Origin of the sequence: Halorhodospira halophila (genome assembly GCF_016653405.1) — a bacterium.
Classification (GTDB): Bacteria; Pseudomonadota; Gammaproteobacteria; order Nitrococcales; family Halorhodospiraceae; genus Halorhodospira; species Halorhodospira halophila_A.
Genome location: NZ_NHSN01000032.1, coordinates 1 through 86570, shown reverse-complemented (window position 1 = coordinate 86570; position 86570 = coordinate 1). Strand labels below are relative to the sequence as shown.

Annotated in this window: 83 protein-coding genes and 1 pseudogene; 44 read left to right on the top strand and 40 right to left on the bottom strand. The window is 70.5% G+C overall.

Going from position 1 to position 86570, the window contains the following annotated elements; all coding sequences use genetic code 11:
- From accB to CCR79_RS12375, 3 genes are all read left to right on the top strand, one after another.
- Positions 1–318, top strand: a 318-nt coding sequence (gene accB / locus CCR79_RS12385; RefSeq protein ID WP_242510927.1) for an acetyl-CoA carboxylase biotin carboxyl carrier protein, incomplete at its 5' end; no start/stop codon positions are given.
- Positions 319–327: 9 nt separating this feature from the next.
- Entirely contained in the window at positions 328–1671 is a 1344-nt protein-coding gene (gene accC / locus CCR79_RS12380; protein WP_201173387.1) for an acetyl-CoA carboxylase biotin carboxylase subunit, read from the top strand.
- 69 nt (positions 1672–1740) lie between these two features.
- A complete protein-coding gene (locus tag CCR79_RS12375; RefSeq protein WP_201173386.1) occupies positions 1741–2313 on the top strand; it encodes a YfaZ family outer membrane protein in 573 nt (190 codons plus the stop codon).
- A 1-nt stretch (position 2314) separates the two neighbouring features.
- Here the strand turns inward: CCR79_RS12375 and CCR79_RS12370 are convergent, their stop codons facing one another.
- Complete coding sequence (locus tag CCR79_RS12370) at positions 2315–3103, bottom strand: sulfite exporter TauE/SafE family protein (RefSeq protein WP_345941500.1); 789 nt, start codon at positions 3101–3103, stop codon at positions 2315–2317.
- 125 nt (positions 3104–3228) lie between these two features.
- Between CCR79_RS12370 and CCR79_RS12365 the strand changes: the two genes are divergently transcribed.
- Together CCR79_RS12365 and CCR79_RS12360 are read left to right on the top strand one after the other, a co-directional pair.
- A complete protein-coding gene (locus tag CCR79_RS12365; RefSeq protein WP_201173381.1) occupies positions 3229–4191 on the top strand; it encodes a complex I NDUFA9 subunit family protein in 963 nt (320 codons plus the stop codon).
- A 3-nt stretch (positions 4192–4194) separates the two neighbouring features.
- Positions 4195–5460: a multifunctional CCA addition/repair protein gene (locus CCR79_RS12360; protein ID WP_201173378.1), complete on the top strand. Its 1266-nt coding sequence runs from the start codon at positions 4195–4197 to the stop codon at positions 5458–5460.
- On the opposite strand, the gene CCR79_RS12355 is transcribed toward CCR79_RS12360, so the two are convergent.
- Entirely contained in the window at positions 5457–6641 is a 1185-nt protein-coding gene (locus tag CCR79_RS12355; RefSeq protein ID WP_201173369.1) for a class I SAM-dependent methyltransferase, read from the bottom strand. The two genes, CCR79_RS12360 and CCR79_RS12355, sit on opposite strands and share 4 nt — an antisense overlap.
- A 141-nt stretch (positions 6642–6782) precedes the next feature.
- On the opposite strand from CCR79_RS12355, the gene plsY reads away from it, so the two are divergent.
- The 3 genes from plsY to tsaD are packed head-to-tail and all read left to right on the top strand — an operon-like array spanning position 6783 to position 8996.
- On the top strand, positions 6783–7376 hold the full coding sequence (plsY, locus tag CCR79_RS12350) for a glycerol-3-phosphate 1-O-acyltransferase PlsY (protein WP_201173356.1): 594 nt from the start codon (positions 6783–6785) through the stop codon (positions 7374–7376).
- Positions 7373–7948 (top strand): L-threonylcarbamoyladenylate synthase, encoded by a 576-nt coding sequence (locus CCR79_RS12345; protein ID WP_201173347.1) that lies wholly within the window; start codon positions 7373–7375, stop codon positions 7946–7948. Before plsY ends, CCR79_RS12345 begins: the two co-directional genes overlap by 4 nt.
- A 40-nt stretch (positions 7949–7988) precedes the next feature.
- Entirely contained in the window at positions 7989–8996 is a 1008-nt protein-coding gene (gene tsaD, locus CCR79_RS12340; RefSeq protein WP_201173341.1) for a tRNA (adenosine(37)-N6)-threonylcarbamoyltransferase complex transferase subunit TsaD, read from the top strand.
- Here the strand turns inward: tsaD and CCR79_RS12335 are convergent.
- The 3 genes from CCR79_RS12335 to dprA form a co-directional block, all read right to left on the bottom strand.
- On the bottom strand, positions 8989–11388 hold the full coding sequence (locus CCR79_RS12335) for a DNA topoisomerase I (RefSeq protein ID WP_201173338.1): 2400 nt from the start codon (positions 11386–11388) through the stop codon (positions 8989–8991). The genes tsaD and CCR79_RS12335 overlap by 8 nt on opposite strands.
- 105 nt (positions 11389–11493) lie before the next feature.
- Positions 11494–11964 (bottom strand): DUF494 family protein, encoded by a 471-nt coding sequence (locus CCR79_RS12330; RefSeq protein ID WP_011815110.1) that lies wholly within the window; start codon positions 11962–11964, stop codon positions 11494–11496.
- Positions 11965–11966: 2 nt separating this feature from the next.
- Positions 11967–13082 carry a DNA-processing protein DprA gene (gene dprA, locus CCR79_RS12325; RefSeq protein ID WP_370641510.1) on the bottom strand — a complete coding sequence of 372 codons (1116 nt, stop codon included), beginning with the start codon at positions 13080–13082 and terminating at the stop codon, positions 11967–11969.
- 174 nt (positions 13083–13256) lie between these two features.
- Between dprA and def the strand changes: the two genes are divergently transcribed.
- From def to hemF, 4 genes are read left to right on the top strand one after another with little or no spacing between them, the layout of a single operon-like run.
- Positions 13257–13766 (top strand): peptide deformylase, encoded by a 510-nt coding sequence (gene def / locus CCR79_RS12320; protein WP_201173335.1) that lies wholly within the window; start codon positions 13257–13259, stop codon positions 13764–13766.
- Complete coding sequence (gene fmt, locus CCR79_RS12315; RefSeq protein WP_201173333.1) at positions 13766–14698, top strand: methionyl-tRNA formyltransferase; 933 nt, start codon at positions 13766–13768, stop codon at positions 14696–14698. Before def ends, fmt begins: the two co-directional genes overlap by 1 nt.
- A complete protein-coding gene (gene rsmB / locus CCR79_RS12310) occupies positions 14695–15984 on the top strand; it encodes a 16S rRNA (cytosine(967)-C(5))-methyltransferase RsmB (protein WP_201173331.1) in 1290 nt (429 codons plus the stop codon). The genes fmt and rsmB overlap by 4 nt, the downstream gene beginning before the upstream one ends.
- Positions 15981–16901 carry an oxygen-dependent coproporphyrinogen oxidase gene (gene hemF, locus CCR79_RS12305; RefSeq protein WP_201173329.1) on the top strand — a complete coding sequence of 307 codons (921 nt, stop codon included), beginning with the start codon at positions 15981–15983 and terminating at the stop codon, positions 16899–16901. The genes rsmB and hemF overlap by 4 nt, the downstream gene beginning before the upstream one ends.
- Positions 16902–16950: 49 nt before the next feature.
- Here the strand turns inward: hemF and CCR79_RS12300 are convergent, their stop codons facing one another.
- Positions 16951–17967, bottom strand: a complete 1017-nt coding sequence (locus CCR79_RS12300; RefSeq protein ID WP_201173327.1) for a class 1 fructose-bisphosphatase — start codon at positions 17965–17967, stop codon at positions 16951–16953.
- A 151-nt stretch (positions 17968–18118) separates the two neighbouring features.
- On the opposite strand from CCR79_RS12300, the gene CCR79_RS12295 reads away from it, so the two are divergent.
- Positions 18119–19387, top strand: coding sequence for a 6-phosphofructokinase (locus CCR79_RS12295; RefSeq protein ID WP_201173325.1), 1269 nt, complete (start codon positions 18119–18121; stop codon positions 19385–19387).
- Here CCR79_RS12295 and CCR79_RS12290 read toward each other — a convergent pair.
- Genes CCR79_RS12290 through CCR79_RS12280 form a run of 3 tightly spaced genes read right to left on the bottom strand, consistent with a single transcriptional unit; the run spans position 19384 to position 22278 of the window.
- Positions 19384–20652, bottom strand: a complete 1269-nt coding sequence (locus CCR79_RS12290) for a 3-deoxy-D-manno-octulosonic acid transferase (protein ID WP_201173323.1) — start codon at positions 20650–20652, stop codon at positions 19384–19386. The two genes, CCR79_RS12295 and CCR79_RS12290, sit on opposite strands and share 4 nt — an antisense overlap.
- Before the next feature lie 4 nt (positions 20653–20656).
- Positions 20657–21628 carry an LpxL/LpxP family Kdo(2)-lipid IV(A) lauroyl/palmitoleoyl acyltransferase gene (lpxL, locus tag CCR79_RS12285; protein ID WP_201173309.1) on the bottom strand — a complete coding sequence of 324 codons (972 nt, stop codon included), beginning with the start codon at positions 21626–21628 and terminating at the stop codon, positions 20657–20659.
- On the bottom strand, positions 21625–22278 hold the full coding sequence (locus tag CCR79_RS12280; RefSeq protein WP_430654671.1) for a protein-L-isoaspartate O-methyltransferase family protein: 654 nt from the start codon (positions 22276–22278) through the stop codon (positions 21625–21627). Before CCR79_RS12280 ends, lpxL begins: the two co-directional genes overlap by 4 nt.
- Before the next feature lie 168 nt (positions 22279–22446).
- Here CCR79_RS12280 and rpmB point away from each other — a divergent pair, with 168 nt between their 5' ends.
- The 4 genes from rpmB to mutM all read left to right on the top strand — a co-directional run bounded on the left by rpmB (position 22447) and on the right by mutM (position 25115).
- On the top strand, positions 22447–22683 hold the full coding sequence (gene rpmB, locus CCR79_RS12275; protein WP_201173302.1) for a 50S ribosomal protein L28: 237 nt from the start codon (positions 22447–22449) through the stop codon (positions 22681–22683).
- On the top strand, positions 22683–22853 hold the full coding sequence (gene rpmG / locus CCR79_RS12270) for a 50S ribosomal protein L33 (protein WP_011815098.1): 171 nt from the start codon (positions 22683–22685) through the stop codon (positions 22851–22853). Before rpmB ends, rpmG begins: the two co-directional genes overlap by 1 nt.
- A 159-nt stretch (positions 22854–23012) precedes the next feature.
- Positions 23013–24284 carry an EAL and HDOD domain-containing protein gene (locus tag CCR79_RS12265; RefSeq protein WP_201173300.1) on the top strand — a complete coding sequence of 424 codons (1272 nt, stop codon included), beginning with the start codon at positions 23013–23015 and terminating at the stop codon, positions 24282–24284.
- A gap of 18 nt (positions 24285–24302) precedes the next feature.
- Positions 24303–25115 (top strand): bifunctional DNA-formamidopyrimidine glycosylase/DNA-(apurinic or apyrimidinic site) lyase, encoded by an 813-nt coding sequence (gene mutM / locus CCR79_RS12260; protein WP_201173298.1) that lies wholly within the window; start codon positions 24303–24305, stop codon positions 25113–25115.
- Between the two features lie 6 nt (positions 25116–25121).
- Here mutM and CCR79_RS12255 read toward each other — a convergent pair whose 3' ends face one another.
- The 5 genes from CCR79_RS12255 to CCR79_RS12235 are packed head-to-tail and all read right to left on the bottom strand — an operon-like array spanning position 25122 to position 29305.
- Positions 25122–25502: a hypothetical protein gene (locus tag CCR79_RS12255; RefSeq protein ID WP_201173288.1), complete on the bottom strand. Its 381-nt coding sequence runs from the start codon at positions 25500–25502 to the stop codon at positions 25122–25124.
- Positions 25503–25529: 27 nt separating this feature from the next.
- On the bottom strand, positions 25530–26024 hold the full coding sequence (gene coaD / locus CCR79_RS12250; RefSeq protein WP_201173285.1) for a pantetheine-phosphate adenylyltransferase: 495 nt from the start codon (positions 26022–26024) through the stop codon (positions 25530–25532).
- A 10-nt stretch (positions 26025–26034) separates the two neighbouring features.
- Positions 26035–26622, bottom strand: coding sequence for a 16S rRNA (guanine(966)-N(2))-methyltransferase RsmD (rsmD, locus tag CCR79_RS12245; protein WP_201173270.1), 588 nt, complete (start codon positions 26620–26622; stop codon positions 26035–26037).
- Complete coding sequence (locus CCR79_RS12240) at positions 26619–27974, bottom strand: M16 family metallopeptidase (RefSeq protein WP_201173255.1); 1356 nt, start codon at positions 27972–27974, stop codon at positions 26619–26621. Before CCR79_RS12240 ends, rsmD begins: the two co-directional genes overlap by 4 nt.
- Positions 27974–29305: a M16 family metallopeptidase gene (locus tag CCR79_RS12235; protein WP_201173253.1), complete on the bottom strand. Its 1332-nt coding sequence runs from the start codon at positions 29303–29305 to the stop codon at positions 27974–27976. Before CCR79_RS12235 ends, CCR79_RS12240 begins: the two co-directional genes overlap by 1 nt.
- A gap of 127 nt (positions 29306–29432) precedes the next feature.
- On the opposite strand from CCR79_RS12235, the gene ftsY reads away from it, so the two are divergent.
- The 4 genes from ftsY (at position 29433) to rpoH (ending at position 33130) form a co-directional block, all read left to right on the top strand.
- Complete coding sequence (ftsY, locus tag CCR79_RS12230) at positions 29433–30380, top strand: signal recognition particle-docking protein FtsY (RefSeq protein WP_201173251.1); 948 nt, start codon at positions 29433–29435, stop codon at positions 30378–30380.
- A complete protein-coding gene (gene ftsE, locus CCR79_RS12225; RefSeq protein ID WP_201173249.1) occupies positions 30377–31057 on the top strand; it encodes a cell division ATP-binding protein FtsE in 681 nt (226 codons plus the stop codon). The genes ftsY and ftsE overlap by 4 nt, the downstream gene beginning before the upstream one ends.
- Positions 31057–32103, top strand: a complete 1047-nt coding sequence (gene ftsX / locus CCR79_RS12220) for a permease-like cell division protein FtsX (protein WP_201173247.1) — start codon at positions 31057–31059, stop codon at positions 32101–32103. The genes ftsE and ftsX overlap by 1 nt, the downstream gene beginning before the upstream one ends.
- 163 nt (positions 32104–32266) lie before the next feature.
- Positions 32267–33130, top strand: a complete 864-nt coding sequence (gene rpoH, locus CCR79_RS12215) for an RNA polymerase sigma factor RpoH (RefSeq protein ID WP_201173245.1) — start codon at positions 32267–32269, stop codon at positions 33128–33130.
- A gap of 47 nt (positions 33131–33177) precedes the next feature.
- On the opposite strand, the gene radC is transcribed toward rpoH, so the two are convergent.
- Positions 33178–33852, bottom strand: a complete 675-nt coding sequence (gene radC, locus CCR79_RS12210) for a RadC family protein (protein ID WP_201173243.1) — start codon at positions 33850–33852, stop codon at positions 33178–33180.
- Between the two features lie 76 nt (positions 33853–33928).
- The gene (locus tag CCR79_RS12205; protein ID WP_201173241.1) at positions 33929–34318 is read right to left on the bottom strand and encodes a hypothetical protein; all 390 of its coding nucleotides are present in this window, start codon (positions 34316–34318) and stop codon (positions 33929–33931) included.
- Between the two features lie 130 nt (positions 34319–34448).
- On the opposite strand from CCR79_RS12205, the gene coaBC reads away from it, so the two are divergent.
- The 4 genes from coaBC to argB are packed head-to-tail and all read left to right on the top strand — an operon-like array spanning position 34449 to position 38500.
- Positions 34449–35681, top strand: a complete 1233-nt coding sequence (coaBC, locus tag CCR79_RS12200; RefSeq protein ID WP_201173239.1) for a bifunctional phosphopantothenoylcysteine decarboxylase/phosphopantothenate--cysteine ligase CoaBC — start codon at positions 34449–34451, stop codon at positions 35679–35681.
- Positions 35671–36132, top strand: coding sequence for a dUTP diphosphatase (gene dut, locus CCR79_RS12195; protein WP_201173237.1), 462 nt, complete (start codon positions 35671–35673; stop codon positions 36130–36132). The genes coaBC and dut overlap by 11 nt, the downstream gene beginning before the upstream one ends.
- A gap of 43 nt (positions 36133–36175) precedes the next feature.
- Positions 36176–37570, top strand: coding sequence for a phosphomannomutase/phosphoglucomutase (locus CCR79_RS12190; RefSeq protein ID WP_201173236.1), 1395 nt, complete (start codon positions 36176–36178; stop codon positions 37568–37570).
- 27 nt (positions 37571–37597) lie between these two features.
- Positions 37598–38500 (top strand): acetylglutamate kinase, encoded by a 903-nt coding sequence (gene argB / locus CCR79_RS12185; protein ID WP_201173234.1) that lies wholly within the window; start codon positions 37598–37600, stop codon positions 38498–38500.
- On the opposite strand, the gene CCR79_RS12180 is transcribed toward argB, so the two are convergent.
- The 13 genes and pseudogenes from CCR79_RS12180 to CCR79_RS12125 all read right to left on the bottom strand — a co-directional run bounded on the left by CCR79_RS12180 (position 38497) and on the right by CCR79_RS12125 (position 55449).
- Complete coding sequence (locus CCR79_RS12180) at positions 38497–39657, bottom strand: MFS transporter (RefSeq protein ID WP_201173232.1); 1161 nt, start codon at positions 39655–39657, stop codon at positions 38497–38499. The two genes, argB and CCR79_RS12180, sit on opposite strands and share 4 nt — an antisense overlap.
- 44 nt (positions 39658–39701) lie before the next feature.
- Entirely contained in the window at positions 39702–42740 is a 3039-nt protein-coding gene (locus CCR79_RS12175; protein ID WP_201173229.1) for an efflux RND transporter permease subunit, read from the bottom strand.
- The gene (locus CCR79_RS12170; RefSeq protein ID WP_201173226.1) at positions 42737–43852 is read right to left on the bottom strand and encodes an efflux RND transporter periplasmic adaptor subunit; all 1116 of its coding nucleotides are present in this window, start codon (positions 43850–43852) and stop codon (positions 42737–42739) included. The genes CCR79_RS12175 and CCR79_RS12170 overlap by 4 nt, the downstream gene beginning before the upstream one ends.
- Before the next feature lie 83 nt (positions 43853–43935).
- Complete coding sequence (pyrE, locus tag CCR79_RS12165) at positions 43936–44583, bottom strand: orotate phosphoribosyltransferase (protein ID WP_201173223.1); 648 nt, start codon at positions 44581–44583, stop codon at positions 43936–43938.
- A gap of 6 nt (positions 44584–44589) precedes the next feature.
- On the bottom strand, positions 44590–47241 hold the full coding sequence (gene ppc, locus CCR79_RS12160) for a phosphoenolpyruvate carboxylase (protein ID WP_201173221.1): 2652 nt from the start codon (positions 47239–47241) through the stop codon (positions 44590–44592).
- A 45-nt stretch (positions 47242–47286) separates the two neighbouring features.
- Entirely contained in the window at positions 47287–47667 is a 381-nt protein-coding gene (locus CCR79_RS13730; protein WP_255772131.1) for a CBS domain-containing protein, read from the bottom strand.
- Positions 47668–47814: 147 nt separating this feature from the next.
- Positions 47815–49056, bottom strand: a pseudogene (icd, locus tag CCR79_RS12155) (isocitrate dehydrogenase (NADP(+))); the annotation flags it as partial.
- Positions 49057–49167: 111 nt separating this feature from the next.
- Complete coding sequence (trxB, locus tag CCR79_RS12150; protein WP_201173215.1) at positions 49168–50130, bottom strand: thioredoxin-disulfide reductase; 963 nt, start codon at positions 50128–50130, stop codon at positions 49168–49170.
- Between the two features lie 74 nt (positions 50131–50204).
- A complete protein-coding gene (locus CCR79_RS12145; RefSeq protein ID WP_201173213.1) occupies positions 50205–51608 on the bottom strand; it encodes an AmpG family muropeptide MFS transporter in 1404 nt (467 codons plus the stop codon).
- The gene (locus tag CCR79_RS12140) at positions 51605–53299 is read right to left on the bottom strand and encodes a potassium channel family protein (RefSeq protein WP_201173211.1); all 1695 of its coding nucleotides are present in this window, start codon (positions 53297–53299) and stop codon (positions 51605–51607) included. Before CCR79_RS12140 ends, CCR79_RS12145 begins: the two co-directional genes overlap by 4 nt.
- Before the next feature lie 15 nt (positions 53300–53314).
- The gene (locus CCR79_RS12135) at positions 53315–53698 is read right to left on the bottom strand and encodes a DUF6394 family protein (protein WP_201173209.1); all 384 of its coding nucleotides are present in this window, start codon (positions 53696–53698) and stop codon (positions 53315–53317) included.
- A gap of 19 nt (positions 53699–53717) precedes the next feature.
- Positions 53718–54389, bottom strand: a complete 672-nt coding sequence (nfi, locus tag CCR79_RS12130; protein ID WP_238633269.1) for a deoxyribonuclease V — start codon at positions 54387–54389, stop codon at positions 53718–53720.
- A gap of 16 nt (positions 54390–54405) precedes the next feature.
- Entirely contained in the window at positions 54406–55449 is a 1044-nt protein-coding gene (locus CCR79_RS12125) for an NADP(H)-dependent aldo-keto reductase (RefSeq protein ID WP_201173205.1), read from the bottom strand.
- Between the two features lie 132 nt (positions 55450–55581).
- Between CCR79_RS12125 and xth the strand changes: the two genes are divergently transcribed.
- The 4 genes from xth to CCR79_RS12105 are packed head-to-tail and all read left to right on the top strand — an operon-like array spanning position 55582 to position 59946.
- Positions 55582–56385: an exodeoxyribonuclease III gene (xth, locus tag CCR79_RS12120; RefSeq protein ID WP_201173196.1), complete on the top strand. Its 804-nt coding sequence runs from the start codon at positions 55582–55584 to the stop codon at positions 56383–56385.
- On the top strand, positions 56382–57848 hold the full coding sequence (gene ubiD / locus CCR79_RS12115; protein WP_201173195.1) for a 4-hydroxy-3-polyprenylbenzoate decarboxylase: 1467 nt from the start codon (positions 56382–56384) through the stop codon (positions 57846–57848). Before xth ends, ubiD begins: the two co-directional genes overlap by 4 nt.
- A 36-nt stretch (positions 57849–57884) precedes the next feature.
- A complete protein-coding gene (locus tag CCR79_RS12110) occupies positions 57885–58892 on the top strand; it encodes a CDP-6-deoxy-delta-3,4-glucoseen reductase (protein ID WP_201173194.1) in 1008 nt (335 codons plus the stop codon).
- Complete coding sequence (locus CCR79_RS12105; protein WP_201173193.1) at positions 58867–59946, top strand: phytoene/squalene synthase family protein; 1080 nt, start codon at positions 58867–58869, stop codon at positions 59944–59946. Before CCR79_RS12110 ends, CCR79_RS12105 begins: the two co-directional genes overlap by 26 nt.
- Before the next feature lie 22 nt (positions 59947–59968).
- On the opposite strand, the gene CCR79_RS12100 is transcribed toward CCR79_RS12105, so the two are convergent.
- The gene (locus tag CCR79_RS12100) at positions 59969–60859 is read right to left on the bottom strand and encodes a fructosamine kinase family protein (protein ID WP_201173191.1); all 891 of its coding nucleotides are present in this window, start codon (positions 60857–60859) and stop codon (positions 59969–59971) included.
- Between the two features lie 1182 nt (positions 60860–62041).
- On the opposite strand from CCR79_RS12100, the gene CCR79_RS12095 reads away from it, so the two are divergent.
- Positions 62042–63403, top strand: coding sequence for an ethylbenzene dehydrogenase-related protein (locus CCR79_RS12095; protein WP_370645243.1), 1362 nt, complete (start codon positions 62042–62044; stop codon positions 63401–63403).
- 27 nt (positions 63404–63430) lie between these two features.
- Here the strand turns inward: CCR79_RS12095 and CCR79_RS12090 are convergent, their stop codons facing one another.
- A complete protein-coding gene (locus CCR79_RS12090) occupies positions 63431–63976 on the bottom strand; it encodes an HNH endonuclease (RefSeq protein WP_201173390.1) in 546 nt (181 codons plus the stop codon).
- A gap of 302 nt (positions 63977–64278) precedes the next feature.
- On the opposite strand from CCR79_RS12090, the gene CCR79_RS12085 reads away from it, so the two are divergent.
- The 8 genes from CCR79_RS12085 (at position 64279) to CCR79_RS12050 (ending at position 72665) form a co-directional block, all read left to right on the top strand.
- A complete protein-coding gene (locus tag CCR79_RS12085) occupies positions 64279–65418 on the top strand; it encodes a Re/Si-specific NAD(P)(+) transhydrogenase subunit alpha (RefSeq protein ID WP_201173189.1) in 1140 nt (379 codons plus the stop codon).
- On the top strand, positions 65415–65714 hold the full coding sequence (locus CCR79_RS12080) for an NAD(P) transhydrogenase subunit alpha (RefSeq protein ID WP_011815061.1): 300 nt from the start codon (positions 65415–65417) through the stop codon (positions 65712–65714). The genes CCR79_RS12085 and CCR79_RS12080 overlap by 4 nt, the downstream gene beginning before the upstream one ends.
- Before the next feature lie 2 nt (positions 65715–65716).
- Positions 65717–67111, top strand: coding sequence for an NAD(P)(+) transhydrogenase (Re/Si-specific) subunit beta (locus CCR79_RS12075; protein ID WP_201173179.1), 1395 nt, complete (start codon positions 65717–65719; stop codon positions 67109–67111).
- Positions 67112–67145: 34 nt separating this feature from the next.
- On the top strand, positions 67146–67703 hold the full coding sequence (locus CCR79_RS12070) for a TIGR02444 family protein (protein ID WP_201173178.1): 558 nt from the start codon (positions 67146–67148) through the stop codon (positions 67701–67703).
- Positions 67694–68632, top strand: coding sequence for an ATP-dependent zinc protease family protein (locus CCR79_RS12065; RefSeq protein ID WP_201173177.1), 939 nt, complete (start codon positions 67694–67696; stop codon positions 68630–68632). Before CCR79_RS12070 ends, CCR79_RS12065 begins: the two co-directional genes overlap by 10 nt.
- A gap of 47 nt (positions 68633–68679) precedes the next feature.
- Positions 68680–70197: an inactive transglutaminase family protein gene (locus CCR79_RS12060; protein WP_201173176.1), complete on the top strand. Its 1518-nt coding sequence runs from the start codon at positions 68680–68682 to the stop codon at positions 70195–70197.
- Positions 70194–71153, top strand: coding sequence for an alpha-L-glutamate ligase-like protein (locus tag CCR79_RS12055; RefSeq protein ID WP_201173168.1), 960 nt, complete (start codon positions 70194–70196; stop codon positions 71151–71153). Before CCR79_RS12060 ends, CCR79_RS12055 begins: the two co-directional genes overlap by 4 nt.
- Before the next feature lie 72 nt (positions 71154–71225).
- On the top strand, positions 71226–72665 hold the full coding sequence (locus CCR79_RS12050) for a sodium/glutamate symporter (RefSeq protein WP_201173165.1): 1440 nt from the start codon (positions 71226–71228) through the stop codon (positions 72663–72665).
- A gap of 28 nt (positions 72666–72693) precedes the next feature.
- On the opposite strand, the gene CCR79_RS12045 is transcribed toward CCR79_RS12050, so the two are convergent.
- Positions 72694–73278 (bottom strand): DNA-J related domain-containing protein, encoded by a 585-nt coding sequence (locus CCR79_RS12045; RefSeq protein WP_201173163.1) that lies wholly within the window; start codon positions 73276–73278, stop codon positions 72694–72696.
- On the opposite strand from CCR79_RS12045, the gene CCR79_RS12040 reads away from it, so the two are divergent.
- Positions 73238–75532: a primosomal protein N' gene (locus CCR79_RS12040; protein WP_242510926.1), complete on the top strand. Its 2295-nt coding sequence runs from the start codon at positions 73238–73240 to the stop codon at positions 75530–75532. The genes CCR79_RS12045 and CCR79_RS12040 overlap by 41 nt on opposite strands.
- 32 nt (positions 75533–75564) lie before the next feature.
- On the top strand, positions 75565–76374 hold the full coding sequence (locus CCR79_RS12035) for an ElyC/SanA/YdcF family protein (protein ID WP_201173159.1): 810 nt from the start codon (positions 75565–75567) through the stop codon (positions 76372–76374).
- 16 nt (positions 76375–76390) lie between these two features.
- On the opposite strand, the gene rfaH is transcribed toward CCR79_RS12035, so the two are convergent.
- Together rfaH and CCR79_RS12025 are read right to left on the bottom strand one after the other, a co-directional pair.
- A complete protein-coding gene (rfaH, locus tag CCR79_RS12030; RefSeq protein ID WP_201173158.1) occupies positions 76391–76921 on the bottom strand; it encodes a transcription/translation regulatory transformer protein RfaH in 531 nt (176 codons plus the stop codon).
- A gap of 50 nt (positions 76922–76971) precedes the next feature.
- Positions 76972–77229, bottom strand: coding sequence for a zinc-finger domain-containing protein (locus tag CCR79_RS12025; protein ID WP_207189725.1), 258 nt, complete (start codon positions 77227–77229; stop codon positions 76972–76974).
- 91 nt (positions 77230–77320) lie between these two features.
- Here CCR79_RS12025 and CCR79_RS12020 point away from each other — a divergent pair, with 91 nt between their 5' ends.
- On the top strand, positions 77321–78133 hold the full coding sequence (locus tag CCR79_RS12020) for a hypothetical protein (protein WP_201173156.1): 813 nt from the start codon (positions 77321–77323) through the stop codon (positions 78131–78133).
- 19 nt (positions 78134–78152) lie between these two features.
- Here CCR79_RS12020 and CCR79_RS12015 read toward each other — a convergent pair whose 3' ends face one another.
- Entirely contained in the window at positions 78153–78587 is a 435-nt protein-coding gene (locus CCR79_RS12015; protein WP_201173155.1) for a DUF2721 domain-containing protein, read from the bottom strand.
- Between the two features lie 143 nt (positions 78588–78730).
- Here CCR79_RS12015 and hldE point away from each other — a divergent pair, with 143 nt between their 5' ends.
- The gene (gene hldE, locus CCR79_RS12010) at positions 78731–80164 is read left to right on the top strand and encodes a bifunctional D-glycero-beta-D-manno-heptose-7-phosphate kinase/D-glycero-beta-D-manno-heptose 1-phosphate adenylyltransferase HldE (RefSeq protein WP_201173154.1); all 1434 of its coding nucleotides are present in this window, start codon (positions 78731–78733) and stop codon (positions 80162–80164) included.
- On the opposite strand, the gene CCR79_RS12005 is transcribed toward hldE, so the two are convergent.
- A complete protein-coding gene (locus tag CCR79_RS12005) occupies positions 80161–81255 on the bottom strand; it encodes a glycosyltransferase family 9 protein (RefSeq protein ID WP_201173152.1) in 1095 nt (364 codons plus the stop codon). The genes hldE and CCR79_RS12005 overlap by 4 nt on opposite strands.
- Before the next feature lie 8 nt (positions 81256–81263).
- Positions 81264–81992 (bottom strand): 3-deoxy-D-manno-octulosonic acid kinase, encoded by a 729-nt coding sequence (locus CCR79_RS12000; protein ID WP_201173150.1) that lies wholly within the window; start codon positions 81990–81992, stop codon positions 81264–81266.
- Between the two features lie 53 nt (positions 81993–82045).
- Here CCR79_RS12000 and aroK point away from each other — a divergent pair, with 53 nt between their 5' ends.
- Together aroK and aroB are read left to right on the top strand one after the other, a co-directional pair.
- Positions 82046–82579, top strand: coding sequence for a shikimate kinase AroK (aroK, locus tag CCR79_RS11995; protein ID WP_201173149.1), 534 nt, complete (start codon positions 82046–82048; stop codon positions 82577–82579).
- Positions 82580–82623: 44 nt separating this feature from the next.
- Entirely contained in the window at positions 82624–83697 is a 1074-nt protein-coding gene (aroB, locus tag CCR79_RS11990) for a 3-dehydroquinate synthase (RefSeq protein WP_201173147.1), read from the top strand.
- 12 nt (positions 83698–83709) lie between these two features.
- Here aroB and CCR79_RS11985 read toward each other — a convergent pair whose 3' ends face one another.
- From CCR79_RS11985 to CCR79_RS11975, 3 genes are all read right to left on the bottom strand, one after another.
- Positions 83710–84873 (bottom strand): deoxyguanosinetriphosphate triphosphohydrolase, encoded by a 1164-nt coding sequence (locus CCR79_RS11985; RefSeq protein ID WP_201173146.1) that lies wholly within the window; start codon positions 84871–84873, stop codon positions 83710–83712.
- Positions 84870–85991 carry a secretin N-terminal domain-containing protein gene (locus CCR79_RS11980; RefSeq protein ID WP_201173145.1) on the bottom strand — a complete coding sequence of 374 codons (1122 nt, stop codon included), beginning with the start codon at positions 85989–85991 and terminating at the stop codon, positions 84870–84872. The genes CCR79_RS11985 and CCR79_RS11980 overlap by 4 nt, the downstream gene beginning before the upstream one ends.
- The coding region (locus CCR79_RS11975) for a hypothetical protein (RefSeq protein WP_201173143.1) at positions 85988–86570 on the bottom strand (583 nt) is incomplete at its 5' end. The genes CCR79_RS11975 and CCR79_RS11980, both read right to left, overlap by 4 nt.

Genomic DNA, 86570 nt, shown 5'->3' with positions numbered 1-86570 from the left:
GCCGCGGCCCCGCCGGCGGCTGCAGCCGCGGCGCCGGCCGGCGCCGCCGAGCCCGAGGAGGCCGGCGACGATGAGCCGGAGGGCGAGCCGATCCGCTCGCCGATGGTCGGTACCTTCTACCGGGCTCCGTCGCCGACGGCCAAGCCGTTCGTCGAGGAGGGGCAGCGGGTCAAGGCCGGCGACACGTTGTGCATCGTCGAGGCAATGAAGATGCTCAACCAGATCGAGGCCGACCGCGACGGGGTGATTACCGCCGTTCTGGTCGAGAACGGTCAGCCCGTCGAGTACGACCAGCCGCTGTTCCTGATCTCCGACTGAGTGAGCACCATGCAGAAGATCCTCATCGCCAACCGCGGCGAGATCGCGCTGCGCATCCTGCGCGCCTGCCGTGAGCTGGGCATCCGCAGTGTCGCCGTGCACTCGGCGGCTGATCGCGAGCTCAAGCACGTGCGCCTGGCCGACGAGTCGGTCTGCATCGGGCCGAACAACGTCCGCGACAGCTACCTCAACATCCCGGCGATCATCGCCGCCGCCGAGGTGACCGACTCCACCGCCATCCACCCCGGCTACGGCTTCCTCTCGGAGAATGCCGACTTTGCTGAGCGGGTGGAGCAGTCGGGTTTCGTCTTCATCGGCCCGCGCGCCGAGAGCATCCGCACCATGGGTGACAAGGTCTCGGCGATCCGCGCCATGAAGGAGGCCGGCGTACCGTGTGTGCCCGGCTCCAACGGTCCGGTGCCCGAGGACGATCCCGACGAGACGCTGCGTATCGCCTCGGAGATCGGCTATCCGATCATGATCAAGGCGGCCTCCGGCGGTGGCGGCCGCGGCATGCGCGTGGTGCGCAGTGAGGCGGCGCTGCTCAATGCCGTGTCGCTGACGCGCGGCGAGGCCGAGAACGCCTTCGGCGACGGCACCGTCTACATGGAGAAGTACCTGGAGAAGCCGCGCCATATCGAGGTGCAGGTGCTCGCAGACCACCACGGCAACGCCATCCATCTGGGCGAGCGCGACTGCTCCATGCAGCGGCGTCACCAGAAGGTGGTCGAGGAGGCGCCGGCGCCGGGGATCACCGAAAAGCAGCGCCAGGATATCGGCGAGCGCTGCGCCGAGGCGTGCCGGCAGATGGGCTACCGCGGCGCGGGCACCTTCGAGTTCCTCTACGAGAACGGCGAGTTCTACTTCATCGAGATGAACACCCGGATCCAGGTCGAGCACCCGGTCACCGAGATGGTCACCGGCTGCGATCTGGTCGCCGAGCAGATCCGCATCGCCTCGGGCGAGCCGCTGAGCTGGCGCCAGGAGGACATCCAGGTGCGCGGCCACGCCGTGGAGTGCCGGATCAACGCCGAGGATCCGAAGACCCTGATGCCGTGCCCGGGCACCATCGACCACTTCCACGCCCCGGGTGGCCCCGGGGTGCGTGTGGACTCCCACGTCTACACCGGCTACGCCGTGCCGCCGTACTTCGACTCCATGATCGGCAAGCTGATCACCCATGGTCCGAGCCGGGACAGCGCGCTGGCCCGCATGCGCACGGCGCTATCCGAGATCGTGGTCAGCGGCATCGGCACCAATATCTCGCTGCAGCAGGAGATCATCGGGGATGCCGCGTTCCGCGCCGGCGGGACCGACATCCACTATCTGGAGAAGAAGCTCGCCCTCGATTAAGGCTTGCACCACGGTGCGGCGACGCCCTGTAATGGGCGCAGGCGGGCAGACCCCAGCGGGGAGACGAGCATGATCAAGCGGATCGCGGCGGTGGCGGCCCTGGCACTTTGGGCGACAGCCCCGATGGCGCGGGAGCTGGACATCAATCTTCACGACGACGCCGCGGAGGTCGGGTTCTACTTCCCGCCCACCGAGGAGATGTACGTCGAGGATGCCGATCTGGGCGGCAGCCTGTTCTTCAACGACGACGGGGATGTCGCCCTCAGCGGCATCGTCCACGTCACCGGGCCGCCGGCCGAGGGGTTCAGCCCGCTTCAGTTCGGGGCCGGGGCCAAGGGTTACATCATCTACGCCGACGAGCCCGAACGCACCGTCGGCGCCTTGGCTCTGGGCGGTTCCGCGCGATTGAGCATACCGGCCCAAGTGCCCCAGGCGCTGGTCATCCGCGGCCATGTGGCGCCGAACATCACCGCCTTTGGCCGCGCCAAGCGGGTCTTCGAGGGGAATATACGTTACAAGCTGGACTTCACCCCTCGGGCCAGCGCCTATCTGGGTTTCCGCTACCTTCGCCTGCACATGTCGAGCGCCAGCAACCAGACCCTGGACAACAACCTCCACCTCGGCGTGCGGGTTCGGTTCTAGCTCAGCTGAGCAGCAGGCGCAGGGCCACGAACAGCAGCAGGATCGCGAACAGTCGCCGCAGCCGCCTTGCGGGGACCCGGTGGGCCAGCCGCGCCGCCAGAGACGAGGCGAGCAGGCTGGCCGTGACGATCCCGGCGAATGCCGGCCAGTAGATGTAGCCGGTGGCTCCCGGGGGTAGCTGCGGCTCACCCCAGCCGACGACCAGGTAGCCCAGGGCCCCGGTCAGCCCCAGCGGGAGCGCGGTGGCCGATGAGGTGCCCACCGCCCGGTGCATGGCCAGGCCGCGCCAGACCAGATACGGGACGGTCACCGTGCCGCCGCTGACCCCGACCATGGCCGACAGGGTGCCGATGCCGCCCCCGACTCCGGCGAGCACGCCGTCCCCCCCGCCACCACCGCGCCGCGGTGGCTGCCAGCCGGAGAGCATGTAGAGCGAGACCAGCAGTAGGAAGGTTCCGAACAGTCGCTGCAGTGCGACACCGTCCAGGTAGCCAGCCAGCCCCGTGCCCAGCACCGCCCCGGCAACCATGCCGGCCCCCAGGCGCAGCAACAGCGGCATGTCCACGGCCCCCAGCCGGTAGTGGCCGCGTGCCGAGCCCAGCGAGGTGACCACCACCGTAGCCAGCGAGGTGCCGATGGCCAGGTGGGTGGCGACCGCCGGGGCGACCCCGAGTACCGGGAAGACCAGCAGCAGGACGGGGACCACCACGATCCCGCCGCCGACCCCGAACAGCCCGGCGGTCGCACCGGCCAGGCAGCCGGCACCGAGGTAGATCAGCAATTCGAGCACCGGCCGAGTGTCGGCGGGATCAGCCCGCGGTGCAAGGGGTGGCCCGGCGTCGTTGAAAAGTTGCGCATAAAAGGCCACGGTATCGCACCGTAGCGATCGTTATTCGGTTCTTCAGGAGACCGTTCATGGACGCGAAGACCGTCTGTATCGTCGGCGGGACCGGTTTCGTCGGGATGCACGTGGCCAACCGGCTCGCCGGGCGGGGGTACGCGATACGGGCGCTGACCCGCCGCTACTACCGTGGCCGCGACCTGCTGCCCTTCCCCGGGCTGCGACTGATCGAGGCCGACGTCCACGACGAGCGGCAGCTGGTGCGCCACTTCTGCGGTTGCCACGCCGTGATCAACCTGGCCGGTGCCCACACCGGCCGCAATGGCCCGCGCGAGGGTGCCTATCGCGAGGTCCACGTCGACCTGGCCCGGCGGGTGCTTTCCGCCGCTCGCCGGGCCAGCGTGCCACGCTACCTGCACATGAGCGCCGTCGGCGCGCACCCGGACGCCAACAGCCTGTTCCTGCGCACCAAGGGCGAAGGCGAGCAGCTGGTGCGGGCGGCGGATCCGGAGCAGATCGGTGCCACGGTGCTGCGACCGTCGGTGATCTTCGGCAGTGGCGATCGGTTCCTGAATCGCTTCGCCGGGCTCCTGCGCTTCGCCCCCGGGGTCTTCTTCCTGCCCACGCCGGACGCCCGCTTCCAGCCGGTCTTCGCCGGCGACGTGGGCCAGGCAGTGATCAACGCCATGGAGAATCCGCGTACGGCCGGGCGTGCCTACGAGCTCTGCGGACCGCAGATCTATACCCTGCGCGAGCTGGTGGAGTACGTCGCCGAGCTGCGCGGCCTGCGCCGCCGGGTGGTCGGCCTGAACGACAGCCTGTCCCAGGCCAGTGCCCGAGTGCTCGGCTGGATGCCCGGCAGACCGTATACCCTGGATCAGTACCGGCTCAGCGCCACCCCGAGCTGCTGCGCCGAGGACGGCCTGGCGGCACTGGGCATCCAGGCGAACGCGCTCGAGGCCATCGCACCAAACTACCTGGGCACGGCCGGGCGGCAGGCGCAGTATCAGCAAGCCCGGCGCGAGGCCGGTCGCTAGCCCGTGCAACGGTATCGTGTCGGCGGCGCGGTCCGCGATCGCCTCCTGGGGCGGTCGGTGGACGAGGTGGACTGGGTGGTGGTCGGAGCCACGCCCGAGGCCATGGAGGCGGCCGGCTATCGCCCGGTGGGCCGGGAGTTCCCGGTCTTCCTCCACCCGCAGACCGGCGAGGAGCACGCCCTGGCGCGCACCGAGCGCAAGACGGCGGTGGGATACCACGGGTTCGCCTTCCACGCGGCGCCGGATGTCACCCTGGAGCAGGACCTGGCCCGGCGCGATCTGACCATCAACGCCATGGCCGAGGATGCCGAGGGCAACCTCATCGACCCGTTCGGCGGCCGGGCCGACCTCGAGGCCCGTCGGCTGCGCCATGTCACCGAAGCCTTTGCCGAGGACCCGGTGCGCATCCTGCGCCTGGCGCGTTTCGCGGCGCGTTTCGCCGATGCGGGTTTCGTCGTCGCCGAGGACACTATGGCCTTGTGCCAGCGCATGGTCGATGCTGGCGAGGTCGACGCCCTGGTCCCGGAGCGGGTGTGGCAGGAGCTGGCTCGGGGCCTGATGGAGCCCGCGCCCAGGCGCATGATCGAGGTCCTGCGTGAGGCCGGCGCCTTGGCCCGCGTGCTGCCCGAAGTGGATGCCCTGTTCGGTGTGCCGCAGCCGCCTGCGTACCACCCCGAGGGTGATGCCGGCACCCACACCCTCAAGGCCCTAGACGCCGCGGCGGGCAACGGTGCGCCGCTGGAGGCGCGCTTTGCCGTGCTGCTCCACGATGTGGGCAAGGCGCTCACGCCGGCCGAGGAGCTCCCCCATCACCCGGGCCACGAGGCCGCCGGAGTCGAGCCGGCGCGGGAGGCCAGCGAGCGTCTGAAGGCGCCGCGGGCGTGCCGGGACCTGGCCATCCTGGTCACACGTTGGCACATGCGCGCCCACCGCGCGCCGGAGCTGCGCCCCGGGGCGCTGGTGGAACTCTTCGAGGCCCTGGACCTGTTCCGGCGCCCGGAGCGCCTGGAGCCGTTCCTCCAGGCCTGCCTGGCGGACTACCGCGGCCGTGCCGGCAACGAGGTGGCCGACTGGGCCGCCGGGGCCTTCCTTCGCGACGCCTTCGAGGCGTGCCGCGGGGTGTCGGCGCGCGTCTTCGTCGAGCAGGGCCTGCGTGGGCCGGAGGTGGGCGAAGCGGTGCGCGAGGCGCGCTGCCGGGCGATGGCACAGGTCCCGCGCCCGGAGCGCGGCGGGACGGCCGCCGGCACGCCGCCGGCGGATCCGGATTAGAGCGTGGCGCGTCGGTCGGCCAGGGTGAAGCCGCTCAACGGGCCATGGTAGCCGCGCCCCAGGGCCATCACCTTGAACCGCTCCCCCATGTCGCCGGGGTGGGTGATGCGCTGGACCTCGTTGCTGACGGCCACCTGGCCGGCCGCATCGGCGCCGTCGATGGCCGACTCGGCGACCTGGGCAAGGCCGGCGCCCATGAGAAACGGCCCCTGCGGTGCATAGCCGAGGATCTCCAACCCGCAGTCGAGGGCCGCGTCGGCCACCGCCGTGAAGTCGACGAAGGCGGTGATGTCCTGCAGCCCGGGGTGAAAAAACGGATCGTCGTGGGCCCGGTGGCGGAAGTGGCAGAGCAGGGTGCCGCGGTGGCGCTCGGCCAGATAGTACTCGCGGCGGGGGTAGCCGTAGTCGAGCCACAGCATCACGCCGTGCGGCAGCGCCTCGGACAGCCCGCGGAGGAAGGGCTGGAGGCGGGTGCAGACCTCAGAGACGTAGCCCTCGGGCAGGGGCGCGTCCAGGCGTGCCTCGATGGCGGCGACGGCCCGCTGCAGCTCGGTGTCGGCGGGCTGTTCGCTCCACGCAAAGCCGTCGCCGTCGGGCTGCACGCCGAGCTCGCGGATCCCGTCGCCGCGCTTGACGAAGCGGCGCACCGGCAGGGCGTCGAGGACCTCGTTGGCGACCCAGACCGCCCGCGGGCTGTCGGTGGGCAGCGTCTCGAGCCACTCGACGCGCTCGAGCAGGTGGGGGACGAGGTCGGCGAGGGTCTGCTCCTGCTCCTGGCGCAGGGCGGCGCTCACCTCGAGCATGCGCCAGCGCCGCGGCAGACGGCCGAGGTGCTCGAGTTCGGCCAGCGCAGCGGCCGCCAGGCGTCCGGTGCCCGGGCCGAGCTCGATGACGTCGCCGCCACCCAGGTGGTCGAGGATTTCCGCGGCCTGCCGGGCCAGGGTGCGGGAGAACAGCGCGCTGAGTTCCGGGGCGGTGGCGAAGTCGCCCCCGGCACCGAAACGGGCCGCGCCGGCGCGATAGTAGCCGAGGCCGGGCTCGTACAGGGCCCGGTCCATGAAGGCCTCGAAGGTCAGCGCACCGCCGGCCTCGTCCATGGCCGTACGCAGGCGCTGGCTCAGGCGGTGGCTGATCGCCAGGGCGGTCGGGTCGAGGTCCAGGGCGGGGTTGTCTCGGGTCATGCCCGAGAGTTTCAGGGGCAACGCGCCGCGTGGCAAGGCGTATCGTCCGTGCCGCGTTTCCGGTATACGGTGGAGGGCGGCAGCGCCGCCCGGAGCTGATTGAAACTTGCAACGCGCCACTGATCGACAGAGACTTGCGCCATGCTGGATGTCATCCTTGTAATCATCGGTTATCTCATCGGTTCCATCTCCTCGGCGATCGTGGTCTGCCGGGTGATGAATCTCGGCGACCCGCGCCAGGGCGGCTCCGGCAACCCCGGGGCGACCAACGTGTTGCGCCTGGCCGGCAAGGTGCCGGCGGGCATTACCCTGGTTGGCGACTGGCTCAAGGGGACGCTCCCGGTGCTGCTGGCCTGGCTGGCCACCGAGGATCCGGTGGTGGCCAGCGCCGCGGGTCTGGCGGCCTTCTTTGGCCACCTGTTCCCGGTCTACTTCCGGTTCCAGGGGGGCAAGGGTGTGGCCACGGGCCTGGGGGTGATCCTGGCCTGGTCTCCGCTGGCCCTGCTGGCCACTGCGGTGACCTGGCTGGCCGTGGCCGGCGCCTTCCGCTACTCCTCGCTGGCCGCCGTGGTGGCCTTCGCCATGGCGCCGATCTACATGCTCTGGCTCTCGGGCTCGCCGGTGCTCACCGCGGCGACGGCCATCCTCACGGTGGCCATCGTCTGGCGCCACCGCGAGAACATCGTCCGGCTCGCCGCCGGTGAGGAGAGCCGCATCGGCTCCTCGGGCTCATGAGCGAGCGTGCGGCCGGCAGCAGCCCGTTCCGGATCGGGCACGCGGCTGCCGTCCTGCGCCGCGGTGGGGTGGTGGCCTATCCCACCGAGGCGGTCTGGGGGCTGGGGTGCGATCCGCGGCGCGACGACGCCGTGGCGCGCCTGCTGGCGCTGAAGGGTCGTCCCGAGCGTCAGGGCCTGATCCTGATCGCCGCCGAGCCGGAGCAGCTCGGCGGCTTCCTGGCACCGCTGCCGGAGGAGCGGGCCGAGGAGATCCGCGCCAGCTGGCCGGGGCCGATGACCTGGGTGCTGCCGGCCTCGCCCCGGGCGCCGAGGTGGGTCAGTGGTGGACGCGACACGGTGGCCGTGCGGGTGACCGCGCATCCGGTGGCCGCGGCCCTGTGCCGGGCCTTCGGCGGTGCGCTGGTCTCCACCAGCGCCAACCCCTCGGCCGGGCGGCCCGCTCGGAGCGCACCGCAGGTGCGGCGTTACTTCGGCACGCGGATCGATGCCCTGGTGCCTGGTCGGCTGGGCGGGCTGGGGCGCCCCACCCCCATCCGGGACGGGCGCAGCGGGGCGTACCTGAGACGCTGAGCCGCCGTTTTCTGAATCCGTCCGGATCGGAGTCTCCCCTGTGCGCGTACTAGGTATCGAGAGTTCCTGTGACGAAACCGCCGCGGCGGTCTACTGCCGCCGCGAGGGTCTGCTGGCGCACGCCGTGCACAGCCAGGTGGTCGACCATGCCGCTTATGGCGGGGTTGTGCCGGAGCTGGCCTCACGGGATCACGTGCGCAAGTTGCCCGGGTTGGTCAACGGGGTGCTGCGTGACGCCGGCCTGACGCCGGCGGAGCTCGACGGCGTCGCCTGGACCCGCGGCCCCGGCCTGCCCGGGGCGTTGATGGTCGGGGCCGCCTTCGCGCGGACTCTGGCCTGGGCCCGCGGCCTGCCCGCCGTCGGCGTCCACCACATGGAGGGGCATCTGCTGGCTCCGCTGCTCGAGCCGGATCCGCCGGCGATGCCGCTGGTGGCCCTGTTGGTCTCCGGGGGGCATACCATGCTGGTGCAGGTGGCGGACTTTGGCCGCTACCGCGTCCTTGGGGAGTCGGTGGATGACGCCGCCGGCGAGGCGTTCGACAAGACCGCCCGGCTGCTGCAGCTGCCGTATCCCGGTGGTCCGTCCATCGCCCGCCTGGCCGCGGAAGGGACTCCGGGCGCGGTGCGCCTGCCGCGGCCGATGACCGACCGGCCGGGGCTCGATTTCAGCTTCAGCGGGCTGAAGACCGCCGTCCTGCATGCCGTCGAGGCTGCCGGGGACGACCCCCGGGGGCGGGCGGACATCGCCCACGGATTCCAGGAGGCGGTGGTGGATACCCTGGTGATCAAGTGCCGGCGTGCGCTCGAGCAGACCGGCGCGGGCCGGCTGGTGGTCTCGGGCGGGGTGGGGGCCAACGCCCGGCTGCGCGAGCGGCTCGACGAGGCCGGGCGCGCGAGCGGATTCACCGCCCACTACCCGCGCTTGGAGCTGTGTACCGACAACGCCGCGATGATCGCCTACACCGGCTTGCGTCGCCTGGAGGCCGGCCACCGCGACGATCTCGACTTCAGCGTGCGCCCACGCTGGCCGCTGGCCGAACTCAGGTAGTCGCCTTGCTGCGCCCGCGCCCGCCCTTGGAGGTGCCGCCGCGGCGCCCCTTGCGGGCCGGTGCCTTGGCGATCAGCTCCTGGCACTCCTCGTGGGTGAGCGAGTCCGGCTCCCGGTCCTTGGGCACCTTGGCGTTCTTCTCGCCGTTGGTGATGTACGGTCCGTAGCGCCCGCGCAGGATCTGAATCCCGTCGCCGAAGTCGTGGATGATCCGGTTGGCGTCGGCCTGTTTCTTCTCCCGGACCAGCTCGTGGGCCCGCTCCTTGGTAATGGTGTACGGGTCCTCGTCCTTGGGGATGGAGACGAACTTCTTGCCGTAGCGCACGTAGGGGCCGAAGCGGCCGATGCTGACCTGTACGTCTTCGCCCTCCTCGGTCTCGCCCATATCCCGCGGCAGCTTGAACAGCTGCAGGGCCTCATCGAGGGTGATCGTGTCGATGCTCTGACCGGGGCGCAGGCCGGCGAAGCGCGGCTTCTCGTCGTCGTCCCGGGAGCCGAGCTGGGCGAACGGCCCGTAGCGGCCGATGCGTACCGTCACCGGCTTGCCGGTCTTCGGGTCGGTGCCGAGTTCGCGGGCCTGGACGGCCTCCTGGCGCGAGACGTTCTTCTTCTCCTCGACCCGCTCGCGGAAGGGCTCCCAGAACGCCTCGAGGACCGGCACCCAGTCCTGCTCGCCGCGGGAGATGGCGTCCAAGTCGTCCTCGAGCCGGGCGGTGAAGTCGTAGTCGACATAACGGTCAAAGTGCTCGGTGAGGAACTTGTTAACCGTGCGCCCGATGTCGGTGGGGATGAAGCGCTTGCCGTCCATCTCCACGTAGTTGCGGTTCTGCAGCGTGGAGATGATCGAGGCGTAGGTGGACGGCCGGCCGATGCCGTACTCCTCCAGGGCGCGCACCAGGCTAGCCTCGGTGTAGCGCGGCGGCGGCTCAGTGAAGTGCTGCTCGGCGCGGATGGCGTGTAGCTCCACCTGCTCGCCTTCCTCGAGCTCCGGGAGGAACTTCTCGCCGGAGTCGTCCTTGCCGTCGTCACTGCCTTCGCGGTAGACGACCATGAAGCCCGGATCGGCCACCGTGGAGCCGGTGGCCCGCAGCAGGTGGCGGGCGTCGGCGTCCGCGGCCAGGTCGACGGCCACCGTGTGGATGGTGGCGTGCTTCATCTGCGAGGCGACCGCCCGCTTCCAGATGAGGTCGTAGAGCTTGCGCTGCTCGTCGTTGAGGTAGGCACGCACATCGTCCGGGTGGCGTGCCGCCGACGTGGGCCGGATGGCCTCGTGGGCCTCCTGGGCATTCTTCGAGCGGGTCTTGTAGACCTGCGCCTTGTCCGGGAGCCTGTCGGCCCCGTAGCGATCCGTGATCGCCTGGCGCATCTCGGTGATCGCCTCGCCGGAGAGGTTCACGGAGTCGGTCCGCATGTAGGTGATCAGGCCGACGGCGCTGCCCTCGCCGACGTCGATGCCCTCGTAGAGCTGCTGGGCGATGCGCATGGTCCGGCTGGCGGTGAAGCCGAGCTTGCGCGATGCCTCCTGCTGCAGGGTCGAAGTGATGAACGGTGCTGCCGGATTGCGGCGGCGCTGCTTGCGCTCCACCGAGGCGACCCGCAGCGTCCCGATGACCTCGGTGTCGCCATCGCCGACGGGGCCCAGCCGGGACGGGTCCGCCTGGGCCCGGGCCGCCTCGCGCAGCGTGCGGTCCACTTCCTGCGCGTGGGCCTCGTCGGTGATGGTGAACTGGCGGACCTTCTCGCCGTGGAGTTGCGAGAGCTTGGCCACGAAGGGCTGCTGCGCCTTGGCCGCATCCGCCTCGACGCTCCAGTACTCCTGGGGCTCGAACTGCTCGATCTCGGTCTCACGCTCGCAGATCATGCGCAGCGCGGGGCTTTGCACACGCCCGGCGGAGAGGCCGCTGGTGATCTTGCGCCAGAGCAGCGGCGAGAGGTTGAACCCGACCAGGTAGTCCAGGGCGCGGCGGGCCTGCTGGGCGTTGACCAGCTCCTCGGAGATGTCCCGCGGGTGGTCCATGGCCTCCTGGATGGCGCCCTTGGTGATCTCGTGAAAGACCACCCGGTAGACCGGCTTGCCGTCCAGGATCCCCTTGTCGCGGAGCAGCTCCACCAGGTGCCAGGAGATGGCCTCGCCCTCGCGGTCCGGGTCGGTGGCCAGGTAGAGGGCATCGGCTTTCCGGGCCGCCTTGGCGATGGCATCGACGTGTTTCTGGTTCTTGTCGATGGGCGCGTACTTCATGGCGAAGCCGCTGGACGGATCCACCGCCCCCTCCTTGGGGACGAGGTCACGGACGTGGCCGTAGGAGGCCATGACCTCGTAATCGGAACCCAGGTATTTGTTGATCGTGCGCGCCTTGGCAGGCGACTCGACGATGACGAGGCTTTTACCCATGCAGAGCCGTTCGTGTATGTAGAGGAGGGCGGTCGGGTGGCGACCGAAGGGCGGTGCCGGGCCGTGGAACCGGCCGCCGCGCCGGGGCGCGGCGGCCACCCGTCGTCAGTGGACGAGGTGCGTCGGGACGTCGAACATCAGGTTCTCCATCCAGTTGTACGCCTCTTCCTCGCCGGGGCGATTGAACAGGACCATGAGGATGACCCATTTGACCGTATCGAGATCCACCTCGTGGTCATCCAGCGCCAGGATCCGGTCGAGCACCAGCTCGCGACTTTCCGCGGTGAGAATGCCGACCTGCTCCAGGTAGAGAATGAACCCGCGCGTCTCGGTGTCCAGGCGCGCCAGCTCGGGCTCGCCGAACAACCGGATCGACGACTTGCCCGACGGGGCGGCCGGCAGTACGCGGGAGTCGGCCAGGGCGTCGAGCCACTCGAACGCCTTGCGGATCTCCATCGCGCTGAAGCCGGCCTCGTGGAGCTCGCTCTCGAGCGAGTCCCGATCGCCGGGTTCCTCGTCGTTGTAGAGGTAGTTCTCGAACAGGTACATCAGGACTTCGAAAACGTTCTGCTTCATCTTCAGCCCTCTGGCCCGCGCCGCTGATACCGGCCCCCGGGTATCGCAGTCACCAGGCCTTTCAGCTCCATGGTTAGCAGAATGGATGAAAGCCTATCGAGCGTCAATCCAGACCGCTGCTGGAGGGTGTCGAGGGTGAGCGGATCGTGGCCGAGGGCCGCGAGGATGCGCGCCTCGTCCGGATCCGCGGCTGGACTGGTCGAATCCGAGGGGGCGTTCACGGGGGCGCTGCCGACCGTGCCCGGGAGTTCTTCCAGGATATCGTCCACCGATTCTACCAGCTTGGCACCCTCCCGCAGAAGCGCATGGCACCCGCGGGCCAACGGGTCGTGGATGGATCCGGGTACGGCGAAGACCTCGCGGCCCTGTTCGGCGGCGAGCCGGGCGGTGATCAGCGAGCCGCTGTGGCGGCCGGCCTGAACGACCACCACCCCCAGCGACAGGCCGCTGACGATGCGGTTGCGCCGCGGGAAGTGGGCCGCCAGCGGTCCGCAGCCGGGGGGCAGCTCGCCGAGGACGGCGCCGGAGGCGAGGATCCTGGCGTGGAGGCGGCGGTGGCGGGCCGGATAGATCCGGTCCGGGCCGGTGCCGACGACCGCCAGCGTGGTGCCGCCAGCCTCCAGGGCACCGCGGTGGGCAGCGGCATCGATGCCTGTGGCCAGGCCACTGGTGGTGGCGACCCCGGCTCGTGCCAGGCCTGCGGCCAGGTCGTGGGCCAGGTCGCGCCCGGCGGCGGTGGCGTGGCGGCTGCCGACGATGGCCACCTGAGGGTGGTGCAGGGTCGCCGGGTCGCCGGCGACGAACAGTAGCGGTGGCGGGTCGGGGATCTCGGCCAGCTGCCCCGGGTAGCCCGGCCGCGCCAGGCGCAGTAGGTGGCGCGCCCCCGGGCCGTCCAGCCAGCGGGCATCGGCCCGGGCGGCGGCCCAGTCCGGGGCGAGGATACCGGCCTCCGTGGTGGCGTCGAGACCCAGACTGCGCAGGGCGCTGCGCCCGGCCCGGAAGACCGCCTCCGGCCCGCCGAAGGCCGCCATCAGCCGGGACCAGGTGCGCGGGCCCACGCCGGGAACCCGCGCCAGGGCGAGGGCGTGGTAGGTGTCGTCGTCCATGTCGTTGCTCACCGTCCTTGGCAAGGGACCGATACGTTGCCCGGCGGCGGCGGGCGGGCGCAAGGGCGGGGTTGCTGCGGAAGCGGTTCTCGGATGCGCCGTAGAAGCATTCCAGGTTGTGGCTGCCCTCCGTGCGCCGGTGCGTTACAATCGATGCGTCACTCAACAATAGGCGCAGCATCGCTCATGGCCCTCCTCGATATCCTTGTTTACCCTGACCCCCGCCTCCGCGAGCGGGCCGAGCCCGTCGCGGAGGTCGATGACGCCGTCCGCCGTCTGGCAGACGACATGCTTGAAACCATGTACGAGGCTCGCGGCATCGGGCTGGCCGCCACGCAGGTGGGGGACCGCCGGCGGGTGGTGGTGATCGACGTCTCCGAGGAGCGCGACGAGCCGCGGGTGCTGGTCAATCCGGAAATCCTCGAGGCCACCGGTGAGGCCAGTGGCGAGGAGGGGTGCCTGTCCATTCCGGGCTACTACGACGACGTTGCGCGGGCAACGCGGGTGCGTTACCGGGCGCTGGAGCGCGATGGCCGGGTGGTCGAGGACGAGGCTGAGGGCACCCTGGCCGTCTGCCTGCAGCACGAGATCGACCACCTCGAAGGTCGGCTGTTCATCGATTACCTCTCCGAGCTCAAGCGCAAGCGGGTGCGCAAGCGTATGGAGAAGCGTGAGCGGTTCAGCGCGGCGGGCTGATGGCGGCACGGATCATCTTTGCGGGAACGCCGGAGTTCGCGGTGCCCGGCCTCGATGCTCTGGTCGAGGCCGGCGTGCCGCCGGTGGCTGTTTTCACCCAGCCTGATCGCCCCGCCGGTCGGGGACGCCGGCTGACGCCGCCGCCGGTCAAGCGTGCCGCCGACCGGCACGGGCTGACCGTTCACCAGCCCGAGCGCCTCGGCGACGAGGAGGCAGCGCGGATCCGTGAGCTGGCACCCGACCTGATGGTGGTGGTGGCCTACGGCCAGATCCTGCGGCGCAACGTGCTGGATGCACCACGCTGCGGGTGCGTGAATGTCCACGCCTCGCTGCTGCCGCGCTGGCGGGGGGCGGCGCCCATCCAGCGCGCCCTGCTCGCCGGCGACGAGCAGACCGGCGTGACCCTGATGCAGATGGACGAGGGCCTGGATACCGGACCGATGCTCGCCCGCGAGGGGACTCCCATCAGCGCCGACGAGACCGCCGGGTCCCTCCACGATCGACTGGCCCGGATCGGCGCCGACCTGCTGGTCGCGCACCTGGCGGACATCCTGGCCGGAGCCATCACCCCGGAGCCCCAATCCGAGGAGGGCGCCACCTACGCCGCCAAGCTGACCCAGGCCGAGAGCTGGCTCGACCCCGCCGAGCCGGCGGAACAGCTGGAACGCCGCGTGCGCGCACTGGCGCCGGTGCCCGGGGCGCGGATCCATCTGGGGGGGACGCAGGTGCGGGTGCTGGCGGCGCGGGCTTGCCCCGGCCGCCCCGACGATCAGGCCGGTACCGTGGCGGCGGCCAGTGGCAGTGGCATCGAGGTCGCCACCGGCGAGGGGCGGCTGTGTATCACGCGGCTTAAGCCAGCCGGTGGCCGTGAGCAGAGCGCTGCCGATTACCTCAACGGGCGCCGCCTGGCGCCGGGAGAGCGCGTTCAGTGAGTACCCCTCCGCGGGTGGCCGCGGTGCACGTCCTCGAGCGGGTGCTGGAGCGCGGCGAGACCCTGGACGAGGCCCTTGAGGGGCAGTTCACCCGCGTCGCCGAGCGCGACCGGCCGCTGCTCCAGGCGCTGGTCTACGGGGCGCTGCGCTGGCTGACCCGGCTGGAGGCCCAGGTGGCCACCCTCACCCCCCGCGATGACTGGCGACGGGATCCGCTGCTGCGCGCTCTGCTGGTGCTTGGTGCGTGGGAGGCCCAGGGGCTTGCCACACCGGCCCACGCGGCGGTCTCGGAGTCCGTCGACGCGGCGCGCAGGCTGCGTCGGGCCCGGGCCGCCGGCATGGTGAATGCCGTACTGCGCAAGCTGCACAAGGCCACTCCGCCCCTGCCGACGGACGAGGCCACGCGGTACGCACTCCCGGGCTGGCTGGCCGAGCACCTGCGTGGCGCCTGGCCGGAGGATTGGCCCGCGGTGGCCGAGGCCGGCAATGCCCACCCGCCGATGACCCTGCGCGTGGACCGCGCCCGTATCCCCCGCCCGGCGTGCCTGGAAGCGCTGGCCGAGCGCGGGGTCGCGGCACAGCCCGGGGCCGTCGCACCCACCGCGGTGATTCTCGACGATCCGGTACCTGTGGCCCGCCTGCCCGGGTTCGCCGAGGGGTGGCTATCGGTGCAGGACGAGGCCGCGCAGCTCGCTGCCCCCCTGCTCGACCCGCAGCCCGGCGATCGCGTGCTCGACGCCTGTGCCGCCCCCGGCGGCAAGACGGTGCACCTGCTCGAACACGCCCCGGCGGCGACGGTGACCGCACTCGACCGCTCGGCGCGCCGGCTGCGGCAGGTGCGCGACAACCTCGCCCGCGCCGGCCACGAGGCCCACTGCGTGGCCGCCGACGCCGCCAATCCCGATGCCTGGTGGGACGGCGAGCCGTTTCAGCGCATCCTCCTCGACGCTCCGTGTACGGGCAGCGGCGTGATCCGCCGCCACCCCGATATCAAATGGCTGCGCCGGGCCGACGATCCGGCGCGCATGGCCCCGGCGCAGCGCCAGCTGCTCGACGCCCTTTGGCGGGTCCTGGCGCCGGGCGGGCGGCTGGTCTACGCCACCTGCTCGATCTTTCCCGAAGAGAACGAAGCGGTGGTGGCCGGGTTCCTGGCCGAGCAGCCCGACGCCTCGCGGGGACCGTTGCCGGCGGTTGGCCGCCGCACCGGCGCCGGGTGCCAGATCCTGCCCGGCGAACAGGGCATGGACGGTTTCTTCTACGCCTGCCTGGAACGGAGCGTGGAATGACGGATGCGATGCCGGCTGACGGCCTGCAGCGTGTGCACGATTGGCTGGTGACCTGGCAGGGGCGGGTCTGCAGAGCCATCGAGAGCTGGGACGGACGCGGTGCCTTCCACGCCGACCGCTGGCAGCGCCCCGGAGGCGGTGGCGGCGAGAGCCGCGTGCTCAAGGGCGGGCGGGTGATCGAGCAGGGTGGGGTGAATTTCTCCCACGTCCGGGGCGATGCGCTGCCCGATACGGCCACCGAGCGACGCGCTGATCTGGCCGGCCAGCCCTACGAGGCGGTGGGTGTATCGCTGGTGCTGCACCCGTGGAACCCGTATGTGCCGACCACCCACGCTAACCTGCGCCTGTTCGTCGCCGGCGAGCCGGGTTGCGGCGCCCAGTGGTGGTTCGGCGGCGGCTTCGATCTGACCCCGTACTACCCCTTCGACGACGACTGCCGCCACTTCCACCGCCAGGCCCGGGCGGCCTGCGAGCCGTTCGGCGAAACCGTCTATCCGACGTTCAAGCGCTGGTGCGACGAGTACTTCCGGCTGCCCCACCGCGATGAGCAGCGCGGCATCGGCGGGCTGTTCTTCGACGATCTCAACGACTGGGGGTTCGAGGCGAGCTTCCGCTTCGTGCAGGCGGTAGGTGGGGCGTTCCTGGACGGCTACGGTCCCATCGTCGAGTCCCGCCGCGACCATCCCTACGGTGAGCGCGAGCGGGAGTTCCAGCTCTACCGGCGGGGCCGGTACGTGGAGTTCAACCTCCTGCAGGATCGCGGGACCCGGTTCGGGATCCAGTCGGAGGGGCGGACCGAATCGATCCTGATGTCGCTGCCGCCCCGGGTGCGCTGGGAGTACGGCTTTGAGCCAGAACCCGGGAGTCCGGAGGCCCGTCTGACGGAGGCGTATCTGGTCCCCCGCGACTGGGCGTGAACGCCCTGCGCCTCCGGGCGGGGCGCAGGGCGTCCGGTTCGGGCGCGCGTCAGCCCTCCCGGTGGTAGCTAGTAACCTGCTCCACCTCGTTTTTGGAGCCGAGGACCACCGGTGCCCGCTCGTGGATGTCGGTCGGATCGAGCTCAAGGATCCGCTGCCGGCCGGTGGTCGCGGCGCCGCCGGCCTGCTCGACGATGAGGCTCATGGGATTGGCCTCGTACATCAGGCGCAGGCGGCCGCTTTGTCCCTTGGCCTTGATCTTGGCGTCGAGCGGGTACATGAACACCCCCCCGCGGCAGAGGATGCGGTGGACCTCGGCGACCATCGAGGCCACCCAGCGCATGTTGAAGTCCTTGCCCCGCGGCCCCTCCTTGCCCTGGAGGCACTCATCGATGTAGCGCTGGACCGGTTCCTCCCAGTGACGCTGGTTGGAGACGTTGATGGCGAATTCCTTGGTGTCCTCCGGGATCTGCACGTCCTTGCGGGTAAGGATGAACTCGCCGAAGTCGCGGTTGAGCGTGAACATCTGCACGCCCTGGCCCTTGACCGCGAGCACCAGGATCGTTGACGGCCCGTAGAGGCAGTAGCCGGCGGCCACCTGCTCCGTGCCGCGCTGGAGGAAGTCCCCGGTCGAGGGCTTTTCGCTGCCCTGCGGGGCGCGGACGATGGAGAAGATCGTGCCCACGGAGACGTTCACGTCGATGTTCGACGAGCCGTCGAGCGGATCGCACAGCAGCAGGTAGCGGCCCCGCTGGGACGGGTTGGGCAGGGGGTAGATGTCGTCCATCTCCTCGGAGACGAGCCCGGCGATGTGGCCGTTCTGGGTCAGGGCCTCGATGAAGACCTCGTTGGTGACCACGTCGAGCTTCTTCTGGGTCTCGCCCTGGACGTTCTCCGAGTCCGCCGACCCAAGCATGCCGACCAGGTCGCCCTTGTTGACCAGGTCCGCGATGCGCTTGCAGGCGACGGAGATGTCGTTGAGCAGGCCGGTGAATTCGCCGGTGGCCTCCGGCAGGTTGCGCTGCGTCTCGATGATGTAGTTGGTCAGAGTCGTACCGATGTGCATGGTTTTCTCCCCTGGCGTGCGGTTTCCATGGCTTCTTTAATATCAACCGAGGACATCCGCCGCCGATGGCGCGGCGGCGGCAAGCGTTCGGCGCATTCCTCCGGTACATTGGTGCGCAAGCCCATAAGCGTCAACACACAAGTCTGATCGCATGCCAAAGAACGCACTATATGCTCAGTCCGGCGGCGTCTCGGCGGTCATCAACGCCAGCGCCTGGGGCGTCATCGAGGCGGTGCGCGGCCATCCGGCCCATTTCGGCACCTGCTATGCGGCCCGCAACGGGATCCTCGGGGTGCTCGAGGAGGAGATCATCGACCTCGACGAGGAGGATCCGCTGACTCTCGCCGCGCTGCGCCACACGCCCGGTGGCGCGTTCGGGTCGTGCCGCTTCGACCTCGGCGATCTCCACGCGGACCGGGCGCAGTACGAGCGCCTGGTGGAGGTCTTCCACGCCCACGACATCGGCTACTTCTTCTACAACGGCGGTGGCGGCTCCATGGATACCGCCCACAAGGTCGCGCGCATCGGCGATGAACTCGGTTACCCCATCACCGCCGTCGGTGTGCCCAAGACCATCGACAATGACCTGGGCATGACGGATACCAGCCCTGGGTTCGGGTCGGCGGCGAAGTTCATCGCCACCGTGGTCCGCGAGGCAAGCCTCGACGTCGAGTCGGCCCACACCACCTCGACCCGGGTCTTCATCCTCGAGGTGATGGGGCGTCACGCCGGGTGGTTGGCGGCGGCGGCGGCACTGGCTCAGGAGTATGACGGCCGGCCGCCAATGCTGATCCTCTTCCCCGAGAGCCCCTTCGATCTGGGTGACTTCCTGACCCAGCTGCAGATGGCGATCCGCACCCACGGCTACTGCGTGGTGGTTGCCTCAGAGGGGCTGAAGAACCCGGATGGCTCCCTGTTCTCGGTGGCGCAGAGCCATGACATCTACGCCTATACGCAGCTCGGCGGCGTGGCGCCGCGGCTCGCCGAGATCATCCGCCAGGAGACGGGGCACAAGCTGCACTGGTCGGTGGTGGACTACATTCAGCGGGCGGCCCGGCATCTGGCCTCGCGCACCGATGTCGAGCAGGCCTACGCCGTCGGGCGGGCTGCCGTGGAAGGGGTGGTGGCCGGCCGGCATGGCTTCATGCCGGTGATCCGCCGTGAATCGGACCAGCCGTATCGCTGGTCCATCGACCGGGTACCGCTCGAGGAGGTGGCGAGCATCGAGCGCGGGTTGCCGCCCTCGTTCATCTCGCCGGACGGCTACGGCATCACCGCCGCCTGTCGCGACTACCTGCGACCGCTGATCGAGGGCGAGGACTATCCGCCGTTCGAGCGCGGACTGCCCTGCTATCCGCGTATCCGCGGGGTACTACGCCCCCAGCGCTGCCCGCCGTTCCGCGCCGAACCGCCGGGTTAGTCCCCGGTCGGCGGCGCTCCGGCGCGCGACTCAACGTGGGCGAGGATGGCGTCGGCGTAGAGGCCGGCGGTGTCCTGCGCCGCCTGCACCGTGGCTGCCGCCTGCTCGCCCATCTCCCGGCGGGTCCGGGGATCCTGTGCCAGCTCGGCGATGGCGTGGCGCAGGTCGGTCTCATCGAAGAACCGCTGCGCCCCGCCGGCGGCCAGCAACCGCTCCGACTCTTCGGCAAAGTTGCTCATGTGCGGCCCGAACAGGATGGGCTTGCCCAGCCGGGCCGGCTCCACCAGGTTTTGCCCGCCGCGGCGGATCAGCGAGCCGCCGATGATCACCGTCTCCGCGCCGGCCATAAAGGCCTCCAGCTCCCCCAGGGTGTCGGCTACGTAGATGTCGGCCCACTGCCAGTCCTCGCCGGCCGAGCGCAGCGCCACCCGGAAACCGGCCTGCTGCAGCGACTGACGGATCGCCGGCCCGCGCTCTGGGTGGCGCGGGACGATGACCAGCAGCTGCGGCACGTCCCGCTCCCTGCGCGCCTCGGCCCAGCAATTGGCGATGCGGATCTCCTCATCATCATGGGTCGAGGCGGCCACCAGTGCCGGGCGCCGGAAGGCGAACGGCTCCGGGGGTGGGGTGATCGGCGGGGCCAGTTTCAGGCTGCCGAGGGTGTGCAGACGCTCGGCGGGGACGCCGAAGCCGGCGAAGCGCCGGGCGTCCAGGGTGCTGCGGGCCAGGATGAGATCGACGTGGGCCAGGGCCTTGCCCTGCAGTCGCCGGATCACCGCGGCCCCCTCGACGGTGCGATCGGAGAGCCGGGCGTTGGCCAGCAGCAGCGGGATGCTTCGCCGTGCGGTGGCGGCATAGAGATTCGGCCAGATCTCCGTCTCCAGGATCACCGCCGCGCGCGGCTGGAAGGTGTCCAGAAAGCGGCGCACCGCCCCGGGCCAGTCCAGTGGCAGGTAGGCGTGGCGGGTGGCGGCGGGCAGTACGTGGGCAGCGGTCTCGGCGCCGGTGGCGGTGGCCGTGGTGACCAGCAGTGGCAGCCCGGGTCGGCGCGCGGCGAGGGCGTGGACCAGCGGGGCTGCGGTGCGCACCTCGCCTACCGAGGCGCAGTGCAGCCACAGCGGCTGGTCCGTCTCGGTCAGTCCGTAGTATCCGCGGCGCTCGCGGCGCATGCGGGCGCCGCCGCGCTGGCGAGTGCTGCGCACCAGCCACCGCCAGATCAGCGGTGACAGGCCGTAGAGCAGGGCGGTATAGACGGGTTTGAGCATCGGTTCAGTAGCGCGGGGGCTCACCCTCGGGTCGGGATTTGAAGCGTTTACGTACCCAGAAGTACTGCTCCGGCTGGTGCCGGATCCATCGCTCGATCAGTTGGTTGATGCGCGCGGTGTCGGCGTGGATGTCGCCGCTGGGGAAGGCCTCCAGTGGCGGCTCGAAGACCAGCCGGTAGCGCCCACCCGGCAGCCGCTGCGGGTAGTAGGGCAGCACGATGCAGTCGGTGCGCTCGGCCAGTCGCGCGGTGGCTGGTGTGGTGGCCGCCTGGATGCCGAAAAACGGCGCGAAGATGCCGCCGCGCCGCGGGGCGATGTTCTCGTCCGGCGCGTACCAGATGATGTCGCCGCCCTTGAGCGCGCGGATCATGCCGCGCATGTCTTGGTTGGAGATCACATCCTCGATGCGGCGGCGCCGATTGCGCCGGATCAGGGTGGCCACCAGCGGGTTGCGGTCCTCGCGGTAAAGGGCCTTGAACGGCGTGATCTGACGCACCCGGGCGCCGCTGAGCTCCAGGCCAAGCATGTGGCAGGTCAGCAGCAGGACGCCGCGACCGCTGTCGCGGGCGGCCTCGAGATGCTCTTGGCCGTGGACCTCGAAGAGCTCGGCGATGCGCTCCATGGGCAGCCACCAGCCCATGGCGGTCTCCACTACGCCGATGCCCATCAGCCGGAAGTTCTCCCGGGCGATGGTCTGCCGGCGCTGGGCGGAGAGTTCCGGGAAGCTCAGCTCCAGGTTGCGCAGGGCCAGCCGGCGCCGCTCCCCCGCCAGATGCCAGGCGAGTTCGCCGATCGCGGCGCCGATGGCCATGCGCGCCCGGTGGGGCAGGGCCACCACGCCCCGCAGCAGACCCAGCTGCAGCCACACCCCCCAGAAGCGCGGATGGAGGAAGCGCAGCTGCAGCAGGCGGTCGTCCTTCGGGGTGGGCCGGGCCCCGCGGCGTCGGCCCTTGGGGGCGGTCACGGTGTCGCTCAAAGCTTGAATGGGTTCCTCTTGGTCAGGCCGCGCAGCGGCGGTACCGCGGTATCGAAGACGCTCTGGGTGGACCAGGCGTTGGGGCCGGTGCGCGTGATGCGCAGGGCCTCCATCATCGGGCCGCTGCCGACGATGACGAACAGACGCCCGCCGATGGTCAGCGAGCTGTGGAAGCCGTCGTGGAGCTCCGGCAGGGAGCCAGTGACGGCGATCACGTCGTAGTGCTGGCCATCGTGCCAGCCGCTGGCAGCGTCGCCCTGGGCCAGCTCGATCTGCTCGCCCAGCCCGGCGGCCCCGAGCCGCTGCTGCGCCTGCCGGTGCAGGTCGGCTTGGAGCTCGACGCTGGTTACGTGGCCGCACAGGTGGGCCAGACAGGCGGTGACGTAGCCGCTGCCGGTGCCGATCTCCAGCGCCTTCTCGCCCGGGGCCGGGTCCAGTTCCTGGAGCATCCGCCCCTCCAGGCGGGGCTCCATCATGACCTCGCCGTTGCCCAGTGGCAGCTGCAGGTCGCTGTACGCCATCCCGCGCAGGTGCTCCGGCACGAACGCTTCTCGGGGGATCTCCTCCAGCACCTCCAGCACCCGCGGCTCGAGCACGTTCCACGGGCGGATCTGGCGGCGGATCATGTTGTCGCGTGCCGAATCAGTCACGCTTTGTGTCATTATAATCTCCTCCCCTCATCCCTGGAGCGATGGGCAGGGCAATCGTAGGGGGTCTGGTCGGGCGCGGCAAGCACTCCTTGCGTTGGCCGCCGGATGCTGGTATAAAAACCGCCTTTTCCGGCGGCTGCCGGCGAGCTGGGATTGAGGAGCGTAGTTATGTCCAAGGTCTGCCAAGTCACCGGCAAGCGTCCGGGTACGGGAAACAACGTTTCCCACGCCAACAACAAGACGCGCCGGCGTTTTCTGCCCAATCTGCACGATCACCGCTACTGGGTGGAGAGCGAGAATCGCTGGGTACGGCTGCGTGTCTCCGCCAAGGGCATGCGGATCATCGATAAACGCGGCATTGACGCGGTGCTCGCCGACATGCGGGCCCGTGGGGAGAGGGTCTAATGGCCGGGAAGAGCGCACGCGAAAAGATCAAGCTGGTGTCGAGCGCCGGCACGGGCCACTTCTACACCACCGACAAGAACAAGCGGAACACCCCGCACAAGCTTGAGATGAAGAAGTACGATCCGGTGGTGCGCAAGCACGTGACCTACCGCGAGACCAAGCTCAAGTAACACCGACGGCGTCCCCATGCGCCGTGTGGCGAACGGGCCCGGCTGCCTTCGGCACCGGGCCCGTGTCGTTTCGGGGTTCCGAGCGCGCTTGACCGGTCCGCCTGGCTCGAAGACCCTTGCAGCCAGCCCCCCAACGCTGCATCGTGGAGAGTCCCTGCCATGTCGGAGGTCTTCCTGGCTCGTCAGCCGGTGTTCGACCGCGAACTGCGAGTCTGCGGCTACGAACTCCTCTACCGCGGAGGGCGCGAGGACTCGGCCCGCTTTGTCGACGGCGACGCCGCCACTGCCACGGTCATCCTCAACGCCTTCATGGAGATCGGGCTCCGCGCGGTCACCGGCGGGCAGCCGGCGTATCTCAACCTCACCCGACGATTCCTCCTGCAGCAGCCCGTCCCGTTCCCGCAGCACGAGGTGGTCCTTGAGGTCCTGGAGGACATTGAGCCGGACGCCGAGCTGAGGGGGGCGCTGTGCCGGCTGTCACGGCAGGGCTACCGCATTGCCCTGGATGACTATTTGCTCGACGGCTCGGGGCGGGAGCGCCTGCTGCCCTGCGTGGACATGGTCAAGGTGGACGTGCTCGGTATGGCGCCGCAGGAGATCGTCCGCCACGCTCGGACTCTGCAGCGCCAGGGGGTGCCCGCCCTGCTCGCCGAGAAGATCGAGAGCCGGGAGGTTATGGAGCTCTGCCGTGCCGCGGGGTTCGATTACTTCCAGGGCTTCTTCCTGTCGCGGCCGTCGACCCTCTCGCGGCGCTCGGTGCCGCACAACCGCCTGCCATTGCTGCGCCTGATCGCCTCGCTGCAGCGCCCGGAGCTGGATGTCCGCGAGATCGAGCGGATCATCGGCCAGGACGTCTCGCTGTCGTACAAGATCCTGCGTTACCTGGCCTCGCCGCTGTTCCCCACGCGGGATATCGACAGCATCCGTGCCGCCGTGCTCTATCTGGGGCGGCGGCAGCTGGCCAACTGGGCCGTGCTGCTGGCCATGACCTCCTACGGCGATCAACCCTCCGAGCGCATCGTGGCCCTACTGGTGCGTGCGCGCACCTGCGAGCAGCTCGTCCGGCACCGCCACGGTGGCTCGGACCCCGGAGCGGCGTTCACCATCGGTCTGTTCTCGGGGCTCGATGCGGTGCTCGATGCGCCGCTGTCGGTCATCTGTGCCGAGTTGCCGCTGAGCACCGAGGTGCGTCAGGCTCTGCTCGAGCTTGAAGGCCCTTACGGCGGCATCCTCGCGGCGGTGCTGGCCCAAGAGCGCGGCGACTGGGAGCGCCTGGCCGGAAGCGGTATCGAGCCGCTGCAGGTCAATCACCACTACCTCGAGGCGCTGCGCTGGGCGGACGCCCAGTGGGCCTGGCTGGCCCATCTCTCCCGGGCCGAGCGCGCCGATCGACTCCCGCCGCGGCGGCGCGGCTCGCCGTCGTCGTCGTGATTCGGGTGGGGACGCCGCGTGCCTGAGCTGCCCGAGGTGGAGACCATCCGCCGTGGCCTGGAGGAGCACCTGGTCGGACGGGCGCTGCAGCGCGTCGTGGTGCGCCAGCCGCGGTTGCGCTATCCCGTCCCGGCCGGGCTGGAGGCCGCTGTTGCCGGCGAGCCGGTGGTGGCCCTGGAACGCCGCGCCAAGTACCTGCTCATCCGCCTCGCCGGTGGCGCCTGGCTGCTGCTGCACTTGGGCATGTCCGGGAGCCTGCGCTTGGTGGCGGCGACCGATGCGCCCGGGCGGCATGACCACGTCGATCTGGTGCTCGACGACGGCCGCGCCCTGCGGCTGACCGACCCGCGGCGTTTCGGCTGCCTGCTCCTCGGCGAGGGCGACCCCGAGGCCCATCGGCTGCTCTCCCGCCTGGGGCCCGAACCGTTGGGGCCGGCGTTCGACGGCGCGTATCTGCACCGCGCCGCCCGGGGGCGCCGGGTGGCGGTGAAGGCCTTCCTGATGGATGCCACCGTGGTGGTCGGGGTCGGGAACATCTACGCCAACGAGGCGCTCTTTCGTGCCGGGATCCGCCCGGATCGCGCCGCCGGGCGCATCGCGCGGGTGCGGTACGAGCGCCTGGCCGGGGCCGTGCGGGAGGTTCTGGAGGCGGCGCTGGCGGCCGGTGGCACCACCCTGCGCGACTTCACCGACGGCGCGGGGCGGCCGGGGTATTTCGCCGTCGATCTGTCGGTCTACGGCGGCTCCAGCTGCCCGTCCTGCGCCAGTGCGCTGCGCCAGCTCCGGGTGGCGCAGCGCGGGACCTGGTTTTGCCCCCGCTGCCAGCGCTGAGCGTGCTCAGAGCGCCGGCTGCCCCAGCCACAGGCCGATGGCGAACAGGGTCATGAACAGCAGGATGATGAACACGTCGCGCAGCATCCGGAACAGGTCGTCGAGCTTGGGGACCGGGGCCCGGACGCCGTAGTCCCGTGGGTCGAGGGTCCCTTCGTCGGCCCGGGCGATGATCTCCCGGGCCAGTTCCCGCGCCCACGGTGGGGTGCGGTCCTGGTCGCGCATGTACAGCCCGAAGAGACGGTCCAGGTCCTCGCGCCTGGCAATGCGCCGGAACTGGTGCCAGTGGGCGAGGGCGAAGAAGTCGTACTCGGAGATCTGCAGCAGCTGTGCCGCCTCGAGCACGCTGTTGTCGTAGACCAGCGGCTTGAACCACGACCAGGCCATGGCGCCCTCCTTTTCGCGGGGTGCGGGTCAGGGAACGCGGCGGACGCGCAGGCGCAGCGCCTCCGCCACGGCCGGGTGGACGAAGCGCGAGACATCGCCGCCCAGGGCGGCGACCTCACGGACCAGGCTCGAGGAGATGAACGCGTACTGCTCCGCCGGGGTGAGGAAGACAGTCTCGACGTCGGCGCGCAGCTGGCGGTTCATGCTTGCCAGCTGGAACTCGTATTCGAAATCGGAGACGGCCCGCAGGCCCCGGACGATGACTTGTGCCTCGTGGTGCGCTACGAAGTCCACCAGCAGGGAGGTGAAGGCCTCCACCTGGACATTGTCGACGCCGGCCAACGCGGTGCGGGCCAGCTCCAGGCGTTCCTCCACGGCGAAGGTGGGGGTCTTCGAGGGGCTGGGGTTGGCGGCAACGCCGACGATCAGGCGGTCGAACAGTCGCGCCCCGCGCTGGATCAGATCGGTGTGCCCGTGGGTGATCGGGTCGAAGGTCCCCGGGTAGATGGCGGTTACGCCCATCAATGGCTCCTCAGTCCTCATCTCGGTTGGTTCCGTCCGCGCGCAGCAGCCGAAAGCGGCAGCGTCCGGCCTGGCCTTCCCGGTGCACGGACCAGCTGGCGGGCAGTTCCGGTGTCGGCGCATTCCGATCGTCTTCAATATAGATCTGCGCCCCGGGCGTCAGCCATCCCGCCGTGGCTAGCCGCTGGCAACACACCTCCAGAAGCCCGCTGCCGTAGGGCGGATCCAGGAAGACGATCTCAAAGGGCGCTGCAGGAGGCCCCTGCAGGTAGTCGGCGCCGTCGGCCACCTCGATGCGGGCGCCCGTCGCCGCCAGGGTGGTGAGGTTGCCCCGCAAGCCGTCGGCGATGCGCCGGTCACGCTCGACCAGGACCACCTCGGCGGCGCCACGCGACAACGCCTCCAGGCCCAGTGCCCCGGTGCCGGCGAACAGGTCCAAGCAGCGCGCCCCCGGCAGCATCGGCGCGAGCCAGTTGAACAGCGTCTCGCGGACCCGGTCGCCGGTCGGCCGGACCCCGGCCTGGGCCGGGATCGGAAGGCGTCGGCCCCGCCACTGCCCGGCGATGATGCGCAGCTCGCTCCCGCGTCGGCGGCTCACGGCGGATCCATCTCCACGTCGGCGTCCTCCACCCCCGGGCCGACCAGGACGGTGACCATCCGCGCCAGGTCCAGCCGCTCGTCCAGGGCCCGGCGGATTGCCTGCTCATCGACGGCCTCCATGCGCGGGATGTAGCGCGCCAGGTGATCGGCGGGCAGGCGGTTGGCCGCCAGGACGCTGAGCTGCCCGGCCAGGGCCGAGTTGTTCGCCACGCTCAGCGGGAAGGCGCCGGTTAGATGGCGCACCGCCGCGTCGATCTCCTCGCTGTCCAGCCCGTCCCGGGCCAGGCGCTCGATCTCCCCGCGCAGCACCTCCAGGGCCTCCTCGCTGCGGCCAGCCTCGACGGTGGAACGGATCAGCCACGGGCCACGCTGCGGCATGATGTTGAGACTCGAGGAAGAGGCGTAGGAGAGGCCGCGCTCTTCGCGCATGCTCTGGTAGAGCCGCGAGACCAGGCCCCCGCCGCCGAGGACGTGATTGGCAACCCGCAGCGGGTACTCCAGCTCCTCCTCGCCGCGGGCGATGGCGGGCAGGCCCATCATCAGCGCGGTCTGCGAGGCGGGGAAGTCGATGCGGACCTCCGTCTCTTTCGGCTCGCTCGGGGGGGCGGGTAGCGAGGGCGCGGGTTCGCCGGCCTCCATGGCGCCGAGGAGCCGGGCGGCCAGCGCTTCGGCCTCCTCGCGGTCGAGATCACCAACGATGGCAACGCTGGCGTTGGCGGCGACGTAGTGCTCCGCGTGGAAGGCCGCCACGCGCGCCGCGTCCAGGCTGTCCAGCCCCGCCTCGGTGCCCGAGGCCGGAGTGGCGTAGGGGTGATCGCCGTACATGGCCGCGTAGAGCGAGCGCAGGGCGATGCGCGAGGCCGACTGCCGCTCGGCCCGCAGGGCCTGCTGCATGCGCCTGCGCTCCCGCTCGACGGCGGCGTCGTCGAAGCTCGGCGCGCCGAGCACTTGCTCGAGCAGCTCCGTTGAGGCGTCCAGGGCAGCGCTTTCGGAGAGGCTGCGCAGATGGACCTCGGCCTGGTGGCGGCCGGCGGAGGTGTTCAGCCGCGCGCCGACATCCTCCAGGCGGCGGGCCAGTTCGCCGGCGTCCATGTCGCCGGCCCCCTGGTCCAGGGTGCGCGCGGTGAGCCCGGCCAGGCCCGGTGTGCCGCGGTCGCGGGCACTGCCGGCGTCAAGGATCACCCGGACGTCCACCATCGGGAGTTCGCGGGCTTCGATGAAGTAGACGGCAGCCCCCTCGCGGCCGTCCCAGCGTTGCACCTCAGGTCCGAACGGATCGGCCTGCGCGGGGACGGCCAGCAGGGTGGTGGCGGCCACGGCAGCGGCGCGCAATCGATCCAGCAGACGCATCACTCCTCCTCGCCGGGCAGCAGGCGGCCCACGGTGAGCCGTTCCGGTTCTAGGTAGGTGCGGGCGACGCGCTGGATGTCCTCCGGCGTGACCGCGCGCACCCGCTCCTCGAAGCGCTGCGCCTCCTCCCAGCCGATCCCGGTGCTGGCCAGTCGGCCCAGGCGCTGGGCGCGCCCCATGGGGGCGTCTTGGGCGTAGACCTCGGCCGCGAGCAGGCGGGTGATGGCGCGCTCGAGTTCCGAGTCCTCCACCGGATCGTCGCGGAGCCGGCGAACCTGCTCGCGCAGGGCGGATTCCAGCTCGTCCAGGTCGTGGCCCTCGGACGGCCTCGCCACCAGCGAGAACAGCGTGTCGAGGCGTGCTACCGGGGAGTAGCCGACTGAGGCGCTGGTCGCCAGGCCGGGGCCGCGCACCAGTTCCTCGGGCAGCCGGGCGGAGCGTCCGCCATCGAGCAGCTCGGCGGCGAGCAGCAGGGCGTAGGCGTCGCTGGGCTCGGCCGCCGTGGCCAGCGAGGGGACGTTGTAGCCGAGGAAGAGCAGCGGCACGCGGGCATCCTCGAAGCGCACCTCGATGCGCCGCTCACCGGGGCCGGTCGCGATCTCGCGCCCTTCCGGCGGCGGCTCGACCTCGCCCGCGGGGACCGCGCCGAAGTGGCGCTCGGCCAGCTCGAAGACCCGCTCGGGTTCCACGGCACCGACCACCACCAGGGTGGCGTTGCCCGGCGTGTACCAACGCTGATACCAGGCCTCGAGCTCCTCGAGACGCAGGCGGTCCAGGTCCTTGCGCCAGCCGATGATCGGGTGGCGATACGGGCTGGCCATGTGCGCGGTGGCGGTGAAGCGCTCGAAGGCCCGGGCCTCGGGCGGGTCGTCCACGCGCTGGCGGCGCTCCTCATGGATGACCTGCATCTCGCGCTGGAACTCCTCGGAGTCGAAGACCAGCCGGTGCATGCGCTCGGCCTCGAGCTCCAGGGCCAGCTCCAGGCGGTCGGCGGCCAGCAGCTGGAAGTAGCCGGTGAAGTCGCGGGCGGTGAAGGCGTTGGTCCGCCCGCCCTCGCGGGCGATTAGACGTGCAAACTCGCCGGTCCCGCGCACCTCAGTGCCCTTGAACATCATGTGTTCGACGGCGTGGGAGATGCCGGTGATCGGTCGATGCTCGTGTCCGGAGCCGACGTGATACCAGAGCATCGAGGCGACCACGCCGCCGCGGTGGTCCTCCTGAACAAGGACGGTCAGGCCGTTGTCCAGCTCGTGGTGGTGGATCCGGTCCGCCGCCGCGGCGGACGCCAGGCCGAAGAGTAGGAGGGTGGTGAGCAGTCTGAGCGGGGCCATGGCTCCTCTGGGTCGGGTCGCCGCCGGGTTCCGATCCAATGGTAGGATACCCGACAGCACAAGTCGCGGGCGGCCGTTGCCCATCGAACCCCGCGGCATCCCTGAGACCACAATCGTGCCGAAGGCCATGAGCGAAAGCGAGAAGACCGAGAAGCGCCCCGGGTTGATGGGGCGGCTGCGCAACGGGCTGCGGCGCACCCGCAGCGGGCTCACCGAAGGGCTTGCGACGCTGTTCGTCGGCCGCCGTGAACTCGACGACGAACTGCTCGAGGAACTCGAGATGCGGCTGCTCCAGGCCGACGTGGGCATGGAGGCGACGCAGAAGGTGCTCGATGGGCTGGTCGAGCGCCTCGGCGGCTCCGCGGGTGGCTCCGGCGAGACGGTGCTCGAGGCCCTGCGCGGCGAGATCGTCAAGGTGCTTCAGCCGGTGGAGCAGCCGCTGCAGGTCGATCCGGCCAAGCGCCCTTACGTCATCCTCACGGTCGGGGTCAACGGCGCCGGCAAGACCACCACCATCGGCAAGCTGGCGGCCCGCTTCCAGAGCGAGGGGCAGTCGGTGATGGTCGCCGCCGGGGATACCTTCCGGGCTGCTGCGGTGGATCAGCTCCAGCAGTGGGGCGAGCGGGTTGGCTGCCCGGTCATCGCCCAGCCCACCGGCTCGGATCCGGCCTCCGTGGTCTACGACGCCCACCAGGCGGCGCGGGCCCGGGGTGTGGATGTGCTCATCGCCGACACCGCCGGTCGCCTGCACACCCAGGACAACCTGATGGAGGAGCTGCGCAAGATCCGCCGCGTGCTCGGCCGTCAGGACAATGAGGCGCCCCACGAGACCCTGTTGGTCCTCGACGGCGGGAATGGCCAGAACGCCCTGGCCCAGGCCGAGCAGTTCGGCCGGGCGGTGGATGTCACCGGCCTGGCCGTGACCAAGCTGGACGGTACCGCCCGCGGTGGCGTGCTGCTGGCGCTGGCCGAGCGGCTGCAGGTGCCGGTGCGCTATATCGGCGTCGGCGAGAGGGTTGAGGACCTGCGCACCTTCCGCGCGGCCGATTTTGCGGAGGCGCTGACCGCGGAATGATCCACTTCGACCGGGTCAGCAAGCGCTACCCGCGCGCTGGCCAGGACGGCTTGCGCGGCGTCAGCCTGGAGATCGGGCAGGGGGAGCTGGTCTTCATCACCGGTCACTCCGGCGCTGGCAAGAGCACCTTGCTGCGCCTGATCCCCCGCCTGGAGCAGCCCAGCGGAGGACGGGTGGTGGTCGCCGGCGTCGATGTGGGCCAGCTGCCCCGGCGCAGGATCCCGCTGCTGCGCCAGCGGGTCGGGGTCACCTTTCAGGATCACCGTCTGTTGGCCGACCGCAGCGTCTTCGGCAACGTCGCCCTGCCCCTGGAGATCGCGGGCGTGCCCCGCCGCGAGGCGGCGCGCCGGGTCCGGGCGGCCCTGGATAAGGTCGGCCTCCTGCACAAGGAGTCGAGCGCTCCTGAAGCCCTCTCCGGTGGCGAACAGCAGCGGGTGGGCATCGCCCGCGCGGTGGTCAACCGGCCCCCGGTGCTGCTGGCCGACGAGCCCACCGGCAATCTGGACCCGGGACTCTCCGAGGAGATCATGCGGTTGTTTACCTCGTTCGTGAGCATCGGCACCACGGTGCTGATCGCCAGCCACGACCTGGAGCTGGTCGAGCGCCTCGGCCGCCGCACCCTGACCCTGCGCCAGGGCGAGCTGGTCGGTGACCGGCCGGCCCGCGAGGCAGCCTGATGGCGCGTCGTCCAGAGCGCGGGGCGACGCCCCGGCGTCGCCAGAGCCGGGCCGAGGCACGCGCGCAGCGCAAGGCGGTGCGTGCCAGCCGGCGCAGTGACGCCGGTGCCGGCGCACAGCTGCTGGCGGGCCCCTTGCTCTATCTGTTTCGCCATGCTCAGGCGTTGACGGCGGCGCTGCAGCGGACCCAGGGGGCGCCCCTGCACAGCCTGCTGACCAGCGCCGTGGTGGGGATCGCCCTGGCGCTGCCGGCGGCCTTCATGCTCAGTCTGGAAAATGCCGAGCGCGTGGCCGGCGGCTGGGAAGACGGGGCGCCGCAGATCTCGCTTTTCCTGGCCCGCGATGCCGGGCCGGAGACTCTGCGTGAGCAGGCCGAGGCGGCGGCCGAACGCTCGGGCGTGACCGGCGTGGAGCCGGTGACACCGGATGCGGCGCTGGAGGAGTTTCGGGCCGGCACCGACTTCGATGCCGTGCTGGAGTTGCTTGACGAGAACCCGCTACCGCCGGTGCTCGTGGTGACCGCTGACCGCGGCCTCGATCCCGGGGCGGTGGCCGAGCTGGCCGAGTCGCTGGCCGACGACCCGGCCGTGGTGCGCATGCGCCTCGACCAGGAGTGGGTGGAGCGTCTGCACGCCATGATGACCCTGGCCGAGCGGGCGCTCTGGTCGGTCGGGGTGCTGCTGGCGCTGGCGGTGATCCTGGTCATCGGCAACACCATCCGCCTCACCATCGAGAGCCGGCGCCACGAGATCGAGATCATCAAGCTCATCGGCGGGGGGGACGGTTTCGTGCGCCGGCCGTTCCTCTACGAGGGCCTCGGCTACGGAGTGCTCGGCGGGGTGCTGGCCTGGGTGCTCACCGAACTCGGTCGTTGGGCCCTGGCCGGGCCGGCCAGCCGGCTGGCGGCCGCCTACGGCACCGAGTTCACCCTCAGTGGGCTGGGGGTGGCCAACGGCCTGCTCCTGCTGCTCGGCGGCGCCGTCCTCGGCGTACTGGGGGCGTGGACCGCCGTGGCCCGCCACCTGAGCGCCATCGAACCGCGGTGAATCGTCATGGCCCGCTGAATGCTTTATAATATGCGGCATCCGGTCGCGGGGCCGTCCCTTGAAATCCTCCGGTCCCGACCCCAGTTGCCCCAAGAATGGTGCGGGCAGCGAAACCCGGCAAAACAAAAGAGGAGACTCGGTCAGGTTGGAGGAGAAGGCGCGTATGAGCACGGCACTGGTTACGGCGGGTAACGCGAATCTGCCGCTGCCGACGAGCAGCGAAGACGCGTACATCCAGGCGGTGAGCCAGATCCCGGTGCTTGATGCCGACGAGGAGTACGAGCTGGCGCGGCGCTGCCAGTACGAAGGGGATCTCGAAGCAGCGCGGCAGCTGGTGCTCTCGCACCTTCGCTTCGTCGTCCACGTGGCCCGGGGTTACCGGGGCTACGGATTGGCCCTCGGCGACCTGATCCAGGAGGGCAACATTGGCCTGATGAAGGCCGTCAAGCGCTTCGATCCGGACGTCGGTGTCCGCCTGGTCTCCTTCGCGGTCCACTGGATCCGGGCCGAGATCCACGAGTTCATCCTGCGCAACTGGCGCATCGTCAAGGTGGCCACCACCAAGGCGCAGCGCAAGCTGTTCTTCAACCTGCGCGGTGCCAAGAAGCGGCTGGGCTGGATGAACCGCGACGAGGTCAATGCGGTGGCCCGTGATCTCGGCGTGCAGCCGGAGACGGTCCTCGAGATGGAGTCGCGCCTCTCGGGGCAGGACCTCGGCTTCGACCCGCTGGTCTCCGAGGACGAGGAGGAGCAGGTGCGTGCCCCGGTGGCCTACCTGGAGGACCGCCGCTTCGACCCGGCCGAGGTGGTCGAGAGCAGCGACTGGGGGACCCACCAGGACGACACCCTGCATCAGGCGCTGGCGCAGCTCGACGAGCGCAGCCGGCACATCCTGCGTGCCCGCTGGCTGGAGGAGGAGCGCCAGACCCTGCAGGAACTGGCCGACCACTACGGCGTGTCCGCCGAGCGCATCCGTCAGCTCGAAAAGAACGCCATCGGCAAGCTGCGCGGGGCGGTCAGCGCCTGAGCCGTCGAGCTCCGGAGCCTCCCGCCCCGCGGCACCTCGTCCATCCGCTAAAGCACACCCCGCTCGGCGAGGGAGACCGGCTCGCCGTCCCCTACCACGAAGTGATCCAGTAGACGGACGTCCACCAGTCCCAGGGCCTCGCGCAGGCGGTGCGTCAGGGCTTCGTCCGCCGCGCTCGGCTCGGCGACGCCCGAGGGGTGGTTGTGGGCGACGATCACCGCTGCCGCGTTATGGGCCAGGGCGCGTCGCACCAGCTCGCGCGGATAGACGCTGGCGCCGTCGATGGTCCCGCGGAAGAGTTCCTCGTAGCCGATCACCCGGTGGCGGTTGTCCAGGAACAGCCCGCCGAAGACCTCGCTGGGGTGGTCGCGCAGCAGTGCGGTGAGGTAGGTGCGCGTCTGCGCCGGGCTGCTGAGGGTGGGGCCACGCTGTAACGCTTGGCCCAAGTGGCGCCGGGCGATCTCCAAGGCCGCCTGCATCTGCGCGTACTTGGCGTCGCCCAGTCCGGGCCGGGCGGCGAAGGTCTCGCGATCGGCCTCGAGCAGGCCGCGCAGGCCGCTGAACGCAGCGAGCAGCTCGCGGGCCAGCTCCACCGCGGACTGGCCGCGGCGCCCGGTGCGCAGGAAAATGGCGAGCAGCTCCGCATCCGAAAGCGCCTGGGGTCCGCGCTGGATGAGCCGCTCGCGGGGCCGCTCGTCCCGCGGCCACGAACGGATCGACATGACACTGCCCTCCCTGGCGGCGTCGTGTGAACGAATTGTCGGCGGGCGCCGCCGCGGCGCGGCGACGCCCCCGCGGCTATTCCGCTGCCCAGTTGTCGCGTACGCGCTTGAGGCGCCGCGCCTGGTAGCGGTTGATGTTGGCCGTCATCATGAAGATCGCCACGATGAAAAGCACCGGGAAGGCCAGGGCGATGGCCAGCTGGTGGGCGCCGACCAGATGCAGGCCCAGCAGGACCACCATGGCCGCCGCCGGTGCGCCGATCAGGCGCACCATCGCCGCGGACTCCGTGCGCTTGATGTGGGCATCCAGTTCCTCGTAGCTGTCGAAGGCGTTCTCGTCCGTCGCCCCGAACATTCGCCCCAGGGCGCTGCCTTCGGCCTCCTGCCCTTGTGCGGGCGCGGTGCCGACCTCCGGTGAATGGTCGTCGTGTTGGGTCTGCTCAGCGTGCGCGTGCTCTCGACTCATGGTGCCTCCTCGGGTTAATCCCCTGTCCCCACTGGGATGACACTATAGAATGCGGGTCGGGATTCAACCCCGCCCGCTAGCGGTGTAGCGCAGTAGCGCGCTGGCTGCACGGATCTGCGACAATACGCGTATGTCTTTGCCGAGCCGAACCATCCGCATCCTGCTCGTGGTGAGCGGCGGGATCGCCGCTTACAAGGCCGCCGAGTTGGTCCGCGAACTGCGCCGCGGCGGCGCCGAAGTGCGTGTGGCGATGACCGCCGCCGCGCAGCGCTTCATCACGCCGCTGACCTTTCAGGCCCTTTCCGGTCAGCGCGTCCACACGGATCTGCTCGACGCGGAGGCCGAGGCGGCCATGGGCCACATCGAGCTGGCGCGCTGGCCCGATCGCATCGTCGTCGCGCCGGCCACCGCCGATTTCCTGGCGCGACTGGCTCAGGGGCGGGCAGACGACCTGCCGGCGGCGCTGTGCCTGGCCACCCGTGCGCCGATCACCGTGGCTCCGGCCATGAACAACGTCATGTGGGAGGCGGTGCCGACCCGCGAGAACCTGGCGGTGCTGCATCGCCGGGGCGTGGCGTGCATCGGCCCCGAGTACGGCGAGCAGGCCTGCGGTGAGTTCGGCGAGGGGCGCATGTCCGATCCGGCGCGCATCGCCGCGGCGTTGCTCGATGCCGGCGGTGCCCCGGGGGGCGCGTGGGCCGGGCGCACCGTGTTGATCACCGCCGGCCCGACCCGCGAGCCCCTGGATCCGGTGCGCTACCTGACCAACCGCAGCTCCGGGCGGATGGGCTTCGCGCTGGCGGCGGCCGCCCGCGAGGCTGGAGCCCGGGTGATCCTGGTTGCCGGGCCCGCCGCCCTGGCCACGCCGCCGGGCGTGGAGCGTATCGATGTCGAACGCGCCGGGCAGATGTACGACGCTGTGCTCGGCCGGATCGACGAGGCGGACTGCTTCATCGCCGCCGCTGCGGTGAGCGACTACCGGCCCGAGCACGAGGCGCCCGAGAAGATCAAGAAAGGCGGTGACGCGCTGACCCTGGCCCTGGAGCCGACGCCGGATACCCTGCGCGCCGTGGCGGCGCGCAGGCCGCGCCCCTTCGTGGTGGGGTTTGCCGCGGAGACCGAGCGCGTTGCTGAATACGCCCGGCGTAAGCTCAACAACAAGGACCTCGACCTGATCGCCGCCAACCGCGTCGGTCCGGGGCAGGGGTTCGATACCGACCACAACGCCCTGGAAGTCCTCTGGCCCGACGGCGGCGTCGCCCTGGCCGAGCAGCCCAAGACGGCCCTTGCCCGGGAGCTGCTGCAGATCGTGGCCGAGCGCGCCGGGTTCGCGGAGGCAGCGAGGAGTACCCATGCACCGTAAGATCGAAGCACGCATCGTCGACGCACGCCTCGGCAGCGAGATCCCGCTGCCCGATTACGCCACCGACGGTTCGGCGGCCATCGATCTGCGCGCCTGCCTGTCCGAGCCGTTGGTGCTCGAGCCGCGCGGGCGGCAGCTGATCGGCACCGGGCTGGCCGTGAACATCCACGATCCGGGCCTGGTCGGCGTCGTGGCCTCGCGCTCGGGGCTATCGCTCAAGCACGGTCTGCGTGTGGCCCAGGGTATCGGGGTCATCGATTCCGACTACCATGGGGAGATCGGGGTGATCCTTGCCCACGACGGGACCGAGCCGTATACGATCACGCCGGGGGAGCGCATCGCGCAGCTGCTCTTCCAGCCGGTGGTGCAGGTTACGCTGGATTACGTCTCGGGCTTTTCCGCCACCACCGAGCGAGGTGAGGGTGGCTTCGGCCACAGCGGTACGCTATGACGCGGGGGCATCCCCGCAGGATGACGATGACAAGGAGGCGCCCGTGAGCGCAGCGCAGGTACCCGCATCGATCTTTCGTGCCTACGACGTCCGCGGCGTGGTGGGCGAGACCCTGGATGCCGACATCGTCCGCTGGGTGGGGCGGGCAGTGGGCAGCGAGGCGCGCGAACGCGGTGTCCGCCGCTTGGTGGTCGGCCGCGATGGCCGCCACTCCAGCGCCGAGCTGGCCGCGGCGGTGGCGGCCGGCATGAACGACGCCGGCTGCGACGTCATCGACATCGGCCAGGCCCCCACCCCGGTCATGTACTTCGCCACCCACGAGCTGGAGACCGGCTCCGGGGTGATGATCACCGGCAGCCACAACCCGCCGGAATACAACGGCCTGAAGATCATGGTCGCCGGCGACACCCTCTCCGGTGAGGCCATCACGGCGCTCTACCGGCGCATACAGGACGGCTGCCTGGCCGAGGGCGAGGGTTGCGTGGAGACACGCACGGACCTGGTGGAACGCTACCTGGCGCGCATCGCGGGCGACATCCGCCCGGCGCGGCCGCTGCGCCTGGTCCTGGATGCCGGCAACGGGGTGGCCGGGGCGGTGGCGCCGCGCCTCTTCGAGGCCCTCGGCTGCCAGGTCGAGGCGCTCTTCTGCGAGGTCGACGGCGATTTCCCCAACCACCACCCGGACCCGGCGGAGCCGCACAACCTGGAGACGCTCATCGGTCGCGTCCGTGACAGCGGTGCCGATCTCGGGCTGGCCTTCGACGGCGACGGGGATCGCCTCGGCGTCGTCGACTCGGCGGGGAACATCATCTGGCCCGACCGCCAGCTGATGCTCTACGCCCGCGACGTGCTCAGCCGTCGCCCCGGTGAGCCAGTGGTCTTCGACGTTAAATGCAGCATGCACCTCAAGCACGTCATCGAGGCGGCCGGCGGGCGGCCGCAGATGTCGCGCACCGGGCACTCGCTGATCAAGGCCACCCTGCGCGAGAGCGGTGCGCCCCTGGCCGGCGAGATGAGCGGCCACACCTTTTTCGCCGAGCGCTGGTACGGCTTTGACGACGGGCTCTACACCGGTGCCCGGCTGGTGGAGATCGTCGCCGCCGATGGCCGACCCAGTGCCGAGGTCTTCGCCGAGCTGCCTGAGGGGGTGTCCACGCCCGAGCTCAAGGTCCACATCCAGGAGGGCGAGCAGGCCGAGCTCATGGATGCGCTGGTGGCGGAGGGGCGGCAGCGCTTCACCGAGGCCACCATCCACACCATCGACGGTATCCGCGTGGAGTGGCCCGATGGCTGGGGGCTGATCCGCGCCTCCAACACCACGCCGGTGCTGGTGGTGCGCTTCGAGGCCAACGACGCCGACGGCCTGGCCCGTATCCGCGAGGCCTTCGAGGCCCTGCTTGCCAGCGTGCGCCCCGGCCTGGCCATCCCTGCACCCTGACCCAGCAATCCGCACCCTGAATTCAATATGACCGAACACCCCATCGATCCCGATCTCACCGCCCAGGTCCTGGTCGAGGCCCTGCCCTACATCCGCCGCTTCCGCGGGCAGACCATCGTCGTCAAGTTCGGCGGCAATGCCATGGTGGACGAGGCGCTGAAGGTGGCCTTCGCGCGGGATATCGTGCTCATGCGCCTGGTCGGCTTCCGCGTCGTCGTGGTTCACGGTGGCGGCCCGCAGATCGGCAACCTGCTCGATCGCATCGGCAAGGAGACCGAGTTCGTCCAGGGCATGCGGGTCACCGACGCCGAGACCATGGACGTGGTGGAGATGGTCCTCGGTGGCCTGGTGAACAAGGAGATCGTCAATCTGATCAGCGCCCAGGGTGGCCGTGCCGTGGGGCTGACCGGCAAGGACGGTGGCCTGATCCGGGCCCGCAAGCTCGAGGTGGAACAGCCCGGGCCCGAGAACCAGGTCCCCGAGATCATCGATATCGGCCACGTCGGCGAGGTCGATCACATCGACCCGGCGGTGGTGGAGATGCTCGACTCCGGGGAGTTCATCCCGGTGGTCGCGCCCATCGGCGTCGATGAGCGCGGAACGTCCTACAACATCAACGCGGACCTGGTCGCCGGCCGGATCGCCGAGGTCCTCGACGCCGAGAAGCTCCTGCTGCTGACCAATACCCCCGGCGTGCTCGATGGCGCAGGCAATCTGCTCACCGGGTTGAGCCCCGAGCGGGTCGACGGCCTGATCGCCGACGGCACCATCGCCGGCGGCATGCTGCCCAAGATCCGCTGCGCCCTGGACGCCGTGGCCGGCGGCGTGCGCAACGCGCATATCATCGATGGTCGCGTCCCCCACGCGGTGTTGCTCGAACTGTTCACCGACAAGGGCGTGGGCACGCTGATCCGGCGCCAGCCCGACTAGCCCGTTCGCGCGGGGCCCGCGCCGCGGTCGCGCAGCCCCCAGATCCAGTACCCGGCCAGGCCGAGCATGGCGGCCAGGGAGGCCACGTAGGCCTCCCAGCCCAGGCCGTGGTAGAGGTAGCCCGGCAGCCACGAGCCCACCGCGCCGCCGGCGTAGTAGAAGGCGATGTAGAGGCCGTTGACCACGCCGGTCTCGCCCTCCACCTCCTGGTTGAGGTACCCCGGTGCCAGGGCGTGAAGCAGGAACATCCCGGCGCAGAAGACGAACATCCCCGCGAAGATCACCACCAGCCACGGTCCGAGGAACATCGCCAGCGAGGCGGCGAAGATGGCGATGCCCAGCAGCATGGTGTTGACCACGCCGCCGATGCGATCGGCCACGCGCAGGGCGCTGAGTGCCGTGACCACCCCCATGAGGTAGCCCGTGTACATCAGCGCGATGCCCAGATCGCTGAGCCCGGTCTCGAGCTCCACCAGGCGGAAGGGTAGGAAGGTGAGCAGCGATAGGAAGACGAAGAAGGCACAGAAGATGGCGCCGTAGACCCGCAGCGCCCGGGGCTGACGCAGAATCTGGCCGACGGCGCGGCGGTCCAGGCGGCCGAAGCCAGCCTGCGGATCGGCGTCCAGACGCAGCAGCAGGGCGGTGCACAGCAGCTGCGCCACGCCGAAGAGCAGGAAGGCGGCCTCCCAGCTCGCGGCGGTGGTCACCGCGCCGGCGATGGCCCGACCCAGGAAGCCGCCCAGCACCGTGGCCGCCACGTAGCCGGCCATCACCCGCGTGGTCCGCCCCGGGGCGGCGCTGGCGGCCAGGTAGGTCATCAGCGCGGTGAGGATGGCCGGGATCAGCAGGCCCTGAACCAGGCGCAGCCCGAGGAGGATCTCAAAGCTTGGCGCCATGGCCACCGCCAGCTGGGTCACGGCCAGCAGCCCCGAGGCCACCACCAGCATCTGTCGCGACGATACGCGCTGGAGCACGAAGCCGTAGGCGATGGGCGCAATGGCCAACGGCAGCAGCGTGGCGGTGAGCAGCAGCGAGGCCTTCGGCTCGCTCACCGAGAAAGCGGCCTGGAGCGTCGGCAGCAGCGGCTGCGGGGCGTGGATAGCCGAGAAGGCGAGGACCGTGCAGTAGATGGTGATCAGCAGCTGGGCAATGGGCATGGACGGGCTGAGGGTGGCTTTCAGGACGGGAACGGGTGCGCCGGCTAATGCTCGGCGCGGTGGAAGAGGGCGTAGAGCACGGGCACGACCCCGAGGATGAGGATCGTGCCGAAGGCCAGGCCGGACATCACCGCGATGGCCATGGGCGCCCAGAAAGGCCCGGAGAGAGCCAGTGGGATCATCCCCAGAATGGTGGTGGCTGCGGTGAGCAGCACCGGGCGCATGCGCCCGACACCGGCCTCCATGATAGCCGGCTGCACGGCCATGCCATCATCGCGGTGCAGGCGTATCTGCTCGACCAGGACAATGGCGTTGCGGATGAGCATGCCGGCCAGGCTCATGGCGCCGAGCAGGGCGATGAAGCCGAATGGCTGGCGGAAGGCGAGCAGACCGGCGACCACCCCGATCAGCCCCAGCGGCACGGTCAGGGCCACCACGGCGGCATCGCGTAGGCTGTTGAACTGCGCGACCAGCAGCAGGGCCATGACCGCCAGCACCAGCGGAACAAAGGCCAGCACATCGGCCCGTGCCTCCCAAGAGGCCTCGGCCTCGCCGCCCCAGGAGAGCTCCAGGCCAGGGGGCAGGTCCAGCTCGGCGAGTTCCGGGTCGAGGCGGGCCACTAGCCCTTCGGCGGTGGCCCCCTCGGCCAGGTCCGTCTGGACGGTCACCGTCGGCACCCGGTCCTGGCGCCAGATGCTGCGCTCTTCCCAGGCCGGCTCCAGGTTCGCCACCTGGCGCAGCGGGACCGGCTGCTCGGCGTCCCGCGGCCAGATCTCCAGGGTATCGAGCCGCGACAGGTCACCGCGTTCGGCCTCGGGCAAATACCAGTGGATCGGCAGGTGGCGGTCCCCGTCGATGAGCACACCGATGGGGCCGTCGTCGTAGGCCATCTCCAGGGTCTCGGCTACCTCGGCCGAGGAGAGCCCGGCGGCGCGGGCCCGTTCCTGGTCGACCTCGACATCCAGCGACACCGCCTTCTGGCGCCAGTTGTGCCGGGTGCCTTCGGTTTCCGGCTGGGCCGCCAGCCAGTCGCGCAGCTCCTCGGCTACCCGGCGCAGCTCCGCGTGATCACGCGGACCGGCCACGCGCAGCTCCACCGGGTAGCGCACCGGATCGCCCAGCATCATCGGCCGCACCCGCGGCTGTGCGTCGGCGAAGCGGCCCTCGAGCCAGTCGCGCACATCGTCGATCACCGCATCTAGGTCGCTGCCCGGTTCGGTGCCCACCAGCAGCTGGGCGTAGGCCGGGTTGGGCAGCTCCGGGATCATCGGCAGGTAGAAGCGCGGAGCCCCCTCGCCGATGAAGGTGGTCACCCGAGCGACGTCGTCGTGCTCGCGCAGGAAGGCCTCGATGCGCTCGGTGTCGGCGGCCACCGCCTCGATGCGCGTGCCCTCGCTGCGCCAGTGGTCGATGAGGAACTGGTCCCGGTCGGCGGCGGGAAAGAAGATCCGCGGCACCAGGGTGAATGCGGCCACCGCGATGCCCACTACCAGCAGGACGACGATCAGGCTGCTGGCGCGGTAGTGCAGCATCGTACCCAGAGCCCGCCGGTAGGTGCGGTGCCAGACGGTGTCGTGGGGATCCCCTGCCTCGCCCTCGGCCGGTGCGGGCAGGAAGCGGTAAGCCAGCAGCGTGGTGAAGGTCACCGCCAGGATCCAGCTCAGGCCCAGGGCGAAGGCCACCACCCAGAACAGCGAGCTGGTGAACTCGCCCACTGCCGTCGGCGTGAAGCTGATCGGCGAGAAGGCCAGTGCGGCGATGGCCGTGCCGATCAGCAGCGGTACGGCGGTCTCGCTGACCGCCTGTCGCGCCGCCCGGGCGCGCTCGACGCCGCGCTGGATGCGGGTCATGGTCAGCTCGGCGACCACGATGGCGTTGTCGACCAGCATGCCCAGGACCACGATCAGCGCCCCCAGCGAGACGCGGTGCAGGTCGATGCCGGTGACCCACATCACCAGGAAGGTGCCGAGGATGGTCAGTGGTACGCCGGCGCCGACGATCACTCCGGTGCGCCAGCCCAAGGCGATCAGCAGGACGGCCAGGACGATGGCCACGGCAGTGGCCAGGTTGGTGACGAACTCGGTGATCGCCTCGCGGACCGTCTCAGCCTGGTCGTTGACGGTGTGCAGCGCCATGCCCACCGGGCGGTCGTGCTCAAGCTCGGCCAGGCGCTGTTCGATGCGTTCGCCGAGCTCGACCACGTTGGTCCCTGGAGCCGGCGAGACCCCCAGCGCTACGCCCGGTTCGCCGTCATGGCAGAACACGCGCTCGGGAGGATCGGCGAAACCGCGGCGGACATCAGCGATGTCGCGCAGGTAGATGCGCTCGTCGGTCTCCGGGTTACGGATGGACAGCGACCGCACATCCTCGACGCTGTCGAAGGCCCCCGAGACGAACAGCCCAACCCGATCGTCGTCGAGATCGATCGCGCCCGCCGGCGCGACCACGTTCTGCCGTTGCAGGGTCTCGGCGATCTGCCCGGGGTGTAGGTTGAGAGCCGACAGGCGCTCGCGGCTGATCTCGATGAAGATTCGCTCGCCCTGGCGGCCGAAGAGCTCTGCCCGGGCCACGCCGGGGACGCGCAACAGCTCGCGGCGCAACTCATCGGCATAGTCGTCGATCTCGCGTAGGCCGTAGCCCTCGCCGGTGACCGCATAGAGCAGGCCGAAGACGTCGCCGTAGTCGTCGTCGACCACCGGTCCGCGCACCTCGTCCGGCAGCTCGCGGGAAGCCCGCTGGACCTTCTTGTTCAGCTCGTCCCAGATCTGGCGCAGCCGTGCCCCGGAGTAGCGCTCATCCACGTCGACATAGATGACCACCTCGCCGTCGCGGCTGATCGACTCGATCTCTTCGAGTTCCTCGAGCTGCTGGATGTGACGCTCGAGGACCTCGGTGACCTCCGCCTCCACCCGCTGCGCCCGCGCGCCGGGGTATTCGGCCTGGACCAGGGCGGTGTGGATGGTGAAGTCGGGGTCCTCGAGCTGCCCCAGTTGGCCGTAGGCCCAGATGCCGGAGAGCCCGAGCAGCACCGTGGCGAAGACGATCAGCCGGGCATGCGCCAGGCTCCAGCCGCCGATGCTCACGGCGCCTCCGCATCCATCCGCCGGGTGGGCTGACCCTCGGCCAGGTGGTGGACGCCGGCGGTCACCACCTCGTCGCCGGTCTCCAAGCCGTCACCGACCAGAGCGCTGCCCCGATCCAGGGCGAGCAGCTCCACGGCCTGGCGCCGGACCCGGTGGTCCTCGCCGCGCAGCCAGACGTGGGGCTCGCCGTCGTGCTTGTGGACGGCGGTCAGTGGGACTCGGAACCCCTCGCCGGGGCCGAGGTCAGCGCGGAAGACCGCCTCGGCGGTCATCCCGGGCAGCACCCGGTCGTCGGGGTCGGCCAGGGTGACCTGAACCGGGTAGGTCTGGCGCTCGGGGAGCACGTCGACCCCGACGGTGCGGATCCGCCCCGGGAAGACCGCGTCGAGGGCCGGGACGTGCACCTGCACCTGCTGCAGGTGCTCCCGGTAGACCATGAACTCCTCGGGGATGCCGACCTCGACCTCCAGCTGCGAGAGGTCCTCAAGGAGGTAGACCGGCTCCTGGGGCGGCACGGCCTCGTAGGCGTCAAAGCGGCGCTCGGCGACCGCCCCTTCGAACGGGGCCCTCAGCCGGGTGTAGGCGAGCCGGTCGCGGGCGAGGGCCAGGCCGGCCTGCAGCGAGGCGGCTTCGGCGCGGGCCTCGTCACGCTGGCGGGCGGCCTGGTCGTACTCGGACTGGGTGATGGCCTCCTCCTCGACCAGCTGTGCGGCGCGCAGGTACTCGGTGGCCGCGTAGGCCTGCCGGGCGCGGGCCGCCTCGAGCTGTGCCTCCAGCTCCTCGACCTCGCGGGCGTGGTCGGAGTCGTCCAGCTCGGCAAGGCGCTCGCCGGCGGCCACGCGATCACCCACATCGGCGTGGATGGTATCCAGCTCGCCACCTACGCGGAACGACACCCAGGCCCGGTGCTGCGCCTCGACGCGGCCGGTGAAGCGCCGTTCGGCGAGGCGGTCGGGATCCTCCAGGACCAGGGTCTGGACCGGGCGCGGCCGCTCCTCGGGGGGCTGCTCGGTACCCGGATCGCCGCAGCCGGTGACCAGGGCCAGGCCGGTGACCAGCAGGGTCACCGTCCGCAGCAGCGGCGCGGGCGCATGGTGGGGCCGCACGTCCATGGCGTTCCTTGAAGGTGATGGGGGGTTCAGGCACTCCACCTATCGTATCCAGCCGGGCCGAGCGGCGCCAGCCGGCGGCGCGGCTACGCCGCGCCGTAGCGGCTCCGATACTGGCGGATGGCGTCCAGAGTCTCGCCCTTGCCGCCGTGCTCGGCCAGGTAGGTTTCCAGGTGATCCAGGGTGATGATCGGGACCACCGGGGCGCCCAGGGCCTGTTCGACCTCGTGGACGGCGGAGACCTGGTTGGCGCCGCGCTCCTTGCGGTCGAGCGCGATGGCCACCGCGGCCACGCGGCCGCCCTCGGCGGTGATCAGCTCGGCGGCCTCGCGGATGGATCCGCCCGATGAGATCACGTCGTCGACGATCACGGCGCGCCGACCATCCACCGGTGCACCCACCAGCCGTCCCCCCTCGCCGTGGTCCTTGGCCTCCTTGCGATCGAAGGCGTAGGGGACGTCGCGGCTGCGCGTCTCGGCCAACGCCATGCTGAGCGCCGTGGCCAGCGGGATGCCCTTGTAGGCGGGGCCGAAGACCAGGTCGAAGTCAACCTGTGCCCTCGCCAGGGCCTCCACGTAGCAGCGGCCGAGCCTGCTCAGGGCCTCGCCGCTGTTGAACAGCCCGGTATTGAAGAAGTAGGGGCTCTCGCGGCCGGATTTCAGCGTGAAGCGCCCGAAGCGCAGCACCCCGCGGTCGAGGGCGAAGCGGATGAACTCTTCCTGGTAATCGTACATGGCGGTCTATCCCGTGTTGCGCATGCCCGCCGCGATCCCGTTGATGACCACCTGCAGGCCGCGGCGCAGGGAGTCGTCCTCGCACATCCGGGAACGACGCAGCAGCTCGACCTGCAACAGGTTGAGCGGGTCGACGTAGGGGTTGCGGACCTCCACAGCGCGTTTGACCACCGGGAAGTCCGACAGCGGCTGCTCGTGCCCGGTGATGGTCAGCACGGCGTCGCGGGTGCGGGCGAAGCGCTCGCGCAGCTCGTCGCCCACCCCGCGCAGCTCCTCGGGGACCAGGGCGTGCTCGTAGAGCCGGTTGACGCCGGGTTCGGCCTTGGCCACGACCATCTCGACCATGTCGAGGAAGGCCTCGAAGAAGGGCCAGTGGGCGAACATCTCCTGTAGTTCTTCGGTTAGCCCCTCTTCGATGGCCTCTTCGAGCGCCTCGCCAACACCCAGCCAGGCCGGGAGCATCAGCCGGGTCTGGGTCCAGGCGAAGACCCAGGGGATGGCGCGCAGGCTGTCCACGGTCATCTGATCCGGCGAGCGCTTGGCCGGGCGGCTGCCGATGGTCAGCCGCGAGATCTCGTCGATGGGGGTAGCCGCCCGGAAATAGTCCATGAACTCCGGGCGCTCCTTGACCGTGTCGCGATAGGCCGCCATGGCCCGGGCGCTGAGCCGGTCTAGGATCTCGCGCCAGCGCTGCGGCGGTGGTTCCGGCGGGCGGACCGTCGCCTCGAGCACCGAGGTGGTGTAGAGCTCCAGGTTGCGCAGGGCGATCCCGGGCAGTCCAAACTTGGCCTGCATCACCTCGCCCTGCTCGGTGACGCGCAGCGTCCCGTCCACGGAGCCCGGCGGCTGGGCCAGGATGGCGGCGTGGGTCGGGCCGCCGCCACGGCCAATGCTGCCGCCGCGCCCGTGGAACAGGGTCAGATCGATACGCTGCCGGCGGGATAGGGCGACCAGCTGCTCCTGGGCCTGGTAGAGCGTCCACGTGGAAGTCAGGTGACCGGCGTCCTTGGTGGAGTCGGAGTAGCCGATCATGATCTCCTGGCGGCCGGCGATGCGCTGGCGGTACCAGTCGCTCTCGAAGAGCACCTCCATGGTGTCGGCCGCCTCGGCCAGCGTGTCGCGGGTCTCGAACAGCGGCACCACCCGGGTGGGGTGGGTGAGACCGCACTCCTTCTGCAGCAGCTCCACGGCGAGGATGTCGGAGGGCTTCGCGGCGTGGGAGACGATGTACGCCCCCACCGCGTCGGGGCCGATCTCCTCGAGCATGCGGATGGTGTCGAGCACCTCCTGGACCTCGCGCTCCGGCTTGAAGTCCAGCGGGATCACCGGGCGGCGGTGGGAGAGTTCCTGGAAGAGCCACTGCTGGCGGGTTGGCTCGTCCCACTCGGCGTAGCTGCCCAGTCCCACGGCGCGGGTGATGGCGTCGAGCACCGCGGTGTGGCGCTCCGCGTGCTGGCGGATGTCCATGGGCATCAGGGTGAGCCCGAAACAGCTCACCCGGCGGATGGTATCGAGCAGCTCGCCCTCGGCGACCACCCCGGCGCCGACGCGCTGCAGCGAGTAGTAGCAGCGCAGCAGCGGCTGACGCAGGTCCTCGACGTCGGAGAGGATGTCGCTCTCCGGGGGGCGACCGCCCTGGAGCTTGGCCTCGGCCCAGCGCATGGTCTGGCGCAGCCGCGCCCGGAGCCGCTTGAGCACCACCCGGTACGGCTCCCACGCCTCGCCGCCGACCTCCTCGCGCAGCTCATCGTCGCAGACCTGCAGCGACAGGGTGGAGACCAGCCGCTGGATGTCCCGCTCGTAGAGGTAGGCGGCCATCCAGCGCGAGAGGATGGCCACGTCCCGGGTGACCCGGTGGGTGACGTTGGGGTTGCCGTCGCGGTCGCCGCCCATCCACGAGCCGAAGGTGATCGGCGCGCAGTCCAGGGGCAGCGGGCGGCCGGTGTGCTCGCGCAGGGTGTGATCAAGGCTGCGCAAGTAGCGCGGCACGGCGTCCCAGAGTGTCTGCTCGACCACCGCTAGACCCCAGCGGGCCTCGTCCTGCGGGGTGGGGCGGCGGCGGCGGATCTCGTCGCTGTGCCAGGCTGCGGTGATCTCGCGCTTGAGCGCCAGCCGCGTCTCGGCCACCTCCGTGGGCGTCTGGCCGAAGCGGTCGCGGTTGTCCAGCAGCCCGGCGATGCGGTTGTACTTCTGCAGCATGGTCCGCCGCTGCACCTCGGTCGGGTGCGCGGTGAACACTAGGTTGATGTCCATGCTGCAGATGGCCTCGTGGAGCTGCTCGGGCTCCATGTCGGCGGCCAGTCGGGGGACGGTCTCGGCCAGGGAGCCGAACAGCGGTCGGGCCTCGGGGGTACGGGCCCACTCGCGGCTGCGCCGCACCCGGTGATGCTGCTCGGCGATGTTGGCCAGGTTCAGGAACTGCGAGAAGGCCCGGGCCACCGGGGTGACCTGTTCGGGCGGCAGTTCCGACAGGGTCCGTTCGAGCTCCTGCGCAGCTTCGTCGTCCCCGGCGCGGGCCGTCTTGGCCAGCACCCGGACGCGCTCGACGGTCTCGTAGAGCTCGGCGCCGCCCTGCTCGCGCAGGGTGGCACCGAGCAACTCGCCGAGGTCCCGGATGTCTTCGCGCAGGGCGCTGTCGCTATCCTGATGCTCTTCCATGCCGTTGCGCCCCGCCTGCTTGGGGTGGTTGCGTGGTCACTCGGCCTACTCGGGCAGCCCGAACTGCTCGACGCTGGCGAAGATGTCGGTATCGGAGATGATCCCGATCGGCCGGCCCTGGGTGTCGATGACCACCATGCGCCGGATGTTCTCCGCGCCCATGCGCTCGGCGCAGTCGAGCAGCGAGGTGTCCTCGGGTACGGTGATCAGCGGCCGCGTAGCCACCTCCGAGATGCGTACCTGGCTCGGTTGCTTGGTGGCCGAGACCACCCGGCTGATGACGTCGCGCTGGGTCATGATGCCCATGCCGTCGGCCTCGTCCGGCGCGGGCTGGACCACCACCGAGGAGATCCGCCGCTCGCGCATCAGGTGCATGGCGTCCTCGACGCTGGTATCGCCGGACATGGTGACCAGGTTCGGGTTCATGAGGTCGGCCACCGTGTGCGGCACCCGGCCCGAGGCGACCATCTCCTCGAGTGGCGCGACCACCCGGCGCTGCTCGCGGGCCTGGCGCTCGGCCTCGATCGCCTCCTCGCGCTCGCGCTGGATGCGGTCGATGTCGATGGTGCCGTGCATCTGATCGATCAGCGCGTCGGCGAACTGGCTGGTCTTCACCTCGGTGGCGCCCTGCAGCGAGCGGGCGAAGTCGTAGGTGACGATCCCGGCGCCGACCACCTTCTCGTAGGCGGCGCGGATCAGGTCGGCTGCCTCGCTCCAGCCGATGTGCTCGAGCAGCATGACGCCCGAGAACAGCAGCGAGCCGGGATTGACCTTGTCCTGGTTGGCGTACTTCGGCGCGGTGCCGTGGGTGGCCTCGAATACCGCCACGTTGTCGGACATGTTGGCGCCCGGCGCGATGCCCACGCCTCCGACCTCGGCGGCGATGGCGTCCGAGAGGTAGTCGCCGTTGAGGTTCATGGTGGCGAGGACGTCGAACTCGTTGGGCCGCAGCAGCATGAGCTGGAACATGATGTCCGCGATGCGGTCCTTGATGACGATCTTGCCCTCGGGGCGCTTGCCGCCGTAGGTGGCGTAGAGCTCCTCCTCGGTGATGGTCTGGTCCGGGAACTCCTCGCGGGCGACCTCGTAGCCCCAGGTGCGGAAAGCCCCCTCGGTGTACTTCATGATGTTGCCCTTGTGCACCAGGGTGACGCTCTCGCGGTTATGCTCGATGGCGTACTCGATCGCCTTGCGCACCAGGCGCTTGGTCCCGAACGGGCTGATCGGCTTGACGCCGAGACCGGCGCCGTCGAAGAACGTCTCGCCCATCTCCTCGCGCAGGAAGCGGGCGACCTTCTCGTTGTCGGCGCTGCCGGCCTGGTACTCGATCCCGGCGTAGACGTCCTCGGTGTTCTCGCGGAAGATCACCACGTCGATGTCCTCGGGGCGCTGCAGCGGCGAGGGGACACCGGCGTAGTGGCGCACCGGGCGGACGCAGGCGTACAGATCGAGCTCCTGGCGCAGGGAGACGTTCAGCGACCGGAAGCCGCCGCCCACCGGCGTGGTCAGGGGCCCCTTGATGGAGATGAGTACGTCCTTCAGGGCGGCCTTGGTCTCATCGGGGAAGTAGTTGCCGTCGTACAGGGCGGCGGCTTTCTCGCCCATGTACAGCTCGGCCCAGTGGATCTTGCGCCGCCCGCCGTAGGCCTTCTCGACCGCGGCGTCCCAGATGCGCATGCAGGCGCGGTTGATATCGGGCCCGATGCCGTCGCCCTCGACGTAACCGATGATCGGGTTGTCCGGGACCTGAAGTCGGCCGTCGGACCCGACGGTGATCTTCTGGCCGCCCTCGGGGTACTGGATTTGTTGGCTCATGGCTCCTCCCGCTGGATTTCCTTTCGGCGGCGCGTGGCCGGTCCGGCTTTTGGCCGCGGTCCCGGCGCCTGTGACAAACGGGCTCTATTCTCAATCAGCCCCCGGGGCCAATCAAGAATGGGCGAGCCGCTCCAGGTAACGCTCCACGTCCAGCGCGGCCATGCAGCCGGTGCCGGCCGAGGTGACCGCTTGGCGATAGACGTGGTCGCAGACGTCGCCGGCGGCGAACACACCCGGGACGCTCGTCACCGTGGCGTTGCCGTCCAGGCCGCTGTTGACCCGGATGTAGCCGCCGGACATGGCCAGCTGACCCTCGAACAGCCCGGTATTGGGGGAGTGGCCGATGGCGATGAAGACGCCCGAGACCTCGCGTTCAGCGATCTCGCCGCTTTCCGTATGGCGCAGGCGCACGCCGTTCACGCCGCTGTCGTCACCGACGACCTCCTCCAGGGCCCGGTTCCAGCAGATATCGACGCGCCCCTGCTCGACCCGCTCCATGAGCTGGCGCTGGAGGATCTTCTCGGCGCGCAGGTTGTTGCGTCGGTGCACCAGGGTGACGTGGGAGCAGATGTTCGCCAGGTACAGCGCCTCCTGGACGGCGGTGTTGCCGCCGCCGACCACCGCAACCGGCTGATTGCGGTAGAAGAAGCCGTCGCAGGTGGCGCACGCCGACACGCCCTTGCCCATGAATTGCTTCTCGGACGCCAGGCCGAGGTACTTGGCGCTCGCCCCGGTGGCGATGATCAGCGCGTCGCAGGTGTAGCGATGCTGGTCGCCCTCCAGGGTGATCGGCTGCCCGGCCACGCTTGCGGTGTGGATGTGGTCGAAGATGATCTCGGTGTTGAAGCGCTCGGCCTGGCGGCGCATGCGGTCCATGAGTTCCGGACCCTGAATGCCTTCCGGCTCGCCGGGCCAGTTGTCGACCTCCGTGGTGGTGGTCAGCTGGCCGCCCATCTCCATGCCGGTGACCAGGACCGGATCGAGATTGGCCCGCGCGGCGTAGATGGCCGCGGTGTAGCCGGCCGGGCCGGAGCCGAGGATCAGCACGTTGCAATGCTTGCTCTGTTGGGCCATGGGGTCACGACTCGTCTGTTTGCAGGGGTGGATGCACCGCACGCCCGGCGCGCGCGGCCGGGGATATGTTAGCGCTATTGCAAGGGTGTCTCTACGCCGTCGCGTCCCGGTCGGTGGATGCGGTCCGGGTGGGCGTAGCGCAGCAGGACCAGGGCCAGGGCGATCGCCGGGAGCCCGGCGGCGGCAGAGATCATGAAGAAGTGGACCCAGCCCACCTGCTCGGCGACGACCCCGGTGAAACCGCCGAGGAACTGACCCGGCAACGTCATCAGCGAGCTGAACAGCGCGTACTGTGTGGCCGTATAGGCGGTGTTGGTCAGGCTCGCCAGGTAGGCGAGGAAGACCGCGATCGCCATGCCGCCGGTGACGTTGTCGGCCACGATGGCCGCGATCAGGCCGTGGATCTCCGGACCCAGTGTCGCCAGCCACGAGAAGGTGAGGTTGGTCAGTGGCGCCAGGATGGCGGTGGCGATGAGCATCGGCGCGATGCCCACGCGGCTGACCATGACGCCGCCGAGGGCGGCGCCGAAAAGGGTCATGGCGAGGCCGAAGGCCGCCGCGATGTTGGCGATCTGGTCCTTGGTAAAGCCCAGGTCCAGGTAGAACGGGTTGGCCATCACGCCCATGACGATGTCGCTGACGCGGAAGGTGGCGACGAACAGCAGGATGATGATGGCCACCGGGAGGCCGAAGCGCTTGAAGAAATCGGCGAAGGGGCAGAGCACGGCGCCGATCAGCCAGGCCGTAATCCGCCGGCGCAGGCCCCGGTGCGGGGTCCGCTCCAGGTAGTCGACGACCCGCTGCTCCAATTGCCGCGTGTCGCGGCTGACGGCCACCTGCGGCTCGCGGATGAGCAGCGTTGTGGTCAGGCCCACGCCCATGAGCAGCGCCATGCCGCTGTACGCCAGGGTCCAGTTGCCCCAGGCGGCCAGGTGCAACGCTCCGGCCCCGGCGGCGAGCAGGGCGATGCGGTAGCCAAAGACATAGGTGGCCGCCATGGCCGCCTGCCGATGGCGGGCGGCGGCCTCGACCCGGTAGGCGTCGATGGCCACGTCCTGGGTGGCTGAGCCGAAGGCGGCGGCGACGGCGAACACGGCCACCAGGCCCAGGTACTCGGTGGGGTCGGTCAGTGCCATACCGAGCAGTGAGCTGGCCACGATCAGCTGCGCGAGCAGCATCCAGGAGCGGCGCCGCCCCATCCAGGGGCCGAGCACCGGCAGGGTGAGGCGATCGACGAAGGGCGCCCAGACCACCTTGATGCTGTGGGCGATCCCCACCCAGCTGAGAAAGCCGATGGCGGCCAGCTCGACGCCCATGTCCTGGAGCCACGCGGTGAACGTGCCGCCGACCAGTAGCAGCGGCAGCCCCGCCGAGAAGCCGAGGAAGGCCATGGCGATGACCCGCGGGTGCAGATAGACCCGCAGCCCGGCGTAGCCGTTGCGCTCGGCCGGTGCGGTGGGGGCTGCCTCCTCGCTCACCGGCGCTCCCCCAGCCAGCGCCAGATGGAGCCGTCGGGGCGCTGCTCGCCGGTGGTCAGATAGCGCAGCGTGTTGCGGTGGAACAGGGTCCAGCGCAGCTGCGCGCGCGCCTCGGTGGTCCCGCAGCACAGCAGCCGGTCCCCCGGTTCCAGGGGCACCTGCAGATCGGGCAGGGGGACCACGGCCTCCGGGCGGACCAACAGCAGCGCCACCGTGTTCATGCCCTGGCCGCTCTGCTGGGGGTCAGCCAGGATATCGCCGATGGCCACCTCGGTGCCCTCGTGACGGAGTTCAAGGATCGCCGGGCTGCGGTGCTCGCTCACCTCCAGGGTCCAGATCTCCGGAACCCGGCCACCACTGACCTCGCGGATGCGTCGGGCCACCGCGGCGTGCCAGCTTCGGTCGAACCCGCGTGCGATGCGTAGGAATTCCGGCAGCAGCGGTGCCGTGATCAGGCTCAGCATGCGCGTGGCGATCAGGTAGCTCGGTTCCACCGGCATTTGCAGCTGCGCCGCCTTGAACAGCGGCCGGTGGGCCATCTGGTTCTCGCGGGCGGCGAGGTAGAGGTCCGGCTTGATGTCCCGCGCGGTCATGACGATGGAGAGGTTGTCGGCATCGTCGTCGGTGCCGGCGAGCACCGCCTCGGCCTGCTCGACGCCGGCCTCGCGCAGGGTCACCGCCTCGGTCCCCTTGCCATAGATGGTGCCCTCCGGCGCGCCGGTCTGCTCCGGGGTCCGCTCGATAACGGTGTAGGGCACGTTGACCTTGTCGAGCCGCCGGCAGACCGCCTTGCCGAAGCGCCCGTAGCCACAGATCAGCCACCGGCCCGAAGGGGGGCGGGGTGGCTCGAACAGGGGGGTGTTGGGCATCCCCGACAGCCACTCGTAGACCCGGTGCATCTCCGGCTTGGTGATCGCCAGCGCCAGCCGGTCGGCGAACGAGGAGAACGGGTCGACCACGTAATCGGTCCCGAACGAGACCATGTTGTCCGCCGTGGCGCGGTTCTCGGCGCGGCAGATGACGCGCTGCTCCGGGTGCAGCAGCCGCACCGTGATGGCGATCTGCAAATTGGTGTGGTCGTCGTTGGTTACCGCCAGCACGCCGGCGCACTGCGGGTGGTCGAGTCCGGCGGCGCGCAGGTTCTCGGTGACGTTGGCGTCGGCCTGCCAGCCGGGTACGAAAAGCCGTAGGTCGCGGGTCTCCAGCTCGGCGATGCGGTCACGGTCGACATCGAGCACGGTGGCTTCCCAGCCCCGTTCGGTGAGCGAGCGGACCAGCAGCGAGCCGGTGTCGCCGTAGCCGCAGACGATCCAGAACGGGTCGGCGAGACGGCGGACCCGGCGCCGGAAGCGCCCAGCCTCGACCGTGCGGCGGAAGATCGGATCCTGGATCAGCCCGACGATGGTCACGATGGCGTAGAACCAGGCGATCACCGGCGGGTAGATGGCCAGCATGTACCCGAAGCGCTGCGCGTAGTTGAACTCGTACGGGTACTCGCCGAAGCCGATGGTTGGCGCCACGTAGGTCAGGAAGTAGAGGGCGTCGATGAAGTTCATCCGCCACGGCTCGCCGTCCGGGTGCTCGCCGGGGATGGCCATGAGCACCAGGATGCCGAGTGCGTAGCTGCCGATGAGCATCAGCAGCGGGCCGCGCATGCGGCGCAGCACCATGTAGAAGGCGGCGTTGCCCATGGACCGGTCCTGCGCCTAGCGGTGGATCTTCACCGTCTCGATGATCAGCAGCGTCACCGAAACCACGTTGGCCACCAGCGCCCCGCTGGCCAGGGAGACGATGCTGGCCATGGTCATGTCGGTCAGGCCCACGCCGGTGCCGTAGACCGCCACACCCCAGAGCACCGCGGCGGCGATCAGCTGCAGGTCGGCAACCAGGCTCGCCGCCAGGAGGATGGCACCGATCTGTGTGCGTTCGCCGAACTTGAGCACCGTGGCGATCAGGTTGACCACGATGGCGGCGAACAGCTCCCAGGCGGCGTGGTGGTCCGGGTTGTCGATCGTCCCGTAGACGAACCCGAAGTTCAGGGTCAGCGCCAGCAGGATGAAGAAGCCGAAGACGACCTTCTCGAGATTCATGAGAACTCCTTGGTTTCCGTCAGCCGCCGCGCGAGGCCAGCCGATCGGCGGTGCGGATCGGCTCCGGGAGGCGGTAGCGGGTGCAGCAGGCCATCACCCAGGCCGCTGCCGTGTCGTAGTCTAGGCGGTGACCGGGCGAGACGTATACCGGCCGCACCCGTGCACGGGTGCGCAGCACCGTGCCGATGCGCTCCTGGCCGTCGTACAGCGGTGTCTTGGCACCGCGCGCCTCGGCGACCGCGGCGTGCGAGCCGATCAGTCGCGATTTGCCGACGCCGATGCTCGGTCGCTCGAGCAGGACGCCCAGGTGAGCGGCGATGCCGAGCCGGCGCGGGTGGGCGACGCCTTGGCCGTCGCAGAGCAGCAGCTCGGGCAGTGTTTCCAGCCCAGCCAAAGCGTCGAGGATGGCGGGCAGCTCCCGGAACGAGAGCAGCCCCGGGCGGTACGGCATCTCCACCGGGCGGCGGGCCTGCCGGCTTTCCTGCAGCTCGAACCCCGGCCAGCTGTAACGGGCCACGGCGGCGCAGGCGGTGGCCCCGCCGTCGCGGAAGCCGACGTCGACCCCGGCAACGTTCACTACCGGCGGCAGGTCGTTGGCCAGCCGCACCCGCTGGTGCAGCTGGCGTTGGATCCGCGCTCCTTCAGCGGCGTCCACGCGCCAGGGGTGCGGGATCCGGCAGGGCCAAGTCACGCCGCCGGCCCCCGGCTTACGGGCACGGGTTGGGGTTGGCGGCGTGGATCGCCTCGATGCCGTCATGCACCGCCTCGGGCAGGGTCAGATCGGCCGCGGCCAGGTTGTCGGCCAGCTGCGCCTGGGTCGTGGCGCCGATGATTGTGCTGGTGCAGAAGGGCCGTTGGGTGGCGAAGGCGATGGCCATCTGCGCCGGGTCGAGATCGTGCTCGCGGGCCAGCTCGACGTAGGCCCGGGTGGCCGCTACGCCCCGCTCGCCGGTGTAGCGCTGAAAGCGCTCGTAGAGGGTCAGCCGGGCCGCGGCGGGGCGCTGCCCGTCCAGGTACTTGCCGCTGAGCACACCGAAGCCCAGCGGCGAGTAGGCCAGCAGGCCGCAGCGCTCGCGGTGGCTGACCTCAGCGAGGCCCACCTCGTAGCTGCGGTTGAGCAGGCTGTACGGGTTCTGGATGGAGACGATGCGCGGCAGGCCCAGGCGTTCGGCCTCGGCGATGAAGCGCATCGCCCCCCAGGGCGTCTCGTTAGACAGGCCGATGGCGCGGATCCGCCCGGCGGCCACCAGCTCGCCCAGCGCCTCCAGGGTGCGCCGGATGCGCGCCCGCTCGTCCTCGCCTTCTTCCTCAGGGCAGGGATAGTCGAGTCGCCCGAAGAAGTTGGCGCGGCGCTCGGGCCAGTGAAGCTGGTAGAGATCGATGTAGTCGGTCTGCAGCCGCCGCAGCGAGCCGTCCACCGCCTCCCGGAGCTGCTCGGCGGTGTAGGCGCGCTGTCCGTCGCGGATCGAGTCGAGCCCGGGGCCGGCGATCTTGGTGGCGATGACCAGGTCCTCGCGGCGAGGCTGGCGGGCCAGCCAGCTGCCCAGATACGCCTCGGTGCGCCCGGCGGTCTCGGTGCGCGGTGGCACCGGGTACATCTCCGCGGCGTCGATGAAGTTGACCCCACGCTCGGTGGCGAGGTCGAGCTGCGCGTGGGCCTCGGCCTCGGTGTTCTGCTCGCCCCAGGTCATGGTCCCGAGGCAGATGCTGCTGACGCGCAGATCGGTGTGGCCGAGTGGACGGTATTCCATGGGCGTGCCCTGCTGTCGGCGTGGACCCGGTCAGTTTCCCGGCCGCGCCGGCTGCCGGCAAGCCCCCGGCGGACTCGTGGCGGCGCCGGCGAGCCGTTAAGCTGGGGGCGACCGCCGAAGAAGGAGACCCCGGTGAAGATCGCCTCGTGGAACGTGAACTCCCTGAAGGTCCGCCTGCCGCAGGTCAAGGCGTGGGCGCAGCATGCTGAGCCGTCGGTGATCGCCCTGCAGGAGACCAAGGTCCCCGACGACCAGTTCCCGCTCACGGCGCTGCAGGAGGCCGGTTACCAGGCGTGTTTCGCCGGCCAGCGAACCTACAACGGGGTGGCCGTGCTTGCCCGCAGCACACCGGAGGAGGTGGTGACGGATCTGCCCGGCTTCGCCGATGCCCAGCGCCGGGTGCTCGCCTGCACCGTGGACGGGGTGCGGCTGATCAATCTCTACGTGCCCAACGGCCAGGAGGTGGGCTCGGAGAAGTACAACTACAAGCTGCGCTGGCTGGAGGCCCTGCACCACTGGGTGGCCCAGGAGCTGGCGGCCCACGAGCAGGTGGTGGTGCTGGGCGATTTCAACATCGCCCCAGAGCCGGCGGATGTCCAAGACCCCGCCGAGTGGGAGGGCAAGGTGCTGTTCAGCCCGCCCGAGCGCGAGGCGCTGCAGGGGGTGCTCGACTTGGGGCTGGTGGATACTTTCCGGCTGTTTGAGCAGCCCGAGGCGCAATTCTCCTGGTGGGACTACCGGGTCAATAGTTTCAAGCGCAACCGAGGCCTGCGCATCGACCTCATCCTGGCCAGCAGCGCCTTGGCGCGGGCCTGCACCGCGTCCGGGGTCGACGTCGAGCCGCGCCGCTGGGAGCGTCCCTCGGATCACGCCCCGGTGGTCGCCGAGTTCGACCCCGCGCTGCTGGCGGGGGACGAGGGCGGGAGCCCGGTATGAAGTACCGCGACCTGCGCGAGTTCCTCCAGCACCTCGAGGCCCGGGGCGAGCTCAAGCGTATCCGCCACCCGGTGGACCCGCATCTGGAGATGACCGAGGTCTGCGACCGGACCCTGCGTGCCGGCGGCCCGGCGTTGCTCTTCGAACGCCCGCGCGGCTACGACACGCCGGTGCTCGGCAACCTCTTTGGCACGCCGCACCGGGTGGCCCTCGGCATGGGCGCCGAGGATGTCGCCGCGCTGCGCGAGATCGGCGAGCTGCTGGCCTTCCTGCGCCAGCCCGAGCCGCCCAAGGGGATGCGCGATGCCTGGCGGCAGCTGCCGGTCTTCCGCCGGGTGCTGGACATGTCGCCGAAGACGGTGCGCAAGGCGCCGTGCCAGGAGCGGGTGATCGAGGGCGAGGACGTGGATCTGTCGCGCTGGCCGATCCAGACCTGCTGGCCCGGCGATGCCGGTCCGCTGATCACCTGGGCCCTGGTGATCACCCGTGGCCCGGAGAAGGAGCGGCAGAACCTGGGCATCTACCGCCAGCAGGTGATCGGCCGCAACCGGGTCATCATGCGCTGGCTCGCCCACCGGGGTGGGGCCCTGGATTTCGCCGAGCATCAGCGCCACCACCCCGGCGAGCCCTTCCCGGTGGCGGTGGCCCTGGGGGCGGATCCGGCCACCATCCTCGGCGCCGTCACGCCGGTGCCCGATGCCATCAGCGAGTACGCCTTCGCCGGTCTGCTGCGCGGCTCGAAGACGGAGCTGGTGACCTGCAAGGGGTCGTCGCTCCAGGTGCCCGCCTCGGCCGAGGTGGTGCTAGAGGGCCACATCCACCCCGGGGACACCGCCGAGGAGGGCCCGTTCGCCGACCATACCGGTTACTACAACGAGACCGAGACCTTCCCGGTGTTCACCATCGACCGGATCACCCACCGGGCGGCGCCGATCTACCACTCCACCTACACCGGACGGCCCCCGGACGAGCCGGCGGTGCTCGGCGAGGCGCTCAACGAGGTCTTCGTGCCCATCCTGCGCAAGCAGTTCCCGGAGATCGTCGACTTCTACCTGCCGCCGGAGGGCTGCTCCTACCGCCTGGCGGTGGTCACGATCCGCAAACAGTACCCCGGGCACGCCAAGCGCGTCCTCCTCGGGGTCTGGTCGTTCCTGCGCCAGTTCATGTATACCAAGTTCATCATCGTCACCGATGACGACGTGGACGCCCGCGACTGGAAGGCGGTGATCTGGGCGCTGACCACCCGCAGCGACCCGCGGCGCGACGCCACCTTCATCGACCACAGCCCTATCGACTACCTCGATTTCGCTTCCCCCGTCTCGGGGCTGGGGTCGAAAATGGGGCTCGACGCCACCAATAAGTGGCCCGGGGAGACCGACCGCACCTGGGGCACACCGGCCACCATGGATGAGGCCACCCGGGCTCGGGTGGACGCCTATTGGGCGGAACTCGGTCTTGATTGACGCGGCAGCGGCCGCCTACGAACCAGGCAGAGGGCCATGACCTACACCGTGCGCTTCAGTGACGGCACCGAGATCGGCGCCGAGCCCGACGAGGCGGTACTCGACGCCGCCCTGCGCCAGGGCGTCTCGCTGCCCTACGGTTGCCGCAACGGCGTCTGCGGGACGTGCCGTGCGCCGGTGCGCGCCGGCGAGGTCGCCTACCCGTCGGGCCAGCCCAAGGCCCTGGATGACGCCGAGCGTGCTGCGGGCCTGGCCCTGCTCTGCCAGGCCCGGGCCGCCAGTGATCTGGCGGTGGACCTCGAGCCCCTGGGCGACGTCGCCGCGGCGCCGCGCATCCTGCCGGCGCGGGTGGCCCGCCTGGAACACCTGGCGCCGTCGATCTGCCGCCTCTTCCTGCGTCTGCCCGAGGGCAAACGCCTTCCCTTCCGGCCGGGGCAGTATGTCGAGATCCTGCTCGGCGACGGCGAGCGGCGCGCCTTCTCCCTGGCCAGCTCGCCCCTGGACGACGAGCACCTGGAGCTGCACATTCGGCATATCCCCGGCGGGCGCTTCACCGACTACGTCTTCAACGAGATGCGCGAGGGCGAGCTGCTGCGCATCGAGGGGCCTCTGGGCCAACTCTATCTGCGCGATGACGGCGACCGGCCCGCGCTGCTGGTCGGTGGGGGCACCGGTTTCGGCCCGCTCAAGGGGATCCTCGAGCACGCCCTGGCCCGGGGCGATCGGCGCCGGTTTCACCTCTACTGGGGCACCCGCGAACGCGCCGGACTGTACCTGGACGACCTGGCCCGGGGCTGGGCCGAGACCCACCCCGGTGTGGATTACACCCCGGTGCTCTCCGAGCCCGGCGCCGAAGACGCGTGGGACGGGCGGGTCGGCTGGGTGCACGAGGCCGTCGTGCACGACCACCCGGACCTCTCCGGCTTCGATGTCTACATGAGCGGCCCGCCGCCGATGACCGAGGCTGCGCGGGCGGCCTTCCTCGAGCACGGACTGAACCCGGAGCGACTCTTCTACGATGCATTCCACTTCAGCCACGAGTGATCGCTACAGGGCCTACCGCTGGGCGGTGAACCGCGCCTATCAGGAGGCGGCGCTGCCCGGCGTATCGCGGACCTTTGCGCTGACCATCCCGCAGTTGCCCGAGGTACTGCGCGATACCGTCACCAACGCCTACCTGCTGTGCCGGGTGGCGGATACCATCGAGGACCACTCGGCGGCCGACGTCGAGGCCAAGCACGACCTCATGATCGGCCTCAAGGAGGCCCTCCACGGCGCCCGCGATCTTGGCCGGCTCGCCAGGGAAATCGAGGCGGTGCTCGACTGGGACACGCCGCCGGCCGAGCGCGATCTGGTCGTGTCGCTGCCACGCGTGATCGCGGTGACCGGCGGGCTGCCCGAGGCCCACCAGGGGCCGGTGATCCGCTGCGTTTCGGTCATGGGCGAGGGGATGGCCCGCTTCCAGCGCCTGCGCTCGCCGGTAGGGCTGGCCGACCGGGCGCAGTTCGAGGAGTACTGCTACTACGTCGCTGGCGTGGTCGGCGAGATGCTCACCGACCTGTTCATCCTCGAGGTCGACGGGTTCGACAGCAACCGCGACGAGATGATGGACCTGGGCCGGCGCTTCGGCCTCGGGCTGCAGGCGACCAATGTCATCAAGGATGTCTGGGCCGACCGCCAGCGGGGGGTCTGTTGGCTGCCGCGGGAGGTCTTCACCGAATCCGGCTGCAGCCTCGGCCCCGATGCGGACTGGAGCGAGGACCCGGGGTTCCACCGCGGTATCGGCCGCATGGTCGAGATTGGGGTCGAGCACATGGAAGCGGCGCGTGCCTACATCCTGCGCATTCCCCCGACGCAGCCGGGCATCCGCCGTTTCTGTGCCTGGGCGGCGACGATGTCGCTGGCCACGCTGCGGCAGATCCGCCGGCACCCCGGCTTCAAATCCGGCGACGAAGTCAAGATCAGCCGCCGCCAGGTGCGTCGCCTGGCCGGGTTGACCAACTACGCCGCCGAGCGCGACTGGGCCATGCGCACGGTGCTGGCCTGGAGCGGCCGTGGGCTGCCACGGCCGCTGGTGCGCTCGCGCGAGCCGGCGTGAGCGACTGTCACGCGGTGTTGGCTCAGCCGCCGATCTCGGCCAGCAGCCGATCGATCAGCCGCTGCGACTGGCTCCGGTACATGCCGCCGAACAGGTTGAAGTGGTTGAGCACGTGGTAGAGCTGGTAGAGGTCGCGCCGTACCGCGTAGCCGGGATCACGCGGCCAGATGGCGTCGTAGCCCTCATGGAAGGCGCTCGGGAAACCGCCGAATAGCTCGCTCATGGCCAGGTCGGTTTCGCGGTCGCCGTAGTAGGTGGCCGGGTCGTAGATCACCGGCGCGCCGTCGCGGGCGAAGCCGGCGTTGCCACCCCACAGGTCGCCGTGGAGCAGCGAGGGGGCCGGCGTGTAGTCCCGGAACAGTGCCCCCAGCCCCGCCGCCAGGCGTTCCCCGGCGTCGACCACCCGGCGCCCGGCGCCGCGTTCGGCGGCCAGGCGCAGCTGGTGGCGCAGCCGCCGCTCGCGGAAGAACCGGACCCAGTCCTCGTCCCAGCCGTTGGGCTGCGGTGTCGCGCCGATGAAGTTGTCCCGGTGCCAGCCGTGGGCCGCGGCGCAGGCCCCGTGCAGGGCGGCCAGCCCCTCGCCCAGGCGCCGGTAGCCGGCGGTATCGCCCCGGCCGGAGAGGTCGATGTGCTCGAGGACCAGGAAGTGCTGTCCGCCGTGAGCGCCCTCGGCGATCGGCCGCGGCACCCGCAGTGCCCCGGCGCCGGCCAGCTCGCGCAGGGCGTCGGCCTCGGTCTCGAACAATTCGGCCCCGGCGGCATCGTTGATCTTGACGAAGAAGCGGCGGTGCCCGTCGCTGAGGGTGAAGGCGTCGTTAATGCAGCCGCCCCCGGCGCCGCCCCGGCGGGCCGGGCCGAAGGCTTCGCCGGTGGCCTCGGTGATGGCGGTCTCGATGGTTTGTTGCAGATCCATGGCCAGCGCTCCTGCGGTTCAGGGGTCGGATGCGTGACGGACAACGTGCAGAATAGGCGGCTGCGACTCAACCGTCCCGGACCCCGTTCCGGGTGTCCACAGCGAGGTGCCACCGTGTCCCGAATCCCCCGATCCGCCACCCTGGCCTGCGCCGCAGCGGCCCTGTCCGCCGGCGGTTGCGCCACCCTCGACCGGGAGTACGAGGCCGCCTTGCTGCTCGGCGATCTGAGCGCCGAGGGCCACGAAGAGACCCGCCTGCAGGATCGCGGCGGCGACCCTGAGCGCACTTCAGTGCGCTACGACAAGGGCCAAGGCGAGCGCGAGGCGGATCTCTACCGCCCGGACGGCGAGGCCCGCGGCAACCTGGTGCTGATTCACGGCCTGACCGAGCAGGGCAAGGACGACCGGCGCCTGGTGGAGATGGCCGAGAGCCTGACCCGAGTCGGCTACCGGGTCCTGGTGCCCGAGGTGGAGGGGCTGCGCGAGCTGCGCTGGGGGCCGGAGAATCGCGATGACGTCGCCGATGCGGTCCGCCATATGGCCAACCGCGAGGCGAGTCGCGGGCTGCCCCTGGGGGTGAGCACCCTGAGCCTGATGAGCGGTCCGGTGCTGCTCGCCACCGCCGACGACGAGCTGCGCCGGCGCGTGGAGTTCGTCGCCCTGATCGGTGGGTACTACGATCTTGAGGCGTGGCTGCGCTACATCACCACCGGGTACGACGCGTTGGCCGACGCCCAGGATGACCCGGCGCCACGGGCGGAGAGCCGCTGGGTTCTCCTCCAGGCACTGGCCAGCCGGGTGGACGGGGATGACCGGGAGTGGCTGCAGCGTATCGCCGAACGCCGGCTGGATGACCCAGAGTCGGACATCGGCGCCGAGCGCGCGGCGCTGGGCGAGGAGGCGGCCGCCCTGGTGGATCTGCTCGCCAATGACGACCCCCAGGCCTTCGATGACTACTTGGAGCAGATCCCGGCCGCTTACCGCGATGCCCTGGAGGAGCTGGACCCGTCCCGTCGGGATTGGTCGGACTACCACCCGGAGCTGCTGTTGGTCCACGGCACCAACGACCGGGTGGTGCCCTTCTCCCACAGCGAGGCACTGGAGGCGGCGGCGCCGGAGGCCCACCTCTACCGCAGCGCTGGTCTCGCCCACGTGGAGCTGGAGGGCGGTCTGTTCGACAGCGTGCGGCTGTGGCGGGCGGCCTCGGCGCTGCTCGACGTCCGCCTGGAACCGGACCGGCCCCTGGCCGAGGATGCGCAGCGTAACGTCTATATCCCGCCGCGCGGCGAGCTCGAGCGCACCTTGCGGGTGGGGGCCGTCTACAACGACGAGGCCATCCAGATCCGCTACGAGTTCGCCACCGAGGCCCCGTCCTGGTATCACCAGTACTGGGTCTACGAGGTGGAGGGGCGCGGCAGCGGTGGCGAGTGGGTCCGCTACGGGAGTGGGGGTCCGGAACCCGACGAGCACGGCCTCTACGAGGACCGCATCTCCATGCTCTTGGACGACGGGGACGTCGGGCTCGACCGCTACGGCGGATTCATGACCGCCCACGAGGGTATGCGCGGGCTCACCGGCGCCGCCGGGGCCGACGAGGTACGGGCCCACCCCCACCTGGGCGAGACCCTGGGGCGCTCGGACGTGCGCAAGTACATCCCCCAGTCGCGCGAGGACGGTGACGGCGCCGCCGACTGGGCGGCCGTGCGGGATGAGGCGGAGCTTGAGGCGATGCGCGAGCGCGGTGAGTTCCTCGACCTGTGGCAGTGGCGTGCCCACCGCTCCCATCCCCTGGGTTACGCCGACAACGGCTACGTCCTCGAGTACCGCCACAGCTCTGCGGGACGCGGCATGTTCACCGACAACTGGGACGACGAGGCGGAGCAGCCGCGCTGGATGTACGACCCCGACGAGGCCGGCTTCCGTGCCCTGGACCGCGAGCGGTTGTTCGCGGGTGACTACGACCAGGACGACCTTTACTACCTGAGCGAGGGGCACGCCACCGATTTCGACCCCGACCACCCCTGGGAGGACGGGGACGTTCTGCCGCAGCGTTTCCTGCAGGAGCCGGACGGCAGCCGCGGGGCGATCCGGGCCGACGGTGGCTATGAGGACGGCGCCTGGCGAGTTCGCCTGACCCGCTCGCTAGAGGCGCCGGACCCCACAGACAGCCACGCCCTGGAGCCCGGTGAGGTCTACGACGTGGCCTTCGCCGTCCACGAGGGCGTGGGGCAGCGCTGGCACCGGGTCTCGATGCCGCACACGCTTGCCCTGGCCGGGGAGGCGGGCGACGCCCCGGAGGCCGACATCGTGGCCACTTACACGGAGGGCGATCTGGACGAGGCCGAGGTGGCGTGGGCCGATATCGGACTGATCTACCCGGGGCAGATGACCTGGGACTGGCTCATCGACCGGGGCCGCGGAGGTCACCCAGGCGCGGGGCATGTCCTTGGCGGCGAGGACGCCATCGGCGACGAGCACCGGCTGCCGCAGCTCCAGGACTACCTGCTCTACGAGGAGCGCCGGCGCATCGAGCGCTCCGAATAGGCCGCCTCGGAGAAGGGCGCTGCTGGGCTACGGCTCGCGCACCCGCAGCGGGCTGCGCCGCGGGAAGTGCGAGCGCAGGAACTCCATCTGGTCGGCAAGGATGCGCCGGCCCTGCAGGTAGACATACTCGGCGTGGGTGGGCGTGAATGGCACCGCCAGCAACTCCATGCCCGCGGCCTCCGGGGTCCGGTCGCTCTTGTGGTTGTTGCAGCGCTTGCAGGCGGTGACCACGTTGTTCCAGGTGTTGGCGCCGCCGCGGCTGACCGGGGTGACGTGATCGCGGGAGAGTTCGGAGGAACGGAAGCGCCTGCCGCAGTAAAGGCAGAGGTGGGCGTCGCGGCGGAACAGGGTCGGATTGTTGAGCGGGGGCGTGTAGCCCGGTCGACCCTTGAGCGATGCCTGTCGGGTTCCCTCGGTGGCGATGATCGAGTTCAGGTCAAGGTACGATCGTCGCCCGGTGGCCGAGTTGAACCCGCCTCGGACCCGGTAGAGTGTACTGCCGCAGGCGTAGGCGACCTGGCCGAGGTAGTAGTAGCGGACCGCCTCCTCGAAGCCGACCCACTCCAGCGGCATGCCGGATATGTCGGTGCGCAATATGCGGTGTTCGAGCACTGCCCACCCCCGTGTCAGGCATTGGGCTTGCCCTCTTATAGCCGGTTGGCACGCCTCTTGACAACAGTCGGTGGGCGGGGTTGCGGTTTTGCCGCACCGCGGCACCGCTTCACACCCCGTGGCCGATTCGCTAGCATCTGCCCGTTCGGCTGGGCGCGCGGCGGTATCCGTGCGCCGTGATCCGGGCCCGGGTCGAGGCCCGTCCGGACAGTCGTCACGAACAATCCAACGGCTAACAACTGCCGCAAACGGGGGATCAAACCATGGCCATCAAGGTTGCCGTGCCGAAGGAGACCCGGCCCGGCGAGCGGCGTGTCGCGCTCGTCCCTGGGGTCCTGAAGCAGTTCGGCAAACTCGGCGTCGAGCTGCTCCTGGAGACGGGAGCGGGTGAGGGCGCCGGGTTCGATGATGCCGATTACGAAGCCGGCGGTGTTCGCATCGTCCAGTCCCGTGACGAGCTGCTCAAGGAGGCCGATGTCCTGCTCAGCGTGCAGCCGCTGAGCGTCAAGGAGACCGGCCAGGTGAAGGAAGGAGCGGTGCTCATCAGCTTCCTGACGCCCCACGAGGGCGACGAGCGGATCCAGACGCTGTGCAAGCGGAAGGTCACCTCCTTCGCTATGGAGCTCGTCCCGCGGATCACCCGGGCCCAGTCCATCGACGCCCTCTCCTCCCAGGCGGCTGCCGCCGGCTATAAGGCCGCGCTGATCGCCGCCGAGCGTTCCCCGCGTTTCTTCCCGATGCTCACCACCGCCGCCGGGACCATCCGTCCGGCCAAGGCCGTGGTGGTCGGTGCCGGTGTGGCTGGCCTGCAGGCCATTGCCACCTGCCGCCGCCTCGGCGCCCAGGTCGAGGGCTACGACGTGCGCCCCGAGACCAAGGAACAGGTCGAGTCGCTCGGTGCCAAGTTCATCGACACCGGGGTCTCGGCCGTGGGCGAGGGCGGCTATGCCCGCGAGCTCACCGCCGAGGAGCAGCAACAGCAGGCCGAGGTGCTGGCCAACCATGTCGCCAACGCCCATGTGGTGGTGACCACGGCCGCCATCCCGGGCCGCCCGGCGCCGAAGATCATCGACAAGGCGACGGTCGAGCGCATGGGCGGTGGCACGGTGATTGTCGACATGGCCGCCGAGACCGGCGGCAACTGCGAGGTCACCAAGGCCGGCAAGGACGTCACCCACAACGGGGTTCTGGTGGTCGGGCCGAAGAATCTCCCCGCCAGCGTCGCCGTCCACACCAGCGAGATGTACAGCAAGAACCTGTACAACCTGCTGACGCTGATGGTTCAGGATGGTGACCTGACTCTCAACTGGGACGACCAGGTGATCGCGGATACCTGTCTGACCCACGACGGCCAGGTTCGCCACGGGGCCACCCGGGAGCGCCTGGAAGGAGGTAAGTCATGATCGAGGTCGGCGGGCTCGTCGCACTCTATGTCTTCATGCTCGCAGCGGTGGCCGGTTACGAGGTCATCACCCGGGTGCCGGTCATCCTGCACACGCCGCTGATGTCCGGCTCGAACTTCATCCACGGCATCGTCGTCGTCGGCGCCATGGTCGCCCTCGGCGTCGCCGAGACGCCGCTGGAGCAGGCCATCGGCTTTGTCGCCGTGCTGCTCGGCGCTGCCAACGCCGTCGGCGGCTACGTCGTCACCGAGCGGATGCTCGATATGTTCAAGAGCAGTAAGAAGGAGGACGGCTGAACATGAGTGTCGTAGTCCAACTCAGTTACTTCGTCGCCTCCATCCTGTTCATCTTCGGCCTGAAGGCCATGAGCTCGCCGGTGACGGCGCGCAAGGGCGTGATGTGGGCCGGTGTCGGCATGGTCGTGGCCACGGTGGCCACCTTCGCCCACCCGAGCGTGGGGATGGAGAACATCTCCCTGATCCTAATCGCCATCGTCCTTGGCGGCGCCTTCGCCTGGTACACGGCGCTCAAGGTGCAGATGACCGAGATGCCGCAGATGGTGGCGGTCTACAACGGCCTCGGTGGCGGTTCCGCCGGTGCCATCGCCGCGGTCTCCCTGCTCCAGGGCGCGCGAGCGGACGAGGGCTCGGTGGCCGCGGCCATGGGCTCCGACGCGGCGGCACTCGGCCTGCTCGGTGCGGTGATCGGCTCGGTGGCCTTCTCCGGCTCCATGATCGCCTGGGCCAAGCTGGATGATCGCCTGAAGAAGTCGACCCTGGTCGAGAACCACCAGTGGTGGAACGTGGCTCTGGCCGCGGCGACCCTGCTGCTGGCGATCTGGGTGTTCAATACCGGCTCCGGCTTCCCGATCCTGCTGTTCTTCATCGCCGCACTGGCGCTGGGCATCTTCATCACCGTGCCCATCGGCGGTGCCGACATGCCCGTGGTCATCTCCCTGTTCAACGCCCTGACCGGCCTGGCCGTGGGCTTCAAGGGGTACGTCCTGGGCAACCTGGCGCTGATCATCGCCGGTACGGTGGTGGGCGCCGCCGGCATGCTGCTGACCCTGCTCATGGCCAAGGCCATGAACCGTTCGCTGCTGAACATCCTGTTCAGCGGCTTCGGTGCCGCCCCGGCCGCCGCCGAGTCGGAGGCCGAGGGCGAGATGAAGGAGGTCGGTCCCGCCGACGGCGCCTACATGATGGGGTACGCCGACCGGGTGATCATCGTCCCGGGCTATGGCCTGGCCGTGGCGCAGGCCCAGCATAAGCTCTGGGAGATGGTCGAGCTGCTGCAAAAGCACGACGTGGACGTCAAGTTCGCCATCCACCCGGTGGCCGGCCGCATGCCGGGCCACATGAACGTGCTCCTCGCCGAGGCCGGCGTGCCCTACGACATGATCTACGACATGGATGAGATCAACGAGGAGTTCGAGGACACCGACGTGGTGCTGATCATCGGCGCCAACGACGTGGTCAACCCGGCCGCCCGGGAGGACGAGGGCAGCGCCATCTACGGCATGCCGATCCTCAACGTGGACTACGCCGACCAGGTTCTCGTGGTCAAGCGTGGTCGCGGGGCCGGCTTCTCCGGTGTGGAGAACAAGCTGTTCTTCCGCGACAATACCCGCATGGTCTTCGGCGACGCCCAGAAGGTCGTCTCCGAAATGGTCCAGACCGTCAAGGGTATGTAAGCCGGCTGCGGCCGGTCTGCTGGAGGCAACGGGTTTGCTGGATGAGTCCGAGCGGCTTTGGCGCTTCGCCGAGGATATCTACGCCAGGCCGGGCGTCGAAGCCGCCTGCCTCAAGCTTCAGGCCCGCTACGGGCTGTCCATTTCGCTCCTGCTGGCCGCCGTCTGGAGCGGTCTGCAGGGGCGGGGGCGGCTCGGGGTCTCCAGTGCCGAAGGTGCCATCCGCCGGGGCCAGGAGTGGGATCGAGAGGTCATCGACCCGCTCCGGGCCCTGCGGCGCCACCTCAAGCTGCATCCGCCCCGCGATCTGGCGGATGACAACCACGAGCTTCGCAAGCAGCTGATCGCCGCCGAGCTCCGCGCCGAGGCGATTGAGCAGAAGCTTTTCCTGCAAGACCTGCCCACGGACCTTCCCGCCGCCCCGGAGGGCGAGCGCTGGCGCGACGCCGCGTGGAATGCCGGCGTGGTCGTACGACGCAAGTGCCCGACCTGCGACCCGGAGGCGGTTTCGGCCATCGCGCGGATCCTCTGCGAGGCGTGCGAGGGGCTCGGGAACGAAACTGCGACGGAAGAGGTCCGACGGGTATGGCCCTGATCAACCTGCCGCGTGCCGCCCTGCTGGCGGTGGGCGGCGCCCTGTTGCTGGCCGGCTGTACGGCCCCGGATCACCTGCTCATCGAGAAGGCCGAGACGGAACGTTTCGAGCAGCGCTTCGACAGCGTCGACGAGCGTCTGGAGGCCCTGGCCGAGGCCCAGGAGCGATCCCGTGAGCTGGCGCGCGAGGCGCAGCTGGCGCGCATCGCCGGCGCCATGGAGGCGCAGACGGCGAACCGCTGGCTGGTGCCGCTGCGCCCGGTCGATCCGGGCGACCCCGAGTGCTCGGACGAACCGGCCTGTCCCGACGATCAGTTGCGCCCGGGTCAGGAGCTCAGTGCCGACGGCATGCTCGTCTTTGGCGAGATCGAGGAGCTGCAACTGGATCCGCCGGGGCTGCTGTTCGATGCCCGGATCGATACCGGTGCCTCCACCTCGTCGGTGGACGCCCGCGAGATCGAGGAATTCGAGCGGGATGGCGAGCCGTGGGTCCGTTTCCAGATGCTCAACCCGGACGGCGATGGCCGGATCGCCATCGAGCGCCCCAAGGCGCGCAGCGCCACCATCGTTCAGGCCTCCGGGCGGGAGTCACGGCCGGTCGTGGAGTTGCACGTGACCATCGGCCGGTTCTCGGAGACGGCCGAGTTCACCCTGACCGACCGCAGCCACCTGACCTACCCGGTACTGATCGGCCGCGATGTGCTGCGCGATGTGGCGGTGGTCGACGTCGGCCTGAAGCGTGCCACCGAACCCGTGACCCCGGATGACGAGGATCTCGACGCCATCGATGCCGATGACCATGTCGAGGAAATTGTCGAGGAAGACGACGAGGATCCGGGGGAGGACGGGGACGATGACGACAAGGACGATCAAGACAACGACACGGATGGCGACGAGCAGGAGGCGGACGACGATGACGGGGACGAGTAGACGGGCCGGGCGGCCCGCCACTGCGTGAGGGGGCCGGGGGAGCGACCATGACGGCCCGGAGGCTCTTCTTCGCGCTGGTGGCGCTGCTGATCGTTGTCGGGACCGCTACCGCGGCGTGGCGCTACATCGACACCGGCGTGCCGTTCCTGCCCGGTGCCCAGAAGCCGGTCTGGCTGGTCGAGGCGCGGATCGACTTCGAGGCCCAGGGCGACTCCGTGCTGGTCAGTTTCAACGTCCCCGACCGTCCACCGGGGTTCGAACTCTCGCTCGAGCACACCGCCTCCCCCGGTTACGGCTTCTCCACCGTCGAACAGGACGGCGTGGTCCGCGGCGAGTGGACCATCGCCGAGGCCGAGGGCGATCAGACCCTCTACTACAAGGTCCACGCCACCCCGGATGGCTCAGACCACCGCGACCGGACGGTGGACCAGGCACCGGGTGAACCGGCCTCGCCGACCTGGTCCGGTGCGGAGGAGACCGCCGCCGAGCAGATCCTTGAGCGTGCCCAGGAGACCTCCGCCAGTCCGCAGAGTCTGGCGCGCCAGCTGATCTACGCCTTCGGGACCGGCCGGGACGGTTCCGCTGACCTGCTCCTCGACAACTACGATCGCGCCGTGGTCATCGAGCGGCTGCTCCACCACGCCGGCGTCCCGGCGCGCACCTCGCTGGCCCTGGAGTTGGAGGACGGGCGGCGCAACCAGACGCCGGTGCAGATGGTGGAGATCTTCGTCGACGACCACTGGCTACCCTTCAACCCGGTGACCGGGCAGCAGGGCATCGACGACGATGTGCTGCTCTGGCACCGGGGCGGGGCCTCGCTCATCGATCTCTTCGGCGGGCAGAACGCGCGTGTGGCCTTCTCCATGAACCGCCAGAACGTGCCGGCCGAGCAGCTGGCGCGGATGGAGGAGGGGGGTGGCGTGATGAGCGTGCTCAGCGTGCATCAGCTGCCCATCGAGCAGCAGACCGCCTTCAAGCTGCTCCTGCTGCTCCCGCTGGGCGCGCTGGTGACCGTCTTCCTGCGCATCATCGTCGGCATCCGTACCTCGGGGACGTTCATGCCGGTGCTCATCGCCCTGGCCTTCCTGCAGACAGAGCTGGTCGCCGGGCTGATCAGCTTCGTGGGCATCGTCGCCCTGGGCCTGCTGCTGCGCGGCTACCTATCGCGGCTCAACCTGCTGCTGGTGGCCCGGATCGCCACCGTGATCGTGATCGTGGTCTTCATGATTGGCCTGATGAGCCTGCTCGGCTATCAGCTCGGCTTCGCCACCGGCATGACCCTGGCCTTTTTCCCGATCATCATCATCGCCTGGACCATCGAGCGCATGTCCATCCTCTGGGAGGAGGAGGGGGCCCGCGAGGTGCTCACCCAGGGCACCGGCAGTCTGGTCGTGGCGCTGGCCGCGTACCTGCTCATGAGCCGCCCGCTGGCCGAGCACCTGACCTTCAACTTCCCCGAACTGAATCTGGTGGTGGTCGCGCTGATCATGCTCATGGGGCAGTACACCGGCTACCGGCTGGTCGAGCTCAAGCGCTTCAGCGCCTTCCGGGAGGCCTCGGGATGATCCTCCGCCACTGGCGCACGGCCCGGCGCCTGCGGCAGGCGGGGATCCTCGGGATGAACCGGCGCAATGTCCACTACATCGGCCAATACAACGACCGGCGGCTGTACCCGCTGGTCGACGACAAGCTGCGCACCAAGCTGCTGGCCGAGGAGCATGGGGTCGGCACCCCGTCGCTGCGCTTCACCATCCGTCACCAGCACGAGGTCCGCGATCTGGCCGGGCGCCTGCAGGGGGTAGACGAGTTCGTCATCAAGCCGGCCAAGGGGGCGGGCGGCAAGGGGATCCTGGTGGTGACCGGGCGCCGCGGCGACCGCTTCCTGACCGGCGGCGAGCGTGAGCTCTCGCTCGAGGATCTGCAGCGCCACGTCTCCAACACGCTGGCCGGGCTGCACTCGCTGGCTGGCATGCCGGATACCGCGGTGTTCGAGGATCGCATCCGCCTCGATCCCCGGTTCGAGGCCCTCTCCTACGAGGGCATCCCGGATATCCGCGTCCTGGTCTTCCTCGGCTATCCGGTGATGGCCATGCTGCGCCTGTCCACCAAGGACTCCCAGGGCAAGGCCAACCTCCACCAGGGGGCGGTGGGCGTTGGCCTGGACATCGCTACCGGCCGGTGTGCCCACGCGGTGCAGTACGACCAGCGCGTCTACCAGCACCCGGACACCGGGGTGACGCTCGACGACATCGACATCCCCGATTGGCGCTCGCTGCTGGAGCTTGCCGCGCGGTGCCAAGAGATGAGCGGCCTCGGTTACCTGGGGGCCGATCTGGTTCTGGACCGGGATCGGGGCCCGCAGCTGCTGGAACTCAACGCCCGCCCCGGCCTGTCGGTGCAGATCGCCAACGGCTGCGGGTTGCTGCCGCGCCTGGGGGCCATTGAGGCCCTGGAAAGCCGGCACGCCACCGCGGAGGCGCGCGTCGGCTGGGCCATGGAGCAGTTCGCCGTCGGCACCTGAGGCGACGCCCTCTGGCCCCGAAGGCCGAAGCGCCAGTACGATGCGCCTCGTGTTCATTGGGGGTGAGTGACCATGGCTGTTGCCGAGATCCTGATCGCCATCCTGGTGCTCTGCCTGCTGGTACTGGCCAGCTCGGTCCTGCGCGCCTACACGCTGTGGGCGCGGCGGCTGTTCCTGCCGGCGTCGATCATCGCCGGTGCCGTGGCGCTGCTGCTCGGCCCGGAGGTGCTGGGCCGGTTCATCGGCAGCCCCTTCGAGGACGGCGCGGGGCTGTTCCCGGACTACGTCTACGACACCTGGTCGGCCATCCCCGGATTGTTGATCAGCGTCGTCTTCGCCGCCCTCTTTCTCGGCAAGCCGCTGCCGGGGCTGCGCGAGATCTGGCTGCGCGCCGGCCCCCAGGTCGTGGTCGGGCAGACCATGGCGTGGGGGCAGTACGTGGTGGGCATCCTGCTGGCTTTGCTGGTGCTGACGCCGGTCTTCGGCCTGAGTCCGATGGCCGGGGCGCTGATCGAGATCGGCTTCGAGGGCGGCCACGGCACGGCCGCCGGCATGGCCGGTACCTTCGAGGATCTCGGCTTCCCCGCCGGGGCCGATCTGGCCCTAGGGCTGGCCACCGTAGGCCTGGTCGGCGGCGTCGTGGTCGGCACCATCCTGATCAACCTGGCGGTGCGTCGGGGGATCATCGATCACCCGGAGAATGCCCAGGGGCCCGGTAGCGCCCAGGAGCGCTTCAGCGACCGTGAACTCCACCTCCTGCGCCGCGACCGCCAGCAGGAGAGCCAGACCACCGATCCGCTCACCGTCCACCTGGGCCTGGTCGCCCTGGCCGTGGTGCTGGGCTGGGGGATGCTCTCGGCGCTGCAGTGGCTCGAGGCGGTCACCTGGGCGCGTGACGGCGGGGTGGAGATCCTCCAGCACGTGCCGTTGTTCCCGATGGCCATGCTCGGCGGCGTGCTGCTGCAGGTGTTCATCATCCGCTCCGGCTATGCCGAATATGTGTCGGAGCGGACCATGTCGCGGATCTCCGGCACGGCGCTGGACTTCACCATTGTCGCCGCCCTGGCCACCCTGTCGCTGACCGCCCTCGGCGAGCATCTGGTGCCCTTCCTGCTGTTGGCCGCAACGGGCATCGCCTGGTCGTTGTTCGTGCTGGTGGTGATCGCTCCACGCGTCATCCCCTTCGACTGGTTCGAGCGTGGTGTGGGTGACTTCGGTCAGTCCATGGGCGTGACGGTTACCGGCGTGCTGCTCATGCGCATGGCCGACCCCAACAACCGTTCCGGCGCCCTGGAGAGCTTCGGCTACAAGCAGCTGCTCTTCGAGCCCATCGTCGGCGGGGGGCTGTTCACCGCGGCATCGGTGCCGCTGATCTACCAGTTCGGGCCGGTCCCGGTGCTGATCCTCGCGGCCGTGATCACCACCGCGTGGCTGGCCCTGGGCTTCCTGTACTTCGGGCGCATGGTGCCGGACGGCGGGCGCGGCCGGCTGCGGCCGGCGGCGCGGGGCTGATCCCATGGACCGGGCGCCGCGGTGCGTCTCAGCGGGCCATCAGGCGCTGGTAGGCGTCGTTGATCCGCTGCAGGGTCGCGGTATCGCCGCCCCGGTCCGGATGGTGACGCATGGCCAGGCGCCGGTAGCGGCGCCGGATCTCCGCCGGCGGGGCTCCCGGGGCGAGGCCCAGCTCGGCGAGGTCCGCCGCCCGGTCGCCCGCGCCCAGGGCCCGGCACAGGCCGTCGGCGATCAGTTGCTCCACCGCGGCGTTGTCCATGCCCTCCAGGTTGCCCGGGTCGAGGTAGAAGGCGGCCAACGGGTCGGCGCCGATCAGCGCGCGCTCGGCCGCAGCGCGCCCGGGCAGCCGGTGCAGCCGGATGCACAGGCAGTGGATCTCCAACCCCAGGCCGGCCTCGGCCAGTGCCGGGCGCAATCGGTAGAGGGCGTGGAAGAGCAGGAAGTGGGCGCGGTAGAGCGCCGCCGGCTCGCTGCGCCCCTCGCGCGTGAACAGCGGATGCCCGTCGGCGGCGAGCCGGTCCATCAGGGTCATCTCGGTCACGCCCTCGGGATGGGCGTGGAGGATGGGCTCGATGGCGGCCTGCAGCTCGGCGATGGCGGTCTCCGGCTCCATGGCTGACGACTCTAGCGCGCGCCCGGACGCCGGTCATCCCTGTGCAGCGGGGTTGCCGCCGGTTCTGCGGGTGGCGGTGCCCCGCCCGCTGCAGGAGGCGCTGGATTACCGCCCGCCGTCCGGCGCCTGGCCGGATGACCCCGTCGGCTGTCGGGTCGAGGTGCCGCTCGGCCGCAGTCGCGCCGTGGGCATCGTCGTGGAGGTGTGCCGGGGCTCCGAGGTGCCGGCAGCAAGGCTGCGTGCCGCCACCGCCTGGGTGGATGAGCGGCCGCTGCTCGACGCCGAACTGCTGGAGACGCTCACCTGGGCGGCGCGCTACTACCGCTACCCGCTGGGCACAGCCCTGGCCACCGGGCTGCCGGGCCCGCTGCGCCAGGGCCGCCCGGCACGGCGGGCAGTGGCCTGGTGGCGCCTGGACGAGCGGACGCGTGAGGATGATGCCCCGGTGCGCCGGGCCCCGCGCCAGGCGGAGCTGCGTCGCCGCCTGGTGGAGGCCGGCGGTGCCGCGCCCTGTGCCACGCTGGTGGCGGAGCAGCCTGCCTGGCAGCGGGCCGGGCGCATCATGGAGCGGGCCGGCCTGCTCCATCGCGAGTACCACCCGGCCGAGCGCGGGGCCGAGACGGTGCCGGCGCCCCGCCCGGGGCCAGAGCTTGACGCCGATCAGCAGCGCGCCCTGGCCGCGATCCTGGATACCGAGGGGTACGCCGCCTTCCTGCTCGAGGGGGTGACCGGCAGCGGTAAGACCGAGGTCTATCTGCAGGCCGCAGCCCGGGCGCTGGCTTCGGGGCGGCAGGTGCTGATCCTGGTCCCCGAGATCGGACTCGCCCCGCAGTTCCTTGAGCGCCTGCGCGAGCGCCTGCGCGGCTCGGTGGTGGTGCTCCACTCCGGGCTGTCCGGCGCCGACCGCGCCGAGGCCTGGCTGGCCGCCCGGGACGGCGACGCGGCGGTGATCCTCGGCACCCGCTCGGCCATCTTCACGCCGCTCCCGCGTCCGGGGCTGATCGTCGTCGACGAGGAGCACGACCCCTCGTTGGCACAGCAGGAGGGGTTCCGCTACTCGGCGCGGGACCTGGCGGTTCTGCGGGCCCGCACCCTGGATGTGCCGGTCGTGCTCGGCTCGGCTACGCCCTCGTTGGAGTCTCTGCATAATGCGCGGGCCGGTCGCTACACCCACCTGCGCCTGCCGCATCGGGCGGGCGAGGCCCGTGCCCCGAGCGTGCAGCTGGTCGATATCCGCAGCCGCCGTCTGGTTGGAGGGATTTCCGCACCGCTGCAGGAGGCGTTGCGCCGGCACCTGGACGCTGGCTCGCAGGCGCTGCTGTTCCTCAACCGGCGCGGCTACGCCCCGGTGCTTACCTGCCACGCCTGCGGCTGGGTGGCCGAATGCCACCGCTGTGATGCGCGGCTGACCTACCACCGCAGCCGCGGCCAGCTGCGCTGCCACCACTGCGGATACAGCGCGCGCCTGCCGGCGGCCTGCCCGGATTGCGGTGCGGCGGATCTGCGCCCGCTGGGGCCCGGAACCGAGCGCCTTGAGGAGGCGCTCACGGAGCTCTTCCCCGGCGTGGGGCAGCTGCGCATCGACCGCGACACCACCCGGCGCCGCGGCGAGCTCGAGGCCCATCTTGCGGCCGCTCACCGGGGCGACGCCCAGTTGCTGATCGGTACGCAGATGCTGGCCAAGGGGCACCACCTGCCGGCGGTGACCCTGGTGGCGGTGATCGATGTGGATCAGGGGCTGTTCGGCGCAGACTTCCGGGCCACCGAGCGGTTGGCGCAGCTTGTGGTGCAGGTGGCCGGCCGCGCCGGGCGCGGCGATCAGCCCGGCGAGGTGCTGCTGCAGACCCGTCATCCGGAGCATCCGCTGCTGCGGGTTCTGCTCGAGCGGGGCTATCCCGCCTTCGCCGAGGCCCACCTGGCCGAGCGCCACGCCGCCGGCCTGCCGCCTTACGCCGCGCTGGCTCTTTTGCGTGCCGAGTCGGTGAATGCCGACGCGCCGTACCTTTTCCTTGAGTCGGCGGCCCAGTATGGTCGAAGCCGGGTCGGCGCGGACGGCGGGGTGGAGCTGCTCGGCCCGGTGCCGGCGCCCATGGAGCGGCGCGAGGGTCGGCACCGGGCGCAGTTGATGATCCGCGCCGAGCGGCGGGTCGATCTGCAGCGTTTTCTGGTGAGTTGGAGCGGCGGGCTCGGCAGCCTGGAAGGGGCCCGCCAGGTCCGCTGGTCGCTGGATGTGGACCCGGTAGAGATGGTCTGAGTCCCGGTGTAGAGGACAGGGAGGGGTGACTCGTGTTCGTGATCAGCAAGCTCGCCGGGGCGGTCCTGATGCCCCTGAGTCTCCTGGTGCTGGCCGGCATCGCCGGCCTGGTCCTGCTCTTCACCCGCTACGGGCGCTGGGGTCGGGGGGTGCTGATCGTCACCGTGGCGGCGCTCTATCTAGCCAGCTGGGAACCGACCGCCAGCCGTTTGCTCGCCCCGCTGGAGCAGCGCTACCCGGCGCTGCTTGATCCGGCCGGGATCGCCGAGGGCGAGGAGGCGCCGGTGACCGACATCGTCGTCCTCGGCCACGGCCACCGGCTCGATCCGCAGCTGCCGGTCACCGCGCAGGCCAATGCTGACGGCGTTACCCGGGTCCTCGAAGGAGTGCGCCTCCAGCGCCACTTTCCGCAGAGCACCCTCTGGCTGACCGGCGGTGCGGTGCGCGGCGATACCCCCAACTCGGCGGTGCTCCACCGTCTGATGGGCGAGGTTGGCCTCGACGCCGGCGCTGTCGAGCGCCTGGCCGAGCCCCGCAATACCGCCGAAGAGGCCCGGGCGATGGCCGAGCGGCTCGGCGATGAGGCCGGGTCGATCATCCTGGTCACCGAGGCCTCGCACATGCCGCGGGCCATGGGCCTGTTCCGGGGGCAGGGGCTCAAGCCGATCCCCGCCCCGACGCGCCACCGTGTGCGCGAACGGGAGCCCGGCGCGGAGGCCCATCCGGGCCACGGGTTGCGTCCCTCGGTACACGCGCTGCACATGACCGAGCGCGCCTTCCACGAGTACCTGGGGATCGCCTGGGGGCGGATCCGCGGGGAGATCCGCGCCGCGGAACGCTGACGCGGCTCCGGACGGCTCAGGCGCGCTCGACCTGGTGCTGGGAGACGGTCAGCGTGGTGTGCTGCCCGGCCACGTCGAGCAGGATCATGACCCGCTCCTCGCTGCGCGAGGCACGGAAGATCCCCTCGTAGGACTGGAATGGGCCGTCGAGCACGCGCACCCGCTCGCCGGGCTGCAGGGGCTCGGGGGCCAGGTCGCAGTGGCCGTCCTCGATGCGCTGCCGGATGGTTTCCACCAGCCCGTCCGGCACGCGGGCCGGCCAGGTGCCGAAGCGCACCAGCCCGCTCACGCCGGTGGTCGAGCGGATCGGGCTCCAGTCCTCGACCCCTGCGGCCAGACGGATGAACAGGTAGCGCGGGAACATCGGCTCGACGACGGTCTGATACCGCCGCTGGCGCCGACGCCGGAACCGCGCCATGGGTAGGAAGCAGCGATAGCCCTGGTGATCCAGGTTCCACCAGGCCCGCTCCTCCTGCCTAGGCTTGCTGTAGACGAGATACCAGGCGTCCGAACGCCCGAAGTCCTCGACGAGATCTTCCGCCTGCATGGTGTGCACTCCGCCCTGATCCGCGCCGACCGGCCGCCGGGCCGTAGGGGTTATTTCCACTCCCGCTGACCGCCGATCTCGACGGCGAGCCGGTCGTCATCCTTGAGGACGTAAGTGGCACCGCAATAGGGGCAGATCATGCTGCCGGTCTCGTGGACGGGCAGGTAGACCCGCGGATGGGAGTTCCACAGGTACATGCCGGGCAGCGGGCAGCAGACCGGCAGGTCCCGGGCGGTGACCTCATAGCGGTTCGCCGCGTTCGGCTGTACCAGGTCTGTGCGATCGTGGGTCTGGGGATCCGGCACCATGCTCTCCCGCTTGGCTGCTGATCGTGATGCCGATTGTAACCGAGGCAGGCACCACGTAGGCTATTGCCTACAGTCCACCCGGGTCTGCCTCGTGAGTCAAGAGACACCGCCCCCGAATCGCATCCAGCTGCTCCGTACCCAGCTCTGGGCGTGGGCCGGCGAAACCGGCTACCGCGAGGCGGTGCGCATCGGCGCGCCGCGCTCCCGCGAGGCGGTGCCGGTGGTGGACCTGGTCCACGAGGAGCCGCCGGTGGCCCTGGCCACCCTGCTTGGCCTGCTCGAGCAGGACCGCTTCGAGGCCCCGGTGCTGCTCATCGAGCGGGGCCTGGACCGGGCCGGCACGCCGTTCCTCCACCACGAGAACGCCACCGCGGCCCTAGGGGCGGCGTGCGCGGCCCTGCACGCGCGCAGGATCGCTGGCGCGGGAACGGGCCCCGAGCTGCTCGGTGATCTGCTCGGCGTCTGGCTGATCGGCGCTGTGGCCGACTTCCCCGAGGCCCACGAAGCTTATCTGCGCGACCTGGCCCGGGGCATGGGTCCGGCGATGGTCCCCCAGGGGTGGGCGGGCACGCTCCTCCACGCCAGCCCCGCCGCCAGCGACGCGCGCGAGAGCCTGGTGGTGAACCTGATCCACGAGGCCGTGGTCGAGCGCGCCCCCGGTGCCACGCTGCGCACGGTCGGGCACGCCCTGTCGGTGCTCGACGCAGCCGGCGAGGCGGATCACGCCGTGGCCTGGCGCCGGGCGCTGGCCTTCGTGATCGGCGCCGAGCTCCACCACCACCCGGCCGGCCGCTTGTACTCGGAGTACCACGCCCACCTTGAGGCACCGGCCAGCCGCCACCGCCGCGCCGTGCTGTTCATCCAGCAGGAGGCCATCCCGGCCTACCACTCGGTCGGCGATTGATCCCGCACTCGGCGGACGGTCAACGCCCTTCCTCGTCGTGACGGTTCTCCAGGTCCCGCAGCTGCACGTGCAGGGCCCCCACCGAGATCTGCAGCTCGCGCAGGGACAGCCCCAGCGAGGCGAGCATCAGGATCAGACTGATGGTGAAGAGCACCTTGCCTAGCAGCATCGATCCGGCGAACAGGACCAGCATGCACAGGACGCAGAAGAACAGGCTGGCCACTCCGGCGACCTGCATGTTGCGGATGAGCAGCACGCGCTTGCGCAGGTTCTCGATCTGGGTGCGCAGGCAAACGTCGTGGGTGGAGCGGTACTTGGATTCCAGGTCGCGGATCAGCGAGGCCAGCCCCATGAAGCGGTTGGTGTAGGCGAGCAGGAGCAGCGAGATGGCGGGGAAGAGCAGTGCCGGCGTGGACAGGGTCAGTTCGGCGGTTGGCTCGGGTGCCTGGAACATCCGCGGGCCCTCCGGTCAGGGTGGCTGAGACCCCATGATACGGACACGCGCCACGGCTGCCACCTCGTCGCGCCGGCTTCTGTCGGCTCCGGCGCCGCGGCTATAATCCCCGACCCGTTCTTCGACAGGATGCCCGCTCGCCCATGAACCTCCCGCTGCCCGGCTTCCGCGATGTCCGGGTCGTCGTCGCCGGCGACCTGATGCTCGACCGCTACTGGCACGGGGCCACCCAGCGCATCTCGCCGGAAGCGCCGGTGCCCGTGGTGCGGGTCGATGACGCCGAGGAGCGCCCGGGCGGTGCGGCCAACGTGGCGCTCAACGTGGCCGCCCTCGGCGGCGCGGCGCAAGTGATCGGCCCCACCGGCAGCGACGAGGCCGCCGACCGGTTGGCGCAGTTGCTCGAGGCCGCCGGCGTCGGCCAGCGCTTCCACCGCATTCCCGGCGCCGACACCATCACCAAGTTGCGCGTGATCAGCCGCCATCAGCAGCTGATCCGTCTCGACTTCGAGCGCGGTTTCCCCGGCTTTGACCGCGCCGCCATGCTGGCGCTGCTTGAGCCGGTGCTGACCGACACCGCGGTGGTGGTGCTCTCGGATTACGCCAAGGGGGCCCTGCCCGATCCGGCCGGGTTGATCGACGCCGCCCGCCGCGCTGGGCGGCCGGTGCTGGTCGATCCCAAGGGGGCGGATTACCGTCGTTACCGCGGCGCCACTCTGCTCACGCCCAACCTGGCGGAATTCGAGGCGGTGGTTGGGCCCTGCGCGGACGGCGACGAGATCGCCCGGCGCGCGGCGATGGTGGCGGCAGAGCTGGAGCTCGAGGCGCTGTTGGTCACCCGGGGCGAGGCGGGGATGACCCTGGCTCCGCGGGAGGGCGCTCCGGTGCACCTGCCGACCCGGGCGCGGGAGGTCTTCGATGTCACCGGCGCCGGCGATACCGTGATCGCGACCCTGGCCGCCGCGCTGGGTGCCGGGGTGGACCTCGCCGATGCCGCCGCCCTGGCCAACCTGGCCGCCGGCGTGGTGGTGGGCAAGCTGGGCACGGCCACGGTCACTCCGGCGGAGCTGGAGGCCGCGATGGGCGGCGCGGGCGGCCAAGCAGCGGGCGCCGGTGTGGTCGACGAGCCAGGTCTGCTCGCCGCCATCCGGCAGGCCCGGGCGGCTGGAGAGCGCATTGTGATGACCAACGGCTGCTTCGATCTGCTGCACGCCGGCCACGTCGACTACCTGCAGCGGGCCCGCCGGCGGGGCGAGCGGCTGGTGGTGGCCGTCAACGACGACGCGTCGGTGGCGCGGCTCAAGGGGGCGGAGCGGCCGGTCACTCCGCTGGAGCAGCGCATGGCGGTGCTCGCCGGCCTGGATGCGGTGGACTGGGTGGTGCCGTTCAGCGAGGACACCCCGGCGCGGCTGATCGAGGTCGTGCTGCCGGATCTGCTGGTCAAGGGCGGGGACTACCGGCCTGAGCAGATCGCCGGCCACGACGCCGTGGTCGCCGCCGGCGGTGCCGTGGAGGTCTTGCCCCTGCTCGCCGGCGCGTCGACCACGGAGCTGATCGCTCGCATCCGCGGCCGCGGCTAGCCGTCCGCCGCGCTGCCCCGGCGTGGTACGCCGTGGTCGGCCAGGGCCGCATCCAGCCGTTCGACCACGTCGGCCACGCTGATCCAGTCCATGGCCTCGGGGTTGCGCACCCGGCGCCCCCAGCGGACCGATTCCACCGGCCGGCCGAGTTCGGCCTTGAGCGCCTCCGGGTAGCGGTTGGCGACGTATTCGAGGTTCAGGTAGGGGCCGGTACGCTGCGGGTTCGAGGTCGCGTAGAGCCCCACCACCGGCACCCCGCTGGCGTTGGCCAGGTGGAGCGGGCCGGAGTCCGGGCCGACGAACACAGTGGCCTGCTGCAGGACGGCCAGCAGCCCCTTCAGCGATGTCCGGCCGACCAGGTCGGCCACCGGCGCGCTGGTGGCGGCGGCGATGGCATCGGCGTACTCCCGCTCCAGCGCGGTGGGGCCGCCGGTCAGCGCCAGCGCCAGGCCGTACTCCTGGTAGGCGTACTCGGCCACGGCCGCATATTGGGTGGCCGACCAGTTGCGGAAGTTGCGCGCACGGATCGAGCTGCACGGGCTGATCGCCAGGAAGGGGCGGGCGGGCAGCCGGCCGGCCACCTCCGCCTCGGCCTCGGCGGGTACCGGCAGATCCCAGCGCAGGGTGCGTGCATCCAGCCCGGCTGCCTGCAGGAACTGGAAGAAGCCGTCCAGGACGTGGACCCGCGCCGGCCCCGGGATGGGGCGGTGGGTGAACCACCGCTGGCCATTACGGGCGCGCGGCCGATCGAAACCGATTCGGGTGTCGGCCCGGATCGCCGTCGAGAGCAGGTTGGCCCGCCACGACGCCTGCATGTGTAACAGCACGTCGAAATGCCGGTCCGCCAGCTCCCCGCGCAGCTTGCGCACGGCGCCAAAGAGCCCGTCACCCTTGTCAACGACGATGAACTCCACCCCCGGCAGGTCGCCGACCAGGCGGTACTCCGTCTTGCCGACGACCCAGGTGATGGCGGTCTCCGGCCAGTGTTCGCGGAGCGTGTGCACCACCGGGGCCACATGGCTGCAGTCGCCGATGGCCGACAGGCGCAGCAGACAGATCGAGCGGGGGGGTGTGGATGGGTCTTGGGGCATCGCTGAGCTTACTCCTCGAGCGCGTTGTGCCAGCCCTGACGCAGGGCGGCCAGATGGCTTTCCGGCACCGGCGCCACGGCGGCGTCGTTGCGCGCGATCTTGGCCAGGCTGCGCTGCAGTCGGGCGAGGTTGCGCTCGGCCCAGCGGCCGGCGCGGGGGCGCAGTCGGGCCCGGTCCAGATCGATGACGTGGGTGGTGCCGTCGGTGGTGAGCAGGATGTTGTGGGCGTTGAGGTCGGCGTGATCCAGGCCGCGCCGGTGCAGTCGGCCGATGCAGGCGCCGATGGCGCACCAGCGCTCGGCCGGCAGTGGTCCGTGGCGCAGCGTCTCGGTGAGGGTGGCCGCCGGCAGCCGCTCGAGCAGGATCTCGGCGCGGTAGCACGGTCCGGCCATGCGCACACGGGCGGCCAGCGGGGCGGGCACGGGGAAGCCCTCGTCGTGGAGCCGGGCGAGCAGCCACCACTCGCGCCAGGGGCGCGATGCGTGGAGCCGGCCCCGGGCATAGCAGTCGCCGAGCAGCGGGCCGAGGAGCCCACCCCGGCGATAGGGCCGCAGCACGGCCGGGATCCCGCCGACCTCCAGGAAACAGGCGCTGCCGCGACCGCCGCCGGGGCGTCCGCTGAGCCGACCGGCGCGCGCCAGGGCCTCCGGTTCGAAGAGCGCGGCGTCCGGCGCCGGTAAGCGGTCAGCATCGTAGAGGATGTACTGGGGGCCTTGGCGCGTCTGTTGCGGGTCCATGGCCGCCTACTCTGCCATACCGAGGCCCACACCGGTGGTGGTAAAGTGCCGTCATGGCACACTGGAGAATACCGTCGCGGGTCTTTCTCGTTGGCCCCATGGGTGCCGGCAAGAGCACCGTGGGGCGCGAGCTGGCCACCCTGCTGGGTCTAGAGTTCATCGACAGCGATGCCGCCATCGAGGCGCGCACCGGGGTGAGCATCCCGTGGATCTTCGACCTCGAGGGCGAGGCCGGTTTCCGCGCGCGCGAGGCGACGGTGATCGACGAACTGACCCGCCGGGACGGAGTGGTCGTGGCCACCGGCGGCGGCGCGGTTACCACGCCGGCCAACCGCGACCTGCTCGGCGCGCGCGGCGTGGTGGTCTACCTGTACACCCCGGTCTCGGTGCAGCTGCAGCGCACCCGCCACGACACCAACCGGCCGCTGCTCCAGAGCGACGACCCCGAGGCGCGGCTGCAGGCCCTGCTCGCCGAGCGTGACCCCCTCTACCGGGAAGTGGCCGACGTGGTGGTGGAGACGACCGGTGGCAGGGCGCGGAGCGTGGCGCGGCGGATCATCGAGGCGTTGCAGGGGCAGGCCTCCTGAGCGTCCGTGCCGGCGGACGAGGACAGACAGCAGCAGGAGCGGGCATGCGGACACAATGGGTCGAACTCGGGGAACGCAGCTACCCGATCTACATCGGTGACGGGGTCCTGGAGGAGGGGCTGCTCACCGGGCACCTGGTGGCGGATCGGGCGCTGCTGGTCAGCAACGAGACCGTAGCCCCGCTGTACGCCGGGCGCCTGGCCGCGCCGGGGGTCGAGGTGCAGTCGGTCACCCTGCGCGATGGTGAGCGCTACAAGACCCTGCAGACCTGTGAGCAGGTCTTCGACGCCCTGATCGAGGGCCGCTTCGACCGCTCGGCCACGGTGGTCGCCCTTGGCGGCGGGGTCATCGGCGATCTGGCCGGCTTCTGCGCCGCCACCTATCAGCGCGGCGTGGGCTACATCCAGGTGCCCACCACCCTGCTGGCTCAGGTCGACTCCTCGGTGGGAGGCAAGACCGGCGTCAACCACCCGCGCGGCAAGAACATGATTGGCGCCTTCCACCAGCCCCGCGCGGTGATCGCCGATACCGGCGTTCTCGCCACGCTCCCGGAGCGCGAGTACAACGCCGGTCTGGCCGAGGTGGTCAAGTACGGCCTGATCCGCGATCCCGCCTTCTTCGACTGGCTCGAGGGCAGTGTCGATGCCCTGCGCCGGCGCGATCCCGAGGCCCTGGCTCACGCCGTGGCCGAGTCCTGCCGCAATAAGGCTGAGGTGGTTGCTGCCGACGAGCGCGAGGCCGGTGAGCGCGCCCTGCTCAACCTGGGCCACACCTTCGGCCACGCCATCGAGACAGAGACCGACTACAGCACCTGGCTCCACGGCGAGGCCGTGGCGGTGGGGATGGTCATGGCGGCACGCATGTCGGTGCGCCTGGGCTGGCTGTCGCGCGACGGGCTGGAGCGCACCACCGCCCTGCTCGAGGCCTTTGGACTGCCCACGCAGCCGCCGGCGATCTCCGAGGAGCGCTTCCGCGAGCTGATGAGCGTGGACAAGAAGAATCGCGCTGGTCGGCTGCGCCTGGTGCTCCTGCGCGGCGTTGGCGACGCCGTGGTGACCAGCGAGTTCGCCGCCGAGGCGCTGACGGCCACACTGGCCGAGGCGGTCCGGGCGGGCTGAGCCCGCCGCAGCCTAGGTCAGCTCCTCGGGGCGGAACAGCCGGCGGTACTCCTCGATGGCGAACCGGTCGGTCATCCCGGCGATGTAGTCGGCCACGGCCCGTGCCCGCCCTGGCATGCCGTGGCGGGCCTCGCCGGCGTGGGCCGCATCGCGGGGCTGATCCGGCATCAGCTGCGGGTCGTCGAGGAAGACGTCGAACAGCCCCTGCACCACCACCTGGCTCTTGCGCACCATGCGCGCCACGCGGAAGTGGCGGTAGAGGCGGCGGAACAGGAAGTCCTTCAGGTCCTGGTGCCGCCGGGCCATGTCCGCGCTGAAGCCGATCAGCGGCCCCGGGTGCCGGCGTACCGCTTCGACGTCGGCGGGATCGGCGGCCTCGATGCGTGCCGCGGACTCGCGGATGAGATCCTCGACCTGGACGTTGATCATGCGCCGGACCACCTCGTAGATGGTGCGTCGCTCATCCAGATTGGGGTAGGCCGCCTCGACCTCAGCGAACAGCGGGCCGAGCAGGGTTGTCTCGCGGCACTCGGCGACGCTGATCAGCCCCGAGCGCAAGCCGTCGTCCACGTCGTGGCTGTTGTAGGCGACGCCGTCGCAGACGTTGACCAGCTGCGCCTCCAGCGTTGGCTGGCCGCCGTCGAGGAAGCGCTCGGCCACCGGGCCGAGCTGTCGGGCGCGCTCCACCGGGCAGCGCTTGAGCAGGCCCTCACGGGTCTCGAAGGTCAGGTTGAGCCCGTCGAACTTTGCATAGCGCTTCTCCAGGTCGTCGACCACGCGCAGGGACTGGATGTTGTGCTCGAAGCCGCCGAGCCCCTCCATGCGCTCGGCCAGGGCGTCCTGGCCGGCGTGGCCGAACGGGGTGTGACCCAGGTCGTGGGCGAGGGCGATGGCCTCGACCAGGTCGATGTTCAGGCCGAGGGCTTGGGCGCTGGTGCGGGCGATCTGGCCCACCTCCAGGGTGTGGGTCAGCCGGGTGCGGTAGAGATCGCCGACGTGGTTGACGAAGACCTGCGTCTTGTACTCCAGGCGCCGGAAAGCGCCGCAGTGGATGATGCGGTCGCGATCGCGCTGGAACTCGCTGCGGTGCCCGGGGTGGGGTTCCGCATACTGGCGACCGCGGCTGGCGCTCTCGGTGACGGCGCAGGGGCGTGGCGGGGTGGCGTGCAGGCTCACCGGTCGTCCTCGATTGCTCGGCTGGGGCGGTCAATGTGGGGGCGGGGGGCAGTTTCGTCAACGGCCGCCCCCGGTGGCGCCCCCTCCTCGACCAGGCGCGGCGTCACGAAGACCAGCAGCTCGTGGTGGCTCTGCTCCGATCGGCGCTGGCGGAACAGCCAGCCGACCAGTGGCAGGTCGCCGAGCCACGGCACCGCTTGACGCCGCTCGCGCTGCTCGTGCTCACGCACGCCGCCGAGGACGATGGTCTCGCCGGCCTGCACGCGCAGGCGGGTGGCGACGGCCTGGGTGTCGATGCTCGGCACGCCCTCGTAGATCTGCCCGACGGCGTCCTTGGTCACGCGCAGGGCGAGGTTCACCGCATCCCCGTCGGTCACCTGCGGAGTGGCGGTCAGCGACAGGGAGGCGTCCTCAAAAGCGACCGCGGTGGCGCCGGATTCGGCCGTCTCCTGGTAGGGGATCTGGACGCCCTGCTCGATGCGCGCCGTCTGCCTTTCGGTGGTCAGGACCCGCGGGCTCGAGACCACGCGCCCGTGGCCCTCGGCCTCCATCGCCGAGAGTTCAAGCTGCAGCAGGCGCTCGCCCACCTCGCCTACGGAGACGCTCAGGCGCGCGCCTTCGCCCACCGGCGGCAGGTCGGCGAGTAGCCCGTCGCCCAGGGCGGCTCCCTCACTGCCGGGTAGGGTGTCGAAGGCGAAGTGGCCGTCGCCGCGTTGGCTCGAAAGGCCCAGGCGGCTGCCGAGTTCCCGCGCGTACTCGCCCGAGGCAAGGACGATGCGCGCCTCGATCATCACCTGGCGGTTGGCCCGGTCCAGTTTGTCGATGAGCCGCTCGGCCTCGTCGAGGTGCTCCGGGGTATCGTGCAGGATCAGTGTGTTGGTGCGCTCGTCGACGCTGGCATGGCCGGACTGGGAGAGTACACCGGTCTCCTCGCGCAACAGCTCGGCCAGCTTTCCGGCGTCGGCGTGAACCAGGGGCAGAGTGCGCAGGGAGGCCTCGGCGCCGGTGTCGCCGTCCCCGTCGAGCGGGCCGTGGAACGGGTCGGGCGGCCCGGCGTGCGTGCCGGTGGGGGCAGCCAGCAGCACGGCCGCGACCGCGGGGAGCAGTTGGCGTCTCATGGCTCGTCCTTCGGCGGGTGCAGGACCAGGGTCACCTCGGCCTCGAGCCGTGGTGGTTCGGCGGCGCGCAGACGCAGGTGATCGAGGCCGCGCTGCCGCGGGGCCGCGGCCTCGTCGGCGAGCCAGTCGTGGAGCGCCGCGTAATCGCCGGAGACACGCAGCTGCGCGACGACCCGACCGTCACCGCCCGCTGGGTCCCGTCGCAGGTCCTCGAGGATCAGATCCCGTGCCTCCAGGCTCCGGCTCAGTGCGCCGAGCTGCTCGCGCAGGGGTGTCCCGGGCGCCGCGTCGGGGGCCGGGTCCGGAGGCCGCGGCTCGGCGCGCAGGGAGAGCGAGCGCCGGCCGTTGTCGGTGCGGCGCATCTGCTCCAGCTCGATGTCCTCGAAGCCCGCCTCCTGCAGCGCCGCCAGGTAGCGTTCGGCGCACTCGGGGGCGGCGGCCAGGGCGTCGACGCGCAGCGTGTTGCCGAGCTCGACAGCCGTCAGGCGGGCGCGCTCGGGCAGTGCGCCGGCCAGCGTGTCGAGCCACCCGGGGGCCGCGCGCCGGCGTGCGTCTGCGGGGTCGGGGGGTGGATCGGGC

Excerpts from the sequence above, each read along its gene's own strand:
- def (WP_201173335.1), top strand. The coding sequence starts at position 13,257 with ATGGCCCTCCTCGATATCCTTGTTTACCCTGACCCCCGCCTCCGCGAG.
- CCR79_RS12265 (WP_201173300.1), top strand. The coding sequence starts at position 23,013 with ATGTCGGAGGTCTTCCTGGCTCGTCAGCCGGTGTTCGACCGCGAACTG.
- CCR79_RS12355 (WP_201173369.1), bottom strand. The coding sequence starts at position 6,641 with ATGACCCGAGACAACCCCGCCCTGGACCTCGACCCGACCGCCCTGGCG.
- ftsE (WP_201173249.1), top strand. The coding sequence starts at position 30,377 with ATGATCCACTTCGACCGGGTCAGCAAGCGCTACCCGCGCGCTGGCCAG.
- radC (WP_201173243.1), bottom strand. The coding sequence starts at position 33,852 with ATGTCGATCCGTTCGTGGCCGCGGGACGAGCGGCCCCGCGAGCGGCTC.
- CCR79_RS12125 (WP_201173205.1), bottom strand. The coding sequence starts at position 55,449 with ATGGAATACCGTCCACTCGGCCACACCGATCTGCGCGTCAGCAGCATC.
- CCR79_RS12005 (WP_201173152.1), bottom strand. The coding sequence starts at position 81,255 with ATGCCCCAAGACCCATCCACACCCCCCCGCTCGATCTGTCTGCTGCGC.
- aroB (WP_201173147.1), top strand. The coding sequence starts at position 82,624 with ATGCGGACACAATGGGTCGAACTCGGGGAACGCAGCTACCCGATCTAC.
- CCR79_RS13730 (WP_255772131.1), bottom strand. The coding sequence starts at position 47,667 with ATGAACCCGAACCTGGTCACCATGTCCGGCGATACCAGCGTCGAGGAC.
- CCR79_RS12080 (WP_011815061.1), top strand. The coding sequence starts at position 65,415 with ATGATCGAGGTCGGCGGGCTCGTCGCACTCTATGTCTTCATGCTCGCA.
- fmt (WP_201173333.1), top strand. The coding sequence starts at position 13,766 with ATGGCGGCACGGATCATCTTTGCGGGAACGCCGGAGTTCGCGGTGCCC.
- CCR79_RS12110 (WP_201173194.1), top strand. The coding sequence starts at position 57,885 with ATGACCTACACCGTGCGCTTCAGTGACGGCACCGAGATCGGCGCCGAG.
- rpmG (WP_011815098.1), top strand. The coding sequence starts at position 22,683 with ATGGCCGGGAAGAGCGCACGCGAAAAGATCAAGCTGGTGTCGAGCGCC.
- CCR79_RS12170 (WP_201173226.1), bottom strand. The coding sequence starts at position 43,852 with ATGGACGTGCGGCCCCACCATGCGCCCGCGCCGCTGCTGCGGACGGTG.
- ubiD (WP_201173195.1), top strand. The coding sequence starts at position 56,382 with ATGAAGTACCGCGACCTGCGCGAGTTCCTCCAGCACCTCGAGGCCCGG.
- CCR79_RS12375 (WP_201173386.1), top strand. The coding sequence starts at position 1,741 with ATGATCAAGCGGATCGCGGCGGTGGCGGCCCTGGCACTTTGGGCGACA.
- trxB (WP_201173215.1), bottom strand. The coding sequence starts at position 50,130 with ATGGCCCAACAGAGCAAGCATTGCAACGTGCTGATCCTCGGCTCCGGC.
- CCR79_RS12065 (WP_201173177.1), top strand. The coding sequence starts at position 67,694 with ATGGCCCTGATCAACCTGCCGCGTGCCGCCCTGCTGGCGGTGGGCGGC.
- CCR79_RS12365 (WP_201173381.1), top strand. The coding sequence starts at position 3,229 with ATGGACGCGAAGACCGTCTGTATCGTCGGCGGGACCGGTTTCGTCGGG.
- CCR79_RS12295 (WP_201173325.1), top strand. The coding sequence starts at position 18,119 with ATGCCAAAGAACGCACTATATGCTCAGTCCGGCGGCGTCTCGGCGGTC.
- CCR79_RS12050 (WP_201173165.1), top strand. The coding sequence starts at position 71,226 with ATGGCTGTTGCCGAGATCCTGATCGCCATCCTGGTGCTCTGCCTGCTG.
- CCR79_RS12255 (WP_201173288.1), bottom strand. The coding sequence starts at position 25,502 with ATGGCCTGGTCGTGGTTCAAGCCGCTGGTCTACGACAACAGCGTGCTC.
- coaD (WP_201173285.1), bottom strand. The coding sequence starts at position 26,024 with ATGGGCGTAACCGCCATCTACCCGGGGACCTTCGACCCGATCACCCAC.
- CCR79_RS12090 (WP_201173390.1), bottom strand. The coding sequence starts at position 63,976 with ATGCCGCTGGAGTGGGTCGGCTTCGAGGAGGCGGTCCGCTACTACTAC.
- CCR79_RS12345 (WP_201173347.1), top strand. The coding sequence starts at position 7,373 with ATGAGCGAGCGTGCGGCCGGCAGCAGCCCGTTCCGGATCGGGCACGCG.
- CCR79_RS12290 (WP_201173323.1), bottom strand. The coding sequence starts at position 20,652 with ATGCTCAAACCCGTCTATACCGCCCTGCTCTACGGCCTGTCACCGCTG.
- CCR79_RS12075 (WP_201173179.1), top strand. The coding sequence starts at position 65,717 with ATGAGTGTCGTAGTCCAACTCAGTTACTTCGTCGCCTCCATCCTGTTC.
- CCR79_RS12060 (WP_201173176.1), top strand. The coding sequence starts at position 68,680 with ATGACGGCCCGGAGGCTCTTCTTCGCGCTGGTGGCGCTGCTGATCGTT.
- CCR79_RS12040 (WP_242510926.1), top strand. The coding sequence starts at position 73,238 with ATGGCGGCCTGCAGCTCGGCGATGGCGGTCTCCGGCTCCATGGCTGAC.
- ppc (WP_201173221.1), bottom strand. The coding sequence starts at position 47,241 with ATGGAAGAGCATCAGGATAGCGACAGCGCCCTGCGCGAAGACATCCGG.
- hemF (WP_201173329.1), top strand. The coding sequence starts at position 15,981 with ATGACGGATGCGATGCCGGCTGACGGCCTGCAGCGTGTGCACGATTGG.
- CCR79_RS12085 (WP_201173189.1), top strand. The coding sequence starts at position 64,279 with ATGGCCATCAAGGTTGCCGTGCCGAAGGAGACCCGGCCCGGCGAGCGG.
- CCR79_RS12335 (WP_201173338.1), bottom strand. The coding sequence starts at position 11,388 with ATGGGTAAAAGCCTCGTCATCGTCGAGTCGCCTGCCAAGGCGCGCACG.
- plsY (WP_201173356.1), top strand. The coding sequence starts at position 6,783 with ATGCTGGATGTCATCCTTGTAATCATCGGTTATCTCATCGGTTCCATC.
- CCR79_RS12300 (WP_201173327.1), bottom strand. The coding sequence starts at position 17,967 with ATGCACATCGGTACGACTCTGACCAACTACATCATCGAGACGCAGCGC.
- pyrE (WP_201173223.1), bottom strand. The coding sequence starts at position 44,583 with ATGTACGATTACCAGGAAGAGTTCATCCGCTTCGCCCTCGACCGCGGG.
- CCR79_RS12240 (WP_201173255.1), bottom strand. The coding sequence starts at position 27,974 with ATGCGTCTGCTGGATCGATTGCGCGCCGCTGCCGTGGCCGCCACCACC.
- CCR79_RS12000 (WP_201173150.1), bottom strand. The coding sequence starts at position 81,992 with ATGGACCCGCAACAGACGCGCCAAGGCCCCCAGTACATCCTCTACGAT.
- CCR79_RS12140 (WP_201173211.1), bottom strand. The coding sequence starts at position 53,299 with ATGGGCAACGCCGCCTTCTACATGGTGCTGCGCCGCATGCGCGGCCCG.
- accC (WP_201173387.1), top strand. The coding sequence starts at position 328 with ATGCAGAAGATCCTCATCGCCAACCGCGGCGAGATCGCGCTGCGCATC.
- rpmB (WP_201173302.1), top strand. The coding sequence starts at position 22,447 with ATGTCCAAGGTCTGCCAAGTCACCGGCAAGCGTCCGGGTACGGGAAAC.
- CCR79_RS12025 (WP_207189725.1), bottom strand. The coding sequence starts at position 77,229 with ATGGTGCCGGATCCCCAGACCCACGATCGCACAGACCTGGTACAGCCG.
- coaBC (WP_201173239.1), top strand. The coding sequence starts at position 34,449 with ATGTCTTTGCCGAGCCGAACCATCCGCATCCTGCTCGTGGTGAGCGGC.
- dut (WP_201173237.1), top strand. The coding sequence starts at position 35,671 with ATGCACCGTAAGATCGAAGCACGCATCGTCGACGCACGCCTCGGCAGC.
- CCR79_RS12105 (WP_201173193.1), top strand. The coding sequence starts at position 58,867 with ATGCATTCCACTTCAGCCACGAGTGATCGCTACAGGGCCTACCGCTGG.
- ftsX (WP_201173247.1), top strand. The coding sequence starts at position 31,057 with ATGGCGCGTCGTCCAGAGCGCGGGGCGACGCCCCGGCGTCGCCAGAGC.
- aroK (WP_201173149.1), top strand. The coding sequence starts at position 82,046 with ATGGCACACTGGAGAATACCGTCGCGGGTCTTTCTCGTTGGCCCCATG.
- rfaH (WP_201173158.1), bottom strand. The coding sequence starts at position 76,921 with ATGCAGGCGGAAGATCTCGTCGAGGACTTCGGGCGTTCGGACGCCTGG.
- CCR79_RS12330 (WP_011815110.1), bottom strand. The coding sequence starts at position 11,964 with ATGAAGCAGAACGTTTTCGAAGTCCTGATGTACCTGTTCGAGAACTAC.
- CCR79_RS12180 (WP_201173232.1), bottom strand. The coding sequence starts at position 39,657 with ATGCCCATTGCCCAGCTGCTGATCACCATCTACTGCACGGTCCTCGCC.
- CCR79_RS12205 (WP_201173241.1), bottom strand. The coding sequence starts at position 34,318 with ATGAGTCGAGAGCACGCGCACGCTGAGCAGACCCAACACGACGACCAT.
- hldE (WP_201173154.1), top strand. The coding sequence starts at position 78,731 with ATGAACCTCCCGCTGCCCGGCTTCCGCGATGTCCGGGTCGTCGTCGCC.
- CCR79_RS12235 (WP_201173253.1), bottom strand. The coding sequence starts at position 29,305 with ATGGCCCCGCTCAGACTGCTCACCACCCTCCTACTCTTCGGCCTGGCG.
- ftsY (WP_201173251.1), top strand. The coding sequence starts at position 29,433 with ATGAGCGAAAGCGAGAAGACCGAGAAGCGCCCCGGGTTGATGGGGCGG.
- CCR79_RS12015 (WP_201173155.1), bottom strand. The coding sequence starts at position 78,587 with ATGTTCCAGGCACCCGAGCCAACCGCCGAACTGACCCTGTCCACGCCG.
- CCR79_RS12055 (WP_201173168.1), top strand. The coding sequence starts at position 70,194 with ATGATCCTCCGCCACTGGCGCACGGCCCGGCGCCTGCGGCAGGCGGGG.
- CCR79_RS11980 (WP_201173145.1), bottom strand. The coding sequence starts at position 85,991 with ATGAGACGCCAACTGCTCCCCGCGGTCGCGGCCGTGCTGCTGGCTGCC.
- CCR79_RS12100 (WP_201173191.1), bottom strand. The coding sequence starts at position 60,859 with ATGGATCTGCAACAAACCATCGAGACCGCCATCACCGAGGCCACCGGC.
- CCR79_RS12135 (WP_201173209.1), bottom strand. The coding sequence starts at position 53,698 with ATGAATCTCGAGAAGGTCGTCTTCGGCTTCTTCATCCTGCTGGCGCTG.
- CCR79_RS12045 (WP_201173163.1), bottom strand. The coding sequence starts at position 73,278 with ATGGAGCCGGAGACCGCCATCGCCGAGCTGCAGGCCGCCATCGAGCCC.
- rpoH (WP_201173245.1), top strand. The coding sequence starts at position 32,267 with ATGAGCACGGCACTGGTTACGGCGGGTAACGCGAATCTGCCGCTGCCG.
- argB (WP_201173234.1), top strand. The coding sequence starts at position 37,598 with ATGACCGAACACCCCATCGATCCCGATCTCACCGCCCAGGTCCTGGTC.